Raw genomic sequence first — 115,343 nt, forward strand, 5'->3', positions numbered from 1 at the left:
GAGACGGGTCCGCAGCAGGTGGCGGTGCAGAGTGCAAAGGCCAAGCAGGCGGTGGCGCAGGTGCAGGCGGCGCAGGCGCAACTGGACCAGGCGAAGCTGAACCTGAGCTATGCGAAGATTGTGGCTCCTGAAGATGGGATTGTGACGCGGAAGAACGTTGAGCTCAACCAGAATGTTTCCGTTGGCCAAAACCTGCTGACGCTGGTGAGCCTGAGCGATATCTGGATCACGGCGAACTTCAAGGAGACGCAACTGAAGCAGATGCACAAGGGCCAGCATGTGGAGGTTGCCATCGATGCTACGGGGAAGAAGTACTCCGCTGTAGTGACGCAGGTTGGCGGCGCGACGGGCTCGGTGCTTTCGCTGTTTCCTCCAGAGAATGCTACGGGCAACTATGTGAAGGTGGTTCAGAGAATTCCGGTTCGGCTTGATTTTACGAATTTGAAGGATGAGGATCCGAACCATGAGCTTAGGCCGGGGTTGAGTGTTGAGCCTAAGGTGAGGGTTAAGGACTAAGGACGAGTGACGAAGGACGAGAGGGCCGGCGAAAGCCGGCCCTTTGATTTTCTGCGGAACAGAAGATAGGGTTGTGGCGTATTGCGGGTTGGGTGAGAGGTGACGTGTGCGCGGAAAAACTTTGATGATGTGGATGCTTGGGGCGGGAGTTTGTGTTGGGTACGCTGGGATGGCAGTGGCGCAGGGAACGCCAGAGGTTCAGAAGCGAATTGCAGCGATTGAGAACTGCGTGCCGCCGACGGTGTTGATCAGGAATGGTCCGGAGCCGTGTCCGACGCTGGCGAAGCGGATGGCGGAACTGCATGTGCCCGGTGTGAGCATCGCTGTGGTGCACAAGGGAGCGATTGAGTGGGCGAAGGGGTATGGGGTTCGGCAGACGGGCGGTGAGCCGGTGAATGCTGACACGGTTTTTCAGGCGGGGTCGATCAGTAAGCCCGTGGCCGCCCTGGCTGCGCTGCATCTTGTAGAACAGGGCAAGCTTTCGCTCGATGCGGATATCAATACAGAACTGACAAGCTGGAAGCTGCCGCCGAGTGACGCTGCGCCGGGTGCGACGGTTACGCTGCGTGAGCTGCTTACGCATACGGCGGGAATGACGGTGCATGGTTTTCCTGGTTATGAGGCTGGGGTTCAAGTGCCCACGCTTGTGCAGGTGTTGAATGGCGAGAAGCCTGCGAATACGGATGCGATTCGCGTGGATAGCGCGCCAGGGAAGAACTGGCGGTACTCCGGCGGCGGATTTACGGTGATGCAGCAGATGGCGGTGGATGCGGCGAAGGAGCCATTCCCGAAGCTGCTGCATGATACGGTGCTGGCGCCGATTGGCATGAGCCGTAGCACATATGAACAGCCACTGCCTGCGGATCGTTTGAAGAATGCCGCAATGCCGTACAACGACGATGGCACGCCGGTGAAGGGTGGGCCGCATACGTATCCGGAGATGGCGGCTGCGGGATTGTGGACGACGCCTTCGGATTTATGCCGGTACATTCTGGAGGTGCAGAATTCGCTGGCTGGGAAGACGAATCATGTTTTATCGCAGTCGATGACGGAGAAGATGCTGACTGGCGGAATGGGAGGTTGGGGGCTTGGCGTTCAGCTTGGCGGCGCGGCGGGGAATCCGTGGTTTTCGCATGGTGGCGTGAATGCGGGTTACGAGAGCCTGTTTGTTGCCTACGACAAGGATGGCGATGGCGCAGTGGTGATGACGAATGCTCAGGGCGGAACGCGGCTTGCCGATGAGGTGATGCATGCGATTGCGGCGGTGTATGACTGGCCGGATTACAGGCCTGTGGAACGCACGATTGTGAAGGTGGATCCGACGGTTCTGGCGAAGTATGTGGGGACGTATGAGCTTTCGCCGGACTTCAGCATTGTGTTCACGCTGGAAGGAAATCAGTTGATGACGCAGGCGACGCATCAGCCCAAGTTTCCGGTGTATCCGGAGTCAGAGACGAAGTTCTTTCTGACGGTGGTGGATGCTGAGGTGGAGTTTGTGAAGGATGACAAGGGGCAGATTAGCTATGCCATTTTGCATCAGGGTGGGCAGGATCATAAGGCTGTGCGGAAGTAGTGGGGAGTGCAGTATCAAAAGGGCCGGCGAGATGCCGGCCCTTTTGATTTTTGGGCGTAGTCAGTTTTGTGGTGGGGCGATGGCTGGAGGATCAATCCAGTAGGTTGTGCGGGCTGTGATTTCGAGGCTGGAGTAATTCGGTGCGTGGAGGGTTAGGGTGTGCAAGCCGGGGTGGGGATTTTGTGGATAGAAGCTGAGGACGTAGCGATTGGGAACGTGGTTGGAGATGGTGGAAAGATAGCCTTCGAGCTCTTTGGGGTTGGAGAGGTGGAAGTATTCGCCGCCGGTCATGTGGGCTACGGTTTCGGGGATGTTGGTCTTCATGCCGTCGACTGCGGCGATGGCTGCCATCTTGGCGAAGGCGAGCGGTGGAGCTAGCTGCGTGAGGCAGTCATAGGCTTGAATCCATTTGTTGTGGGTGGCGTCGGGATCGGGATTGGGGTCTTTACCCATGCAGCCGTGGGGCGGGTTGGGGTGATGGTTTTCGAGGCTGAGGATGCCGCTTGGGCGGCCGCTGGGTTGCGTGGGGAGCTCGCGGGCGGCGTAGTGCACGGCTTCTGATTTTCCTGTGGAGAAACCGATGCTGTAGATGGTGGTGTTGGTGTCGGTGACGGCGCGGACGGCTCGCTGGATGGTGGTGGTGCTGCCGCGGTCGAGGGTTTCACTGATGAGCAGGATGGCGCGGCGATAGATGGGTGGCTGATCGCGGAGCAGATCGACGGCGTAGGTGAGGCTGTCGAGGATGGCTGCACCGTTGTCGCCGAGTGGGATGTCGTAAATATGATTGGGGCCGGTGCAGTTGTTGTAATGATGCTGGCGGGTGCAGCCGGGTTGGAGGCTGCGGAGTGCGTCGATGGCTTCGTCGGTGTCAGAGGTGAAGCTTTGCAGCAGATGCGGCTGGCTGTCGAAGGTGACGACGGCGACCTGATGATAGACGTTGCCGACGATGGAGGTGAGCATGGGCGCGAGCGGCGGCGCGAGTGTGTCGTAGTTTTGGAATTCGCGTGCGCCTGCGCCGCCGATTTCGAGGACGACGACGAGGGCTAGTGGCTCGTTGTCGGTGTCCTGCTGGAGCGAGAGCTTTTGTGGAGCTCCGTCGTCGGTGAGGAGGAAGTCGTTGGCGGTGAGAGTGTAGACGTTGGCGCCGGATTTGTTGCGGACGAGGGCCGGGACCAGGACGAGATTAGTTTGTACGGTGAGTGCGGGGCTTTGAGGATTGGATGGGGCGGGGGATTGGGTGAAGGCGAGTTGGGTTGCGAGTGCGAGTGCAGATAAGGCGATGCGCGGAAATGTGGGTCGCGTTTTCAAACGGGCCTCGGCTTGTGCAGTCGTTTCCAGCTTAGACGTTGGCAGTGTGCCGAGCGTGATTAGGTTCCCGGTTTTGTTTTTAGCGGGTTAGCTGCGCTTCGCGCGATGGCGAGTTGGCAAGTTAGCCCTATAATCTTGCCATTATGCAGACGTTTCTTCGCAATCTTCGCTTTGCGGTGCGCGTGTTTCGGCAGAACAAGGGTTTTACTGCGGCTGTGGTGCTGACGCTGGCGCTGGGGATTGGTGCGAACACAGCGATTTTTACAGTGATGGATGCGCTGCTGCTGAGGCCGTTTGCGTTTCGTGCGCCGGAGCGGCTGGTGAGCGTGTCGACGCATGATGAGACGCAGGATCGCGGGATCAACCTGACGCGGTATGAGATGCTGCGCGATCACAACCACTCGTTTGAGGGTGTGGCGGTTTGGGCTGGGGATACGCTGAATCTTTCTGGCAACGGAACTGGTGCGAGTGAGCCTGCGCAGGTGCAAGTGGCGCGTGTTTCTGCTAATTTCTTTTCTCTGCTTGGAGTGACGCCGCAGTTGGGGCGGGCGTTCAGCGAGGAGGAGGCGCGGCCTGAGGGCAAGGCTGTGGTGATGTTGAGCGATTCGCTGTGGCGAGAGCGGTTTCATGCCGATCCGCAGGTGATTGGGCAGACGATTCAGCTGGATTCGACGGCAGCGACGGTGGTTGGCGTGATGCCGAGGGGGATGCGGTTTCCGATTATGGGCGAGCCTGCGGTGTGGACGCCGAGGTACTTTGAGTTTTCGCTGTTTCCGCCGGCGCGGCTGCGGCAGGGAGTGGGGTATCTGAATATCATTGCGCGGCTGAGGGATGGGGTGACGCTGGCGGGCGCGAATGCTGAGCTGGCGGTGGTGAATGAGCAGTATCGCAAGCAAAATGGCGCCATGCCGGATGCGGATAAAAATATTGTGCTGGCGGCGAAGGGGCTGCGGGATGAGGCTGTGGGCGACATGCGCAGCAAGGTGCTGATGCTGGCTTGCGCAGTGGGCGTGGTGCTGCTGATTGCGTGCGCGAATGTTGCGGGGCTGATGCTGTCGCGGGCGATTTCACGCAGGAGCGAGATGGCGGTGCGGACTGCTCTGGGTGCTCGGCGCGGGACGATTGTGGCGCAGTTGCTGACGGAGAGTTTGCTGCTGGCGCTGGTGGCGGGTGTGCTGGGAGCGGGGCTGGGATGGGCGGCTACACGGGCGCTGGCTGCGTGGGGTGCGGATGAGCTGCCGGATGGTTTTTCGCTGACGATGGATTGGCGGGTGTTTGTGTTTACGCTGGGTGTTTCCGCCTTGGCGGGGATTCTGTTTGGGATTGTGCCGGCGCTGCAACTGGCGCGTGTGGATTTGAATTCGACGCTGCGCGAAGAAGGGCGCGGTGCTTCTGCCGGGCGTGGGCGCGTGCGGATGAAGGACGCGCTGGTGGTGGGGCAGGTGGCGTTGAGCTTGATGCTGTTGATTGGCGCGGGGCTGCTGATGCGGAGCTTTGTGCGGCTGATGCGGGTGGAGACGGGCTTTGATGCCGAGAATGTGCTGACGATGGGGGTTTCGCTTTCGACGCAGCGGTATGGGGATGCGGGGAAGCAGACGGCGTTTTTTGATGAGGTGCTGCGGAGGGTGCAGGCATTGCCCGGCGTGAGGAGCGCGGCGGTTTCCGCGGCGCTGCCGATGGCATGGATGCGGATGTCTCCGGTGCTGGCCAAGGGGCAGCCGGATGTGCCGTTGGGGCAGAGGCCGTTTGTGGATATTGAAGCGGTGAGCCCGGAGTGGTTTGAGACGATGCGCGTGCCGCTGATCGAGGGGCGCGCATTCACAAATGCAGACACGGGGGCAAGGGATATGGCGGGCCACGGGCAGCCGACTGGCTCCGGGCAAACGCCGGCGGCAAACAGTGCGGGGGCTTCGCCGCATGTGGTGATCGTGAATGAGGCGTTTGTGCGGCGGTTCTGGGGCGGGCAAAATTCGGGGCCTGATCCGCTGACGCAGACAGTGCTGATTGGCCGCATTCCGGAGCCGGCGCAGGTGGTGGGTGTGGCGGCGGATGTGAAGAACAAAGGGCTGGCGGAGGATACGCAGCCGGAGGTATATGTGCCGTTTGCGCAACTGCCTTGGGGCAAGATGAATCTGCTGGTGCGGACGGCGATGAAGCCGGAGGCGATGGCGGAGAGTATTCGCGCGCAGGTGGCGGCGGTGGATGCGGACCAGCCGGTGACGAAGGTGCGGACTGTGACGCAGTTGATGAGCGAGCAGAGGGCACAGCCGCGGTTTCTGCTGGCGGTGGTGGGGGTGTTTTCAGGGACGGCGCTGGTGCTGGCGCTGATCGGGATTTACAGCATGCTATCGTATGCGGTGGCAGAGCGGCGGAAAGAATTTGGGATTCGCATGGTGCTGGGTGCGAGGCGCGTGGATATTTTGCGGCTGGTAATGCGGCATGGGTTTGTGCTTGCCGCTGCGGGGGTTGGAGTGGGGCTGATTGCGGCGTTTGCGCTGGTGCGGTTGATGGGGTCCATGCTGTACAAGACGGGCGAGCATGATGTGCTGACTTTTGCGGCGGCTCCTGTGGTGTTTCTGGTAGTAGCACTGGTGGCGGCCTGGATGCCGGCGAGGCGGGCTACGCGGGTTAGTCCGATGGAGACGCTGCGGTGAGGTGTTTCGGCGGCTGAAGTTGTGCCCTGTTTGAAGCTCATGGTTGGCGGGAGTGCTATCCCACATCCCAACTCCAGGGATGTGGGGCACCCGTTGCTTTGTGGAACCAACGAAATGCAAAAGCAGGTTCTTCGACTTACCATCCCCAAACTCTGCCCCAAAGAGCAAAGACCGCTCTTTGGGGACCCCGTTCGCTCAGGATGACACGGTGTAGGTGGTGAGGGTGCGCTCAGGAGAGACTCTGGGGCATATGGGTGGCAGAGAGTTAGACTGGTCGGAACGTCATGACAGAGTCGATTACGGTTTCTAAAGAGAATTACCTGAAGGCCATTCTTGAGGCTGAGGCGGAGGGTCATGAGGTGATCCCTGCGACGCTGGCGCACTGGCTGAAGGTTTCCGCGCCGGCGGTGACGATGGCGCTTAAGAGGCTTAAGCGGGATGGGTTTGTGGCCGTGGGCGGGGATGGGATTGTTCGGCTGACGGAGACGGGGCGTGAGACGGCGTCGCGGACGGCGCTCAGGCACCACCTGGTAGAGCGGATGCTGAGCGAGGTCTTCGGGATGGAGTGGTACGAGATTCACGAAGAGGCGGAGCGGCTGGAGCATGCGGTTTCGCCGGCTTTTGAGGCCAAGCTGAAGGAGAAGCTGGGTGATGGCGCGTGTCCGCATGGCAATGCTGTACTGCCGGAGAATCCAGCGGAGCGGAAGCGGCGGGGTGAGGCTCCACTTTCTGAAGCTGAACCGGGAAAGAAATATGTGGTGGTGAGTCTGCAGGAGCGCGATCCGCAGCTTCTGTTGTTTTTGCATCATGCGGGGATTGGGCCGGGGACGCGGCTGCACGTAAAGAGTCAGAATTACGATCAAACTGTTTCGATTGAGCTGGATAGAGGGGGAACGGTCCTGGGACGGCCTGCGGGGGAAGCTGTTTGGCTGCGTGAAGATGGCATATGATAACGCAAAATAAATATTTATATTAACTATGATTAAGTAGCCTGTGGCATACTTGGGACAGGAAGGACGAATGCGTCGTCTTTTCCGTCCCCCGAGATGTCTACCGAAATCACGCAAAAACCGGCCGTGAATGCGCCTTCCCTTGCGGAGGTGAATGCGAGCGTGCGTCTGGGCAGCTCGGTGGTTGGCTGGCGGCGGCTGCTGGGGTTTCTGGGGCCGGGATTTCTGATTGCTGTGGGATATATGGACCCCGGCAACTGGGCGACGGATATTGCGGGCGGTTCGCGATATGGATACACGCTGCTGAGCGTGATTATGCTGTCAAACCTGATGGCGGTGCTGCTGCAGAGCCTGAGCCTGAAGCTGGGGGTTGCGACGGAGCGCGACTTGGCGCAGTTGTGCCGGGAGGCGACGGGTCGATGGGTAGGCGTGGGATTGTGGCTGGGGGCGGAGATTGCGATTGCGGCATGCGACCTGGCGGAGGTGATTGGATCAGCGATTGCGCTGAACCTGCTGTTTCATATTCCGCTGATGTGGGGCGTGCTGATTACCGGGCTGGATGTGTTGCTGATTCTGATTCTGCAGAACTGGGGTTTCAGGAAGCTGGAAGCGGTGGTGATTGCGCTGATCGGCACGATTGTGGTGCTGTTCGGGATTCAGATGGTGCTTTCGCGGCCGGAGTATGGGGCGGTGGCGTGGAATCTGTTTGTGCCTTCGGTGCAGATTTTGAAGGACCCGAATCTGCTCTACATTGCGATCGGGATTCTGGGCGCGACGGTGATGCCGCACAATCTGTACCTGCATTCGGCGCTGGTGCAGAGCCGCAACTATGAGCGGACTCCGAAGGGCAAGCGCGAGGCGATCAAGCTGGCGAATATCGATTCCGCGGCGGCGCTGACGGTGGCGCTGTTTGTGAATGCGGCGATTCTGATTGTGGCGGCGGCGGTGTTTCATCGGAGCGGACATTACGAGGTGGCGGGGATTGAGGATGCTTACAAGCTGCTGAGTCCGCTGCTGGGCGCGGGATTTGCGAGCACGCTGTTTGCCGTGGCGCTGCTTGCGAGTGGGCAGAGCTCTTCGATTACCGGGACGCTGGCGGGCCAGGTGGTGATGGAGGGGTTTGTGCGGCTGAAGGTGGCTCCGTGGCTGCGGAGGCTGATTACGCGGTCGATTGCGATTGCGCCGACGGTGGTGGTGGTGGCGCTGTGGGGCGAGCATGGGACGGAGAAGCTGCTGTTGCTGAGCCAGGTGATTTTGTCGCTGCAGTTGAGCTTTGCGGTGGTGCCGCTGGTGATTTTTACGGGAAGCCGGAAGCGGATGGGGGATTTTGTGAATGCGCCGTGGCTGAAGGGGCTGGCGTGGGCGGCTGCTGTGGTGATTGCTGGGTTGAATGGGTGGTTTGTGGTGCTGCTGGTGAGGCAGTGAAGAGGCGCGGGTATCCGCCATCGTCTCACTGCTTTCTGCTTCTGACTTCCAGCATCTGAACTCTCAACATCAAGGCGTGTAGTGAGTGAAGACGAAGTCAGTGGATTGGGCCTTCTGGTGGCAGGGGAAGCAGCTTTGCATGAATGCTTCGTTGCCGGGTTTGCCGTTTGCGAAGTGACCGAAGCCCCAGCCGCCGGTTGCTGCGTACTTGACTGAGTCCTTGACCATGAACTGAATGTTGGTGGGTGCTCCGGGGACGAAAGATTGGGCTTGTCCGAAGACCTTGTTGTTTTCATCCGATGGCACGTAGCGGTAATGCAAAGCAGCAATGATTGTGCCGTCGGGGAAGGGAAGCTTTCCGTCGCGGTAGGCCTTGAACGCTACATCGTTGGCCAGGACGGCACCTATGCTGTTGAGGTTGCCTGCTTCATGGGCTGAAGAGATCCATTTGAAGTCGCGGTAGCCGTGAGGGATTTCGGTTAGGAAGGCCGGGGCGGGATCTCCGCTTGCGTGTTGTGGCGCAGGGGCAATGAGGGCGGCGAGGCCGGTTGTTATTGTAGCTGCAACCAGGGAGAATGTGATGTGTTTCATACGTGTTCCTCCTTTAGGTCACTCGATTGTTACTGAAAACGGCAGCGCGTCAGATGTTCCCTGGCTTACCACGAGAACATTCTTTTTGAAAATGCCCGCTTCGACCACCGCCAGCATTTCCTGGCCTCCAGGTACTGTGACAACGTAAGCGCCGCTCGATCCGCAAGGATTGCTCTCAGGGCCGATGCAGAAGTTGAATGAGTAGGCTCCGGCCTGGGGCGCAGAAAACTTGAATTTCAGAATTCCGCCGGGGCCGTTTTCCCCATTCGCCTGGATGATCACGAGTGGGGTTCGAGAAGATGGAACGGTTCCGTTCAACGTGATACTCATGTTGGCTTTCTCCTCAATCGCAAAGTTGATTTCTAATGCGGCTTGATTTTATGCCAATCGGGGAGGGCGATGAATCCGAGGCAAGCTGTCCACTAGTATTAAAGCCATGTTGGTTCTTTCGGCTGCGGAGATGCAGGCTTGCGATCGCTTGAGTACGGACCGGTTTGGGATTTCTTCGATTGAGTTGATGCGGAATGCTGCGAAGGCTGTGGCGGATGTGGCGCTCCGGGTGTTTCCGCGTGCGCGACGTGTGACGGTGCTGTGCGGCAAGGGGAACAACGGCGGCGATGGGGCTATGGCGGCCCGGCTGCTGGCGGATGGTGGCTTGCAGGTGACGGTGTTGTTGCTTGGTTCATCCGCTGAGTTGAAGGGCGATGCGGCTACTGCGTGGGGTGAGCTGGAGGCCGCGGCGAATTGCAAGGTGTTTGCGATTGCGACAGCTGAAGAGCTGAGCCTGCATGGCGATGCTTTTGATGCTGAGCTGATTTTGGATGCGGTGGTGGGTACTGGGTTTCAGCTGCCGCTGCGGGGGCTGGCTGTTGAGGCGCTGAAGCGGGTGAAGCAGAGTAAGGCGAAAGTGCTGGCTGTGGATTTGCCTTCCGGCTGGCCGGCGGATGAGACGAAGGCTGCGGTTGAGACTGATGTGTTTCCGGCGGATGCGGTGGTGACGTTTACGGCTCCGAAGCCGGCGCATGTGTTTGGACAATTGACGCGGGAGTGGGATCAGCCGGTGGTGGTGGCCCCGATTGGCTCGCCCACTGAGGCGATGGTTTCAACGCTCGGGCTGGGGTGGGACGGCGCGGCGATGGAACTGGTGCAGAGGCCGCGGGCGGCGGATGCGAATAAAGGCAAATTTGGCCACGTGCTGGTGGTGGGTGGGAGCTTTGGCGCTGCGGGCGGTAAGGCGGGCGCGGCGGTGATGAGCTCGATGGCTGCGATGCGTGTGGGTGCCGGGCTGGTGACGGCGGCTGTGCCAGAGACTGCGCTGGCGGTGGTGTCAGGTTATGCGCCGGAACTGATGACGTGGCCGCTGAAGGCGAATGCCGAGGGTCAGATTGCGGCGGAGAATCTGGCGGAGGATGAGGCGCTGGGGGCGCTGACGAAGGGGATTACGGTTGCCGTGATTGGGCCGGGGATGGGCCAGAGTGCGGACACGATGAAGTTTCTGAATAGTTTTTTAAGTCGCACGAAGATGCCAGTGGTGATTGATGCAGATGCGCTGAATCAACTGGCGCGACAGTCCGATACGGTACTGACGCAGATTGCGAAGGGCCGGACGGTGGTGATTACGCCTCATCCGGGCGAGATGGCAAGGCTGGCGGGGATTTCGACGGCTGAGGTGCAGGCGAAGCGGCTGGATGTGGCGCGGGGATTTGCCGTGAAGAATGGCGTCATCGTGGTTCTGAAGGGTGCGCGGACACTGGTGGCGCATCCGAATGGGCAGGTGAGCGTAAATACCACCGGGAATCCGGGGATGGCGAAGGGCGGCAGCGGTGATGTTCTGGCGGGAATGATTGCGGGGATGCTGGCGCAGTATCCGGACGAGCCGGAACGGGCGGTGGAGGCGGCGGTTTATCTGCATGGGCTGGCTGCGGACATTGCCGTGAGGAAGAGCAATGAGCATACGCTGCTGGCGACGGACAGTTTTACACATTTTTCACAAGCGTTTCGTATAAGCAATCAGGACGATTCGGGCTATGTTTGGTTGCAGGGTCGCAGAATGACCGGCAGGAGGAAGCGATGATGGCAGAAGCGACGGTGGCGGCTGGGAAGGTGCATGAGTTCACCACGCAGAGCGGCGCGGATACGGTGGAAGTGGGGCGCAAACTGGTGAAGCTGCTGAAGCCGCCGCAACTGCTGCTGCTGACGGGCGACCTGGGCACGGGGAAGACGACGCTGGTGAAGGGGATTGCACAGGCGCTGGAGGCCGCGGAGCCGGATGAGGTGACGAGCCCGACGTTTACGCTGCTGCATGAATATGAGGGTGTGCGCGAGGGTGTGCCGGTGAAGCTCTACCACTTGGATGTCTACAGGCTGGAGGGTGAGCGGCAGTTGGAGACGCTGGGTCTGGACGATCTGCTGACGGATGATGCGCTGGTGCTGGTGGAATGGGGCGAGAAGTTCAAGAGCCTGAAGAAGCGCGCTACGGGCGAGATTTCGATTGAGGCGAAGGGCGGGGATGCGCGGAAGATTGTGGTGAGTTTGAGGGAATAGGGACAAGGGACAAGGGTTTTATAGATAAGAAGCCTTTAGGTAGAAAACCTATCGATAAAGGCAAAGGCTTTAGATATTCGAGATCGCGGTCTATTTGCCGGTGACTGGGCCCATGACGAAGAGGGTGTTGCCGGAGGGGTCGAGTAGATCGAAGGTGCGTGACCCCCAGTTTTCGTCCTTCGGGGCGCGCAGGACCTTCACCTTTGGGCTCCACTCGTTGTAATAGAAATCGGTGTCGTCTACACGGAGCGCGACGCAGGCATCGCGGCCGTGGCCGGGCATGGGATTGGCTAGCGTGATCTCCATCTCTCCGCGCGCGACTCCGAGCAGGCCGGTGTGACCATCTTCGGAGACTTCAAAAGTGACGTTGAAACCGAGGCCGTCTACGTAGAAGGATTTGGCTTTGGCCAGGTCGTCGACTGGAATGTTGGGTATGGCTTTTTCCATGATGTGAGAATTGTAGAGCAACGGCTTTATGGCCGGCTGTTGTGGTGGAACGCGCGAAAAGCAAACGCAAGAACAGCCGCAGATCCTTCGACTCGTTTGGCGCATCCGCGCCAAACTTCGCTCAGGACGACAACTTCATGGAGAGTGGGCGAGAACGCTATCCCACCCTAGCGACAAAAACAAAGACGTCGCGAGGACGGGGCACCCGGCAGGGATATGGCTCCGTATTTGTGCCCGCCGTGTAAGATGGACCTCAATCAAAATTTGTGCGTGGGGGCTTCCGGTGCGTCGATTCCGCTTGTCTGCAGTGTCTCGTTTGGCAATTGCTCTTTTCACTGTTCTGCTGGCGGCGAGCGTTGCCGATGCAGCGTCGAATCCACACATCTTTCAGAGGCCTGCGCTGAGCAAAGACCTGATCGCGTTTGCGTATGCGGGAGATCTGTGGACGGTTCCGCGGGCAGGCGGGCGCGCGACGCGGCTGACGGTGGGCGTGGGCATTGAGACTGCGCCGATCTTCTCGCCGGATGGGCAGACGATTGCGTTCACGGGCGAGTACGACGGCAATACGGATGTGTTTACGGTTCCGACGACGGGCGGTGTGCCGTTCCGCGTGACGTATCATCCGGCGGCCGATGTGGCGGTGGCGTGGACGCCGGATGGACGGGAGATTGTTTTCCGTTCGACCCGCGATTCTGCCAGCCGCTACACGAAGCTGTACACGGTGCCTGCGAAGGGCGGCATTGCGAAGCCGCTGCCGCTGCCGATGGCGGCGCAGGGGCAGTTCTCGCCGGATGGAAAGGCTATCGCTTACTCGCCTTTTGGTCCGGCATTTGGGTTTAACTACACCTCGTTTGTGTCGTGGGGCAATTATCACGGCGGCCTGGCGAGCACGATCTGGATTACGACGCTGCCGGGACTTGATTCGGTGGAAATTCCGCATGAGAAGGCGTCTGATTTCTTTCCGGTGTATGCGGGCAGCAAGGTGTATTTCCTCTCTGGACGCAAGGGGCACACGGCGATTTTTGCCTATGATCCGGGATCGAAGACGGTGAAAGAGGCGCTGGCGAATGAGGGATCGGATATTCGCTCGCTCGCAGGCGACGGGAACACGCTGGTGTACGACCAACTGGGCGAGATTTATCTCTTTGATACGGCGAACGGCAAGAAGACGATGGTGCCGATTGAGGTGGATGCCGATTTGCCGGATGTGCGGCCGCGGATTGAGAGCGTGGCGGAGCAGGTGGAGAATGTGGCGATTTCACCGACCGGCGTGCGTGCGGCGGTGGAAGCGCATGGTGAGATTTTTACCGTAGCGGTGAAGCATGGGCCGACACGGGATATTACGAATACGCCGGGCGTGATGGAGCGCGAGCCGGCGTGGTCGCCTGATGGGCAGTCGATTGCCTACTTCTCGGATGAGAGCGGGCTATATCAACTGCATGTTGCGAGTCAGTTTGGTTCGAGCGTGGCGGGCAGCGCGGCGGTGAAGAAGTTTTCGCTGGGGAGTGAGCCGGCTTATTACTTCAATACGCTGTGGTCGCCGGATTCGAAGAAGATTTTGTTTCACGATAACCGGCTGAACATTTACATGCTGGACACGACGACGGGCAAACTGGCGACGGTGGGCGCGAAGAATGTGTATGGCGGCTTCTCGAACACCAACTACGATGTGGCGTGGTCGCCGGATTCAAAGTGGGTGGCGTATCCGCAGTCGATGCCGAACCATCTGCATGCGATTTTTCTGTACAACGTGGAGACGGGACAATCGACGCAGGTGACGAGCCAGATGGCGGAGTCGACGAGCCCCACGTTTGACCGCGACGGAAAGTATCTTTTCTTTACGACGAGTACGAATGCGGGTGCGACGTCAAACGGGCTGGACATGACGAGCGACCTGTACCAGGTGACAAACAATATTTTTGCGGTGACGCTGGCCGCGGATACGGCTTCTCCGATTGCGCCGGAGCTGGAAGACGAGAAGGCTGACGATAAGAAGAGCGACGACAAAAAGGCTGATGCGGATAAGAAGCCGGATGCCGATGCGAAGGACGGCGATAAGAAAGACGGCGACAAGAAATCCGATGAGAAGCCGGGCGGCAAGGCTGCTGCGAAGCCGATCAAGGTTGACCTGGCGGGAATTCAGGATCGTATTGTTGCGCTGCCGCTGCCGACGAGTGTGTATGGCGGGCTTTCGGGTGGGTTAAAGGGGAGCTTGTATTTCCTGGAGGCGTCTGCTTCAGGGCGATTTGCCGAGCGTGGAATGACGCTGAACCGCTGGGTGCCTGAGGACCGCAAGACGGAGAAGCTGGCTGAGCATGTGAATGGCTTTGATCTCTCAGCGAATGGCGAAAAGATGATTGTGGCGACCGGAGCAAGCTGGGCGATTGTGCCGAGCGGCGCGCCGGTGAAGCCGGGTGAGGGAACGCTGAGCTTCAGTGATTTGAAGGCGCGGGTTGAGCCCCATGCCGAATGGGCGCAGATGTACCACGAGGTGTGGCGGATTGAGCGGGCGTACTTCTACGACAAGAATTTCCATGGCACAAACACGGTGGCGGATGAGAAGCGGTTTGAGCCGTATGTGGCGTCGATGGCTTCACGCGCGGACCTGAACTACATCTTCCAAGAGATGCTGGGCGCGTTTTCTGTGGGCCATCTGCGCGGGTCTGGCGGCGATATTCCCTCGGCTAAGCATGTTCCGGGTGGGCTGCTGGGCGCGGATTTCGATGTGAAGGACAATCACTACTGCGTTACGAAGATTTATACGGGCGGGTTGTTCAATGCGAGTGAGAAAGCTCCGCTGGCGCAGCCGGGATTAAATGTGGCAGTGGGCGAGTGCGTGCTGGCGATTGAGGGGCAGGAGCTGACGGCAAGCATGGATATTCAGCAGCCGCTGGAAGGCACGGCGGGTAAGGTGATCAGTCTGCGGGTTGGACAGGCGGACGGAAGCAAGACGCGGGATATTTCCGTGACGCCGATAGCGAGCGACTATGGCTTGAGAAACACCGACTGGATTGAAGGAAACCAGGCGAAGGTGGACAAGCTTTCCGATGGGAAGCTGGCGTATGTGTATCTGCCGGACACGGGCGGCGGCGGGTTTACGAATTTCAACCGCTACTACTTTGCGCAGACGGACAAGAAGGGCGCGATTATCGACGAGCGCTTCAATGGCGGCGGGCAGGTGGCGGATTACTTCATTGAGGTGATGAAGCGGCAGATTGAGAGCTACTGGGCTCCGCGCTATGGCACTGTGGAGCATACGCCGAATGCCGGGATTTATGGGCCTAAGGTGATGATCGCCAATGAGACTTCCGGCTCAGGCGGCGATGCGCTGCCGTGGCTGTTTAAGGAAGCGAAGCTGGGGCCGCTGGTGGGCAAGCGCACGTGGGGCGGGCTGGTGGGCATTGGCGGGATTCCGGTGCTGATGGATGGTGGGCATGTGACTTCGCCGAGTGTGGCGTTCTTCTCGCCGAAGGGTGAGTGGGATGTGGAGAATCACGGCGTGGACCCGGATTATGAGGTGGAGCAGGATCCGAAGGCGGTGAGCGAGGGGCATGATCCGCAGCTTGAGAAGGCTGTGGCGCTGGCGCTTGAGGAACTGGCGAAGCATCCTGTGGATACGAATCCGGCGCGGCCTGCTTATCCGAATTATCACAAGTAAGTGCTGCGCGCACGGCGAACTGCGGCCTTTTGCCGCCACGTGGTTCGGTGGTTCTCCCGCTTGTCGGGGCGGAGGGTTTCACTAATCTAAGGCTCATCGCAGCGTGCGGTAGGCCTTAGATTTGTCCGTTTGCACACGCCTATGAATAAACACGTATGTAAGGAGAAAATGCATATAATGTAAGGAGGAGGCGATATGGCTTCGACGATTTCCAATTCGACCATGACTGTAGAGGCTACAGTGACCTCGAAGGGGCAGATTACGCTGCCGAAAGAGCTGCGGAAACGGCTTGGGCTTCAGCAAGGCAGTAAGGTTCGGTTTCTTATCCCTGCCAAGGGAGCTGTCAAGGTTGAGCCGGTGCGCTATCAGATTCAAGACTTATGGAAGATGGCCGACGAAGGCGGCAAGCCTGAAAGCGTCATGTCGTTTGAAGAAATGAACGAAGCCAAGGGTCGGCGACAGTGGTAATGATTGCTGCCGATACGAACATCTGGGCGCGGGCCTATCTGAATGACGATGAGGCGCAAGCCCGGAAAGCGCGCGCAGCTATCGAAAAGGCATGTTCGAACGGCGGCTTGTTTGTTCCTCTTGTCGTTCTAGCGGAACTCTTTTGGGTGCTTCGACGCAAGTGGGAGAAAGAAAGAGTTCTCAATACCCTTGAACATCTTCTGAATACAGAGGGCGTTGTTGTTGAGTCCCCGGCCCTTGCCATCAAGGCGTTGGAAGAGTCCCGCGTTGGCGCGTCCGGCTTTGTGGATCGCTTGATTGCGGAAATTTCTTTCGAGACCGGAGCTAACGAGATCATCACCTTTGATAAGGCCTTTGGGCGCTTGCCGCACGCCCGCCGGTTGAAGTAATCACAACAATTTATGGTTTGAAGTCGACGCTGGTCCAGAGTGGGGCGGGTGAGTAGACGGAGCCGGCGGCGACGGTGCGCCAGACTTTGCGGGTGTTGTGGATGTCGGCTAACGGGTCGGCGTCGAGGATGAGGACGTCGGCGCGCTTGCCGGGCTCGATGGAGCCGGATTCGTTTTGGACGCCGAGGGCTTTGGCGGCGACTATGGTGGCGGATTGCAGGGCCTGAAGCGATGTGAAGCCGGCCTGGACGTAAATTTCAAGCTCACGATGCAGCGAGTAGCCGGGGATGGCTTGATCCGTGCCGGCGATGATGGGGATTCCGGCCTGGTGGAGTGTGCGCAGCGTGGCTATGAAGGCGGCCCAGCGGGCTTTTGCGAGGTCGGGGTTTGCGGCGGGCGGTGAGTCGAGGGCTTCGCGGAGCTGGGGCGCGACGTGATCGATGCCGGGCTCGAGCTGATTGAGCGGCTCAGTGTGCATGAAGGTTTCAAAGAGCGCCATGGTGGGGTCGAGAACGGTGTAGTGCGTCTTGAATGTGGTGATGAGATCGCGGGCGCGCGGGCTGTCGAGATCGAGGATGGGCGGCTTGGTGCGGTCGGGCTTGCCGTCAAGGCCGACTGGCTGGTGGGTGAAGTAGGGCATCTCGTACTGTATGTGGTTGATCTGATCCATGCCGTCGTTGACGCCTTCGATGGCGGTCATGCCGTCAGGAATGTGGCCGGTGACGGTGAGGCCGAGCGAGTGGGCGCGGGCGGTGATGGCCTTGAGCACATTGGGCTGCATAGAGCTGTAGATTTTGATCTGGCGCGCTCCGGCAGCTTTGTACTTATCGACTAAAGCAATGCCTTCTGCGGGTGTGGCTGCGATGACTGCGCCGAGGGACACGGGGCCGGGGCCGTCGATGATGCCGGCGAAATCAAGATGCGGGCCGATGGCGGGGTTGTCTTTGCGGTCAAGCTCAGTGTGAAGCGTGGTGATGAAGTTGAATTCGTTGCCGACGTCGCGGACGCTGGTGACGCCGGAGGCGAGATAGATGGGGCCCCACTCAACCTGCTCGTAGTGGGCGTGCATGTCCCAGAGGCCGGGGATGGCGTATTTGCCGGAGGCGTCGAGGATGGTGGTGTCGCTTGGAATGCGGATTTTGGAGCGTGAACCGGCGGCTGTGATGACGCCGTCTTCGATGAGGATGACGGAATCGGGGATGGGGGCGTTGCCGTTGGTGTTTTCTAGCGTGGCACCGGTGATGGCGAGGCGCTGCGCAGGTGCGACGCGGGCTGAGGCTGTGAGCTTCGCGAGGGCGCCGAGGTTGGCCTGGACGGCGGCGGAGATGAACTGGTCGAGTGAGGATTCGTAGGGCTCGCGGGCGGCTTCGAAGTGGTCGAATTCGGCATCGGTGGAGACGAGTGCGACGAGGTTGCGGGAATCGTCGAGCCAGAGGGATTCCTGGCCCCAGATGAGGCCGGCTACGGTGTAGCCGTGAGCGGCGGTTCCGTTGATGGTGATGGTGGCGGAGGGTTCGATGTGAACTTTGGATGCGGCGGGGTAGACGGTGAATTCGGTGGGCTTGTTGTTGGCGAGCCACCAGCGCATCATTTGTTCCTGCATGGCGACGGGTGAGTAGCCGTCGGTGATGAACCATTTGCCCTGCGGTGTGACGGTTTGGGATTTTCCGCTGAGGGTGATGTTGATGGTGTTTTCCTGGACGGAGAGCTGATCGTCCATGGCGGATTCGCGGGCGGATCGGCCCTTTGCGGAGTAGCTGATGGGCGCGAGGGTGGAGGAGCTTGCTGTGAAGCTGGTTTCTAGCGGGACTTTAGAGCCGCGGTCGGTGAAGAGGAAGTGCGAGGTGAGAGTGTAGGTGTCGCCGGTAGCGGCGATGGAGTAAGTTTCCTTGCCGATTGCTTTGGCGAATTTGTGGAGGATGAAGGTGCCGGAGGTGGCGGGCTGCTGGGAGTAGGCGGCTGCAACGAAGAGCAAGACGAGGAATGCAGCATGACTGCGTTTGAACATGAAAAATCCCTCCGGTGTGCTGGAGGGATTTTATCGGATGGGACGCTATGCTGGTTTGCATGGAACAGGCTAAGGCAGTTGCATCGATATTGAGCCAGTACCGTGCTTCGCTTGCCATGCTGCGGCAGGCGATTGAGTTGTGTCCGGAAGATCTTTGGCGCGATACGCAGTATCGCAATCGATACTGGCACATTGCGTATCACACGCTCTTTTATGCGCACTTGTATGTGAATGCGTCAGAGGCTGAGTTCGAGCCGTGGTCCAAGCACCGCGCTGAATGCCGCATGCTGGGCGGAGAGATTGAGGGGATTGAGGCTTATTCGAAGAGTGAGTTGCTGGAGTATCTGCTGATTTGCCTCGCGGAGATTGAAGACAATGTTCCGAAGGTGGCGCTGGATGGACCGTCGGGCTTTGGCTGGTTGCCTTTTAGCCGACTTGAGGCGCATATCTACAATATTGGCCACATACACCAGCACACCGGGCAGCTTGGGGAGCGGCTGCGGACGGTGTGCGATGTCGGAATCAAGTGGGTTGGGCGGGGCTGAGGCAGTGTCTGACGAACCAAAGGATGTGTTTGTCGGGACAAAAGCATCCCCCCGGGGGCTAAAGCCGTGCCCTGTTACGAAGCACATTCGTCAGACTCTAAAAGCCCATGATGTTGAAGCCGCAGTCTACGTAGATGGTTTCGCCGGTGACGGCAGAGGCTAGCGAGCTGGCGAGGAACAAAGCTGTGCCGCCGACTTCGGATTGATCGACGTTGCGGTGGAGCGGGGAGCGCTCGACCTGTGCGCTGCGCATGGTGCTGAGATCGCCGACGCCGCGGGCGGCGAGTGTGTTGATGGGGCCGGCGGAGATGGCGTTGACGCGGATGTTTTTTGCGCCGAGCTCGTAGGCGAGGTAGCGGACGGTGGCCTCAAGCGATGCCTTGGCGAGGGCCATGACGTTGTAGTGCGGGACGACGCGCTCCGAGGCGAGATAGGTGAGGGTGAGGATGGAACCGCCTTCGGTCATGAGCGGGGCGGCGGCGCGGCTGAGGGCGATGAGCGAGTAGACGCTGACTTCATGGGCGATGCGGAAGCCTTCGCGGGAGGTGTTGATGAACTCACCTTTGAGGTCGGCTGGCAGGGCGAAGGCGATGGCGTGAACGAGGATGTCGATTTTGCCGTGCTGTTCTTTGAGGGCGGCGAAGACGGAGTCGATCTCGGCGTCAACAGAGACATCGCACTGGAAGCCGGTGGCTCCGGGCAGCTCGGCGATGAGGCCGTGGGCTTCGAGCTTCATGCGCTCGTTCTGGTAGCCGATGGCGAGGGTTGCGCCGGCGGCGTGGAGCTGCTGGGCGATTCCCCAGGCGATGGAGCGCTTGTTGGCCAGGCCGAAGACTACGGCTGTTTTTCCGTGCAGATCGATCATTGTGGTCCTTTCGTTCGTGTTCAAGAATACCAGCCATATAAGGCCAGGAAATGGACCAAGGGACCGAGATAACGAGGGAACCATAAAGGCAAAAACAACTGCAAGAACAACCGCAGGTCCTTCGACTCGTTTGGCGCAAAATGCGCCAAACTTCGCTCAGGATGACAAACGATATTTATCGTTCAGGATGACACTTGCTTGCTAGAAGGAGAGCGAGGTTTCGTCGTCACGCTCAACCGCCGAGGTCTACTAATTCGACTTTGCCGGTGGGGCAGCCGAGGAAGCGGGAGCCCAGGCGTTCGAATTTTTCTACGGAATCGGTGGCGAAACAGTGGACGTCGGCTGGGCAGTCTTCCCAGGTTTCCAAAACCGGAAGACCTGGGGCACCCATGTCTTTTGTGTCGAAGAGATGCACGGCCTGTGCGGCGGTGGCTTCGGCGGAGTCGATGACCTTCATGCCGACGGGGACGATTTGTTCGATGAGGGGGCGCAGAAGCGGGTAATGCGTGCAGCCGAGGACGAGGGTGTCTGGATGAAGGTGCGCGGCAGCGGCGTCCTTGAGCAGCTCGTCGAGATAAATGCGGATGACTTGCTCGGTGACCGAGTGCCTTGGCGAGTCTCCGGTCCAGCCTTCTTCGACGAGCGGGACGAGGAGCGGGCAGGCTTTTTCGAGGGCGTGAAGGCCGAGGGCCTGACAGGCTGCGGCGTAGGCGTGGCTCCGCACGGTGGCGTCTGTGGCGATGACGAGGACGTCTCCCGTGCGCGATGCGGCGCGGGCGGCCTGTGCGCCGGGCTGAATGACGCCGAGGACGGGGACGGGCACGGCTTCCTGAATGGCGTCGAGGGCGAGTGCGGAGGCGGTATTGCAGGCGATGACGAGGTATTGCGCGCCCTGCTCGTTGACGAGGAATTGAGCCGACTCGGCGGCGAATTTCGCGATTGTACGGCGGGATTTGGAGCCGTAGGGAAGGCGGGCTGTGTCGCCGAGGAAGGTGTAGTGTGCCTGAGGGATATGCGTGAGGAGGGCGCGGAGAACGGTGAGTCCGCCGAAGCCGGAGTCGAAAACTCCAATTCTTTTATTGGTCTTGGGCATTGTTCGTGCTTTGGATGGCATCGGCCACGAGGTAGGTGCGGGTGAGGTCGGCGTGGCCTGCGAGGGTGGGGCGTGGCTGGCCATCGACGAGGAAGCGGACCTCTGTGACATGAGGCAGGTTGGCGTGGATGGTGCGGCAGATAGAGAGGACGGTGAGGGTTTCGGTCTCAAGGCCCGAAGGATGACTGGCGACGAAGCTGCCGGCCAGGTTGACGACGGCTAGCTGTGTGCTGGCGGCGTAACTTCCTTCGGGGTTTTCCATGACGGCTTCGGGGTTGGCCATGGCCGACCCTGAAGCGGGCAGCAGGAAGACCTGCTGGACTGGAAGCACCTGATTGGGTCCGGTTGCGCTGGGGACGGGGTGGTTGGCGTCCGGCGTGGCATAGATTTCAAGCAGCTTGCCGAGGATGGCGCGGATGCGGGCGCCGTCTTCGGCGGGCAGCGGCAGGGAGTAGACCTGGTCGCGGAGGCCGTTGTCGTCGTCATTGGCTATGACGAGCGTGGCCTGGGCATTGGCGGCTACTGCGGGAGCCTTGGTGGGTGCGGCGTCGTGTCCCTGGATCATCTCCTGGTGAGCGCGCTCACGCATGTGCCACAACGTTGCGCCCATTCCTATAGAGGCGAGAACGAGGACGATGAGGAGGATGGTCTGGTAGCGGGGAATCAAGGCTGTGCGGCCTCCGTTTTCCCATCGGAAGTCTTCCACTGCAGGAGCGCGGCGGCGATGATCTGGGCGATACGGGACTGGTAGTCGGCGTTGCCGGGCTCAGAGACAATTTTGTGGCCGGTGTCGCGCTCGGGCGCGAGCTCAAGGACGACGGCTGGGCAGGTCATGCTGTCGATGCCGGGCAGGGTGGTGCGGCTGAGCGTGACGTTGATGTCGGCCTGGCTGAAGGCGGAGTTCAGCACTCCAGCGAGAGCGAGCGAGCGGGAGACTGCGAGGGACTGAGCGGTCTTCCAGGCGGTGAAGTGCGCTGCGGACTGGGCGGGCGTGAGCGATGAGGTGAAGATGTGTACGCCGTAACCGGATTCGGCGGCATGGAGGCTGATGCAGGCCTGGGCGTTGGCGCGGTTGGCTGTCTCAGCGCGCTCGATGGGCGAAAGGGTGCGATCCTGCTCGCGGGTGGTGATGACCTGCATGCCGCGCGCGGCAAGGAGCGAGCGCAGGCGAACGCTGAAGGCCAGGTCAACGGCCTTCTCATCCTGGCTGTCTATGAGCTTGCCGCCGAGATCATCTCCGCCGTGGGCTGCGTCAAGTACGACTACGAAGCGTGGAGGCGCGGGAACGGGCGCGACGGGAACGGAAGGCGCGGGTGACTGGACAGGAGCCGGGGCAGGAGACTGGACGGGAGGCTGCGAAGGGGATTGGGCGAGGAGCGAAGCGGTTGCGCAGAGAAACGCAAGAATGCCCAAGCGGCTGCGATATGGCTTGCGGTTGCGGCGCGCGCTGTGAAGGTGGGAGGTTGCCATCAGATACAAGGAAATTAAGAGGAAGCTCTACGCAGATTGGTAATTCAGATTTCAGGCTCGATTGTATCTCAGAGAAAATCAGATAACGTCTGGTGTTGTTCGAGCGTCCAACTTTAAGTAGTGTGCCTCGTGCTACTATCACGATCACGTCCCCGCGGCTGTTTCCCGGTTCAGCGGTATGAGAACAATAACAAGCTCGATTTCGACTTTCGGCCAGTGTCTCTCCTTGTCAAAGCTTCTCGTCTCCGGACGAGTGGGGAGAGTTGCTGCGCCGGTCTTGCTGGCTGCGTGCTGGCTTGCTGCCGCCGGTCCGGTTGCGATTTACGGGCAGGATGATCCTCTGAACAAAATTCATGTGACCCCTCCGCCGGCTTCAGCGCCCGCCAATGGTGCGCCTGCGGGGGCGGAAGCTCCTGCAGCCTCAGGCAAAGATGCGACCAAGGCGCGTCCGGGCGGGGTAATCCGGATGAATGTGAACCTGGTGCTGGTCCCTGTGACGGTGACGGACCCGATGAACCGGCTGGTGACGGGGCTGGAGAAGGACGACTTCAGGCTTTACGAGAACAATACCGAGCAGAAGATCAAGAATTTTGCCAGCGAGGACGCACCGGTTTCGATCGGCATTATCTTTGACCTTTCGGGATCAATGACATCGAAGCTGGTTCGGGCGCGGGAGTCGATTCTGCAGTTCATCAAGACGGCGAACCCGCAGGACGAGTTTTTTGTGATCGGGTTCAATGACCGGCCGGAGCTGATTGAGGACTTCACCAGTTCCGTGGAAGACATTGAGGCCCGGCTGGCGACGGTGAAAAGCGGGCACAGGACGGCGCTGCTGGATGCAATCTACTACGGTGTGGCCAAGATGAAGGACGCGCGGCAGGAGCGAAAGGCGCTGTTGGTGGTTTCCGATGGCGGCGACAACCGCTCGCGCTACACGGAAGGCGAAGTGAAGTCGCAGGTGCGCGAGTCTGATACGGAGATTTATTCGATCGGCATTTTTGATAACTATGCGGCCACGCCGGAAGAGCGCACGGGCCCGATTCTGCTGAACGAGCTGTGCGAGGAGACGGGTGGGAGAATGTTCCGCGTGGACGATCTCTCCGAGATGGGAGACATTGCGGAGAAGATCTCTACCGAGCTGCGAAACCAGTACGTGATTGGATATACGCCCAAGGATCTACAACATGACGGTAAGTGGCGTAAAGTGAAGGTGAAGCTGACTCCGCCGCAGGGGTTGCCACCTCTGACGGTCCACGCACGTACGGGCTACTATGCGCCATTGCAGTAGAGCAATATTTACAACCATTTTTCTTGCAGGCGCTGTGGTTTTCGCGGCGGCGCAGAACAATCCCGCATCTGGGCCTGCCCAGAGCCCGGGCCAGGCTCCGCCGGCGGCGGATCGCGATCCCGTGCGCTCGCCGGACGGCAATGCCGCACCGCCCCCCTCTGCCGCTGAAGTGGAAAAAAACGGCGGCGGCTTCATCATGCACACGGATGTGGAAGAGGTGGTGATGTACGCCACTGTGCTGAGAGGCAACCAGATGGTACAGGACCTGAAGAAAGAGGATTTTCAGGTTTTTGAGGACGGGGCCAAGCAGAACATTCTCAGCTTTCAGCACACGGACCTGCCGGTATCGATCGGGCTGGTGGTGGATAACTCCGGCTCGATGTCGAAGAAACGGCCCTCCGTGAACAAGAGCGCGCTGGATTTGATCCAGGCGTCCAATCCGGCAGACGAAGCATTTGTGGTGAATTTCTCGGATGAGGCGTATATCGATCAGGAGTTCACGTCGGACGTGAACAGGCTGCGCGATGGATTAGGGCATATCGAATCGCGCGGCGGAACGGCACTGTATGACGCGGTGGTGGCCTCGGCAGACAAGCTGGCGCAGGACGCGAAACGGCCCAAGCAGGTGCTGATCATCATTACGGACGGCGAGGATAATGCTTCCACGCTGAACCTGGAACAGACGATTCACCGCGTTCAGGAGCTGTCGGGGCCGGTGGTCTATACGATCGGACTGCTTTTTGGCGATGAGATGAGCCACGCGGAAGTGCGCCACGCCAAGCGAGCGCTGGAGATGCTTTCGGGCGAGACGGGCGGGATGGCGTTCTTTCCGAAGTCGATTGAGCAGATTGACCAGATTGCGGCGGAGGTGGCGCGGGATATTCGCAGCCAGTACACGATCGGGTATCACTCGACGAAACCGAGTACGCAGCAGGGCTTTCGGCGCGTGGATGTGACGGCCGCGGAGAAGGGTGAAGGTAAGCTGACGGTGCGGACGCGGACGGGGTACTTCCCGATGGTGAAGCCGGCGAAGAAGGCGGCGCAGGCGGGGAACTAGAGCGCGATACTTTTGCCAGTTGCTTCAGCAGCATTGAATGGCATATATCGCAATTTAAGGCTACATTCCCACCATTAGCTGCTGAGTCAGAGTCTGTTTCTTTTGAGCGCGATAGACTGAAAGTGACAACCTTACTGGAGCCATACTTTTTCATGTCTGAATACAAGTACTCGACTCTTGCAGTGCATGCGGGACAGCATCCGGACCCGCTGACAGGCGCAATCAATGTGCCACTTTATCTCTCCTCCACGTTTGAGCTGACCGGCATCGGTACGGATCGCGGGTGGGATTACTCGCGAGCTGGAAACCCGACGCGCGACCGGCTGGAGTTTGCACTGGCCAAGCTCGAGGGCGGCTATAGCGGCCATGCCTTTACGAGTGGCATGGCGGCGATTGCCGCGATGGTGGCGATGCTGAAGACGGGTGACCATCTGCTCTGCGCGCTCGACGTGTATGGCGGCACGGTGCGGCTTTTCAATGAGATTATTGTGCTCTACGGGATCGAGATCGAATATGTGGATATGTCGGATCTCGCGCTGGTGGAGAAGGCGATCCGGCCGAATACAAAGCTGATTTATCTTGAGTCTCCGAGCAATCCGCGGATGGTGCTGACGGATATTGCGGCGGTTGCCAAGATCGCGCACGCGCATGGTGTCGAGGTGGGCGTAGACAACACGTTTATGTCGCCTTGCCTGCAGAACCCGATCGCGCTGGGTGCGGATATTGTGATGCACTCGACGACGAAGTATCTGAATGGGCACTCGGATGGCATCGGCGGGGCGTTGATTGGTTCGACACCGGAACATAAGGAGCGCTTTCTGCTGGTACAGAAGGCGGCGGGCGGCGTGATGTCGCCGTTTGAGTGCTTCCTGGTGCTGCGCGGCATCAAGACCATGCCGCTGCGGATCAAGCAGCATGAGGAGAACGGGCGCGCAGTTGCGGAGTATCTGTCAACGCATCCCAAGGTGCAGAAGTTGAATTATCCGGGACTGAAGACGCATCCGCAGCATGAGCTGGCGGTGCGGCAGCAGAAGGGCTTCGGCTCGATGCTGAGCATGGAACTGGGCACGCGCGATAACTGCGCGAAGTTTCTTGCGGCGCTGAAGATCTTTCTGAATGCGGAGTCGCTGGGCGGAGTTGAGTCGCTGGCTTCGCATTCGGCTACTACGACGCATGCTACGGTGTCGGCGGCAGATCGCGAGGCTATGGGCATTACCGAGGGAATGATCCGGCTGTCCATGGGTATTGAGGATAAGGAAGACTTGATTGCTGATCTGGAGCAGGCGCTGGCTAGCTTCTAAGAACAATTTACGAAGAGCGAATTAGGGGAGATTAGTCTTCCCCTAATTTTGCGTCTTCATGCACTTCGTAGAGCTGCTTTGCAAGCATTGAGCTCAATAGTTCCTTCATCGCGGATAGGTCTATTTTGCCTTCTTTGTAAGCGATGTCTGCGGCCTCTAAGGCTTTGTAATAAGGCGTTCTGTTTTCCGCAATCTGAGCTGGGATAGTTTTCTTGCCAGGCAAAATATAACCCAGCTTGACGCATAAGACCATATAGGCGACGGCACGCGATGTTCTTCCGTTCCCATCTGCAAATGGATGAATCCAATTCAGCCGCCACATGACATAGGAGGCTAAGTGAAGAGGGCTCTTTTCACTCCATTCTTCATTGACATAGTCGCATAGCTCTTCGATCTTTTCAGGTACTTCAAAAGCTCCGGGCGGAGTATGCCGGCTGCCGCCAATTTTAATTTCCGATGGGCGCCAGTTTCCTGCATAGTTCGAAATGCCAGCTAAGGCTTCACGATGGAGTTGCAGAAGGTGAGATGGACGTAATTTGAAGGGTTGCCGTTCAGGATCGAGGAAGGTCTCGACCATTTTGATCACAGTATCGAATTGTTTTAGCCCGTTGAGCGCTTCCTGCCGGGCGCGCTCTTCAGGGTCGCTGATAATTTCAGGATCGAATGCGTGACTGTGGCGGGTGGCGTCTGGCATTACTGGCTCGGGGACTCCAGTTTTAACGCCTCAGCTTGCTCGTCGATCATTTCTCGGGTAATGAGATTGTTTTCAATACGTGTGTTTCCATACGCAAAGCTGCGCCTTTGCTCCTCGCGCTCTTCTTCGGAGAATGGAGCATGCCTTGCCGTTTCGATTAATTCCTGCAAGTAGTCGGTCATATTCATTCACTCCAAACTCATCTGTACTTTATATCGCACCTTGTCACGTTTTGATTAGGGCGCGCGGGTTGTACCTGAAATAGCAACCCGCGCAAGAAATGAACCCATTTATTTTCTAGGCGATAAGCTTTAGTGTCCCATGCTGACTTCGCCGCCTTTTTTCGGACGCTTCATCAGGAAGGGCAGCGGGACCATGATGAAGAGCAGGAAGACCATGATCCAGGTGACGTCTACGTAGGCGAGCAGGCGGGCCTGCACCTGCGCTATGCCGTAGATCTGCGCGCCGGCGTGCTGCGCGGCGTCGGCTGCGTGCTGGCCGCGCTGCATCCACGCGCCGGTGAGTGCGTTGCGCATCTGCTCAAAGGCGGGATTGCCGGGCGCGGCGTGCTGGTTGAGCATGGCGAGATGGCGCTGGGTGCTGCGTGCCAGAAATGTGGTGACGAAACTGATGCCGACTGAGCCGCCGAGATTACGCGAGAGCGCGGAGAGGCCGCTGATCTCGTTGTTCTTGTGCTGCGGAATGTCGGCGTAGTTGAGCGTGTTGATAGGAATGAAGAGGAACGGCAGGCCGAGGGCGATGCCGGCGCGCCAGCTTACGGCCATAAAGAAGCTGACGTTGAGCGAAAGCTCGGTCATGCGCATCATGCCCAGGCTGGTAAGAAAGAAGCCGATGGCGACGAGCCAGCGAGGATCGAATTTGGGCGCAAAACGGCCCGCGATGGGAAAGAGAACGATGAGGACGATAGCGCCGCTGGAGACTGCCATACCCGCTTGCCGGGCGGTGTAGCCCATGATTTCCTGCAGAAACTGCGGAATGAGCACAGTACTGGAATAGAGAGCCACGCCGACCATGAAGAGGACGAACTGGCTCATGGCGGTATTTCGTCGGGCGAATAATCGCAGGTCGAGGATGGGGTGCTTGATGACCAACTCGCGCCAGATGAAGAGTACGAGGCCGGCGGCGGCGAGGACGGCGCAGGTGACAATGAGGCTGGAGGAGAACCAGTCGTCCTCCTGGCCTTTGTCTAGGAGGATCTGTAGCGCGCCGATGGCGACGACGAGCAGGCCGAGGCCCCAGTAATCCACGCCTTCCTTGCGCTTGCGGCTTTCGGCCAGGTACGGCGGGTCTTCGACGAGGCGGTTGGAGAAATAGAGCGAGATGATGCCGACCGGGATGTTGAGGAAGAAGATCCAGCGCCACGAGTAGTTGTCGATGATCCAGCCGCCGACAGTGGGGCCGATGGCGGGCGCCATGACGACGGCCATGCCATACATGGCGAAGGCCATGGACCGCTTCTCGGGTGGAAAGGTGTCGGCGAGGATGGCCTGCTCGCTGGGCTGCAGGCCGCCGCCGGCTGCGCCCTGCAGTACGCGGCAGAGGACGAGGATGCCGAGGGAGGGGGCAATCCCGCAGAGGAAGGAGCAGATGGTGAAGGCCAGGACGCAGCTCATGTAATAGCGTTTGCGTCCGATGCGGTTGGCGATCCAGCCCGAAATGGGCAGCACCATGGCGTTGGCGACAAGGTAGCTGGTGAGCACCCAGGTGGCTTCGTCCTGGCTGGCGGAAAGAGTGCCGGCGATGTGACCCATGGCCACATTGGCGATGGAGCTGTCGAGAGCCTCCATGAAGGTGGCCAGCGTGACAGTAAAAGCGATGGCCCACGGGTTGGCGCGGGGGCGCCAGACTTCGTGGAACGAGAGGGCGGGTGCTGTCGCCGTGGCGGCCAAAAACTACTCCTGAATGCGTGCGGTTCCGTACCAGAATACCGGATGAATCGGTGTCAGCGGGCTCAGGAAAGCTGGCGGGCAGCGGCGTCAGCATGGACTATAGCTATGATTGGTAATTCTGTATCGAAAAGGATGTTGCATGAATCGAACGGTAGCCATTCTGGTGCTCATTGTTGCGGCCTCACTGGAGGCAGGCGGCGACGCTTTGATGCGGATCGGGCTTCACTCAAACGTCCTCTGGAGCCGGCTGGCGTTCTTCGCGGTGGCGGCAGTTGCCCTCTTTGCATACGGCTGGACGGTGAACGCTCCGCCATGGGATTTCGGAAGATTGCTGGGGCTGTACGTCGTCTTTTTCTTCCTGATTTCACAAATCACTGCCTGGCTGGTATTTAAGCAAGCGCCATCGACGATGGTTCTCATTGGGGGCGGCCTCATCCTCGCGGGCGGAATCGTGATCTCACTGGCGAAGGTATAGCAGATGCAGGATGTGTCATTCTGGTGAGTTATGGCGGCTAAATCGTTACTGGTGCTTGGGATTGACACCTGCGGACCTACGGGGTCTGTGGCGCTGGGGCGGCTCTCTGCAACCCCCGGCTTAGAAGGCCGGTGCTCTAACGGGTCTTCAATTGAAATTTTGGGGCAGACCGAACTGGATGGGCGCAGGTACTCGGAAAAGCTGGTGACCGTGGTGGGAGATCTGCTCAGAAGCCACGGAGTGAAACTGCGGGGTGTGGGCTGCATTGTGGCGGTGAACGGGCCGGGGAGCTTTACCGGCGTTCGGGTGGGGCTGAGCACTGTGAAGGGTTTTGCGATGGGCGCGGGGATGCCCGTGGTGACGATCTCACGGCTTGCGGTGCTGACGGCTAAGGCCGGGGTGAATGCCGCGGCGCTGGATGCGCATCGCGGCGAGGTCTTTCTACGGGTTGTGGGCGGGGAGCTTCTGGCCGGGGTGGACGAACTGGCGGAGATTGCCGCACCGGAGCGGATGGCAGTGTGCGATGAGGCTGCCGCAAAGGTGCTGCGCGCGGCCTGGCCTGAGACGGAGCTGGTCGAGGTGGCAGCGCCGACGGCAGCAGACGCGTTGGAGCACGCTGCTTCGCGTGTGCTGGCGGGGGACTTTGTGGAACTGGCGTTGCTGGATGGGAATTATCTGCGACGGTCGGATGCGGAGATTCATTTTGGAGCATCGGCGTGAGCACGGAAGTGCGGGTGCGCGTGATGGACGCGGCAGATGTAGACGCGGTGACGGCTTTGGCTGCCAAACTACCTATGGCGCCACAGTGGCAGTTGGATGCGTATCTGGCGGCACTCGACCCGCAAACCAGCCCTGTGCGGATTGCGCTGGTTGCGGAGACTGCGCCGAGGGTGCTGATCGGATTTACGGTAGCCTCTGTCATTCCGCCCGAGGCGGAGTTGGAGTCGATTGCCGTGGTGTGGGAGTTTCAACGGAGAGGTGTGGCATGGCGGCTCTTTGAGGCTCTGACCGATAAACTGGCTGCCGCAGGCGTGACGAAAGTACTGCTCGAGGTTCGTGCTTCCAACGCAGCGGCGCTGAGCTTGTACCGGGTTCTGGGATTTGCCGAAACCGGGCGGCGGCCGGGCTACTACGTTCATCCGCCAGAAGATGCGGTGCAGATGCAGCGGGGAATTCAATAATTTGTTGGTGATACCGGTCACAGCACTGTTGTTTCCAATCAAAAATCCACAGGAATTGAGTATCTTTCCTTCGTTTCCCCTTGTAGGGAGTGGGCTGGCGGAGCTATATGTAATACGTCTGTAACCTGAGGAGGTGCCTATGGATGAAATTCAGGATTCGCTGAGCGAAGAATTGAACCGCCTGCACTCCGAACACCACCGCTACGCTCAGCGATTGGATGAGCTGATTCAGAAGCCATATCTTTCCGATGATGAGCAACTGGAAGAGATACGACTGAAGAAGCTGAAACTCCATGCAAAAGATCTGATTTATGCCATCGAACGACGGGTTTCGCTGGCTGTGGTCTAAAAAGGTGGATTAAATTCAGGCGGACCGGTGCGGTGCTGGTTGCACGGCAGCCCCAAGCTCTAGGTGTATCTGGCAGCGCGCAGCGAAAGCGATTGAACCGTATAATCGTTGAGACAGATGGTTCGCGACGGTTACATTTACGGTTTTAGTCTTCTGCTGGTAGCTGCGGTACTGGTGTGGCTTACGGGCGTGTGGACCTGGAGCATCGCGCCAGTCTTACTGGCTGCGTTTTTCCTGTGGTTCTTCCGGAATCCCAATCGATTGATTCCCGCGGGGGATGGGCTTATTGTCTCCCCCGGCGACGGGCTGGTGACGGAGACGGTTCGCATCCAGACGCCTGAGGGCGAACGGCAGCGGATCAGCATTTTCCTGAGCGTCTTTGATGTGCATGTGAATCGTTCGCCGATCTCCGGTGTGCTGAGCACGGTGCGCTACCAGAAGGGCAAGTATCTGAACGCCATGAACCCCGCCAGTGCCGAAAGCAATGAGCAGAATATTGTGACGGTGCGCGGCGAGGGCATGGAAGTAACCTTCAAGCAGATTGCCGGGCTACTGGCCCGGCGAATTGTCTTTAACTACAAGCAGGGCGACCTGGTGGAGCGCGGTCAACTGGTGGGGCTGATCAAGTTCGGCTCCCGCGTGGATGTGGTGGTGCCTGCCGAGGCCGAACTGCAGGTAAAGGTGGGCCAGCGCGTGAAGGGTGGCTCGAGTGTGCTGGCGATGATGGGCGAGGGAGCTCTTGTCTCCCGGATTGAAACCGACCTGAGCCGGCAGATGCGCGCAAAGCTGGGCGAGATTGCGGGTGAGGCTGCGGGGCAGGAGGCAGGGATCTGATGCCGAACCGCGACCAGACAGCGGCACGGGCACACGCTCAGGCACAGCTGCGGCGCGGCATGTATCTGCTGCCATCGCTGTTTACGGTAGGCAATATCGCCGCCGGCTATTATGCCATCCTGGAAATGCTTTCCGCGCTTGTGAGCAGCGGCGAGGCACACACACGCCTGGATCACGCAGCGATCGCGATCCTCTTTGCGATTCCCTTTGACGCGCTGGACGGCCGTATTGCGCGCATGACGAATACGACGAGCGAGTTCGGCAAAGAGCTGGATTCGCTGGCGGACGCGATTACCTTTGGTGTGGCTCCAAGTTTGCTGGCGTATGTCTGGGGCGTGCATTTTCTCCCGGAGACGATTCGGCCGACATGGTGGCCGGATTTGCGGCAGGACCTGGTCTGGGCGGGCGGATTCATCTGCTTTGTGTACCTGATTGGCGGCGTCTCAAGGCTGGCACGGTTCAATATCAGCCCAGACGCGCAGCCGAGAAATCCGGGCAGGCCGGGGCGGAAATATTTTGTCGGCATGCCGATCCCGGCGGCGGCGCTGGTTGTGGCGAGTACAGTGCATTTCTTTGGCGCGTATCCCAACCAGGCATGGTGGGTAGCGCTGGTGTGGATGGCTGTGGTGGGCGCGTGCGGCTTCCTGATGGTGAGCACGTGGCGCTTCTGGTCGGCCAAGGAGATCAACTTCGGGCGCAGCCATCCGTTCCAGATTCTGCTGGTGCTGGCGATTGTGCTGTTCCTGATTTTGCGGTTCTCGCAGGGTGTGCTGTTCAGCGCGGCGCTGCTCTACCTGTTCTCCGGGCTGTGGGCGCGCGCGGCATACTCATGGAGCTGGAGGAGACGGAAACGGCTGGATGCGGCATCGGCCAAAGCGGCTAATCCGCGGCCCGGGCCGGAGCCTGACTCGCTGACCGACTCTCTGCGGCCATAACTTTTCTCTTTCCTTTGTGCCGCGTTCCATCGATTATCGAAAAACGGAAATTCACGCATCAAAAAATCAAAGCAAAATTCAGAACGAAGGACGACACGTGTACAAGATTGCGATTGCCGGCGCTTCCACGCTGCTGGGTAAGGAACTGAAGGAAGTGCTCTCTGAGTCGCCGCTGGCGACGGCGAACTTTATCCTGCTGGATGACGAGCAGGGCCAGGGGCAACTGGACCAGGTAGGCGACGAGGTGACCTTTATTCAGGCCTTCGAGCCGGATTCCTTTGATAAGGCGGACTTCACGTTTTTCTGCGGATCGGAGTTGCTGACACGGCACTATTGGCAGAACGCGCTGCGGGCCGGGTCGATGGTGCTGGACCTTTCAGGCGCACTTGAGGGCGAAGCAGGAGTGCTGGTGCGCGCGGCGTGGCTGGGCGGCGGAGCCGGTCCTGCTGATCTGTTGACGCAAGCCGTGATTCCAGCGCATCCGGCGGCGCTGGCGCTGGGTCTGCTGCTGGGTCGCATCGGGCAGGCTGCGCCGGTGCGGAGCGCGGCGGCGACTCTGCTGGCACCGGCTAGCGAGTTTGGCCGCGGGGCGATGGATGAACTGCATCAGCAGACAGTGAATCTGCTCAGTTTTCAGGGGATGCCGCGGGCCATTTATGATGCGCAGGCGGCCTACAACCTGCTATGTGGAATGGGTGAGAACTCGCAGATAAACCTACAAAAGCTGGAGGAACGGGTTCGGCGGGATTACGCGGTTCTGGGCGGGGGACGTTGGCCGGCCCTGGCTCTGCAGGCGATTGCCGCGCCGACCTTTCACGGCCATGCATTCTCAATTTCTGTCGAACTGGAAAGGCCGGTGGCAATTTCGACGATCGAAGAGGCGTTGAGCGGAGACCATGTCGACCTGGTTCTGGAAGACACGGATTCGCCGTCCAACCTGGCCGCTACGGGGCAAAATGACGTTCTGGTGCGTCTGCGGCCGGTGGCGGAAGGGCGGAATCCGTCGCAGGCGACGCGATTCTGGCTGTGGGCGGCGTCGGACAATCTGAGGTTGAGTGCGCAAAATGCTGTGGATTGTGCGCTGGATTTACGGCGGTTGAGACCGCAGGGGCTTGTGCAGTAAGGGTTAGTTTGGGATTTTACCGGGGAGTTTCTTATGCAGACGCCTTTGCATTGAACTTGTCGATGCAATCTTCTGATTATGTTCTGGTGACTGCGGACTATGGCTTCAAGGCCGTCGAAGATCTGGCTAAGATTGAATTCTTGCCTGCAAAATAATGCGGGTTAGGAAGCGAGCCGTGCCCACGTCTGCTCGATGAAACTGTCTGTCATGCCGGCGATGTAGTCGGTGACGGTGCGCGCCAGGCCCTCTGTGGGAACCTGCTCGCGATGGTCTTCCGGGAGCAGATCTGGATTCGTCACAAAGCGAGTGAAGAGCCCACCGACAACTTCGGCGGCTTCGGCGTGGATCAGCTCCATGTCCGGCGAGTTGTATAGGTTGGCGTAGAGGAAGCGTTTTGCGGTCATGCGCTCGGCTTCCATTGGCGGGCTGAACAAGGCGACGCGCGGACCATGGCGGAGTTCGCCAAGGCTGTCGATGACACCGGCTTCGACGCGACGGGGAATATCTTTGAGCAGATCAGTGACGAGTGCGTTCACCATGCGGCGCGTGGCCTCGCCGGCAAGCACGCGGGGCGGGGCATTGGGGAACTTCTGCTGCGCTTCGGAGTGGAACTCGCGGAAGAGCGGCACGCTTGCGTGAACGGCGTCGATTTCAAGGATGCCGGAGTCGATGCCGTCTTCGATATCGGCGGTGAGGTAGGCGATCTCGTCGGCCAGATCGATGAGTTGGGCTTCGAGTGGCGGACGTAAACCAAGAAAATACTCGGCGAGCTCCGGATGGTCGCTGTCCGAGTAGTCGCGCGAGTGCTTGATGATGCCCTCGCGCACACCGAGCGTAAGATTGAGGCCGCGAAATGCCGGATAGCGCTCCTCAAACCACGTAACGATGCGGAGTGCGTGCAGGTTGTGATCGAAGCTCAGACCGAAGGGCTTAAGCGCATGATCAAGTGCCTTTTCACCGGCATGGCCAAAGGGTGGGTGGCCGATGTCATGCACGAGAGCCAAGGTCTCGGTTAGCTCAATATTGAGGCGGAGCGATGTGGCAAGGGTGCGGGCGATTTGGGCGACTTCAAGGGTGTGAGTGAGGCGGCTGCGAAAGTGATCGCCGGGCTTGCTGCCGGGAGCCTGTGTAAATACCTGTGTCTTGCCGGCAAGGCGGCGGAAGGCGCGAGCATGGACGACGCGTGCGCCGTCGCGGGCAAAGGGAGAGCGATAGGCGTGTGGAGGCTCAGCGTGCGTGCGTTGTGTGAGTTCGCCGCCGGGCGGAACGGCGAGAGAGGCCAGGCTGAATGTTTCGCTCATAACTCAGGTTCTAAGGTACAGGGGATAGGTTACAAAAATGAATTGGCCCGCGTCTTCGGTAGAAAACGCGGGCCTGATGTTTGGGTCGAATGGAATTTGATTACGGTTTGTCGGTGCCCGCGGAGTTGTCCTGTTTGGCCAGCTTCACGTGCGCGCCATCAAGCTTCTTCTGCACTTTGGCCACGTCGCCGGGCTCAATGTCCACGGCAGAGGACTTGGCGTAACCGGCGATGGAAAGTTCCCACTGCGCGGCTGCCAGGCGGATGCGTCCCGTCTTCTCATAGAGATCGCCGAGGTGGTCATGTACTGTGGGATCGCTCTGCGAGCGATCGACAGCCTGACGCAGCTTTTCTTCAGACAGCTCGTACTCGCCGAGCTTGAAGTAAGTCCAGCCGAGTGAATCGAGGAACGCACCATTCGTGGGATCGAGCTCCACGGCCTTGCGGATGTACTTGACAGCCTCTGGCAACCGGACGCCTTTATCGGCCAGCATGTAGCCAAGATAGTTGAGCGTCAGGGCATTGTTGGGGTCAAGATCGAGAGCCTGCTTAAAAAATGCCTCGGCCTGCTCCATATGCTTCTGCCGGTCGGCCAGTTCGCCCTTGAGGAAGAGCACGTTGATGCGCTCCTCTTTTTTGGTGGCCAGCGCGTCGGCTTTGTCCACGGTCTCTTCAGCATCTTTCCAGCGCTTGAGGCGGATGTTGATCTGCGTGATCTCAAGCCATACGCCACGGTCGTCCGGAGAATTATTCAGCAGGCTTTTTGCCGTGGTAATGGCTTCGTCGCCCTTATTCGCATCGACCAGCACATCCGCCAACGCCAGCTTCAGTTCGCGGTTCTTAGGATTGGCGGCGACCGCTGCGCGCGCGGCATCCACGGCTTTGTCGTAGACACGAGATTCGCGGTAGGCGTCAATCTGGCCCTGGTAGCCGCGGACGGCGTTATCGCCACCAAGATCGATCATCTTCTGGTATGTAGCTGCGGCCTGATCTACCTTGCCCTGCTCGTGGTAAACAGAGGCCAGGCGGTCCAGGAAGATGCTGCGATTGTTCTTCTCGCTGTCGGTGTAGGCACCGTTGGCGTGGGAAAGAGCGGGTTGTTCCAGCATCTTCTCGAAGGTGCCGGCGGCCTCGTCATAGCGGCCCAGCACATCCAGAAGCAGGCCTTCGTTGTAGCCGGCTTCGAGGTTGTCCGGTTGCTTCTTTCGGGCCTTGCGAGCGGCAGCCAGAGCATCCTCATACTTGCCTTGACGACGTTCGATGTCGGCGATGCGAACGAGCGAGTCGGCATCATCCGGATTGGCGTCGGCCAGATCCTTGTACTGCTTGAGCGCGTCATCGAGCTGATTGTCGTTGAGCAACGCCTGGCCCAGCGCGTTCAGCGTCTGCTGATCGCCGGGCTGCATGTCATTGGCGCGCTTGTAGGCGGCAATCGCGTCCTTGGGGCGCTTCAGCTGATCATAGGTAGCGCCGAGGGTGAACTCCATGCGTGGAGTACGGTCGGCTTCCGGAACTGACTCGATGATTTTTGCGGTCTGCGCGAGGTTGTTATTTTCGGCGTAGACCCGCGCGAGATTCAGGATGACTTCTTCGGATTCCGGCTCAATGGAGCGCGCGGTCTGGAACTGCTGCTCAGCCTTGGCCTGCTGATGCTTCATCAGGTAGAGCTGTCCGAGGACCATGCGCTGTTCCACGCTGCGCGGCTGCAACTCGACGAGCTTTTCATAGGTAGCGATGGCCTGATCAGCCGAACTGTTGTTGGGCTGCGCCTGCGCTGTGGAACCTGTGTTCTGGTCCTCGCTCAGCTGGCGCAGATAGATGCGCCCCAACAGCTTTAACGCATCGATATTATTAGCGTCTGTCTTCAGGACCTGACGCGCGGTGGTCTCGGCATCATGCGTGCGGCCCGTGCGGAAGTAGAGATCAGCCAAGCCGTTGTAAAGCTGCGGCGAAGATGGATCAGAGTTGATGGCTGCCTTGTACTCCTCGACTGCATGCTGCACATACTCGGGCCGGCCAGTGTTCATGGCCTCATCCTCGTACATGCCGGCCATGGCGGCGTGGAAGTACGCCTGCGAGCGAGCATCCGCATGCGGGTCTGGCAGAGCGTTGGGCTGGCTGGGAGCCTGAGCGGCTGGAGGAGCAGGTGCCTGAGCTGGAGCTGGTGCCTGGGCGAACATTGCGGCGGGGACTGACACGAATAGCGCCAGCCCGAGGAGCGGCAAACGATGCTGAGAATTCATCATCATGTAAGGGAAATCCAAACTCTTTGCGCCATCTCCAGGGTGAATTTCACTCCAAAAACCATGCGCGCCAGAGTAGGCGGGCTCCTACTTCTTATCAGACGATTGTACGCGGGATTAGACGCAGGCGCACGTCCCGGCAGATGGAATTTCCTCTGTCCATCTGCCCTGAAAGCTGTAAGCCGCTCGTAATCAATGCCGGAAGTGGCGGATTCCTGTAAAGACCATTGCGATGCCAAGCCGATCGGCTGCCGCGATGACATCGGCGTCCTTCACCGAGCCGCCGGGCTGAATTACCGCTGTTGCGCCAGCTTCGACGACTGTTTCCAAACCATCCGGGAAGGGAAAGAAGGCATCCGAGGCCGCGACTGTGCCTTTGAGCGGCAGCACGGCTTTCATGGCACCGAACTTGGCAGCGTCCACACGGGACATTTGCCCTGCACCGACGCCGACGGTCTGGCCGTCACGGGCGTAGACGATGGCGTTCGATTTGACGTGCTTGCAAACGCGCCATGCGAAGAGCAGCGCGCTGAACTCCTCAGGCGTGGGCGGGCGTTTGGTGACGACGTTCAGCTCCGATTGCGTGATGCGATCGGTGTCGGCGTCCTGCAACAGAAGACCGCCAGAGACATTTTTCACGACGGGGCGTGCCGGGGCGGATTGGATTTCGACCAGACGAAGATTCTTCTTGGCGGCAAAACGCTCTTTTGCTTCCTCGGTAAAGCCGGGAGCTGCGATGGCTTCGACGAAGAGCTTGGCGATCTCTTCGGCAGCTGCGCCGTCCACGGTGCGATTGATGCCGATGACTCCGCCGAATGCTGAGACCGGGTCGGCAGAGAGAGCCTTCTGGTAAGCCTCCAGCACTGTTGCGCCGGTGGCTGCGCCGCAGGGATTGGTGTGCTTGATAATCGCCACGGCGGGCGGATCGTTTGGCTCCGGGCTGAGTTCCAGCGCCAGCTCCCAGCAGGCGTCGAGGTCGACGAGATTGTTGTAGCTCAGTTCCTTGCCCTGCAATTGCTTTGCGCCGGCCACGCCAAGGCCTGATCCATCTGCGTAAAGTGCGGCGCGCTGGTGTGGGTTTTCGCCGTAACGGAGCGATTGCGCGAGCGGGTAATTGATACGGAGCGTCGTTGGTAAGGCGCCTACATCGGGAGCAGCCGCTTTTGCCGGCTCCGGCGATTCGGCAATTCGGTCCAGTGTGTTCGCAATTGCGGTATCGTAGGCCGCCGTAGTGGCGAAGGCCTGTTTGGCAAGCTTCCAGCGTGTTTCACGAGTTAGCGCACCGTTGTTGGTCTTCAGCTCCTCGGTCAGATCGGCATAATCCGTCACGCGCGTCACAATCGCTACATCTTCGAAGTTCTTTGCCGCGGAGCGCACCATGGATGGGCCGCCGATATCGATGTTTTCAATGAGGTGGCCGAAGGCGACGCCGGGCTGCGCGGCGGTCTTCTCGAAGGCGTAGAGATTTACCACCACCATGTCGATTGGCGCAATGCCATGTGCAGTCACGGCGGCTTCATGCTCGGCATTGCCGCGGATGTAAAGCAGGCCGCCGTGCACCTTGGGATGCAGCGTCTTGACGCGGCCATCGAGCATCTCCGGAAAGCCGGTAAGGTCGCTGATGTCCTTGACATCGAGGCCGGCTTCGCGCAGTGTGCGCGCCGTGCCGCCGGTCGAAATCAACTCTACGCCGTGGCCGGCAAGCGCCCGGGCAAACTCCACAAGTCCCGACTTGTCTGTAACGCTCAACAAAGCACGCTGAATCTTTTTTGCGCTCAAAACTTACTCCTTTTTGCAGTCCTGCATCTTGCGAGGCCAACTGTTCAGAGTACAGCAGGCGCATCGGTTAAAGTGGAGCTATGGGAAGCAATCCCCCATCGTTTCATCCCCAGGGGCCGGGTTATGAAGAACCTGGTTACTCGCCGGAGATTCTTCCGCCGGGGGGCGCGGTTCCGCCGCCGCAGCGCCCGCGTCGCGGATGGTGGGCTGCAGCGCCTGCAACGTATGTTCTCATCGGGATCAATGTCGCAGTTTTCGTTTTGATGACGCTGCGCGGCGTGAGCCCATTTAGTCCGACTTCCGATCAGCTCTTGGGCTGGGGCGCCGATCATGCGCAGGCGGTGCTGATAGACGGCGAGTGGTGGCGCCTCTTCACCGCCATGTTTGTGCACGTGGGCATTGTGCATCTGGGCATGAATATGTGGTGCTTGTGGAACCTGGGCCTGCTGGCCGAGCCGCTGATGGGTTCCTTCGGCGTTATCGCGGTGTATGTGCTCACCGGTGCGGCGGGAAACATGCTTTCCATTGCTCATAATTTTATTCAGCACATGCATGACGCGGGAGACCCGGCCTATCCTGTCGGCGCGGGTGCATCCGGAGCGGTCTTTGGCATTGCCGGAGCGCTGATTGTGCTGCTCAAGAGCTCGCGACTTCCTGTGCCTGCAGACGAGCTCAAAAAGCTGCGCCGCTCGGTGATCACATTTGCGGCGATCAACCTGGTGATTCCCTTTGCGGTGAATTTCGGTGCAGATGCCTTACACGCCGGCCTGCAGATTGACTATATGGCGCACATTGGCGGCTGTGCCTGCGGGCTGCTCTTTGCAGCGCCCATGGTGCCTCGCATCGGCTCGCCGCGCAATGTTTTTTCAGTGCGTCTGCGCACGGCAATCGGAATTGTGCTTGGGGTGCTCGTGCTGTTTGCGTTCTTCCTGGCGCAGTTGCCGCGCGGATGAGCCGCGCGAGTTAGCGCGAGGCCGTCGCTGAGAACTTTCGCACCATGGTCAGCAGTATCTCTCGATCCGGCTTGTTAAGGCTGCTCGAATAGCGCCGCACCTGGGTCAGGAACTTGAGCTCCTCGTCGGAGAGCCGGGGCGCATTCAACTGCTTGTTCAGCGAGTCCTCCGCAAAAAACTGTGCGATCGGAAGATCGAGAGCGGAGGCGATCTTCGAGAGCGTGTCGAGGGAAGGAACGGTGTGGCCGTTCTCCACGCGCGAGAGATAGCACCGCAACAGTCCCGTCTTTTTCTCAATGTCTCCCTGCGAAAGACCCTTTTGCAGGCGATGCGCGCGAATCGTGGTGCCAATCTGCATAGCCATTTCATTCTCCCCGTTTCAGTTTGACCGATCGCGTATCTCTGCGCGGTAGTTACTTAAAGGTAAACATGCTATCGGCAGGATTGCAACCCTCGGAGCGCTTATGGAAGCGCTTTGACGATACTAGTTTGGTGCAGTGTTCTGTTTTGGTGCGGTTGTTAGCGTTGCAAATTCGCAGCAAAGAACCTGTCGATACGCCACAGCGCATCCTTTGCGTCTTCCGGACGGTAGCCCGTCTTGTTGCCGGGGTTTTCGAAGGCGTGGCCTGCGTCGGGATAGATCTTTGCATCCACGGGTTTGCCCAGCGATTTCATGCTTGTTGCGAAGGCTTGCACGGATTCGGGGGAGATTCCGCGATCCTGCCCGCCAAAGTTACCCATCACGGCAGCATTGATCTTTGCCAGGGCATCTTTGTCGGTGGGCAGCGCGCCGTAATTGATGGCCACAGCTCGCAGTGAGGGCTCGGCAATGGCAAGCTGTGCGGCGTATCCGCCGCCCATGCACCAGCCCACGGCACCAATGCGGTCGTGCTTCACATCTTTGCGCGCGGAGAGGAAGGTATACCCAGCGGCGAGATCGCGCACGCCCTGATCCTGTGGTAGACCGCGCATGAGCTCATGCGCCATATCTGGCGTGTCCGCTATTTTGCCGCGGTAGAGATCGACGGCCAGAGCCACGTAGCCCTTTGAGGAGAATCCCGCAGCCTCCTGCTTGATCCAGTCATTTACGCCCCAGTATTCCTGAATGACAATGACGGCAGGATGCGGGCCGGAGCCCTGCGGGAGATAGAGGAAGCCGTTCGCAGTTTCGCCGCCACTGGGAAAGGTGACAGCCTGCTGCGCGAATGCATTTATGCCTGCGACAAGAATCCATATAGTGAAGGCGAGAAGCAGCAGCCGTTGGGCTTTCATGGTTTCTCCAGTTCCTGAGCGTTATACCGGCAAATGGCGTGCAGCGTCAAAGAAGTTTTTCGAGATACTCAATTCCTGCAATCGGGCTGTCATTGTATTGTGGGCAGGGCGTAAAGCCCATGACGAGATACAGCCTGTGGGCATCAGCCATAGCGGCGGGAACGGTGTCGAGGTATACGGCGCGACGTTTTGCATGTGCTGCGCGGTCGAGCACAGCCTGCGTAAGCGTACGCCCCAGACCGAGACCCCGTGCTTCAGGCCGCACCCAGAGACGCTTCATCTCCCATGGGCAAGGGATTGCATTGGAAGAGATGTCGCGCCAGCAGACAAAGCCTGCGGCCACACCATCGGCCCGGGCTATCAGGCAGCCTCCGCCGCGTTCTGTGTAGTTGAGCGGAATCCGCGCGGCCTCCTGCTCAAGTGAGCCAAAACAAAAGCCCGCTACCTGGTCGGTGGCAAGGATGAACTGTCCATATTCGAGCAGCAGAGCACGTGCTTCTGCGAGCGTACCAGCAGATGAGTCTGCGGCAACTTCCTCCAGAGAAACCGTGCGGCGCGGAGCTGCGGTTTGCTGCATGATAAAAGTGTACGTCGGCATGTGGCCGGGCCCAAGGTAAACCTTAGAGCCAAGTACAGCGTCTCTTTGAATACGAGATATAAAAAGTTCTAGAGAAAATCTGAAAGATACCTGGGAGACGGGATGCGGCAAAGAGTTTCAGTGCGGTTGGTAGCTACGGGTGTCTTTGCTGCGAGCGTGTCTCTTTGTGTCGCGCAGACTCAGACGCCTGCTCCAGCTCCAGGTCCGACCTCAGCCTCATCGCCATCCACCGCAACTCCCGCAGCTCTGCCTGCTGCGCCAGCGGCACAGGACGCGACGGTGATGGGCGGCAAGTTGCACGGCGTGGTGAAGAGCGGCAACGTTCCGCTCCCCGGCGTGACGGTGACCGCGCAGAACACGCTGACGGGCAAGCGCTACGCTACTTCGACGGATGTGACCGGCGCGTGGTCCATGACGATTCCACAAAATGGCCGATACGTGATCCGCACGCAGTTTGCGGCCTTTGCGCAGGGCTCGCAGGAGGCGCTGTTTAATGCCAGCAGCAGCCGTGATCAGACGGTCAGTTTTGACCTTACGCTGGCCTCGCGTGCGGCGCAGCAGTCGCAGCAGGCAGATCAGGCGCAGGCGGTACAGGCGATTCGCCAGCTTGCCGGCAACGGCCCGCAGAATCTGAGCCTGATGAGTGCCCTAAGCGCCGATACGCAAAGTGCGGGCAGCGCGGCGGCTGGCGGGAGTGGAGCGGCATTGCCCTCGATTGCCGGCAGCGGCGATTTCGGCGGCGATTCGGTTTCGATCACTGGCCAGAGCGGGCAGGTAAGCTCGCTGGCTGGTGTGGATATGGACCGTGTGCGCGATGCGATTGAGACGATGCGCGCGCAGGGCGGCGGTGGGATGGATCTTAGCGGCGGACTCATGCAGAGCTTCGGTGCGGGTGGCTTTGGAGGCGCATTCGGTGGCGGGTTTGCCGGGGGACCTGGCGGCGGAGCCGGCGGTGGCCGCGGCGGAGCGGGTGGCGGGCGCGGGAATTTTCGCGGATTCAATCCCGGCCAGCCGCATGGCGCGGTCTTCTGGATCGGGTCGAACTCGGCGCTAAATGCAGAGCCTTTCAGTGTGACAGGGCAGCCGCAGGAGCAGCCGGCGAATGGGACGAATCGTTTTGGATTGACCTTCATGACTGCGCCGTATATTCCGGGGCTGACCAAGCCGAGCAACAAGGACACAGTCTTTTTGACGCTCTCCGGGACGCGTGCCTCCAGCCCGTCACTCATTACCGCGACGGTTCCTACCGATGCACAGCGTGGAGGCAACCTGGGCGATGGATATACCGTGACTCCGGTACCGCAGGCCACCGCGTTGCTTGCCTATGTTCCGGAGCCGAATATTTCCTCCGCTGGGCAGAACATTAACTACCAGCGGCTCACGACGGCGCAGACAAACACTTCGCAGGCCGGCGTGCGCTACTTGCGGAGTATCGGTTCGAACGCTTCGCCGATGGGCCTTGGCGGACGTGGCGGTGGCGGTGGCGGACGCCGTTCGCAACAGAGCCAGGGACTGCGACAGAGCATCAACGGGAACTTCAACTGGACTCGTACCGCTTCCGATGCCGTGGGCATTCTGCCGATTCTGGGTGGAAAGACGGCCTCTGATTCCTACTCCGTGCAGGCGGGCTACACGTTGGGTTACAAGAAGCTGACGAATGTCTTCAATGCCAATTGGAATCGCGCGGATAGCAGCACCACCAACTATTTCACCAACGGAACGGACATCGCCACGCAACTTGGCATTCTTGGGCCCAATGGCGAAGCGCTGAACTCCAATCCGTTGAACTACGGCGTGCCGAGTGTGTCGGTTAGCGGGTTCAGCGGCTTTCCAAGCGAAGTGCAACCGGCTTTTTCTGTCTCGCAGACCATATCGCTTTCTGAAACGCTCTCCTGGATTCATGGCAAGCACAACTATCGCTTTGGTGGTGACTACCGGCGCGTGCACCGCGATTTTCTGGGTCGTGGCAATGCTACAGGTGCCTTTACATTTACCAACACGTATCACCAGACCTCTAGTGATGAATCTCTTAACGCGTTGGCCGATTTTCTCACCGGCGAGCCGTCTCAGACATCGATCTCTGCAGCGGAGAGTAAATCCTATCTGCGTGACAACGTATTTGATTTCTACGCCAATGACGACTGGCGCGCGCGCCCGAGCCTGACGATCAACTATGGCATCCGCTATGACTTCTACGCGCCTTACACGGAGAAGTACAATCGCATGGCGATGGTGGATACGAACCCCGATGGGGGATTCACCAACGTGAGCCAGGTTGTTGCCGGCGCCACCAGTCCCAACTACGGGCCCATTCCTGATTCGCTTGTTTACCCCTATCGCGTGGGCTTCTCACCGCGGCTTGGGATCGCATGGCGTGTGCCGAAGGTCAAACAGATGGTGGTGCGCGCCGGCTATGGCCTCAATTACACGGTAGGCGAGTATTCGACCTTCGCTTCGAACTTTGCCTATCAGCCGCCGTTTGTAAACGAGCAGACGAATAACTGCCAGTCAGCGACGCCCTGCTACTCGCTCGCCGAAGGCTTTGGCACGGTGAATGCGCAGGGTACGTACGCGCTTGATCCGCATTACAGGCTGCCGCATGTGCAGGTTTATAACCTCGATGTGCAGAAGACGCTGCCGTGGGACATTGTGCTGAACGTGGGCTATAACGGTTCCATTGGCGGCAACATGGACATCAAGATCGCGCCGCGCGCCACCCCGTCGAGTCCCAATACCGACCTTGCCGTAGTGCCGTTCTACTATCTCGAAGACGGAGCCTTCTATCACTTCAATGCGGGCACGGTGCGTTTGAATAAGCGCCTTACGAAAGGTTTTGCAGTGGGCGCAAATTATCAATGGGCGCATGCTATCGATAACGCGGGCGGCGTGGGTGGCAACACGCCCATCACCGCGCAGAACTGGCAGGACATACGCGGTGAGGTCAGCGATTCCACGATCGATCAGCGGCATAAAGTGACCGGAACGTATCTCTATGAACTGCCCTTTGGTAAGGACAAGTTCTGGGTCACCAGCGGCACGGCCTCGCATATTCTGGAAGGCTTTTCTGTCTCCGGCTCATTTACCTTCGCCACCGGCACGCCGCTCAATCTGACGTATGGCTCGGCATCCTCAGACGCAGCATGCGGCACGCTGGGCAATTTGCGCCCTGATTATGTGCAGGGAGTTTCGCCCTCAGACGGAGCTGGGACGTTGCAGCAATGGTTCAACCCAAAAGCTTTCAGTCAGCCTGGCGCCAGCTCGTCAGCGTCACAACAGAGTCCCTATCCGTGTGCAAACTATGGGAGCGTGCCGCGCAACGTGCTCACGGGGCCGGGAACGATATCGAATAACATGTCGCTCTCCAAGACCATGCAACTCGGCGATACGCGCAGCTGGGAGTTCCGCGCTACGGCGAGCAATGTCTTTAATACTGTGCAGTACGCGACAGTCGATACTAACGTGAGCAACCAGAAATCAACCTTTGGGCGGGTTTTGAGTGCAGCCCAGATGCGGCAGTTTAACTTTACGACGAGGTTTCGATTCTGATGCGGCACAGGCAATATAGCTCGATGATGAGATTTGCCGCCTCAGCGGCTGCGGCTGCGCTGATGGTTCCGCCCGTCAGTCCTGCGTTCGCGCAAGCTCAGCAGCAGAGCCAGCAGACTCAGAGCCAGAATCAGCCTGACGCCGGCTTCGTGATGCGCATCAACTCGGAGCTGGTGCTGACCAATGTCGTGGCCCGCGATGCGAAGACCGGGGAAGTTGTTCGCGGTCTCAAGCAGAGCGACTTTTCAATCTCTGAGAATGGAAAGACGCAACAGATTGTGAGCTTCGACTTTCAGAGCGTGGACATGGCCACGCCGCTCAGTGAGGCTACTGTCAGCGGTCTTGCCATGGGCAATAGCGGCAACAAGGCTGTCGTCGTTGCCAAGCCGGAGGAGCTTCGCAATCATCGGCTCATTGTGATGTTCTTCGATCTTACGTCGATGCAGCCTGAAGACCTGGACCGCTGCGTGGATGCGGCGCGCGACTTTCTCAAGACGAAATTGCAAACCGCTGATCTCGTCGCGCTTGTTTCGCTCGGCGACACGCTCAAGGTCGATCAGGACTTTACTGCCAACAAGGACGCGCTCATTCAGGAAGTGGGTCTCTACAACGGCACCGAAGGGCAGGGTTTTGCGCAGGGCGCGAACGCCAACTCCAACCAGGTAGAAGACACGACAGGCTACACGCCCGACGAGAGCGAGTACAACGACCTCAACACGGACCGAGAGCTCTTCGCGCTGCGCGCTATTTCGAAGTCGCTTGAGCGCATTACGGAGAAGAAATCGCTGCTGTATTTCTCCGGTGGCATATCACGTGACGGCATTGAGAATCAGGCATCGTTGCGCGCGGCCATCAATGCCGCCGTACGCGCCAATCTGGCTATCTACAGCGTGGATACACGCGGATTGCAGGCGGTATCACCGCTCGGTGACGCTTCCACCGGCAACCTGCGGGGTAGCGGCGGATACAACGGCGGCTCGCTGATGAACAACATGAATCAGAACTTCCAGACGCAGGAAGTGATGGCGACGCTCAGCACCGACACCGGCGGCAAGGCCTTCTTTGATTCGAATGATTTCGCGCCGGCGTTCGCACAAGTGCAGAAGGACAATTCAGCCTATTATGCCATTGGTTTTCACTCCAGCAATCCGGCGCGCGACGGCAAGTATCGCCACCTGACCATCAAGATCAACAAGCCCGGAATCAAGCTTGAATTCCGCCCCGGCTATTATGCTCCGGCGGACTTCCAGCACTCCGGCAAAGAGGATCGTGAGCGCGAGCTTGAAGATCAGCTTGGCAGCGATCTGCCCGCAACAGACATGGCAATTTACATGGATGCCATGTACTTCCGGATGGATGACAACCGTTACTATGTGCCGGTTTCGCTCATCGTGCCCGGCTCGCAGATTCCGTTTGTGAAGGGCGGCGATAAGGACAAGGCCACGCTGGACATTATCGGCGCGGTCATTGATGAAGCCAAGCGCCCCATTGGTCGCGCGCGGGAGACGGTTAAGTTGAACCTTGATTCCGCGCAGCAGGCGCGGCAGAAGAACATTCAGTACAACACCAGCTTTAACCTGCCGCCGGGTAAATATCAGATCAAGTTCCTGGTGCGCGAAAATCAGACGGGGCATATGGGATCGTTTGTGGCGGACGTTACGCTGCCCGATATGAAGAAGTCTCCGCTGAGGATGAGCTCGATCGTGCTGGCTTCCACGCGGCAGCCCAGCAAGGCGCAGACTCCGCTGGTGCGCGGGGGGCAGCAGTACGTGCCGAACATCAGCCATGTCTTCCGGCAGGATCAGCATCTGTATCTGCTCTACGAGATCTATGCGCCGGGTCGTGAGAAGCTGGCGGAGAATGCGCCCAAAGGAACAAAGCCCGGTATCAACCTGCTGAGCAGCTTAGAACTCATTCAAGGCTCGACGAAGGTGTATGAGTCGCCGCTGGTGCAGGCAAAGGAGACCAACATCGAGGGGCGTGATGCCGTTTCGGTTGAGCTGGACGTGCCGCTCGCCGATCTCAAGCCGGGTTCCTACATCTGCCAGTTGAACGTGATCGACGATGCGGCGGGCAGCTTCTCTTTCCCGCGCTTTGCTGTGCTGGTGAAGGAGCCTGCTGTAGCTGCTCCAGTTACTCCAGTTGCGGGCGCAGCGCCGACAGGCCGCTGATTTCCTGGTACAAAGCTGAGGGAGATGCAAGCGATTCGGGGCGCGGGTTTCAACCCGGAGAGCCTTAGTCTACCGACATGCTGAGCTGATGGCGAACATCGGCGCCGCGAATCCAGAAGATCACGTCTGTGGCGATATTCGATGCGTGGTCCGCAATGCGCTCCAGCGAACGGGAGACAAAGATTCCGTTCATAGCTTGCTGCGTATGCTGCGGCTCGGCCTGAATCATCGAGAGCAGGTCAGAGTGCGCGCGGCGATTCATGCGGTCCACTTCGTCGTCCATCTCTCGTACCGAGTCAGCCAGGCGCGCATCGCCATCCAGCAGCGACTGAATGGCAGAGCGGATCATGCGGCTGGTGCACTCGCCCATCGCGGTAAAGTCGACGGGCAGCTCTATCGGCTCAAGCACAAGCCCATCGCGTGTGCGGCGCGCCACGGCGAGCGACTGGTCACCAATGCGCTCCAGGTCGCCGTTGATCTTGATGACCGCAAGAATAAAGCGCAGGTCGATTGCCATGGGCTGCTCGCGGCTCAACAGCTCATACGCCATTTCGTCCAGCTCGCGCTGTGCCGTGTTGATGGCCGTTTCGTTCTGGCGCACATATTGGCAGAGACCCTGATCACGCGTGAGGTAGGCATACACGGCAGATTCCACCGCCTGCTGCGAAAGCGCAGCCATGGCGAGAATCTTGTCCTTTAACTCAGCAAGCTGCTGCTGGAAGTGAATGCGCGGCACGGGAACGGGTTCTCCTTCTAATGATTGTGCATGAATTCATGTTACACATCTGCAAATACGAATGTCACGCACCAGATCTGTCACTCGCCTCTGGCCCATTTAAGGACGAAGTTTCAATAGGTTACGCATCCGCATGATGGGCTTGAATTTGAGAGACGCGAAGCGTCCGGCGCAGTGCTTTAGCATCGAGTTGTATGTCGAACTCCGAAATTTCTCCAGTCGTTACGGTGAATCCCGCCGATTATGACGCTCGAAACATTTACAAGCTGATGACTGGCATCATTGTTCCGCGGCCAGTGGCTCTGGTCTCCACTGTGGACCGCAATGGCGTGGCCAATGTGGCTCCATTCAGCTTCTTCAATGGCGTGGGATCTGTGCCTCCTACGGTGCTTTTTTGCACGGTTTTGCGGCGGGACACTGGAAAACTACCCGCCCGCAAAGATTCGCTGAGCAATGTTGAGGAGACCGGCGAGTTTGTCATTAATGTTGTGAGCGCAGCCATTGCGGATGCGGCGAATGCCACCGCTGCTGAAGTTCCGCCGGAAGTGGACGAATTTGCGCTTGCCGGGCTCACTCCGGTGCCAAGCGAGGTGGTGAAGCCGCCGCGCGTTGGCGAGTCGCCGGCGCAGATGGAGTGCAAACTTCGGCAGGTAATCTATACCGGCAGGCACGCGGGTGCGGGAGTGGTTGTGTTGGGTGAAGTGGTGCGCTTTCACATCCGCCGAGATATTTTTGATGACTTTCGCGTGGACCCCGCCGGGCTGGACGCCGTGGGCCGCATGGCGGGCAATACCTGGGTGCGAACTCATGACCGGGTTGAGCTGGTGCGGCCTAAATAGTTCTTCTGGTCGGAAATAAAATAATATTTGTTGCAACGACTACCTCTGCGCGTGCATCCTTTGTACATAGCGTTTAACTGCGGCTTTTGGCCGCGAGCGAAAGGATTGAGGCATATATGAAGCGTTTGGCATTGGCAATCGGAGTTTTGGGGCTGGCGGCATCTCTAGCCGGAGCGCAGACCTCCACGTGGGCTGTGGACCCGGCGCACAGCGAAGTGGGCTTTGCGATCAAGCACATGGGGCTATCGACCGTGCGCGGGCATTTCAACAATGTGAAGGGCACAATTCTGTATGACGCCGCCGACATCTCGAAGTCGACCGTAAATGTAACCATTGATACGACGACGGTGGATACCGGCAACTCGGCGCGCGACACCCACCTCAAGACCGACGCGTTCTTCGATGTGACAAAGATTCCTACGGCGACGTTTGTGAGCACTAGTGTGAGCAAGAGCGGCACTCACCTGACTGTTGCCGGCAACCTGACCCTGCATGGCGTGACCAAGCCGGTAACACTGGATGTGGACGCCTCCACGACTCCGATGGAATCGCCCATGGACCACAAAACGCACACGGGCTTTTCCGCCACTACCACGATCAAGCGCACTGACTTCGGTATCGGCGCGAGCTTTCCTACGGCGGCCGTAGGCGATGACGTGCAGCTGACCATCGACATGGAAGCAATCAAGCAGTAACTAAGAAGAGCAAATTGCGCGGGACGCAGTGTGCGTTTCGCGCATTTCTCTTCATGAGAGATTCGATTTGGTGAGCCTGGGACAGGAAATCGCGCAGCAAAAGCCATTTGCCAGTGCGGCTGAGGAAGCGTTGTTGAATCTACTGCGTACCGCCGACGCGCTGCAGAGGGAGATGCACCTGCTGATCAAGCCGTGGGGCGTTACCTCCACGCAGTACAACGTGCTGCGGATTCTGCGCGGAGCGCAGCCGCAGGGGCTGACCTGCACCGCCATTGGCGAGCGCATGATTACCGCCGACCCAGATATCACCCGTCTGGTTGGCCGCCTGAAGGGCATCAAGCTTGTCCGCCAGCAGCGCGACAAGCAGGACCGCCGCGTAGTGTGGAACCACATCTCGGCGGAGGGACTCAAGCTGCTCGATCAGATGCATTCCACCATCGAGCGGGGTCCGGACGAAATGTTCTCGAAGCTGACTGAAGGCGACCGGACGGAGCTGATCCGGCTGCTGGAACTGGTGCGGAGCAGCCGCGGCATAAGCCGCGCTACGTGCGACGGCAGCCATGAGTCGCAATCCCCCTCTCAAGCTCAATCCTGAGCGTCATCTTTCCCTCATGCGTCTATAGGTTGTAGGATTCTCTTTGGCGGGCGTCTGTTTCCGGTCCGCTCACTGGCCTGGGAGGGCGTAAAAATCAATGACAGGCACGACTTATTTGAGCCGCCAGCGCAACGGCAGCGATCGCCGTACGCGCGAAAACGGCTTTACGCTGATGGAACTTCTAATTGTTATGGCCATCATCACCGTGCTGATGCTCATCGCCATCCCTTCCTATCTGAACTATGTGCGCCTGGCCAATGAAACCTCAGCGGTCAAGTCGATCCAGACCATCTCCCAGGCGCAGACGCAGTTCTCCATGCAGTACCCGGTGAGCGGTTATGCCTGCACGCTCACGGCGCTCGGTGGCGATCCGCAGTCCGGACCTCCGTCCGCTGAGACCGCTGAGATTCTGCCCCCCGATCTTGCCAGCGGCGTCAAATCCGGCTATCAGTTCGCTATCTCCAACTGCATCAAGAACAGCCAGAATGGCACCGACCGCGTTACGGGTTTTACGATCATCGCGCAGCCCATTACCGTGCGTAAAACCGGCAACAGGACCTTCTGCAGCGACGAGTCCGGGCAGATCAAGTTCGATCCCGCCGGCGGCACGAATTGCACAGTGTCGCTCGGCCAGTGATCAGGTTGAAATCCAATCTGCGCCACTTTTTGCTGGCGGCTGCGGTGCTATGCCTGCCTACTGTAGCTCAGCAGCCGTCTGTGCATGACCCATCTGTTCACGATTTGGCTCAGCGCGTGGACCGGCGCTACAACCAGCTTCACTCGCTGAAGGCGCAGTTCACGGAGAGCTACGAGGGCCTGGGCATGAAGCGCAGCGAGGCCGGTACGCTGCTGTTGCTCAAGCCTGGGCGCATGCGGTGGGACTACTCATCGCCTGCGGGAAAACTCTTTCTGCTTGATGGCAAATATGCGTGGTTTTACACGCGGGGCGCGGCGCAGGTACAGCGCATGGAGTCCAAAAAACTGGACGATCTGCGGTCCCCGCTGAGGTTTCTGCTGGGCCACACGCAGCTTGAAAAGGAACTGACCAATATTGCGATTACTCCCGCTCCCAACGGCCGCTTTACGCTTACCGGCCAACCAAAGGGACAGGAGAGCCGTGTGCCGAAGCTTGCGCTGACGGTTACTGCCGAGGGCTCCATTACCCGCATTGAGATCGACGAGGCTGACGGCGCTGTCACGCGGTTTACCTTTACGGACGAGCAACCCAATGCTGCGGTTCCAGAAGGGGCGTTTCACTTTACTCCGCCTGCCGGAGTGCCTGTGATGGATTCGCTACCGCCGGTTTAGGGAATTACAGAATCTGTGAGGAAAAAGCGGGTCTGTAAGATGTTATCTGGTTATTTTTCATAGATATAAGACTCTACGAGGCTCACAGATTTACAGAATTACAGATTCTGTACCGAGCGAAATTTTGCGTTTTTCTGTTTTCTATGTCTATTAAGTATATTATTTTCATGTATTTGCGATCTATTTTTTACCGAAAAAAGCGTGCGAAAATGCGGTCAAAATGCGGTGAAAATGCATCTTTTGCGCCGATTTTCAACCGGGTCTGAAGCCTCATTTTTTCTGGCCATGGTGTTCCGGAGCCTAAAGGCTCCGGCTCCCTCCGTTAAGAGCGGCGGAAAATACGAAGGCCCGGTCGTTGAGGACCGGGCCTTTTTTTCACTTCAAAATGAGTATGGCATAGATGGCGGTAATTTTGTGCAAACTATCTGGGAGAAATTTTGGCGCGATAAGGAGCTGACACGGAATAAAGAGAATCTGCTTCCGTGGTATTCCCAGGTCCCAGAAGCAGGGCCCCGGCTACGCTCAGGGCAGGCTCCGGGGCACCCAGTTTTCGCGGGGGAACGGGCGACTTTAGACCTGAGCCACCCGCCTGCCTGCAGCATTCACAGGCCGCGTCTGCGTCCGATAAACAGGTTGTAGATCAGGACTATCACCGCGACGACAAGCAGCAGGTGAATGAGACTTCCCGCGATGTGAAAACTGAAACCCAGAAGCCACAAAACCACGAGGATAACAATGATTGTCCAAAGCATATATTCCTTCTTTCTGCATGGCGGGCGCACACGGTATTTCGACGATAGAGAGATAGCTTGCAGGCAGTCTGAGCAATAGTGCTCAGAGATGGAATGGAAACGCAGCGGAGAGCGCCTTTCACTGAAAATAGTGGAATGGTGTATAAAACGAGACAGACTACCCACTGGACCCATGAAAAACTTAAATCGGGGACGCTGCGTCTACCGCACAGCGTTCCAGGATGAGGTTGCTTTCATTGTGAAGATACTGACCGGAAGGAGGCTATTTGATGGCTCTCGCTATTCCGACTTCATTTGACCCAGCGACATTCTTGGCAAATGCGGGCCTGGGTCGAAGAATCGTCGAACTGATGCCGGGTGAGAACTTCTTCTCCCAAGGCGACTCAGCAGACTCCGTCTTTTATCTTCAGAAGGGCCGCGCCAAGGTGATGGTCGTTTCGAAAGTTGGCAAAGAAGCCACTATCATGCTTCTCTCTGCATGCGATTTTGTTGGAGAAGAGGCGCTTGCAGCTGTCGGAGGGCTAAGACTGACCACGGCTACCGCCGTCACCGCCTGCACCGCACTTAAAATCATGAAAGAAGAGATGATCCGCGTAATGCATGAGGAACATGCGTTCTCAGATCTCTTCCTTACATTTCTGCTGGCCCGCAGCATGCGCACTCAGGCCGATCTTGTAGACCAACTTTTCAACTCCAGTGAAAAGCGTTTGGCGCGGATTCTCCTATTGATGGCGGAGTTTGGCAAACCCGGAGAACCAGAGACACTGATTCCGAAGATCACGCAGGAGACACTGGCCGAGATGATCGGCACGACACGGTCTCGCGTCAGCTTTTTTATGAACCGGTTCCGCAAACTGGGCTTTATTGATTACAACGGCCGTATCCGCGTACATAAATCTCTGCTCAACGTGGTTCTGCACGATCAACTGCCGGAAGATCATGCCATGAAGCCTGAGCTTTCCGTGACTCCACGAAGTCGATTAAATCCCTCCTAGGCCAGCGCCGCCCATTCAGCGTGTGCAATATAGAACAGCACAGGGTTCTCCGCAATGGGATACTCACTCCATTCCCTCGGATTGCAGCCCGTGTGGCGTATTGTGAGCAAAAATGAACAGACGCGTTCAGGCTGCGTGATTACGATTCCGCTACTAGCCCAAAACCTAAAAGTGGGAGGAGTACGCGATGTTATCTCCAGCGAAATTCCATCACAGGCAAACCAAATACGGAGGCCACGATTCGATTTGTTCCGCGTGCCTTAGGACAGTGGCATGGGTTGAGTTTGAATGGGAGTTGGTCCCTCTTGAATCTGCGCACGTTTGCGATCCAGTGAATCTGTATTGGATGAGTCAAGGACGGGTGTCTGCACTCGTGCCTGATCAGGCAGTTGCGCCCAGTTGCCGTCGAGTGGCGGCAGAGAATAATGCGACGGGTGAATGAGCGGGATAGCCCTGGCAATACAGGACAGTGCATCTCAAAACAGTTTTCCGGCAATATTACTACCGTTGTGATAGTAGAGAAGGGGCTGAGATGAGCCAATATGCAGAATTGCTGGTTTCGACTGATGGCGAATACGTCAGTCTATTGATGAAATCCTTGGTCGCTTTAGAGGAGTTGCAACTGGCCTGGCAGGTAAAGACCAAACATAACCTGGAAGGTCCTGACAACGGGGCAACGATGATATTGCGGGGAGAGCCTATGCGTATCGCAGATAGCTGGACGAAGGATGTAGCACACGATCCCTCACACCTAAATATTTGCATAACAGCTTTCCTCGGACGCGGCGCGTCCAGCGAGTACATAGATAAGACCTTTTAGCACTGTGGCGCGGCAGTGGGCTGCCGTGTGTAAGGCCAATCGCTGCGGCAGTCTCAATTAGTTAGGCCTTCGGCCTCGCGGCGTATAGCGTCTACGATTGCGTCGGTTTCTTCTAGGTAGGCCGGGAAGTGTCTCCCAATGAAGTTGTTAGGCGTGATGCCAGTTTTTGAGCCTCATTTTTATACATCCAGAACTTCATCTCCTTGATGTTTCCCCTCCGCATTTCTTCTAGCGATTCGAAATAATTACACTTCAACGTCAGCACCCCTCCATTGCCGCCGTCTGCCTCTTCGACATTCGTTTTTTGAAGAAATGAAAAATCTTCTAAATCAACCACGATGTAAGTCCTCCGATGGCACAGCTCCTAAGTGATTCGATGAGGATTTAGGCCGGTCGCAATACTGGCATCGGCCTACGAAACATCCACAAAAGTAATGCATATGAAGATCATTGGTAAGAGTATCTATCGGAGGACGCTGCGGATTGTGAGCAAAATTGCTCAGAATCATTGGTTCAACGCGATTATTATTCTGCTGCCAGCCCAAAAATCCAGCAGCGGAAAGACGCGCGATGTTATCTCAAGCGAAATTCCATCACAGGCACAACAAATACGGAGGCCACGATTCGATTTGTACCGCGTGCCTTATGACGGTGGCGTTGGTCCAGCATGAATGGGAGTTGGCTTCTCTTGAATCCGTCCACATTTGCGATCCAGTCAATCTGTATCGGATTAGTCAAGGAAGGGTGTCCGAACTTATAGGAGATCAAGGGGTTGAGGCCAGTGGCCTGCTAACGGCTCGACGCGATATGCCTTCATAGTCCTCGCGCTCAGATGATGAGTGGACAGTGGTTGTGAAATGGCTCTAAGGCTTCATCATGCCTGGCATCAGCCATGCTGGATGGCATCATAAAGCGCATTGCTGACGCGCAGCGGAAGAGATGGGCAGCAAACAAGAAAGCATAGAGAATTGCAGGAGAGCATCCGCTAAGGCTGCGACAGCGCGTGTGAAGCATGCGTCTGCTTCGTCTTCGGGAATGCTTTCGCTTTACTCGTATCTCAGCGCTTCAATGGGGTCTAGATTGGCTGCACGAATTGCCGGGATCATTCCGCTTACGAGGCCTGTGAGCATGAGGATTACTGTGGCGACAATGACCGATGCGGGCGAGATTGCTAGTTGTATATCGGCGTTCTCTGCGTGCAGTGCGATGTTGCTGTAGAAGGGAATTCTTCCGACGGCGAGCGAGACCAGATAGGCGAGTGCGATGCCGGTGACGCCGCCGACTGCCGTAATGGCCAGCGCTTCGGCAAGGAACTGCGTGAGGATGTGCTGCTTGCGCGCGCCGAGCGCCTTTTCTATGCCAATCTCTTTGGTGCGTTGCTGCACGGCAACGAGCATGATGTTCATGAGCCCGATACCCGCAATGCCCAGCGTGAGCGCGCCCACGAGCGACAGCAGCACCTGCAGCGCCAACGACAAGATGCTGAACTGGTGGAGCTGACTCATGAGGTTCGCGACATGCACGGCTTCATGGTCTGTGGGGCGAAAGTGATGCGCTGCGCCAAGGGCCGTGCGCGTGGTCTGCTCTATCATCTGGTAGTCGCCTTGATAGTCGAACCAGAGGCCGCCAAGATACTTGGTGTCCACGAGGTCGCTCATGGTGCTGAAGGGCACGTAGACTTGGCGGTTGGCGTCGTTGTCTTCACCGCCCTCCTGCATCTTGGGCTTGAGCACGCCGATGATGGTGAAGTGCACGCCGTTGAGCCGGATGGTTTCGCCGAGCGCCCAGCCGCCGGAGAAGAGCTTTGTTTTGGCCTCTGAGCCAATGACGCATACGTGCGCGCGCTGTTCTTCTTCCTGACCGTTATAGAAGCGGCCTTGATCGAGGTCCAGCTTCCAAATGTCCTGAAAGACGGGGCGCACGCCGTTGATGGTCCATGTGTAGGAGTGCAGATCGTTCTGCACTGTCACGTCTTTGTATGCTGCTGGAGAGATCCGCCGAAGGCCGGGCACCGAAATCATCAGACGGTCTACATCGTCGAGCGTGAGGCGTACCTGTGCGCCGGCCTTTTCGCCGCCGGCCTGCTCACTGGTCTTGCCCGGAAAGACGCCGATGGTGTTGGTGCTCCACTGCGCGAAGATGGCCTGAATGGCATTAGCAAAGCCCGCGCCGTAAGCCAGCAGCAGCACCACTGTGGCAATACCCCACGCCATGCCGGCGATGGTGATGAGGGTGCGGCGACGGTTGAAGAGCATGGCATCCCATGCCTGGCCGAGAATGTCTTTGAGCATCGCCTTTACTCTCTCCGCAGCGCTTCAATTGGATCCATTGCCGCCGCTTTGCTTGCCGGATACAGTCCTGCCACTACGCCGCAGAGCACCAGCGAGCCCATTGCCAGCGCCGCGGACCACGGGACGAGTCTAGGCGGATCGAAGCCCGGAATTGCGCCCGTAAAGAGTGCCTGCAATGTCTCCATAAATGCAGCCGAGACCGCGATCCCGATTGCGCCGCTTACGCCTGTGAGCAGGAGGCCCTCCCAGAAGAATTGCGAGAGAATGCTCAGCTGCGTTGCGCCCAGGGCCTTGCGCAGGCCGATTTCGCGTGTACGCTCAGTTACGGAGACCAGCATGATGTTTACGATTCCTACCGCGCCGAGCGAGAGCGTCACGATGCCGACGCCGCCGAGAAAGACATCCATGGCCGTAAAGATTGCGCCTACCATCTTTCCGGTGCGGATCGTATCCCACTCATCGAATGCGTCCGCCATATTCGGATCGAAGCCGTGACGCTCCGCAATGACGCGGTGCACGGCTGCGATGGCTGCTGCTGAATCGCCATGTATTGCGGGCTGGTATTGGATGGAGGTCAGCGCATCCTGGGGAATGTTTTCTCCCTTGACTGGAAAGAGCTCATGCATGGTGGTGACGGGGATGTAAATCTTCTGGTCGTCGGAGTCGTTGTTGCCACGTGCCAGAGATGCTAGTGTGCCTACGATGCGGAACTCTGTGCCATTGATGGTGATGGCTTCGCCGAGAAAGGGACGGCCGGGAAAGAGCAGATGCGTGGTCTTATAGCCGAGCACGGCCACGCGCCGCCGGTCGGCGAGATCATCACTGTTTAGAAAGCGGCCCTGCGACAGAGGAATGTTGCGAACGATGGGGTAGGTGGTGTCCACACCCATGACGCGGCTAGAGGTGTTGCTCCACTGGCTCACTTCGTACAGGTCGGTCCGCTGGAGTTCCATCGTGAGTCCGCGTAGTTCCGGCAGGCTGCGCAGCGCCTCGGCGTCGCGCAAGGTGAGCTGATAAGGGCGCATGCCGGTGTGCTGGTTTGCTACGGCGGGAATGGTGCCGTTCCACATCATCACCAGGTCGTCGCCGAGCGTGGCCATATTTCTGTGCTGGCCGGATCGGAAGCCTTCTCCGAGGCCTACCAGTACCAATAGCGAGCCTACGCCCCATGCGATGCCGAACATGGTCAAGAAGCTACGCAGCTTGTTGGCTACGATGGCGCGAAAGACCTGGCTGAGCGTGTCGGAGAAATTCTGCATGGCGGTAAGACGCTGTTTTGCAGCGTATGTTTGTTGGTACGCAGAATGGGGCGGAGCAGTTCCGTGCTATTGGCCAAGGAAGAAGCCCAACCGAGAGCATTGAGTCAAGATGACTTGCCAGAGATATTCATGCCCGTCGACCGCCTGCGATCCTGAATCGTTCTTACCGGATTTTTCGGCAAAAAACACCAACGAATGCCAACCTGGGTGGGTCAGCTGGTAACGAAAATGCTCATTTCACTCTAAACAGTAATGATTGTGAAAACAGCTGTTGCTTGACCACCAGAAGCCCCCGAGGCGAGGACAGAAAAAGTAACGCTGGTCACATTGTCTGCTGCCAAGACACCCGGGAGATTGCCTGGATTGACTACCTGATCATTGGACCCCGCAACTGTGTACGACGGAATATATGTAGCGGCAGACACCGGTATTGAGTCTGTGTGATTCCAAACCATGGATAAACAGCTCGTAGCGATGATCCTTGAATTCGGCGCGTCAAGCGAAATTAAAAAATTTTGCGGACCTGCCCCGACGATAGCGGTACCCCAACCTACTTGCACACCCATAACTCTTCCTCCTCATCCATACAGAGTTTGATAGTGATGTATTGTGCTGCAGCCGTCAGTACCGTTTCAACTGTTGTGCAAGCACTATTTTGGATAGGTGTAGAAGCCGCGGCCGGATTTGCGACCCTTCCAGCCGGCGTCCACCATCTTTATTAGTAGCGGGCAGGGGCGAAACTTGGGGTCGCCGTGGCCTTCGTGCAGGACGCGGAGGATGTCCACGCACACGTCGAGGCCGATGAAGTCGGCTAACGTGAGGGGGCCCATTGGGTGCGCCATGCCTAGTTTGAAGACCTGGTCGATGGCTTCCGGTGTGGCTACGCCTTCCATGACGGCGAAGGCTGCTTCGTTGATGAGGGGCATCAGGACGCGGTTGGAGACGAAGCCGGGCGCGTCGTTGACTTCTACCGGTGTTTTGCCCAGCTGGATCGATAGTTCGCTGACCTTTGCGTAGGTTTCGTCGCTAGTCTGAAGGCCGCGGATTACCTCTACCAGCGTCATTACCGGCACGGGATTGAAGAAGTGCATTCCGATGACGTTTTGTGGGCGCTGGGTGAGAGCGGCGAGTTTGGTGATGGAGATGGATGAGGTGTTGGTGGCCAGGATGGCGGATGCGGGAAGGATTTCGTCGAGGGAGCGGAAGATTTCGGCTTTGAGTTCGTAGCGTTCCGTGGCTGCTTCGATAGCGAAATCGGCGGATGAGAGCGCAGCGCGGTCGGCTGTGGGTGTGATGCGTTCGAGGGCGGCTTCGATATCAGTTACCGCCAGCTTGCCTTTGGCTGCTTCGCGGGCGAGGTTGGCGCGGATGGATTCGATGGCGTGATCGAGTTGATGTTGCGCCACGTCGCAGAGCAGGACCTGGAAGCCGGAGCGGGCGAAAACATGCGCTATGCCTGAACCCATTGTGCCTGCGCCTACTACGCCTACTGTTTTGATCTCTGACACTTAACCCTCCTTGCCAGAGTGGAGTTTAGCAGGCGCCGCCCGCGCCGGCTTTTTGCGGCCGCGCCATCTTGCTTCTATATCTGTTTGGAAATTGTTGGGCGCATATCCGCCCTTTTCATCGCGTATTACGTTGCTGGCTCTCCTGCTACTGCGGACGCCTTTGACATCGCGGTTCCTTGGTGCCAGTATCGTACGATGAAAAACTTCGATGAAGCGGAATTCCGCCGGGCCTTGCCGTTTGATGTCGTCCCGACTGGCATCTCCGGCGTCTTCGATGTCCCTCCGCCCCCACCGGGCTTTGATCCGCGCACCGCGACCGCGGAGGAATTACGCAGCGCTGGGATGCGTTGGCGGCGCTCTGTCGCCAACCGCAACCCGATCGCCCGCGCGCTCTGGGAACGCGTGACTACACGAAGTGACGCGCCAGTGAGCGAAACCGTTGCACCCTACCGCCCATCGTCATACCCGATGCTCCCCGCGCGCCGGCGTCGGCGGCTTCCAGACGAAAACGAATTCAGCTGGGCCGGCGCGGTTGTCCCAACCGGTAACTGGACCGCCGTCAGCGGCCTTTGGGTCGTCCCGACACTTAGCCAGGGATCGCAGCCGGCAACGACCATAAACTATCCAAACGGCGAGTTTTTCACGGGCTGGTGGCTGTCCACCTGGCTTGGCCTCGACGGCTATGCACCGAATAACTCCAACGACATCCTGCAGGTCGGCATCGCGCAGCAGATCGACGAAAATAACAATGCGTACGCCTGGGCATGGTACGAATGGTGGCTCGAAAATCCGACGAAAAGCTCGCCCGATTACGTGAATGCCCAGACAATCACGGGCCTCAATGTGTCCCCCGGCGACACGATCCTCGCCATGGTCTCCTACGTCGGCAGCACGGCAGGTCAGGTCATGCTTTTGAACGTCAGTCAATGGGCGGCTGACAACTACAGTTTCGGAGCGGGCAACCACTTCAATAAAGTCCTCGCTCCGCCGCCTACTGCTGACTTCAACGGCACCTCCGCCGAATGGATCGCAGAAGATCCCGGCGGCGGCGAGCCCACCTATACCCTCGCTGGGTTTACTCCGATTGACTTCACAGGCGCGCTCGCCTGCAATTGCGCCAGCGATCTCTCCAGCATGGACTGGGCCAACCCTTCCTCAGGCGTTCCAGTAGAAATCGAGAGTGCAGGGACGCCTCCTGCCACCTTGACCGCAACCACTGTCGGCGAGGGTACAGTGACGGTCACATATGTGGGCTGAGCGTGCCTTTCGCGCTGGATGCTTTACTACCATCCCTTCAGATAGCGCCAGTTTCCGAGAAGAACGATTGCGGGAATGAGCATCCCGCCGCCAAAGATGATGTTGATCAGGGTCCATGGTAGGGGAACTGAGATTATTGATCCGATGATCAGGCACAATGCGGAAGCAATGGAACCAAGTGTCACGATGATCGCTGCAGATTTTCGTCCGTAGAGCAAACCGATTCCGAGAAGGCACAAAGGCAGGCACATCGTGGCTATCAGAATTGATAGCGACCTAAGAATATGCCTGTTCTGCGAGATGATGCGCCAACAGGCCAAGTCGAACAAAGCAAAGATTGCCGCGAGGATGAATAGAAGACATCCAACAGCTCTCACTGCTGGCATGATGGATTACTCCCTCCATACGCGTAGTTCATGGAAGCCGGAGATTGGATGTTGACTGAGGATTTTCCACGGGAACTATTGAGCGGCTTCTGAAATACACAGACGCATGTATTCAAAATCCGCTCAATATAGAGATTGTGGTACCCGGCGTCGTGCGGGAACAGAGGAAAGACAAAAGCAAGAACAACCGCAGGTCCTTCGACTCGTTTGGTCGCGTAGCGGCCAAACTTCGCTCAGGATGACAGCGTTTTTTAAATTGGTTCTCTCAAGATGACATGCAACTGTGGGAGATCGGGAGGGAATGCTATCCCACCCATGGCGTATAAAGACGCGCCATGGATGGGGCACCCGGCTTCTTATCCGGCGATAGGGGTGCGGAGGTCGCCGCCGGTCATTTCTTTGGGGAGGCCCAGGTCGAGGAGGGCCAACAGGGTTGGGGAGATGTCGCGGAGTGCGCCGTCTGGTCTGAGCGTGAAATGCTCGGCGTCTTCGCCTACGTATATGAACGGCACCGGGTTGGTGGTGTGGGCGGTGTGTGGGCCGCCGCTTGCGGGATCGACCATGAGCTCGGCGTTGCCGTGGTCGGCGGTGATGAGCCAGTTGCCGTTGCGGCGGCGGACGGCTTCGTAGATTCGTCCCAGCTGGGCATCGACTACTTCGCAGGCGCGGATGGTGGGCTCGAGTTTGCCGCTGTGGCCGACCATGTCGGCGTTGGCGAAGTTGGCGACGATGAGGTCGAAGGCCGTGTCGTTGACGGCGTTTACGATGATGTCGCCGATGGCTTCGGCCTTCATCTCGGGGGCGAGGTCGTAGGTGGCGACTTTGAGCGAGGGAACGAGATTGCGGTCTTCGCCGGGGAAGGGGACCTCAATGCCGCCGTTGAAGAAGTAGGTGACGTGGGCGAACTTCTCCGTCTCTGCTACGCGGAGGTTGCGGAGCGAATGCGCGGAGAGAATGTTGGCGAGGATGTTATCCATCGATTCGGGCGGGATGACGAGTGGGAGTGAGTAGAGCTTGTCGTACTGCGTCATGCAGAGGTAGTGGATGTTCTTTGGGAGCTCGGAGCGCGGGATGATTTCATCGAGTGATTCCCATGCATCGAGGTCGCGGCCACCGTTTTTGTTGAGGCTGCTTTCGCGGGCGAGGACGCGGGTGATCTGGCGGGCGCGGTCGGCGCGGAAGTTGAAGTTGATGCAGACATCTTCATCACGGATCTGCGCGACCGGCTTCCCGGCGGCATCCGTAACGACGAAGGGAATCAGGAACTCGTCGGTGACGCCGTTGTTGTAGTTCTCCTTGATTTTTGCGATGGGGTCGGAGGTTGCGCCACCTTCGGCTTTTCCGGTGACCATGGCTTCAAAGGCCAGGCGCTCGCGCTCCCAGCGCTTGTCGCGGTCCATGGCGTAGTAGCGACCGGAGACGGATGCGAGCTTGCCGATGCCGTACTCGCGCATCTTCTGCTCAAGTGCGGCGATGTAGCCTGCGCCGGAGGTGGGCAGCGTGTCGCGGCCATCCATGAAGGCGTGGACGTAGACGCGGTCGAGCTTGTACTCGCGGGCGGCGCGAAGCAGGGCGTAGAGATGATTCTGGTGCGAGTGCACGCCGCCGTCAGAGACGAGGCCGAAGAGGTGAAGCTGGCGACCATTTTCGCGGGCGCGGTGCATGGCCTGCGCGATGGCGGGATCTTTGGAGAATTCATTGGCGGCGATCATGGCATCAATGCGCGTGATGTCCATCCGCACGACGCGGCCTGCGCCGATATTGAGGTGCCCGACTTCGCTGTTGCCCATCTGGCCGTCGGGCAGGCCGACGAAGTGCTCGGAGGCGCGGATGAGCGTGTTGGGGAACTCGCGCAGGAGCTTGTCGTAAGTGGGCTTGCAGGCCAGAGCGATGGCGTTGTTGGCGGTTTCGGCGCGATAGCCCCATCCGTCAAGGATGGTGAGAACGAGAGGACGCTTGGACACGACGAGAGTGCTCCTGAATCGATTAAAGATGCAGGTTCAGGATAAATGGTGGGTGTGAGCGGGATGTTTGCGGTTCATGTGCGATTGCTTCATGGATGCGGGTGAGAGGCTGCGTTCTGCGCTGCGAGGATCTCGGCGTTGTGTTCTTTTACCGTTTCATGCCAGAGGTCTTGTACCTTCTGTGCGTAGGCTGCATTCTGCTCGTCATCTAGCGGCTTGAGTACAGTCTGGTAGGTCGCGGCTGCTTTCTGATAGGCGGCGCGCTGTTCGGGCGTGAGTTCCTTGATTCGCTTGGTCAGCAGGGCGCTCTCGCCGTTTGCGTCCATTGCGTTGGCGGCGTTTGTATCGGCGGCGTGTCCTACGGAGCCTTGCTGGATGGCGTCTATGACTCGCTGGGTGGAGACGCGCGCGAACTCCTGGCCGGTGGGGCCTTGATACACAAGAATGAGGCCGTTGAGGGTTTCCGCAGTGAGGTACTTGCGATAGACGGGTAGATAGACTTCCGCCATATCGATGGCTGTCACTTTGCGCTCAAATGCAGCCCAGACGTTTGGTGGAAACCATGCGGGGATTCTTTTGCGCGACTCGGCCAATTGATTTGTTGTAGCCGCCTTTGCTCCGCCCAGCGTGCCGGCGGCTTGCAGATATTCGGCAAGCTGGGCGTGGGAGATGGAACTTGAGGAAGCGGTTGCGGGCGGCAGCGGAGGTGGAGAAGCAGGGACGGACTGTGCGCTGACCATCTGGGCCAATGCAAGAGGCAGGGCAACAGAAAAAATAATGCGCACTGGGGTGATTGCGCTGCAGAGGTCTTTTACTCGATAGCCCCATTCGTCAAGGATGGTGAGAACGAGAGGACGTTTGGACACGATGCGTGTGCTCCTGAATCAGTCGAAGTCGCACACTCAGGATAAATGCACAGAATAAAGGGCGTGGACGTGTTGCGGCGTACATCAGTTTGGGTGATCTCATCGTTTAAGAACAATGAGACTAAAAGGTGGAATATCTATTTTGGTGTCATTCCTGAAAGCGGGAACTCAGGCTCAAATTCAAAGCATGGTATTCTTACTATGAGTCACCCTAGACGGACCTGAGATAGACGCGGCGCCTGAAATTCAACACCTTTAAGATATTTATCTTTCCTCACGTTCTGATGCCCAGAACGACGCGGAGGTCACAGCATTGGCCGGGAAAAGAATACAACAACTTGATGGCGTACGCGCTCTGGCCATTCTGGCTGTTTTGCTGTTCCATTCATGGCACGCGAAGCTGCTTTGGATGGGCGTAGATCTTTTCTTCGTTCTTTCCGGTTTCCTCATTACGGGTGTTTTGCTTGACGCGAAACGCCACTCTCTCCGGACTTTCCTGGGGCAATTTTACGCACGCCGAGTGCGACGCATCCTCATCCCTTACGTTGTGTTTCTTGCGTTTGCCAGCTTGTTTGTTGGTATTGGATGGATGAAGCACTGGTACTTTTATATTGCTTTCTTCAACTTTCTGGGGTTCTTCAACATTCCCCAACCCCTAGCATTCGGTACGTTTTGGTCTCTGGCAGTGGAGGAACAGTTCTATCTGCTATGGCCGTTTGCGGTGTACTTTTTGAGTACGCGGCAACTACGCAGACTTTGCATTTTCCTCATGGTGCTTGCGCCTGTACTTCGCGGAAGTATTCATTTCCCGACAGATTGGGCGATTTATCACATGACGCCGTTTCGGATGGATTTGCTCGCAGTTGGAGCTTTCCTCTGCCTGGAATGGCGAGAGCGTCCGGACAGAATTAAGAAATGGGGTACCGCGGTTGGGATATTCCTTATACCCACTGCGGCTGCGGGCATACTTTTGCTCTACCACCTGGGCTATACAAACACTGCAAATACCAGGCTGGGAAACGTCTTAGTCTTCGAAGGCACTCTGGCCATCTCTGTGGGTGCCGTGCTGTATGCGTTAGCTGGAGTTGGAGTGCAATGGCTCAAAAGCGCTCCCCTGGTGTACATCGGAACGATCAGCTATTCGTTGTACCTTACGCATTATCTTTTTCTTGATTACGGACGGAGACACTTCGGTGATCTTAAAGGGGTTCCGATCGGTTTAGCTTTTACGTTCGCATATGCTGTGATTTCGTGGCACTTCTTAGAGCGCAGGTTGCTATCGAGTAGTTCTAAAAAAACAAACCCGGTGGAACAGCCTGCTACCAGTGAGCCCACAGAGCAGCAGTTGGTTACCAGCGAAGTAAAGCCTGTTTAACTGACTCGTTGGCTGGAAAACAAAATGCCCTCGGCTAGCTGAGGGCATTTCTGTCTTAAGCGCAGCAGGAACTAGTCCTGATAGTTGAGGCTTTCGATGCCCAGGAATTGAGCGCCGGAGCCGAGCTCTTCTTCGATGCGGAGGAGCTGGTTGTACTTGGCGATGCGGTCGGTGCGGCTGACCGAGCCGGTCTTGATCTGGCCCACGCCTGTGGCTACGGCGAGGTCGGCGATGAAGGTGTCTTCCGACTCGCCTGAGCGGTGGCTCATGACGGCGGTGTAGCCGTAGCGGCGACCCAGCTCAATGGCTTCGAGTGTTTCCGTGAGGGTGCCGATCTGGTTGACCTTGATGAGGATGGAGTTGGCTACGCCTTCCTCGATGCCGCGCTGCAGGCGGCTGACGTTGGTGACGAAGAGGTCATCGCCGACGAGCTGAATGCGGCCGCCGAGTCTTTCCGTGAGCAAGCGCCAGCCGGCCCAGTCGTCTTCGGCCAGACCGTCTTCGAGCGAGACGATGGGGTACTGCTTTGCCCAGTTCTCCCAGAAGGCGACCATCTCTTCGCTGGAGAGTTCGCGCTTGTCGGATTTCTTGAAGACGTACTTCTGCTTGTCCTTGTCATAGAACTCAGAAGATGCGGGATCGAGCGCAATGGCGATCTGCTCGCCGGGCTTGTAACCTGCTGCCTCAATGGCTTCGAGGATGAGCTCGATGGCTTCGTCGTTGGATTTGAGCGAGGGAGCGAATCCGCCTTCATCGCCGACGGCGGTGTTGTAACCCTTTTTCTTGAGCACGCCCTTGAGGGTGTGGAAGGTTTCAGTGGACCAGCGCAGGGCCTCTGAGAATTGCTCGGCCCCGACGGGCATGATCATGAATTCCTGGAAGTCGACGTTCGAGTCCGCGTGCGCACCGCCATTGAGCACATTGAGCATGGGCGTGGGCAGCAAAGAGGCGTTGACGCCGCCGAGATAACGGTAGAGGGGAATCTCAAGAGTCTGCGCTACGGCGCGAGCAGAGGCGAGCGAGACGGCGAGGATGGCGTTGGCTCCGAGCTTGCTCTTGTTCGGCGTGCCGTCGAGCGCGATCATGGTGTGATCGATGAGGCGCTGGTTGGCGGCGTCAATGCCTTCAAGTTCCGGGGCAATGATGGTTTCGACATTGGCGATGGCTTGGAGGACGCCCTTGCCACCGTAAACGCTTTTGTCGCCGTCGCGGAGTTCGACGGCCTCATGCTCTCCGGTGGATGCGCCGGAGGGCACAATGGCGCGGCCCAGCGCGCCTGATTCCAGAATTACATCCGCTTCAACGGTGGGGTTTCCGCGCGAATCCAGTACTTCCCTGGCGCGAATAGCAACAATCTCAGTCATATCATTCCTCATAATGCGGTGCAGCAGCCGGTCATTCAGTTTGGGACGGCGATCGACAGCGACGGACGCACCGGCGATGCTCTGAATCGTGGTCAGGAGCTCAGGTCCGCGGGCCATTTTTGTCACCATCCCTTCATCAATTTTGGCGAATGTGTCCAACGAAAGTTTAACAAACGTGGCTAACCGCGCCGGTACGGTGCGGGTCACATGTATTTGAGCGTATGGAGAGAATGTTGCCGCATGATGTACGCGCGGCGGAATAGGGCGCGACAGTGGAGCCTGAGCAGGGTTCCAATATATACGGAGCGGTGCGCCGCCTGAAGGAGTTTGATGCGATGAATAGCCGGATGAATCGAGTGAATGCGGTGAGCGGATTGGCGTTGCTTGCCTTGGCGAGCGGCCTGGCTGCGGCGCAGCAGCCGGCTCCGCCACCGCAGACCGACCCGCAGCAACAGAATGCGTACCAGGGGCAGTCGAATCCACCGGCGGACGATACGATTCAGACGGCTCCGGCGCAAGACCAGAGCCAACCGCTGCAGAAGCCTTCGCCGAGCGTGCCGATGCAGCAGCCTGCGCCTGCACCGAATCCTGCTCCGCAGACCGCGCCGCCAATGCAGCCGCCGGCGAATGTGCCGCAGCAGGATGGCGATAGCGGAACCGTGCAGGTGGCTCCGCCACAGCCGGCATTGACGCCACGGTCGCAGGGCTATGATCCCGATGGCGATATTGTGCATCCTGAGCCGCTGCCGCCGGGGACGCTGGAAGAGGGTACACGAATTCGTGTGCGGCTGCAGACGGAGCTTTCCTCCGCACGGAGCGAAAAGGGCGATGCGTTTCGCGGGCGCGTGGATTCGGATGTGATGCAGGATGGACAGGTGCTTATTCCTGCGGGGGCGGAGATAGAAGGCAAGGTGGTGGAGGCTTCAAGTGGCCACTTTGGCGGCCGCGGCTCGCTGCGTCTGCGCCCGGAGATGGTGATTCTTCCCAATGGCTCGCAGTACATGCTTGTAGCGCGGGTGGCCGATACCAGGGACTCGCATACGCGGGTGAACAGCGAGGGAACGATCCAGGCAGGCCCGCGGTATAAGCGCGATGGCATTGAGTATGCCGGAGGCGTGGGTGTGGGTGTGGTTACTGGCGCGGTGCTTGGCGGACCGGCTGGTGCGCTGGCCGGAGGGCTGATTGGCGCGGGCGCTGTAACGGTGCATCTGCTGATGAATCATCCGCAGGCGAATCTGGAGCCGGGCTCGGTGCTGCTGTTTACGCTTAGCAACCGGCTTACGCTGGTAGCTCCTAACGCGACAGGGAACTGATTCATATAAAAGAGTCGGACAAGCAAGTCCACGGGGACTTCACCTTACTCTGCACGGAGACGCATCGGCGCTGTTAGCCTGTGATTAGCAGCGCGTGTCTGCGGGAGAGTTCTTGAAAAAGAAACAACTGATTCTGAGCGGAATTGTGGCGATTGTGCTGATCGCACTCATTCTCTGGGTGCGTCAGCGGGTTCCATTTGATTTCGGCGTATTCCGCACGCAGATTTCGCAGGCGGACTGGAGCAGAATTGCCGAGGCGCTTGCATGTATCTATGCCGGTTACATCATCCGTTCGGTGCGCTGGGCTCTACTGATGCGACATAACCGCAAGGTTGGCCTGCTTTCACTGCTGGGCACGCAGGTGATTGGATTTACTTCGATCGCTCTGATCGGGCGCGTGGCGGACCTGGTGCGGCCCTACCTGGTGGCCAAGAAGACGCAGACTGCCATCAGCGCGCAGGTTGCGGTCTATATTGTGGAGCGGCTATCCGATGCCGGGGCCATGGCTTTGATCTTTTCAGCGATTATTCTGCTTTCGCCGCCGTCAGCGCTGGTGCATCCGGAGATTGTACGCAAGGCAGGTTATTGGGGTCTGGCCGCGACGATGGCGGGTGCGTTGTTTCTGGTCGCTATTCGGTTTGCGGGAGGGGTATTAGCATCGATTTTTGAGCGAGCTCTCGGTGTTGTATCGCAGAAACTGGCGCGGGGAATTGGCGATAAGATTCGGACCTTTCAGACTGGCCTCGATACGATTCGCTCGTTTGCGGATTTCGCGATGCTGACATCGCTATCGATTGTGATGTGGCTGCTGATTGCGGGCGCTTATCTGCTGACGACGCTTGCGTTTGTGAACAGCCCGCAGTTGGCGGCAATGACTCCCGGCAAAAGCGTGCTGCTGATGGCGGTGAGCGGCGGCGCGAGCGTTGTGCAGCTGCCGATTATTGGATGGTTTACGCAGATCGGCATTGTGGCGGCGACCATTCATACGACTATCGGGGCGTCGGCAGAGGCTTCTACGGCGTGTGCTGCCACGCTGCTGCTGGTGACGTTTCTGGGTATTGTGCCGCTGGGCCTGATCTGGGCGCAATTGGAGAAGGTGAATCTCCGCAGCGTAACGGAAGAGAGTGGGCACGCCGGCGAGGAATTGAAAGCGCAGGAAACGCCTGACGCGGCGCAGTGAAATTACAGGGGAAGTGACTGGATCAGGGGGCGCGTGGGCGAGGATGCACTACGGCAACAGACGTTCAGTTCCCGGTGGGAATGATGCCGGCGTTTTCGACCATCAAAATGACTGTGCGTTCAGGGGCGCGGGTGCGATGAAGGACAGTTCGCGGCACCACAAATCCCATGCCCGGATTAAGCTCGATGGTTTTGTCCTCCAGATCGATTAGTAACTTGCCCTCTACAACGTAGAAGAACTCGTCCTCTTCGTCGTGCTTATGCCAGTGGTACTCACCCTCAATGATGCCCACACGGACGATAGAGCTATTGATCTGGCAGAGCGTCTGGTTGAACCATTTGTACTCGCAGGCATCGGCCATCGCTTTCACGTCGATCAGTTCGAGTGGGCCATGCAGTACGTTAAGCCGTGTTTCGTAAGGAAAAGTGGTGGGTTCTGCCATCAAGAGCTCCTTGAAAAGAGAATAGCGTGAAGCACGATCAAAGATCCTTCACAGGATAGGTGCGGCCAAAAGCGGTTCTCGGAAATGAACCAGGGTAGGAATAGCTACGAAGACTTGGAGCGGGAGACCGGGATCGAACCGGCGACATTCAGCTTGGGAAGCTGACGTTCTGCCACTGAACTACTCCCGCTTGCCATTGATAATCAATAACTTACATGATTTATTTCGTCAACTGCATTGGAGTTGCGGTTAACAGCGTGTCTATCCGTAAGGTACCACGTTCAAGTGGCATCCAATTGCATTATGCACGCTGCGACGCACACCCGGCATAGACCCTCCTCATCCAGACTTTCGGTTGAGCAAATCATTGAAGATGCTGCGCAGTCGGCGAAGTCAGCCGGGCTGCGTTATGTTACCGACGCGAAACCCGGCATTCGCCGTCTGCGCCACGACAAGTCATTTCGATATGTGGACGCGGAGGGTCACGCTGTTCGTGACCGGCAGACTCTTGCTCGCATCAAGTCGCTCGTGATTCCGCCTGCATGGAATGATGTCTGGATTTGTCCTCTCGCGAACGGGCACTTGCTGGCCACTGGAAGGGATGCCCGCGGGCGTAAGCAGAGCCGCTACCATCCTCGCTGGCGCGAAGTTCGCGATGAAACAAAATACGAGCGATTGGCGCTGTTCGGCTCCGCGCTGCCGAATATTCGTCAACGCGTCGAGGAAGATCTGTCGAACCCGGGTGTGCCCAGGGCGAAGATTCTGGCGACCATCGTTCGCCTGATGGAAACCACGTTTATCCGCGTGGGCAATGAGGAATACGCTCGGGGCAATCACTCCTACGGGTTGACGACGATGCGCAATAAACACGTTGCCGTCAGCGGAAACACAGTACATTTTGAATTTCCCGGAAAGAGTGGGGTCAAGCATTCTCTTGATCTGCATGATCGCCGACTGGCTCGAATTGTCCGGCAATGTCGCGACCTGCCCGGCTATGAGCTTTTCCAATATGTAGACGAGACCGGAACTCGTCATAGCATTGACTCCGCCGACGTGAACGAGTATCTCCGCGAGATTGCCGGTGATAACTTTACCGCGAAAGACTTTCGCACCTGGGCGGGCAGCGTTCTGGCTTGTGCCATGCTTCAGGGGTTCGAGCCGTTTCTTTCCGAGACCGAAGCAAAAAAGAATATCGTGACTGCAATCAAGGATGTGGCTCGCCACCTGGGCAACACGCCGGCTGTTTGCCGTAAATGCTATGTGCATCCAGCTATTTTTGAGCACTACATGGGTGGGCGGGTGACGCAGGCTCTGAGCGATCTTGTACAAGATGCCACTCTAAAAGACAACATTCCCGTCGGGCTGCGCGAAGAGGAGCGGGCGCTCCTGCGCCTTCTACGCAGGAATGTAGAACGCCCCTGACATGCATGCCAATGTCAGGGGCGTTCTGTTCCGCGGCAAAGACAATCCGGTCTTGATAGAAAAAACTAAACTGCGTGATACGGCTTGCTGTAGTGCGTGGACCACTCCACGAGATTCGAATTCATGAAACGCCATGTGCCGTGATCGGGATCAATTTCGAGAAGCATGTAGGCATTGGGATCGTAGCGAGTGGCGGCCATGATGTAATGCTGCGGTCCGTACGTGTGCGCATAGTCGATCCACCTGTGCACGTGGCCTGATACCACGAGCTGAATCGTGTCCTGATATTTGCGCAGAAGAGGATGCAGGCCGTAGCCCTGAAACTCTGTGGCTTGGACGGCAATCAGCGGATAGTGGATAAAAACAAAGGTGGGCTTGTGCTGCTGAAGCTGAGCTTCAAACCAGTGCAGGTGCTCTTCACCCAATGAGCCAATGCCGGGGTTGAAATCCGCAGCCGTACGATCCTGCGTGCTGCCGAGAAAATTGTTCAGGTGAATGAATTTGCAGCCTTTGTAGTCAAGCACGGAATACGGATCAGCGTTGAACTTGGCTTTGAAGAGGCGATTGCTCATTTCACGCGGCACGTTTTTCACGTCGTAATCGTGATTGCCGAAGCCTAAATGAACAGGCATGTGGAAGGCATCGGTGATGGCCTTGGCATTATCGAGCCGCGTGGTGTTCTTGAAATAGAAGTCGTAATCGGTCGAAGGGTAGTTGTGGAAGTAGTCGCCGATGAGGAAGACCTGCTCGATGGCCGGCGAAAGTGAGTTGATGAGGTCGCGCGCGGAGGTGAGGCGCGGCGTGGTGACAAGAATGCTTTCATTGTCCTCAACACCGTTCTCACTGCCCTTGACGTAGAAGTTGTCGATGATGTGGCTATCGGCAATGAGCGCGATGTAGAAGCGGCGTCCGCCCGCAAGCGCCGCAGCCTCACGCGCCCAGAGAGAGCGCGTGAGGCTTGCAGTTGCAACAGCGGCGGTGAGCGATCCAAACTGGCGTCGCGTGATGGGATTCATGGTGCGAACCTCTCCTAGAAGTTGAACTTGCCTGCCACCTGCAACTGGCGTGGCGGGAAGTTGCTGGTGATGGAGCCGAAGCTTCCGCTGCTGGCATTGGAGGTTGGAGCCGCGTAGTTGACGTGATTGAAGAGATTGAATGCTTCGCCGCGAAGTTCAAAAGATGAGCGGTCATTCCACAGACGGAAGCTTTTGTGCAGGCCGAGATCGAGTTGATTGAAGGTCATATCGCGCAGTGAGTTGCGGCCCGCGTTGCCATAAGCTTCATTGGCGGTGGTTGGAACTGTAACGGCTGCCGAGCTGAGGTAGCCATTCAGCGCAGTTGGAGTTTTGGTCCATTTGCTGGAAGGATTAATGGGGTTTCCGGAAACGTTGGGCCGCTGTACCAGGAGCGGGCTGAGCGTGTAGGCAGCGGACGGGCTATACGTCAGGTTGACCGGCTGGCCGCTGGTGTCGGTGTTGATGGCGGTAAGCTGCCATCCGCCGATGACTGCATCCAGCCCGCGATTCATGTGACTGCCGAACTGACGTCCATTGCCAACCGGCAGATCCCACACAACGCTGAGCGTTTCATTGATCGGCTGGTTGTAAGCGGATTGGCCAGTCTCACCCTTGAGGTTTGCGAGATTGACGCGCGAGTTGTCGCCGTTGGGGGTATCGAGATGGCCCGAGGCGTTGTCGATGGCATGGGACCATGTGAAGGAGTTGAGCACGTAAAGGCCGCCAGAGAAACGATGCTCGAGCTTGGCCTGCAGAGCGTTGTAGCTGAGAAAACCTGCGGGGAGCGACACTTCAATGGTGGTAAAGGTGGGGATAGGACGGCGAGCCTGCACGCTGAGCGAGCCGCCGGCCGCATTGGCCAATGCCTGGTTATAGTCAGCAAGCACCCAGATCTTTACACCGTGTTCGCCGATGTAAGAGACGGTGAGCACCGTGTTCCGTGCGAGCTCGCGCTGCACGTCAAGATGCCAGGATTGGACATAACCGGTGGGAATGTTCTTGGGGATGTAGCGGCTTTGTGCGAGCAGCGTGCTGAAGTTGCTGGCATCGACAAAGTTGCTCGGATAACCTTGCGTCACTGTGCGGAAACAGCCTGCGTAATTGTCTCCCGTGCAGAGAGGCTGCGGTGTGCCTGTGCCGGTAAAGGCGAAGGGAGCAACCTGGATGACGTCGGAGTTAATGATGTAGGGACCGTTATAAGCGAGCAGGTTTTCGCCGCCCTCGCGGTTGAACTGATCAAAGCTGAGGCCATAGGCTGAGCGGATGACCGTCTTTGGATTGATCTGGTAGGCGACGCCGAAGCGAGGCGCAAAGTCGAGTTTCGGCGTGTGAACCAGGGCTTTATTGTAGAGTGAGCCGCTGGAGGCCTGGACGAGCGTGTTGTTGTCCGGATCGAAGTTGGCCAGATGGTTGCCGTCCACGTACTGCGGCGTGACGAGCTCATAGCGCAGGCCGACGTTTACGGTCAGATTCGGCAGCACCTTCCAGTCGTCCTGGAAGTAGAAGAAATCCATGAGCTGGTGGTAGTTGACGATTCGGAAATTGTTGAGCTGGTAGGTATCGCGCGCGCCGGTGAGGAAGTCGGTCAGGTAAGCAGCCTGGCCTGCTCCGGTGTCTTTGGTTCCGCCGCCGTCCTGGCTAAAGCCTTCGTTGAAGGTTTCGCCGCCGTACACGGGGTTGAAGTCATCGATCTCGGTATTGACCGACATGAACTCCCAGCCGAATTTCATGCTGTGGCGGCCCTTGATCCACGAATAGTTCACCTTGGGATTGATGACGAAGGGATTCTGGAATTGCGGGTTGGAGGTCTGCGCGCCCCATGCATTGAAGTTCTTGACACTCTCATTGCTGAGACGGCGAGTGACGGTCGGGTCTGTGGGCAGGCCAGGGATACCAGCCATCGTATTCAGGCTCTCCTCGCCGACGAGGTACGGAGTTTTGCCGCCCTGTGTCCATGTGAAACCAATACGCGCATCCAGTGCTGTATTGGGAGTAAAGGCATGGGTAACGCCGGATGCAATCTGGCGGTTGTAGGCGTGGATTGTGCCGTTTCCGCCATCGCCTGCTTCCCCGGGAACGGAGGTGGCGTCTACGATATTGCCCTTGTGTTCGCTATAGCGGCCGAAGAGCGTGGTCTTCTCGCTCTTGATGAAGTCCAGACGTCCGTCACCTTTGTCGTCTACCAGGGTTGCGCGTGGGAATGATGCGTAGTTATTGGAGAAGCCGGCAACGTTGGGAGAAGGAAGAGCGGCTATTACCAGCGCGGCCAGAGGGGTCCAGTCGGAAGTTGGGACAACGCCGTTCGCATAGACCGTACCGGTAACGGGATTGCGCAGCGGGACAGGAGTTCCTGTAGTCGTCTGGAAGATGCCCTGGCGTTGCTGGGCGTTGGGAACGGTTGCCGTGGTGTACTGGGCCTGTACCTGACGGTTGCCCTCATAGTCGGCGAAATAGAAAAGCTTATCCTTGAGGATTGGTCCGCCAACCGCTCCGCCGAACTGGTTGCGGATCAACTCAGGTTTCTGCTGCTGGCCGGTAAGTGCGCTGGTGGGCGGCGTGAAGGGGCCAATGGCGTTCAGGATGGTATTGCGGTGATATTCCCAGACTTTGCCGTGAAGCTGGTTGGTTCCGCTGTTGATGGATACGTTGATGACGGCGCCTGAAGCGCGGCCATATTCCGCGCTGTAGTTGCTTGTTTCGATGCGGAACTGATTGATGGCGTCTGGTGAGGGGGGAATCGCCTGGTTGGAAAAGCCTTGGTTGGAAGTTCCGTAGGCGTTGTTATCCAGACCATCGAGCAGGAAGTTGTTGAACTCAGATCGCTGGCCGTTCACGTTGTATGAGGCGTCGCGGCTGGTGACGGACTGGTTTTCAAGCGTATTGCGACGAACACCCGGAGCCAGGGCCATCAGGTCGGCATAGGCGCGCCCATTCAGTGGCAGATCCTGTACCTGGGTCTGGGAGACGATGGTGCCGGTGCTGCTGGTTTCCGTTTCAAGCTGCGTGGCCGCGCCGGAGACGGTTACTGTCTCTGAGACGCTACCCGGCTTGAGGGTTACGTCCACGCGCTGGCGGGTACTGACATCGACGGCAAATGGATCGGTGACGGAGTCGCTAAAGCCGGCTGCCGTGGCCGAAATCTTGTAGTGGCCCACATGCACGTCCGGGAACTGGAAATGGCCCTGGTCATCCGTCTGGGTGGTGACAACAACACCCGTAGCGACATTGGTAAGGGTGAGCTTGCTGCCTTGAACCGGTGCACCGCTGGTGTCGCGGACGAAGCCAAGAACCGCCGAGGTTTCAAACTGCGCAAAACCGATAGCAGCTTGCAACCATAAGAAGACGATTACTGCGAGGAGTGAGAAGGACTTGCGTTTCATACTTTTTGCTCCAATGCGTGTTTGCAGTTGTGCAGAAGAATTTTGCGTCGCCGCGCTAGGCGGACAGGCTTCCGAGCTCCATTTCGAGCATAGATGGATTCAGCATGGCGGCTGAACCGCGGGTGGTGTAGGGGTAAACGTAGGGACCATTACGTAACAGAGAGCCTTACCCCTGCTTCACCCCTCTATTTTTCAACAGGATTCGTAGCATACGACAGCTGCCGTTCACAAGAAATTAATCATCGAGCCGTATGTTTAAACCATGCGAAGGTCGCCGGGCAGTGTGCTTTCGGAGGCTGAAATTTCCGAAAAAGGGATGCAGAGTTCGGCCCGGCTGACAGGCGCCGGAGAGCCTATTCCCTTATCTACGCTGCCGGAGTGGCATCTGGTGCAACGGATTGCTGCCAGCCGAGGCTTCGCAAAATCGGAACTGCTAAAGAACTTTCTGCTCTATGTATGTGAGCGATCGCTTATGGGCGATGCGCAGGAGATCACCGAGCAGCGCATTGGAATTCGCATTTTCGGCCGTCCTGAAGGCTACGATCCTGGAGAAGACAATATAGTCCGCAGCTATGCGCGTATGTTACGCAAGCGGCTGGATGCTTATTTTGTGGAAGAAGGCGCTGGGGAAACCCTGCGTTTGCTGGTTCCGCGTGGTGGCTATGTTCCCGCGTTCGAGGTTGTGGCCGGGGCACGAAAGCCTGTTGCCGCGGAAGTTCCAGCTTTGTTTTCGATCCATGAAAATTCTGCGCCTTCCATGGCAGAGGCTTCCGATAAAACGCGAGCTTTGACTGCGAAAACTCGATTTCACTGGTATTCCGCCGCTCTGGGGCTGCTTGCAGGCTGCGTGCTGGCGGTGCTGATCTGGACAACGGTACATGTGCTCACGGCCCAGAGGAACATTTCCGCGGCCCATGCTCTGTGGACGCAGATGTTTGAGCCGACCCGCAATACTTTGATTGTTCCGGCGGATAGTGGATTAGGCATCATCGAAAATCTGACCCACAGCCAGGTGAGTGTGGATGCTTATGCAAACGGTTCGTTTCTTGCGCAAATGCATGCCCCTGAGGGGCTGGATTCAGGCAACTTCAACGATTTGAGCAGCCAGCACTACACCAGCGTGGTCGATCTGGGCATTACCGCGGCATTGGAACGGCTGCCTGAATTTATAGCGGATCGCACGCAGATTCGTTATGCCCGTGCTGTTACCGCGGAAGATATTCACAACTCGAATGTGATTCTTCTTGGCTCGGTACACAGCAATCCCTGGGTTGGTTTGTTTAACAACAGGGTGAATTTTCAATTGTCGTATACGCCGGAGGTTGATCGCTCCTTCGTCGTGAATCAGCATCCGTTGGCCGGCGAGTCGGCGACTTATCGCAATGAGACGAACGGTACGCTCAATCGCACGTACGGCACGGTGGTCTATCTTTCCGACGCAGGTGGTGCGGGACATGTGCTGCTGATTCAGGGATTGAATATGGCGGCAACCCAAGCTGCGGCAGATATTTTGTTCAACAGGAAAACAATTGTGCCTGTTCTTGCGCAGGCAGCGCGCCGTGATGGGCCTATGCGCTCGTTTGAGTTGCTGGTGGAAACCACCAGCATTGGCGCCGCGGCACCGGAGGCGCGAGTGATTGCCACACGGGTGTATCCGCAGTGATCTCAATAAAATCCCAAACTACATAACCGGCAGGAGTTAGGCTGGAATAGGACCTCTCTGCAGAGGTCAAAGGCATATGGGATTTGTGAATATGCGAGCCTTTCTTTGGAGGCGGTTGTTGGCCGGGGCAGTGCTCCTCTTCGGGGCGGCAACGCTCACGGCGCAGTCTGCGAAATCCCCTGAGACGCTTTATACCGAGTCACGTCCCGCGATGGGCACAGTTTTCACAATTGAGTGCTACATGCCCGACGCGGACAGCGCAGACCGCGTCATGGATGCAGCCTTTGAAGAGATCTCTCGGCTTGAAGCGTTGCTCAGTAACTACCAGTCATCGAGCGAGCTATCGCGAATCAGCCGCGAGGCGGGGGATAGTCCGGTGGTGACCGACCCTGAGACTTTTCGCTTCCTTACGCGGTCTCTCTATTGGAGCGAGCACTCCCATGGAGCATTCGATATTACCGTAGGTCCGCTGCTTCGAGCCTGGGGCTTCAAGGCCCGGAATGGCCATGTTCCAACTCAGCAAGAACAGAAGGGTCTCCGCGATCAGGTCGGATGGGAGAAGGTGCAGCTTGATCCGGCGGCCCATACTGTTCGATTTACCACCGGGAATGCAATGGAACTGGATCCCGGAAGCATCGGAAAGGGATTTGCAGTGGACAGTGTGGTGGCTCTGCTTCGCGAAAATGGAGTACACGCTGCATTCATCTCAGCGGGCGGCAGCACGCTGTACGGTCTGGGAACACCGCCGGATAAAGCAGGATGGCCAGTCGAGATTCCCGATCCCCGCACGCCAGGCAGTGTAGCGACTACGCTTCTGTTGCACGACATGTCTCTTTCGACAGGAGCATGCACGGAGAAGTTCTTTGTGCAGAATGGACACCGCTACTGCCACATCTTCGATCCACGTACCCTGATGCCTGTGGAGGGAATGCTGCAATCATCAGTGATTGCGCCTAGCGCGACGGATAGCGATGCGCTTTCAACCGTTGTCTTTGTGCTGCCACCTGATCAGAGCAAGGAGGTTCTGCGCGGGCTGCAGGACACGCAGGCTATCCTGTTTCTATCGGTGCCTGGCGCATCGAATTGCGTTGTCATCGGAGCTTCGAAATCCATCTGCGATGATCACACACCGATAACGAGAGAAGGAGTTCGTCCCTGATGGATCGTCGTTCGTTTACCCAGGGCCTCTCAGCGCTCGCCCTGGTTTCTTCCGCTTCATTGAGTAGTTCCGCGCTGCAGACTGCTGCCGGCGCGGCTGCTGCGCCGGCAGCCGCTGACGATACGCGAGCTGCGCGACAGATTGCGCATACGACCATAAACACGCCGCTGCGATTGGGCCTCATCGGGGCTGGCAGCCGTGGGCAGGAACTCGTGCGGAGCTTTCTGCGCGTCCCCGGAGTCAGGATTACCGCGACCGCCGATGTATATCCGCCGCGATTTGAGCAGCTAGACAAGGTGTGCGGCTACCAGGTGGCCAGACACGCCGACTATCGCGCGCTTCTCGATCGCAAGGACCTCGACGTCATTGTGATTGCCACCCCACTCGGCCTGCACGCGGAACATGTACTCGCAGCGCTCAAGAGTGGCCGGCCTGTGTATGGCGAAAAGACTATGGCTTACACCATCGCGCAGGCGCGAGAGATTGTAGCGGCGGTGGCTGCCAGTAAGCAGGTTTTCCAGGTCGGCCATCAGTATCGTTATTCACCATGGATTCGCGCCGCGCTGGCGCGGGTGCAGGCGGGCGAGATTGGCGACGTCACGCACGTTCTGGCGTATTGGAACCGCAACAACAGCTGGCGGCGGCCTGTGCCTGATCCATCTTTGGAGCGGCTGATTAACTGGAGGCTTTATCACAAGTGGTCGCTCGGGCTGATTGCCGAACTGGGATCGCATCACATGGACATCGCGAATTGGACCATGGGCTCTTACCCGGTTGCTGTGCAGGCCTCGGGCTCCATCTGTTACTACCGCGACGGGCGCGAGACGGACGACAATGTACAGGTGATTCTCAGCTATCCGGGCGGCCGCCGGATGGTTTTCACCTCGATGACCGATAACGCAAAGCAGGGTGACCAGCTGTGGCTTTATGGAACCAAAGGCTCATTGAATTTGACGCTGCAGGACGCGACATTCTTTTACGAGCCGCGAAAAGTGACGGCCGTCAAGGAAGAAAAGGGCGATAAGAAACAAGAGCCTGTAGTCACAAGCGCCTCATACAGTCCGGCCAACGAGATGCCATATCGCGGCCCCGGAAAATCTGTTGAGGTAAAGGATCCCGAAGACCCGACGACGGCGGCAACACGTGCGTTCGTATACTGTGTTCGAACAGGAGAGCGCCCCATTGCAGATGAACATGTGGGCCTGGGCTCTGCACTTGCTGTCGTGTCTGCCAATGAGGCGAGAGTCGCCAAGCGCGAGGTTGAGATCTCTGCCGTCTAGGCCGTTGCAGCGACCTTCCCAGATTGCGTATCGTTATTGGAATTCAGACCAAAGATGAGAGCCGCTCAACGAATTGCGAGCATCCAAGAAGATGGAGATCATGAAGATCATACAGATGGCAGATCTGGTCCGGTTCCGGACAATGACGACGCAGGAGCTTCGAGACACATTTCTCATCAGCAGCCTCTTTCAGCCGGGACAAATTTCATTCCTCTACGTCGATCTGGACCGCACGGTGATCGGGTCAGCGGTTCCGCTTGCAGAGCCGCTGAGGCTTTCCACCTACGATGCGTTGCGCGCCTCCTACTTTACGGAGCGCCGTGAGTTGGGAGTACTGAATATCGGCGGCCCTGGCACAGTGCAGGTGCGGGATGCAGAGTACGAACTCGGTAAGCTGGACGCCTTGTACGTGGGGCGCGGAAACGAAAAGGTCGTGTTCGCCAGCAAGGACGCTTCCCATCCGGCCGAGTTTTATCTCTTGAGTTATCCATCCCACGCGGTGCACCCCACAAGCCTGATACGCGCAAGCGAGCAGCAGGGAAGTAAGCTCGGCTCGTCGGAGACTGCGAATCTGCGTGAGATTACGCGCCTGATTCATCTCAATGGAGTGAGAAGCTCGCAGCTGGTGATGGGCTTTACGCGCCTCGCGCCAGGCAGTGTGTGGAACACGATGCCCGCGCATACTCACATGCGACGTTCTGAGGTCTACTTTTACTTTGACCTTGACGCAGACCAGCGCGTGGTTCATCTCATGGGGCCCGGCGACGAAACGCGGAACCTCGTCGTTGCAAACAAGCAGGTGGTAATCTCGCCTGGATGGTCCATTCATTGCGGCGTTGGGACCAAGAACTATGCGTTCTGTTGGGGCATGGGCGGCGAAAACCAGGAGTACAGCGACATGGACGCGCTGGCTATTGCGGATCTTCGTTAGCAGCAGGCACTCTCAGTGTTTGGCCAGAGCATCCATCTCAGAGGCGGCAAGCAAGAATCCTCCTACGCCATATACATAACTCGCCGAGGCGCTGAATTTGCCGGGCTGGCCATCGATGGGCTGAATTGATCCCAGCCGGCCGTCTGCATAGATGTGCGTGAGAATCGCTGCCCATGAGCGTTTGATAACAGGCTCAAACTTCTTGCGATCCAATATGCCTGTGCGTATTCCCCAGGCCATTCCATAGGTGTAAAAGGCGCTGCCGGAGATTTCAGGCAGATCATAAGCGCCGGGGTCCAGCAGACCGCTGCGCCATAAGCCATCTTTGCCCTGGATTGCGGCGAGGCGTTCGGCCATCTGCTTGAACTGCTCAATGTATTTAGCGCGGCTGGGATAGTCTTTGGGCATTTCAGTGAGCACCTGCACAAATGCGCCCATGACCCACCCATTGCCGCGTGACCAGAAGATCTTTTGCCCGTTCTGCTGCTTCTGCGTAAAGTAGCGGCTGTCGCGGAAGTAAAGATGTTCCACAGGATCGTAGAGGCTCGACGATGTCTCCCACCACTCTTTGTCCATGTAGTCGAGATAGCGGCGATCGCCGGTAATCGTGGACATGCGCGCCAGTACAGGCGGGGCCATGAATAACGCATCGCACCACCACCAAAGCAGCTTCTGCGGATCATCCTGCCGAACTATGAGCCGGTCCATCGTTGCTTTGGTGTCGGCCATGCGGGTGGTATCGCGATTGTCGCGGTAGAGATCCAGATATGTACGGCCGAGCGCCATATCGTCTGCGTGAGGAAAGCGGTTGTTCAGCAGCTTCCAGTCGAAGCTCTCAGACATCTTTACCATCGCGTCGTGATAGCGCGGGTCGCCGGTAGTGCGCGATGCGGCGAGCATGCCGTCGTAGAGCGCGGCATAGGTCCATTGCTGGCTGAATGTGGATTCGACGCGCGCTAGCTGCCAATCCGCCACTTTCTTTGCGGCTTTGCGAATGGCCGCGTGTGTCAGATCCGCGGACAGGTCCGTGGAGAGTGGGCCGGGGCTTTCCGGTGCATCGCCCACAGCGTTGCGCTCTGTGGATACAGGGGCCGGAGCAGGCGGCGCAGTTTGAGCGCGGGCGAAGATGGAAGCGACGGCAAGTACCGCGACCAGAAATCCAAAAGTAAGAGCAGCTTTTAGGGATCGCGCAGCATTGATTTTCAGTTTGGAATTTTCAGTTTTCGCCATACTGATGGGAAATCATAACAGCTGGATGATGTACGTTATCAATACTCGCCAGATAGAATCCTGAGCTATGAAGCCGCTGAGCGGAATTGCGTGCCGGACGTCATCGGCTACCTCGCAAATTGACAGAAGAATCTTTCTAAAAACAGCAGCAGCATCCGGGTTAGCTGCTCTGGCGCCGTATGCTCGGGGCGCGCTTAGTCATGCAGGGGAATCGGATGCATATCGCCTGGTAGTTGCAACGGATCGCCAAAGAATCGTTACTGCTGCAGACAGATATCTGTTGCAAAAGCCACTTACGATTACTGCCTTTCCTGCAAAGCGAAGCGCGGGTGGGTTACACGATTTCTTTTCGCAGGCGGATTACTTCTGGCCGAATCCCAAAGACCCGAACGGGCCGTACATCAATCGCGACGGGCAGAGCAATCCAGACAACTTTGACGATCATCGCCGCGTGATGGTGGCACTTTCGGTACAGATGCCGGCGCTCACGGCTGCATGGCTGCTGACTGGCCGCTCCAGTTATGGCAAGCTGGCTGGCGATCACTTGCGCGCGTGGTTTGTGACGCCGGAAACGCGCATGAATCCCAACCTGCAATTTGCGCAGGCAGTCATCGGCGTTTCTACGGGGCGCTCCTACGGAATCATCGATACGCTGCACCTGGTGGAAGTGGCCCGCGCGGCGAGTTTGTTGCATACGCAGGTGCTGAGCGCTGAAGATGCCGCTGCCGTGAAGGCATGGTTTCGCGAGTATCTCGCATGGCTCAACACCAGCAACTCCGGCAAGGCCGAGCGCGATGCGTTGAACAACCATGCCATGTGCTGGGCGCTGCAGGCGGCCGAGTTCGCACGTCTTGCGGACGATGAAGCATTGCGGCAGGAGATTTACCAGCGCTATCGCGAGATTATGCTGCCCAACCAGATGGCTCCGGATGGCTCATTTCCTCGCGAGTTGACGCGTACCAAACCTTATAGCTATTCCATCTTCAACTTCGATGTGATGGCGGCATTGTGCCAGTCTCTCAAGGGCCTTACGCCTGATCCGCTGAGCTTTCAGCTTGCCGACGGGCGCGGCCTTTCAAAAGCCTCGCAGTTTCTCTACCCGTATCTCAAAGACAAATCCACGTGGAAATGGGCGCATGACGTGGAGCACTTTGACGCGCTTCCAGTGCGCTCGCCGGGCCTGTTGTTTGCGGGCGTGGCGTTTCACAATTCGCAGTACATCGATTTGTGGAAGAGCCTGAATCCTGACCCGACTGACAAAGAGATCATTCGGAATTATCCGATTCGGCAGCCGCTGCTGTGGGTATAGTGTGGCTGCCGTGGTTGCATAGTTCTCCAGCATTTTCTTTCTTCTCGCCCCTGCATTTCGCTGTATAAAGAGGGAACCATGCCGATCCTCAATCGAAAAGACTTTCTTCGGAATACCGCGCTTGCCGGGCTCGGCGCTGTCGCGGGTCGTGTCCTCGCTTACGGGCAATCGGCTAAGCTGCCGGTGATTGACCAGGAAATACGCCAGTACATGGAGCGCTACAGCGTGCCTGGTATGACGATCTGTTTTCTGCGCGGCAAAGACCTGCTTTATTCCGAAGCTTTCGGCCTGGCCGACCGCTCCACCGGTACTCCTGTAACGGCCGCAAGTCTTTTTCGCATTGCCAGCAATTCAAAGGCATTCACTTCCGCCTCTATCTTTCTGCTGATAGAAACTGGCAAGCTCCAGCTTGAGCAAACGGTCTTCAGCGCAGACGGCATCCTGCCACAGTATTCCAATCTGGGTGGTCATAAGGACTGGCTGCACAGCATCACCGTTCATCAGTTGCTCACACATACCTCAGGAGGCTGGAGCAATCAGGACAATGATCCCATGTTCGAAAAAGGCGGGTTCAATCATGACCAGCTCATCGAATGGACGTTGAAAACGCATGAACTGCAATACCCTCCGGGGCAGCACTACGCGTATTCCAACTTTGGCTATTGCGTGCTGGGACGGGTGATCGAGAAGGTTTCCGGGATGCCTTACCCGCAGTTTGTGCACCAGCACATTCTTAACAGAATCGGCGACAACGACATGCGAATTGCCACTCATAAGCCCGTCCCCAATGAAGTCACCTACTACGGGCAGAATGGCGAAAACCCCTATGGCATACCCATTACCCGTATGGATTCTCACGGCGGATGGATTGCGACCTCTGAAGACATGGCTCGGTTTCTGGCATGCCTCTTCACGCCTGAAGATCAGGAAGGCGCGACGCCCGTGCTTTCACCTGCCAGCCTCAAAACAATGACGACAGGAACAAGCGCTAATCCGGATTACGCCTGCGGACTCGAAATCAATCGCGCCGGCAATGCATGGCACAACGGAAGTCTGCCGGGCACGATCAGCCTCATGGTCCACACGCACAGTGGATGTAGTTGGGCAGCGGTCTTGAACACCAGAACGTCCCAGGGTACGCCGGAACCAGATCTGGATAAAATGCTTTGGCGCATCGGACGGGATATTCCGGGCTATAAGCCATAGCCTAGCTCCCCGGAACGCGAAGGCATCTTCGCGCCTCTGTTTTTCTTGTCAAGCCCTCTTTCGGAAAATATTTTTTAACTCGTTGATTTTAAAGCACAAAAAACTTTGCGCAATTTGCGTAGTATTTCTTCGAATCTGCCATACTTATAGGTAGTAGAGAAAAAGCGGCCTGAGTCCATCGAGGATTCAGGCCGTTTTCTTTTCAGACAAGTTTCAGGATCGCTTCGCGCCGAGGATATCTATGGCTTTTGGACGTTTTACCGATAATCCCTATTCCCTCCGTCGACCGCGGGAGCAGGGATTGACGCTTGCACAGTTCCGGAATGAAGATCGCATAAAGATTTTTGCGGAAACTGTGCTGCCTTCTGTAACACGCACAAATAAAGTCACTTCGGGCCCGGGTCTGCACAGGATAACTTCCGCGATTGTCCGAAATCGCACACCACCCCGCTTGCCGGTCTCTGCTAAAAATGATCTCAATGACCAATTTCGAAATCCGAATGCCCGAGCACATCGAAACCGTGTTCCTTGATCGCGACGGCGTATTGAACCAGAAGATGCCGGAAGGACATTACGTCACCTCCTGGGATGAGTTCCGCCCGCTGCAAGGTATCGCTGAAGCGATCAGCAAACTGAATCGTGCAGGGATTCGCGTAATCGTAGTCAGCAATCAGCGCGGAATCGCTCTCGGCCGCATGTCGAATGCGGATGTGGAAGCCATTCACGCTCGATTCCAGGAATTACTTAAAGCTAGCGGCGCGCACATCGATGCTTTTTACTTTTGCCCCCACGACAAGGAGGGATGCGATTGCCGCAAACCAAAGCCCGGGCTCTTCCTACAGGCCAAACGGGATTTTCCTGCAATTATGCCGGAGACCAGTATTGTCATCGGCGACTCTTTGTCAGATATTGAAGCAGGCCGCAATTTCGGAATGGCAACGATATGGATTTCAGGGGATGCAGAGAGCCGCAGACCGGAGTGGGTCAAAGCGCATGAGCTCGCGGATGCTACTTTCGCGTCATTGCCCGAGTCTATGGGAGCTCTTGTCCCCCGAAAGTGACTTGAGCAGCAGCGTAGACAAGCGTATGTTTAGCTACGGCAGTTCTCGCAAATCACCATAAGCACAGCCGCGCAAACAGCTTCGGCAGAGGGGAAAGACTGTGAAATTGATCAGGGCAAGGGCTCCGCTTCGACTTGGGCTGGCGGGAGGCGGTACGGACGTTTCGCCATACTGCGACGAATATGGCGGAGCAATTCTTAACGCGACTATTGGGCTCTATGCTTACGCGACGATTGAACCATTGACCGACCCGATTGTGTCCTTTCAATCCTTCGATCGTAATGAGCAGGTAGATTATGAATCTACAAGTGAGTTGCCGATGGATGGCAAACTTGACCTGCTGAAGGCCATTCACAATTACGCGATTAAGAATTTCAATGATGGTAAGCCTCTCCACGTAAAGGTTGTGACCCGTGTGGACGTGCCCTCCGGATCAGGCCTAGGCGGATCTTCGACCCTGGTAGTGGCGATTTTAAAGGCATATTCCGAGTTGCTGAACTCGCCACTGGACGACTACACCCTGGCGCATGTCGCTTACGTGATCGAACGTGAGGAGGCGGGTCTCCAGGGCGGAAGACAGGATCAGTTTGCCGCAGCCTTTGGGGGCGTGAATTTTATGGAGTTCGGGCGCGAAGGGCGCGTTCTTGTGAATCCACTGCGAATCAAAGAGAGCGTTCTGGCTGAACTTGAAGCTTCATTGCTGCTTTTCTTTACCGGCGCATCCCGGGAGTCGAAAGGGATTATTGCCGAACAGGCGCAGAATGTTGAGCGACACAACGAAGACGCGATTGAAGCAATGCATCAATTAAAGAAAGAAGCCTTCCTGATGAAGGAAGCCCTGTTGCGCGGAGATTTTCATGGCCTCCATGAGGTGATGCGCCGAAGCTGGGAGGCGAAGAAGCGCATGGCGCGGCAGATTGTGAATGAACAGATTGAGACTGCTTACTCCAAGGCCCTGGATGCTGGAGCGCACTGCGCGAAGATTTCCGGTGCCGGCGGCGGCGGCTTCATGATTTTTCTGACCGATCCGATGCGCAAAGAGCGTGTGGCTGAGGCACTTGGAACGCTGGATACCTGCGGGAATGTCTACCGATGCCACTTTACGACTTCAGGCGCTATGGTTTGGAAGGCAGACGCGTAGAAGCATGATTACAAATGGATGATTTCTGCAGAGCCTAGAAAGTAGATCGAGGTTCGTAGGAAGGTTACGCGAAAGGAATAGACAGTGGAGGCGATAGTACTCGCCGGAGGTCTCGGCACACGATTAAGTTCCCGGCTTGTGGATCGTCCGAAGTCAATGGCTTTAGTGGCGGGGCGCCCATTTCTGGAAATACTGCTCGATCGGCTCGTGAAATCCGGATGCACGCACGTGCTGCTGTCAGTAGGCCATTTGCGCTCTGTGATCACGGATGCGTTTGGGGATAGTTATCGCGGGATTCCCATTACTTACGTGGTTGAAGAGACCCCGTTGGGTACCGGAGGAGCGATACGAAAGGCGCTGGATTTTGGCCGCGAAGATTGCTGCCTGGTGCTGAATGGAGATACTTACGTCGACCTGGACAGTGCTGCCCTTCTGGGGTTTCATCGCGCGGGGCATTCTGCCATCACACTGGCTGTGGCGCAGGTGGCAGACTCCGGACGTTATGGGCGCGTTCGCATTGAGGAAGAGGGAAATACGGAATATGTCACTGGATTTGAGGAAAAGGGCCAGAGCGGCGAAGGATGGATTAATGCCGGCGTCTATGCGCTGAATCGAGAGTTCCCTTGGCCTGGAGAGCTCACCGAGCGGTTCTCATTTGAAAATGACGTGCTGGTTCCAGGGGTAGAAAGTCTTCGGCCGCTCGCATTTCGGCATTCAGGCTATTTTCTTGATATCGGGGTACCCGCGGACTTAGATCGGGCCGCGAGCGAGCTTGCAGACCGCTAATTTGCCCAGTGTCCGCGTATTCGAGTTGAGCTCAATGTTGTTCGACGGCCTGTGCGGCTTCAGCGAGGCTCTGAGATGCAGGGTTGGTGCAATCGATTTCGACCCAATCGCATAACATGTGGCCTGCGAGAATATGACCTTCCTGGATGCGCGCAGTGTCATTCGATGGAACTTCAACCATATAATCGGCCGCGCCGGCCATTTTGCCGCCGCCGGCTCCAGTGAAGGCAACTGTCACAACGCCCATTAACCGCGCCGTCTCGAACGCAGCCAGGACATTCTGGCTATTTCCGGAAGTAGAGATGCCCACGAGAACATCGCCGCGACTGGCTGTGGCCTCTACCTGCCTTGAGAAAACGCGTTCATAGCCATAGTCGTTCCCAATCGCTGTGAGAATCGACGTGTTGGTGCTGAGGGCGATTGAGGGCAAGCCCCTCCGTTCGCGACGGAAACGGCCGACCAGCTCTGCTGCCAGATGCTGCGAATCCGCTGCGCTTCCACCGTTACCACACCAGAGAATCTTGCCGCCAGCGTGAAGCGACGACGACATCACTCGTGCAATTTGTTCCAGAACTGGACATTGAGAGTGGAACTCAGAAATTATCCTGAGATGTTCTTGAATCGCCTCAGTAAAGACGACTGAAGGGCTGGGATCATGCGGCATCGCAACTGTCTCCGATTGGGGAAGGTGTATGGTCAGGCGAAAGTTCTACACTACCTAAACGATGAGGCCAGCTGACCAGAACCAATCATAGCCTAATCTTCAGTACAGAAGATGCTATCAATCGCGATTCTTCGTGCGACGTAGGTGCTAGTTCCTGATCACACGAAAGGCCTTGCCGGGATGCCAAACGTTCCCACCGGCCTGTTGTGAAACATGGACAGACGCGTTGGCGTCTTCGAGATGCCTATCTATGACGCCGGTTTGGCTGGCCAGGCTGGGTCTGGCGCAATCTATGGGGTCGTTTTAGAGTATTGTGAAGTTCTACCTCCTTGGTAACCATCCCATGGTTATCCTTGGTGGTGCGGGTTCGCAAATTGCCATATCATTTAGCCTGGCGGCCTGCGATTATGGCTTGAAAGTTGACTCTACATCGGTCAAAAAATAAGTTTCCGAGCTGCGCACATGTTGGATTTTTATCGGAAACCAATTGCGGGTGGCGAGTTTTCGCCCTCGAACACGTTTCGTTGCCGGGTTCATAGCGAGCATTTCGTGGATTATGTAGCGGGTTGTTGGTTCCGGTCCACGATCTATTCCCTTCAAGTTTGGCCCCGGGAAAATTTGTCATGGTTCTTGCACAGAACCAAATCCACCTCGACGGGTGAGTGGAGAAGGCGTATTTTGCGCGTTTCCTATCACCGAGGAGGATGTAGTTGTGTGTGCTGTGCATGCCGTGACGATTCATAAACTGCCAATGGTCGACTGCCGGGATAGGAATATCGGACAGTTCACCTAGTGAATGGCATGGAGTCCAGGATACTCGCGCGCGAGCATTGCTTTTCCTGCCGGCGGGAGTTGCCAACTGTTGGAGGTTGAAAGTGGCAACGTTGTCTGAGGTTTCGTATTCCCCGATTCGTGTCTTAGTCGCAAACGGGCATGGTCTATTTCGAGATGGCTTGCGGGGGTTGCTTGAGGCGGGTGGTTTCAAGGTGGTAGGTGAGACCGCGGATGGCGAAGCCGTGGTTTCCATGGCCGAGAAGACGCGGCCAGATGTGATATTATTGGACCTCGCGATGCCTCGCCAGGACGGGATTGAGGTTCTACGGCGGCTATCGACCGCGGGAATCCCGGCGCGTACGTTGCTGATGGTGTCATCGACGGACAAGGCACAGGTCGTCCGAGCCTTGAAGATGGGAGCGTACGGCGTCATTCCCCAGGAGGCGACGAGTCAGCGTTTGTATGAAAGCATTCGCTGCATCATGTCTGGCCAATACTCGATTGGCAAGGATAACGTTTCCGATCTAGTAAAGGCGCTGCGGGAAGAGAATGGTTCTGGAGCTATTTCGCGGCAGAGACGGTTTGGCCTGACGCCGCGTGAACTGGAGACCATTACGCTCGTGGTCGCGGGTTACTCAAATCCCGGAATTGCGCAGAAGTTTTCAATTAGTGAGCAGACGGTAAAGCATCACATCAGCAATATTTTCGACAAGCTTGGTGTCTCGAACAGGCTTGAGCTTGCTCTCTTTGCCGTTAATCATCGGCTGACTGATACGAACTCTTGAGAGAAAACACTAAGGCATGTAATGGCGGCCAGCTTGAACTTCCAAGGTTGTCTGCCGATACAACGAAGGTAACCAGTAAGCTGGCTTTTTAAGGCGATCTGGTAATGCTCCAAAGTCTAATGGAATGTGGCACTATTCAGTGTTATTCCGATGCTACTGATGGGCCATTGTAAGGTTGGGACGACTTCATTAGGCTTGGTTCACGTTATGAATGAGGCGCGAGGAACAGCCTGAATGGAAAACGATAAAGAGGATAGTGGCAGACGTCTCGAAATCGTTTTTCGCAGGAAGGTGCCTCGGGCTCAGCGTTACGAAATTAGCACGACAATGCGCTATCGCATCCGGGGGGAAAAGCAATGGCGAGAAGGTGTCGTGAAAAACATCAGTATTTCCGGCGTACTCATTTACGCCGCGACTTTTCTGGAGTTGGAAACCGAGATTGAATTACGGTTTTCGCTACCAGTTCATCTGCGGGACGAAAGTGCCGCAGAATTATTATGCCGAGGTTCGGTTGTCCGATCCTCAAAATGTGAAGGTTTCTACAAAGCTGCTTTAGCGGCAGCCAGGATTAAGCGCTGGCGGTTTTTGCGGAAAAAGAACGCAGAAGACAAATCGCCAGAGTATTCTTCCAGCGGTAGCCTGCTGCAGTTTGAGTAGGGGGCGTTTCACAGGTTGTAGTTCTGGGTGTTTCGGCGTCAGTTTCAGGTGCCGCATGCTCAACGCCTTAGCCAAATTTGAGATTGATGGGCTCTGTAGCTCACAGGGCGAAGCTATGCCTAGCGGTGGCGGTAGTAGTGCGGGCCAATTTCAGGTAATCCCGGAGACGAGAGGAAGGCTGGAATGGATACGGCAATCGATTTCACACCAAGTGAAACCGTCATGCCCTGGTGGGCTCTTTATACCCGGCATCAACACGAAAAAACGGTGGCGGAAGTATTGAGGACGAAAGGCGTGGAAGTATTTCTGCCTTTGTACGCGTCTGTGCGCCGCTGGAAAGACAGAAGCAAGCTGCTGTACATGCCGCTTTTCCCCGGATATGTGTTCGTGCGTGGAGTGCTTGCACAGCGACTTCACGTTATGACAACGCCTGGCGTACACATGATTTTGAGCCAGGGAGATCGCGCAGCGCTCATCCCTGAAGATGAGATCCAGGCGATTCGGCAAACGATTGAAGGAAACTTTCATGTCGAACCGCACCCTTTCCTAAAATGCGGCGAACGAGTTCGCGTGAAGCGTGGTTCTCTCTGTGGTGTTGAAGGCATACTTGTAAGAAAGAAGAACGTATTTCGCCTGGTTCTCTCTGTGCAGATGTTGGCACAGGCTGTAGCGGTAGAGATTGATGCCGCAGATGTCGAGCCCGTAGATTCAAAGGTGGCAGCACCGCTCTCACCGACGGAAATGGCCGGCGCTCGGTTGCAGCAATATCCGATTCGTCCATTTGCAAGTTAGCTTGACCGGGAATGTGCCTCGAACGCAAGTCTTTCGAACAGGCAGTTTCGTTGGGGCATAGGAATATGTTGATCAAAAGCAGTATGAAGATTGTAATTTCCATTCTCGTGATTTCAGGGTTTGTACTTGCACGGGCTCAGATGGGCACGAGTAAACCTGCACAGACGGCTGCTCCAGGGTCCACGAAATCGGAGCAGTCTGCGGCACCGGCAGGGAAGGACCATCCTGAAGAGAACTACGTCATCGGGGACGGAGACGTATTGGGAATCAACGTCTGGAAGGAACAGGAGCTTACAGGGCCTATTCCAGTACGTCTGGACGGCAAGATATCGCTACCATTGATTGGTGAAATTCAGGCAAGCGGTAGGACTCCGACTCAACTCAAGAACGATATCACTGACAAGCTGCGCGCTTACCTGTCAGCACCGGATGTGACGGTGACAGTGCTGCAGATGAACAGCCAGAAGTTCAATATTCTGGGACGAGTTTCCAAGCCTGGATCCTATCCGTTGTCAGCGACCACCACGGTCCTGGATGGGATTGCCGCAGCCGGCGGATTTCTGGACTTTGCAAAGCAAAAGGGCGTCTACATCCTGCGCAAGAATTCCGAAGGCCGTATGACGCGCATCGCCTTCAACTACAAGGACGTTATTCGGGGTAATCACCCTGAAGAAAACATCCAACTCAGGCCTGACGACACGATCGTCGTACCTTGAGGTTGCATATGCGCGTACAAGCTTTATTCATCGTAATGCTGCTTACTTCAGCAGCTGCAGCACAAGAGCCTCAGAGTCCAAACGCAGCCGCTCAGACACGGATGCTAACCCCGCCACCTGTAAGCGTGCTGAACTATACGGCTCAAGTAGGATCTGAAGCGCAACGTAATTATCTTCGAGGCGGGCTCACTTACACCACCTCCTATATTGACAATTACTTTGCGGATGCGGGCAGCGCGCCAATTGCCGAGACAACGATGTCAATCTTGCCGACGATTGCGCTGGATGCCTCTACAGCGAGACAACATGCGGTAGTGACTTACAGTCCTGGATTTACGTTTTACCATCCGTCAAGCGGGCTGAACGAAGTTGATAATATTGCGTCGGCAGACTATGCGTTCCATTTATCTGCGTACACAACGATTAGCGCGACGGAACGATTTGAAGATAGCTCGATGCCGTTCTCTCCTGCGGATGCTGGCGATATAGGCGGTATATCAGGAATACCAATATCGACTACACCTGGCGTGGTGCCACCTTTTGCAAAGCGGCTTACCAATTCTGTCAGCGCAGAGATCACGATGCAGACGGGGTTGAACGAGATGATTGGCGCATCGGGTTTGTCTGCGATTTTGCAATATCCCGGCTCATCACTGACTCTTGGGCTTTATAACTCGAGCGCGCGTGGCGGAACCGGTTTTTACAATCACCGTATTTCCACTTCACAGTATGTTGGAGCAACTTATCAGTACCTTGATATGCTGACATCCCCACCAGACGGCGAAAGCGCTACTAAAACATCGACGGTGATGGGTTTCTACACGGTCTATCCAAATGCCCGCCTATCGGTATCAGTGTCCGGAGGCCCTCAGTATTACCAAGTGACGGAAACGGCGTCGCCTTCCTTCAATGCATGGGGACCGTCCATATCGGCTAGCACGGGTTGGCAGACCGGGCGCTTCAACCTTGCCGCGAGCTACTCGCATTCGGTGACAGGAGCTGGCGGCTTGATCGGGGCCTACCATACCAACAGCGCGAATGCCGCATTGCATTGGCAGCTTGCGCGTACATGGACGGCCGGAGCCTCCGGATCGTACTCCATTAACAAATCTGTCAGTGCGTTGCTCCCGACGGAAGCTGAAAATGGACATACGATCACCGGATCGGCGACATTACAGCATCCAATACATGGACAGGTCAGCCTGGCGTTCGGCTATGATCGGGTCCATCAAAGCTATGGTCAGGTTGCTGCCATCGCGGCCAGCCCAGACAGCGATCGCTTTTCGGCTTCGATTACGTGGAATTTCCAACGCGAGTTAGGTAGATAGTTATGCCCGAAGAATTTGAAGAAAGCCCCAGCCAACCGTTTGATCTAGGCCGCTATCTCGACATTATCCGCCGGCGTCATCTGATCTTTCTGACGCTGCTGCTGGTAGGTTGGGTGGGAGTATGGGGATCGAGCTGGCTTCTCCCCGTGAAATATAAGTCGAGCACGCTGATTCTTGTGGAAGAACCCGCGTTGCCGAAGAACTATGTTGTTCCTAATATCAGTGACAACGTGCAGGACAGGCTGCAGACCATTACACAACAGATATTGAGCCGGACGCGGTTGCTTCTGATTATCGATAAGCTTCACCTCTACCAGGGTGGACGCCATGTTTTAACGCCCGACCAGCGTGTAGATAAAATGCGCAAGGATATTAATATTGATCTCGTCAAAGACGAAAAGACCAACTCGGTCACAGCATTCAAAATCTATTATGTCTCTGCAGATCCGCATATTGCGCAGCAAGTGACCAGCGAATTGACGAACCTCTTCATCGACGCGAACTCAAAAGCTCGCAAACAAGAGTCAGAAAATACTACGCAGTTTATTGAAAGCCAACTGGTAACTGCTCGTGCCAACCTTGCGGATCAAGAGGCGAGAGTTCAGACATTCCAAGCTCAGCATCAGGGGGCATTGCCTTCGCAGGAGACGGCCAATCTACAGATTCTGAGTGGGCTGCAATCGCAACTGCAGAACGAGCAAGATGCGGTGAATTCCGCAAAGCAACAGAGTGTTTACCACCAGTCGTTAATTGAGCAGTATCGCGCATTTGATTCAAGGCATACTACCGCCGGCGGGACTTCGGTTGGGCTGGCGGGTATTGACGATCAGCTTGATAAGTTGCGATTGAAGCTACAGGATCTGGGCACTCGGTATACGGATCAGTATCCAGAGGTGCAACAGGTAAAGGCACAGATCGCCGATGCAGAAAAGCAAAGGGCGCAGATAGTTGCCAATCTCAAGAAGGCACCAGACGGAAAACAGGCGAGTGGCGGCGGGCAGACCCAAGAGATTCAAGATCCTGCACAAAATGCCCCGCTGTTGCAGCTCCAAAGTCAGCTAAAGGCCGATCAGACGGAGATAGCAAATCGCGAGCGGGCGGTCAGTAGTCTCGAGTCGCGGATCAACCAATATCAGTCCTTACTGAATAGCGAGCCTTCGGTCAGTCAGCAACTGGCAGATCTGAACCGAGGCTATGAGCAATCTCAGACGAACTACAATGAGTTGCTGAAGAAGGAAAGCGACTCTCAGATGGCCACAAGCATGGAGCAGATGCAGGAGGGCGAACGATTCATGATGCTCGACCCGCCAAGCCTGCCGGTGCGTCCCGATTTCCCCAACCGCCTTAAGATGTGTGGTGTCGGGCTGGGAGTGGGGCTGGTGCTGGGGTTGCTGGTGGTTGTTCTGCAGGAATTTTTCGATGATTGCATGTACAGCGACCGAGAAATTATCAAGATGATTTCTGTGGGCGTGATCGCTGAGATTCCGCAGATTCTGAACCCATCCGATACGGAACGCGAGAAGCGGAAAATTTTACTGGGTTGGGCCATGGCTGCGTTGGTGATATGTGTAATTCTTACTGGATCTGCATTCAGCTATCTACATTCCTAGAGCATACTTTTCAATGTACAAGTCATTCTTTCAACTCACGCGTAATCCATTCGATCTGACTCCGGATCCGAATTGCTTTGTGTCTACAAGAAGGCACAATGAAGCGTTGGCCGCGCTGTATTACGGGGTACGGTGGCACAAGGGGTTCGTGGTTGTGACAGGAGAAGTGGGTACAGGAAAGACGCTTCTGCTGCGTTGCCTGTTGAGGCTGCTGAAGGAAAGCAAAGATGTGTCCTATGCCTACGTGTTCAATGGCAGACTTTCGCCCGTGGAGTTCCTGCAATACATTCTCTCCGACTTCGGGTTGCCTACTTCTGGCAAGAACAAAAGCGAGCTCCTGATCGAGCTAGGCCAGTTCCTTATTTCGCGGGGATCAAAGAAACTCACGACGGTCTTGATCGTCGATGAAGCACACCTTCTCTCAGAGGAAATTCTCGAAGAGATTCGCCTGCTCTCCAACCTGGAAACAGCGGACGATAAACTTCTGCAGGTCGTCCTGGTGGGACAACCCGAACTGGACGAAAAGCTGGATTCCCTCGGCCTGAGGCAGCTCAAGCAAAGAATTGCACTCCGTGCACGTCTCGCAGCGCTGGATCAGGAAGAGACGCGGGAATATATTGAGAAACGGCTGCAGATCGCAGGAGCTTCGCTTCAGGGCGAACCGATCTTTCCTCCGGAAACTGTCTCGACTGTGTATTGGTATTCACAAGGTCTGCCGCGGCTGATCAACACAATCTGTGAGAATGCACTGATCGCGTCTTATGCACGGCAGGATCACAGCGTCAATCCAGAAATTATCCACGAAGTTGCCCGGGAGTTTCGGTTGGACGTGAGCTCGTCTAGCGATGATGTAGCGACCGGCAGAATCAGCGAAGCCGATTTGCGGCAGCAAACGAACGCGATGCTAGACATATTTTCCAGATTGAGAAACCCTACTGTGAGCAGTTTGGCTTCTGATTCGAGTCAGGTGACAGAACAAGGGGAGCATGAGCTACATATTTGACGCCTTACAACGCTCACAAGCTGAGCGTGCAGAGGCAAACAAAACGGGATCACTGGCGACTCTTGAGCTGCTAGAGCGCACCGAGCGTGAAGCCTCTGCACAATGGAACTCCGAATTTCCATCGGAGCCGATTGCGGAAGCAGTGCAGGAAACGCAGGGGCCCTTACTCAGCGGAGAAGGACTTGGAGCAGGCGCCGTTGACGACGATCCGAGTGTCATTACGAAGGCACTGGAAGATGAAGAACGCCGCGAGACGTTCAGCCACTTCCAGACCTTGGAATGCGCTCATTCAAAAGACAGCCGCCTGGTAAGCCTCTCCAATGCGGATGCACCTGCAAGAGAAGCGTTCCACATGCTGGCGGTTCGGCTGAACGACCTGAAACGGACGCGAGAGCTCAAGAGCATACTGATCACAAGCACAATTCCTGGAGAAGGCAAGAGTCTGGTTGCTGCGAATCTGGCGAGCTCTCTTGGCGGTGGAGAACGCGAGCGGGTTCTTCTTCTCGATGGAGACTTGAGGCGGCCTTCGCAGTCGCAACTCTTTGGACTCGCCAAGGTTCCCGGACTGATCAACTATCTGCAGGGCGAGCGTAGCCTAACCGCTTGTCTTTACCACCTACCTGAAGCAGGCATCTGGATGTTGCCAGCCGGCGACAATCCCAGCAATTCCGCAGAATTGATCCAGTCGCAAGAACTGCCGAAGCTGATGGAAACTCTGAGTGGATGGTTTGATTGGATTGTGATCGACTCTCCTCCAGTGCTGCCTGTGGTCGACACAAGCGTATGGGCGCGATTAGCAGATGGCATCCTGCTTGTAGCGCGTCACGGAACGACGAAGAAACGAAAACTGCAAAAGGGACTGGATGCGCTTGATCCCAGCAAGTTGATTGGTGCGCTGCTGAACGCATCCAAGAGCGCAAACGATAACGATTACTACTCCTATCTCAGCCCATCTGAAACTTCGCGGCAATCAGGTTCCGGCCGCCGCTAGCAGTCTGTTTGCTAGTTCCCTCGGTAATTGCAATCCCCCCACGTCCATAAGGCCCCCGCAGTAATAGCGGGATCTACCGCTCCGTAAGAGAGTTAAGCCATGATCTGTCTCCAAGTAGAAAATCCCGCACATTTAGACGATCTTTTTTCCGGCTCCCAGCCGGCAGAGATTCGCGACGTTCTGGACGAAAGAGCCTTTCGGCGGATGATTGCTATCGAGAGGAAAAGGACAGAGCGAACCAAGGAACCTTTCCTGCTAATGCTGCTGGAGTGTGTAGAGTGCAGAGAGCCGGGGAAATGTGTCCATGGCATCGATAACCTTTTGACTGTGCTTCTCTCCGCGACGCGAGAAACAGACGTGATTGGCTGGCACAAGGAGAATCGAGCTATCGCGATCCTGTTTACCGGGCTTGCGGCAGACTCCAAGAGCGCATGCGTTGGGGCCATTTTGAACCGCGTCAGTTCGGCGCTGCAAGATAAACTCTTTTCTGAGAAATTCGTGCAGCTCTCGATTACACTGCATCTCTTCCCCGATGACTGGGGCAATGATGGCTCAGGAGGGCCGAGCAACGCGACGCTGTATCCGGAACTGCAAGAGGCAGATACGAGCAAGCGCGGAATGCTGGCCCTTAAACGAAGCATGGATATTCTTGGAAGCCTGTTTTTACTGATCCTGCTTCTGCCCTTCATGGTCGCAATTGCCATAGCGGTGAAGGTGACGTCTCGAGGGCCGATATTCTTCCGGCAACAGCGCGTAGGTCAGTTTGGCAAGTGTTTCACGTTTCTGAAGTTCCGATCGATGCGGAATCGCAATGATCACAGCCAGCACATGCAATATGTGAAGCAGATGATTGCCGGCAACGCTGATCGTGTATCGGCAAAGGGGAAAGCCGAAGGCGTATATAAATTGGTGGATGACCCAAGAATTACGCAGCTGGGAAAGTTTCTGCGCAGAACCAGTCTAGATGAACTGCCGCAATTCCTGAACGTGCTGAGCGGCGATATGTCACTTGTTGGTCCGCGGCCTCCGATTCCGTATGAAGTTGCGGCGTATGAGACCTGGCATCGGCGCAGGGTATTGCATGTGAAGCCAGGCATCACGGGCTTGTGGCAGGTGACAGGGCGAAGCCGAGTGAGTTTTGACGAGATGGTACGCCTTGATCTGCACTATGCAAGCTTCTGGTCGCCGTGGCTTGATTTCAAGATTCTTATGCGCACACCCGCCGCCGTGATTAAAGGCGCTTATTAAGGGACGTGCGCTGGCGGATAGCAGAGTAAATTCCGCCTTTTTATCTGGTTGTTTCTTGTTTGCATTCTGAATGCAAGATGGCCAAGTGAGGCCATTGGTAAGGAAGGGAAGACTCTCGTGAATTTTGGCGTAATTGGTTTCGGATACTGGGGACCCAATGTGGTGAGGAATCTCAGTGGCCTGGATGGCTCCCGGGTTATTTCCATTGCAGAGCTGAGTGAGAAGGCGCGCCAGCGCGCGCGAAAGGCCTATCCGGCAGTTCACATTACTGCGGATGCAAAAGAGATAATTTCGTCTACCGAGATTGACGCGATTGCCATCATCACTCCCGTGTGGACGCATTATGAATTGGCTAAGGAAGCGCTCGAAAACGGAAAGCATGTGTTTGTGGAAAAACCGTTTACGAGTACGACCGAGCAGGGAGAAAGACTGATCGAACTGGCCGCCCGGAAGAACCTGAAGATCATGGTGGATCACACCTTCCTGTTTACCGGAGCGGTGAAGAAGATCTCTCAGCTTATGAACGAAGGGACTCTGGGAAAGTTGTATTATTACGATTCAACGCGCGTTAATCTCGGGCTTTTTCAGCACGATATTAATGTGTTGTGGGATCTGGCCCCCCATGATTTGTCGATCATGGACCACTTAATACGCTCAACTCCGGAAGCGGTTGTGGCGACAGGGCAGAAGCATCTGAGCGAGCATGAAGATGTCGCTTACATGACTCTTTACTTTCCTGACTCTGTGATTGCGCACATCAACGTAAACTGGTTGTCGCCGGTGAAGGTGCGCATGACGCTAATTGGCGGAGAGAAGCGCATGCTGCTGTGGAACGATCTTGTGGCCGATGAAAAACTCAGAGTGTATGACAAAGGCGTCAAGATTGATAGCCGTGAAGGAGTCTACGACATGCTGGTGAGCTATCGATCGGGTGATATGTGGTCTCCTCAGTTGGAGCAGATAGAGGCGCTCCGTGAAGAGCTTTCTTACTTTGTCGATTGTGTATCGAGCGGACAAGATCCACATAACGACGGGCACGCAGGTTTGCGCGTTGTGAAGATGCTGGAAGCAGCCACGGAATCCTTGAACAAGAAAGGTACACTGGTCCGTCTGTGAACTCCCTGAACGCTATCTCTGACGATGTAAAGCTGGGCGTTGATGTGCGACTATCAAAATTTATCAACCTATACGGGTGTGAGATTGGCGATGAATCCAAGATAGGCGCCTTTGTTGAGATCCAGAAAAATGCCCGCGTGGGGAAAAGATGCAAGATCTCAAGCCACACATTTATCTGTGAAGGAGTGGTGATTGAAGACAATGTCTTCATCGGCCACGGAGTCACATTTACCAACGATATTTTCCCTCGCGCAACAGCGAGCGATGGCAATCTGCAGACTGAAGCGGATTGGAAGGTTGAGCCGACGACAGTTCGCAAAGGAGCATCCATCGGCTCCGGCACTACGCTTCTGTGCAATATCAGCATTGGTGAAAATGCGATTGTAGGAGCTGGAAGCGTGGTCACAAAAAATGTCCCACCTAACTCGGTCGTAGCAGGAAATCCGGCCAGAGTTCTGCGTTATATCCAACAAAGTCCGGAGACCCATCATGAGTAACCATCAGAGTGTTCCATTTTTAGATCTTGTCGCTCCTCACGTCGAACTCGAAGAGGAGCTCACAGCGGTATTTCAGCGTGCGCTGCGTACTGCGGGCTTTATCGGTGGCCCCATGGTCGAGGAGTTCGAGAAGTCCTTCGCGGTGTTTTGTGACACGGCTGACTCCATTGCTGTCAGCAGCGGAACCGACGCGCTGCGATTTGCAATTATGGCCAGCGGAGTGCAGCCTGGGGACGTTTCAGTGACTGTACCCCATACATTTATCGCCACCACAGAAGCAATCTCACAGGCCGGCGCACTGCCAGAGTTCGTTGACGTTGATGAGCGCACCTACAACATGTCTGTTGAAAGCCTGCGGCAGTACCTGGAACAGCAATGCTCACGGGATCAGTCCGGCAAATTGATCAGCCGGCGAAGCAATCGTCCTGTGACTTCAATTGTGCCCGTGCACTTATATGGGCAGATGGCAGATATGGACCCAATTCTGGCTCTTGCAGAAGAATATGGGTTAGTCGTGATCGAGGATGCGTGCCAAGCACATGGAGCTGAATACTTCTCCAAGAAACTCAATCGCTGGATGAAGGCTGGATCTGTAGGACGTGCGGCAGCGTTCAGTTTCTATCCCGGAAAGAATCTTGGTGCGTGTGGAGAAGCCGGAGCGGCGACCACCAACGACAGTGAGATTTCTGCAAAGATCAGAATGCTGCGTGATCACGGTCAGGCAAAGAAGTATTATCACGACGTTGAGGGATATAACGGAAGGCTGGATGCGATCCAGGCCGGCCTGTTGAGCGTAAAACTTGCCCACCTGGCGCAGTGGAACGCGAGACGCCGCGAGTTGGCTGCCGAATACAACCAGCTTCTTGCGAACAATGATGCTGTGGGCTGCCCATGGGAGCCGTCCTGGTCCCGTTCCGTCTATCACCTCTATGTGATTCGTACGACTGAACGCGATAGAATGATTGAGAGCTTGAAGCAAGCTGGCATTGGCACGGGAATTCATTATCCTGTACCGCTGCATCTGCAGAAAGCTTATTCCGGGCTCAACTACAAGCCAGAAGACTTTCCGGTTGCCACACGCGTGGCTGCCGAAATTGTCTCCCTGCCGATGTTCCCTCAGCTAAGCGGAGACCAACAGGCACAGGTGGTGAACGCAGTTCAGGCATTTTCTGCGAGAGCAGTGAGCGAAACAGTCTCTGTCGCATAATTTTTTGAATTGTACAAACGGAGAGGTCGCCGTTGGCTAAGGCAGTAGTCAGCTTGCTGGCTGCGGTGGTGAAAGCCACCCGGAGGTTCGAATCCTTCCCCTCTCCGCCAATTTTGTGAATCGCCGCACCGCGGATTGAAGTTGAGCCGCAAATAGAACAGACAACATGATAAACACGACTGCGCTTGCAGACGAAAAAGCTACAGAACCGACAAAAAGTCATGCGAACTCGCAGGCTGCTCAGAAGAGTGGCCTGAAGTATCGCGCCGACATAGACGGACTAAGAGCTGTCGCGGTTGTGAGCGTGGTTGCATTTCATATCGGACTAAATCGATTTGGGGGAGGATTTGTCGGCGTTGATGTTTTCTTTGTCATCTCCGGCTACCTGATAAGTTCGATTATCTTTGCCGAGGTCAGCGCTTCGCGCTTCACGATCGTCGGGTTTTACGAACGGCGCATTCGCCGGATATTTCCGGCGCTTTTCGCCATGCTTGCAGCATGCAGTATCGCCGCGGCCATTTTCCTGCTTCCGCGTGAGCTGGTCGATTACGCGAAGTCGATGCTCGCCGCGACAGGTTCAGTCTCGAACATATTCTTCTGGCAGCATTCCGGTTACTTCGACGCGCCAACCTCGAAGCCATTGCTTCATACCTGGTCGCTTGCGGTGGAAGAGCAGTTCTATCTCACATTTCCACTGTTCCTGCTCGTGGTTCGTCGCTTCTTTCCCGGAAGGCTCCGCACGGCAGTTTCGCTCCTATTCGTTGCATCCCTTGTTGCTAGCGGAATTGTGGTTCTGCAGGATCGAACCACGGCATTTTATATGCCATACACTCGCGCCTGGGAGCTTCTACTAGGCACCCTGCTTTCACTCAAAATATTTCCAGCATTGAGATCGGCAGGACTACGAAACGTCGCTACACTGGCTGGGCTCGGAATGATTTTATGGTCGGTGATGTTTTATTCCGAGGCAACTCTGTTTCCGGGTTTCAGCGCTCTGCTGCCATGTGTCGGATCGGCGCTGATTATCTGGGCTGGAGAAACTGGCGGATCGATTGTCGGCTCAGTATTGTCCTGGCGCCCCGTGGTATTTGTCGGCCTCATCTCTTACTCCTTGTACCTATGGCATTGGCCGATCATTGTGCTGCAAAAGATGGGCGTGCTCATCGGCTTAGGCGGAGTTCACCTTGGAGCGCACGCGGGTCTGCTTTCCGAGCATCGTTTCGATATGTTTGTCGAGATCGTTCTCTCGCTCGGGCTGGCCATATTGTCCTGGAGATTTGTAGAGACGCCCTTTCGCAGCGGACCCCTTCGCCTGAGCCGGCGGCCGCTCTTTGTGCTGGCCGTTGTAGTCATGTCGGTTTTTATGGGAGGCGCCGCATGGACGGTACTTGCTCAGGGGTTTCCTGGTCGTTTTCCCGAAAAGGCGCTGCAAGTTGCCTCTGCCCTTGATAGCCAGCAGGAAAGCAAGTCTGGGCGGGTTGGAACTTGCTTCATCACCACAGAGTTTCACTTCGACAGTTATCGCCAAGATACCTGCTTGCGTCAGGATAGCGGGAAGAAAAACTACCTCTTGCTCGGCGACAGCCATTCAGACATGCTCTGGGCTGCTCTCAATACAGGCCTCAAGAACGCTAATGTGATGCAGGCCAGCACGGCGGCTTGCGTTCCGTCGCTTGCTCCATCGGGGAGCGAGGACTGCAAGAAGATGATGGCGTATATTTTCCGGAGCTACCTGCCGACACATCCGGTACAGGGTGTTTTTCTTGCCGCGCGATGGGGACAGAATAATCTGGGTTCTCTGACGGAACTGATCACATGGCTCAATCAGCACCAGGTACCTGTAACTGTCTTCGGTCCCGTGCCTGAATATGATGCGCCTCTTCCCCGACTTCTTGCGGATTCGATTGCCTGGAATAAGCCTGCCCTGGCGAGTCAACACCTGGTACAGGGCCAACAAATGCTGGACGCAGAGATGCAACGGATGGCCACGACAACATGGCATGTGCCTTATATTTCGCTCTACGATGAGATCTGCGGTTCGAACGGCTGCCTTGAATATGCTGATCCAACCCACAAGCTGCCGTTGATGGCGGATGATAACCACCTCAGCAACCCGGGCGCTATCTCTGTCGTACAGCGACTGGTCGATCAGGGCAAGTTGTAGTAAACCTGCGCCAGATTTCTCGTTCCTTAAACTTGTTTTTAAATGCAACCGCTGCCGACTATGACGCCCATTGAGACCGTGCCTCAGGAAAATCAGAATCTAGCGGCGAAGCCCAAGTTGCCGGCGACAGCCAGCTCACCGAAGGCCCCGCGGATTCACGCGCTCGATTTCACAAAAGGTGCGCTGGTCCTCATCATGGTGCTTTATCACTGGATCAACTATTTCATTGGGCTGGAATGGCCATACTATCGCTATCTCAGATTCCTGAGTTCCTCATTCATCTTCATTACCGGGTTCATGATCTCCCACATATATCTCTCAAAGTATGCAGCGGCTGACCCTCGACTTTGGAAGAGATTAGTTACAAGAGGCGTGAAACTGATGGCAATCTTCCTGGCCCTGAACGCGGCTCGCGATCTTGCCATTCCGATACTGGGGACGGGCACCGCAGAGCAAAGCCTGCCATCACTTCAAGATCTTTTTACGATTTTTGTGTCCGGGAATTTCACCGTTGCTGGAAATAAGCTCGTTTCCTTCACGATTCTTATCGTGATCAGTTATGTGCTCATATTCTCGGGGGTGCTCATGCCCCTCTTCAACCGGTACAAGTACACATTTCATGTTGTATGCCTGCTGCTTCTGCTATCGATTGCGATGCTGAAGGTATTCGGTGCAGGGAGCTACAATCTAGAATTCATCACCATTGGAATGCTGGGCGTGGTGGCCGGGTTCATGCCTATTCAGAGGCTGAACGATATTGTTCGCCATCGGTATGCGCTTTTTTTTGCATATCTTTGCTATACGATTGCAATCTCGATCTGGAATGTCCCATTCCCTCTTCTCCTCGTCGGTGTAGCGCTAAACCTCATGGCTCTTTACGCTGTGGGTATTAGCAGAAGCGAAACCGGCGTGGCTATGAGCGAGGTCATTTTATTGGGAAAATATTCCTTGTTGGGATACATATCGCAGGTCGCAATTCTTCAGATTCTTAGCGCGGTATTTCATCACATTAATCTTGGGCTTGCTGCGCTGCCAGTCTCTTTCGTCGCGGCATGTGTACTGACGATCGCGACGATTGAAGTGGTCAATCGCGCAAGAGCAAGATCCGGCAGCGTGGATAAGCTGTACAAGGCAGTCTTCGCCTGAACCGCTGCAGTGAGAGCGAACAGACAGGTACGGGGCTTTTTCGTCGGAGCCGAAGGATGATCTGATGCGTCAAGCAGCGCAACATGAGGCATCCAGTCACATGAATACGGAGAATCGATGGGCGCCCCGCTTGCCCTCCTAATTTGCGCTATTGTAGTTGCCGGACTTTTCTATCTTGATCGGGATAAGTCGGCTCGAGTCTCTAAAGGCCTCTGGCTTCCAACGATCTGGATGTGGATCGTGGGATCGAGACCGATTTCCATGTGGCTGGGGATATCGGGTCCTTCGTCCGGCGCAGCGGCCCTCAACGCAACTCTCGAAGGAAGCCCTCTGGATGCCGCTATCTTTGAGGCTCTCATCGCTGCGGCTGTCGTAGTCCTGGTTCGGCGAAAGAAAAAAGTAAATCCGCTACTCAAGTCGACTCTGCCCGTACTTCTGTTCTTCGTGTACTGCTTGATGAGCGTGGCGTGGTCGCCTTACCCTGAATCGGCTTTTAAGCGCTGGATTAAATGTGTCGGCGATCTCGTCATGGTGCTGGTTATCGTTACGGATCCCCGTCCGATTGCGGCCCTGAGACGCCTTTTTTCTCGCGTCGGCTTTGTTCTTTTTCCACTTTCTATCGTACTGATCAAGTGGACGAACCTGGGGGTCATGTACGACGAGACTGGTCCTCACTTTACAGGTGTCACAACCAATAAAAACACCTTTGGGCTCATGCTGTATGTCGTCGCGATTGGTCTAGCATGGAACCTGTTTATGGTGCTTTCTGATAAGAAAGCTCCTAATCGTCCTCAACGTCTGATAGCGCACTGTGCTGTTCTTGTTCTCGGAATTTTGCTTCTGCACGGTTCTCGCAGCGCAACGTCCCTCTTTTGCTTCATTCTGGGAAGTTTCTTAATCTTTGCGACCGGGATGCGAATGTTCAAGAATCGCCCTGGCCGGGTGCATGCTCTATGTCTCGGAATCCTGCTGATGGGAGTGGCAGGGGTGGTTCTAGGGGGGGGAGCAAGTGCGACTGCAATGGGCAGGACGGCAGACTTTTCAGGACGTACTGAAATCTGGGCGGCTGCGATTGCTTCGGCCGATAGCCCATTGATTGGCACCGGCTTTGAAAGCTTCTGGAATGCCAACAGCCACAAAGTTGTGCAACTACTTGTGGCGCAGGGCTACGAAGACATATCGAATCTCAATTCAGCTCACGACGGCTATCTGCAGATTTATCTGGATCTTGGCTGGGTTGGTGTATTCTTGCTGTCGACCATCCTAATAGGCGGGTATTTGAAGGCTGTCAAAGCATTTCAGCGCAATCGCGAGATGAGTTGCCTGGGTCTTGCCTACATCATCACCTGCGCTTTTTACAACATTACTGAAGCAGGCTTCAGGATATTGACGCCGTCCTGGTTCTCTTTACTGCTTGCTGTAATCAGCTCGAGCGCTATCACTATTGGCCTGATTCCCTCTGAAGAACGAAAATCTCGGGTCTCGCGTGGTTCTGCAGCGAGCAAGACGATTGAAAGTAACGATCCCGTACGTCCCGCGCGTGTTGCTTTTGCAACTGGGTCTTCAACCGCATTTCAGGGTCCCAGAAAATAAGCCGGTCGTGAAATTGGACGAAGCAATGATCAGCCCAAAGGGACCTATCAACGCGTCGTATCAGCGCAAGTTCAGGGGGTTAAAAGGACCAATTTGGAACTCTAGTAACAATTTCCAATTCTCCTAGCCCAGTAGGCATGCGACTTCGGTTATTCGAATTTTATTACTTTCGTCACAAAAAACGTTGGATTGCTGATAAGCTATATCTACGGTCGGGACGATCGTTAAAATTATGAAGAACCTACAAGAGAAGTTCTGCCTCTTATTGTTTGTCCTATTGGGAATTTTCTTTTTGATTCCCTCGCCTGCTCATTCACAACAGCTCTGGACCGGTCTTCTTTCCCCAAGCCGGGCGACGAACTGGTCGAATGCCGGAGCAACAATTTCAACCACGCGAACGCAATGCGCGACATCGGCCTGCAACACGGTGAGTAACGGAACAAGTGTTACTGCAGCATCGATTAACGCGGCAATTGCCTCCATGTCTTCAGGTCAGTACCTTCAGATCCCTGCGGGAACCTGGCCAATGAGCAGCGGTATTTATTGCAACTCCGGCAAGAACTGCAGTAACCTTACGATTCGCGGCGCCGGGGCGAACTCAACCTTTCTCGTGTGGTCGGGTTCCGGTGGAGGGTCGGGCGATTGTGCTGGCCATGACGTCTGCTTTGCGAGTACCGATACGAACTACTGGGGAGGGCCTTCAAATACGGCAACCTGGACTGCCGGATATGCTTCGGGCTCAACCAGCATTACATTAGGCACTGTCAGTGGCTCGGCTCCAGTTGTAGGGCAGCCAATCGTACTGGATCAGATAGATAATCAGTCGGATAATGGCGGCCTCTACGTCGGATGCGAGATTGGTGGTTCAAGCGGGGGGGATTCTTCGCCGGCTTGCTATTCATTGGCCAATCCCAATGGATACGAGCGCGGCAACAATTCGCTCTCTACGATTCGCGGCCAGCAGCAGATTGTAACGGTCACAAGCATCTCCGGTAGCGGCAAAGGCCCGTACACTATCGGGATTTCACCGGGAATCTATGCTGGCAACTGGAATAGCGCCCAATCTCCCGGGGCCTGGTGGGCCACAAGCCCGGTCTATGGGGATGCTGTCGAAAGCCTCTCACTCGATCACACAAGTGGCGGAGATGGAATTACGTTTTTCAACTGCCAAGGGTGCTGGGTGAAGGGAATTCGTAGCTTGCGTGGATCGGCGACTGGTACCGCATGGGGCCACGTTACATTCTCGATCTGCAACAAGTGCACGGTGGAACAGTCTTATTTCTGGGGATACGCGGGAGACACGTACGGAGTGTCGGTCGATATGGCAAGCGATTCGCTTATCGAGTCAAATATCTTTCATTACTACGCCGGATCTCTTGCGTTTTACAACTCCGACTGCGAGGGGTGTGTCTCTGACTTTAATTTTACCCCTGGACAGTTCTTTGCCGGCTCATCTAACTGGCAAGCGGGAACAATTGAATTTCATGGAACCGTGCTTTTTTCAGAGGCCGAAGGGAATATCGGAGCTCAGTATTACGGTGACAGCTTCCACGGAACACACGACTTAAACACATTCTTTCGCAACCGGCTGGATGGCCGAGAGCAGAACAATGGAACGTTGACTGTTTCTAATACTGTTCCGATTATCCTTAATCCCGGAGATCGCTACGAAAACATAGTTGGCAACGTTCTTGGAGCATGGAACGGGACGAACGTTTTCCACAAAACCTATGCCTCGACGCCCACTTCGTTTGCCAATTACGCAACCTCGGTTTACGGCTTAGGCATCTATCCGGCGGTTTATTCTTCTTCCTGCACGTCCGACTGTTTGCCGTTTGATACGTTATCTCAATCAACGACTCTGCGGTGGGGCAATTACGATGTAGCGGACAATGCCGTCCACTGGTGCGGGAATTCCACGGATGCTGGTTGGTCAACCACTTGTAAAGGTGCTTCGGAGGTTCCGAGCACACTAAGCTCGTACGGTAACCAAGTGCCAACGTATGGAGACACCTCCGCGGGACAAAGCCCAATGCCGCCATCACTTTTTTATTCAGCCCAGCCTTCCTGGTGGCCTGCAGGGAAAGCATGGCCGATCATTGGCCCGGATGTTACAACTGGAAACGTGGGGCAATGCTATGGCGGAACGTACTCCACAATGGAAGTGACAACCTCGCAAGCAAGTCAGTGCACCAAAGCCGGCGGAACATTCACAGCGCTTCCAACGGTTGTTAGCAATCCGGCAATGGATTGCTACTTCGATCAGATGGGCGGTCCAATAAGCGGCGGTGGAAGCGCATTGAGTTTTACCTGTACCCCTCCTTCCTCTACTACCACCACCGTCCCTCCTCCTTCCGGTGTTAATGGGGCTGTGATTAAAAATTAAGCAGGACGCAGGCAGGGATGTTCGCTATTCGTACGTGCAACTGCCTGCGATCTTTACCTGGATGGCCTTGGTTCCGGAGATGATATCGAAAGAGGCAACGTACTCTCTCTCCATATCTCTCTGGAATCATTCGCGGCTCGGTTTGTATTTGGTGCGTAGAACCGTGAATCAGGCGACATGAATATATTCGATCATGTGCCTGGAGCAGAGCCTGTGTAGAGAATCGCTCGGCGATACTTCTCGTTTACGGCCGCGTCAATTCAAATTGCGTGATATTGGGATTCGGCGTTGCAGGTTATGCCGCAGATGGCATATTCTGAAAATATCTCATCACTATTCTGCATAACGTCAGGGCTAAGTGTAGGTCCGCTCATTTTCCGATTCCGCATGTCCACTTCTAAAAGCACAGACCCATTTTCTACCGAACACCTCCACGCGGACCTCAAGGGCAGGTCGGTTCGCGGTGGGGTAGTTACGGTCACTTCGCAGGTCCTGCAGTTTTCGGTTCTGACAATCTCGACAGTCGTTTTGGCGCATATTCTTACACCGCGCGACTTCGGCCTTGTAGCAATGGTGACTGGTATTACAGGGTTAGCTCAATCATTTGCAGATCTCGGCCTTTCCGAAGCGACGATTCAGCGCCCGGATATCAATCATCAGCAAGTCACTAATTTGTTCTGGATCAATGTTGCAATAGGACTTGGATTGACGATCCTCACGATCGCATCCGCACCTCTCCTAGCCTGGTTTTATCGAGAGCCGCAGGTCAGGAATATAGCGCTTGCGGTGTCTCCCGTTTTCTTCATTTGTGGTCTGAGAGTCCAGCACGATGCGCTTCTCAAACGCCAGATGAGATTCACGGCGCTTGCGATCAGGGATGCGATCATCTGCCTAGTTGCGGTACCGATTGCGATTTTCTCGGCGATGCACGGAGCGGGCTACTGGGCGATCGTGATTCTTCCCCTGGTGCTGAATTTCACGGCTGTGGTTCAGTCCTGGTTAATGGTCAGGTGGAGACCAGGGCTTCCTAAGCGAGGCGTGGAAATACGCAAGCTGATTAGTTTTGGTGGGGATGTTGCGGCATCTTATCTCATCCTGACCGCAGCCCGGAGCATGGATAACGTTCTGATTGGGTGGTATTGGGGCGCAGGGCCCCTCGGGCTATATTCGCGAGCATATAACCTGCTGATGATCCCAATTCGGCAGCTTAGCGGCCCGGCATTTAGCGTTGCTGTGCCGGGATTCAGCATCATTCAGTCGGATCGAGAGCGCCTGGCGCATTACTACTTGCGGGCGGTTGCAATTCTGGTGTGGATTGCCGCGCCAATATTCGGATTCCTCTTTGTGTGCGCATCGCCCATTATCCTACTGGCTCTTGGCAATCGATGGAATGATGCGGCGCCTGTTTTTGAAATTCTTGTCATAGGCGCTTTAGGCCAATTGCTTATTCAACCGACTATCTGGTTGATGGTCGGCAAGGGGGACACGCGGCGGCTTCGCAATCTTCTGAGCGTTGTCGCAGTAATTATCATCTCAAGTTTTGCCATCGGCTTGCCTTTTGGCGTGAAGGGTGTAGCTGTCATGGGATCGACTGTAATCATGGCAATCCTCCCCTGGGTTCTGAAATTCAGTTTTCGTGATACGCCTTTGACTCTTCGCAGATTTTTGGGCGCAGTGTACTGGCCAATTGCGGTGTGTTGTGGAGGAATCGCCTTGGCAGAGATCACTTTACATGTGTGGAAACCAACTGGCGCTCTGCTTCAACTTGCAGCTGCTGGGCTGAGCTTCGCAGTAGTTTATGCAATGTCGTTATTCATTCCTGCTGCTCGAAAAGACCTGATGACAGTTGTTTCCGTCTTTGCGCGTCGCAAGGCTCCTGCGACACCGGCTGCGGTTGCTGGTTGATGTCTTTGCGCTTTTAGCGAATGACACGCTCCTGAAAATAAAGAATGATTGACCGGAGCTGGAAGATCGATGAAGATCGCGTACTTGAATCTCGTTCACAAGAACCCCCGCCTTCTGGCAAGAGCTATCAAAACTCTTTCTGAGGGGGAAGCAGCTTTTTTTGTTCACGTTGACAAAAAGGCAAGTTTTGAAGGCTTCGCTGATATTGCCGCGGATCATGTTTTTTTTAGTGAACGTCGAATTCCGGTATATTGGAGCGAATTCTCAAACGTCGAAGTACTGCTTCAGCTCATTCGCCAGGCACTGAGCTCGCCTGCAGGATATGACTATATTGTCTTCATGCAGGGTGCAGATTATCCGTTGCGCAGTGGCAAGTATATTCGAGAATTTCTGGAACAGAATCGCGGCCGAGAGTTCTTAAGTATGGTTAAAGTGCCGGCCGATGGCTATCCGGTTTCAAGAATAAACACTCTGAGGTTCACATCCGATAAGCCGATCCGCCAATTTGTCATGAGGGCTCTGGCAAAGTTTGGGTTAGCAACGCGGAATTACAAGAAACATCTCGGAAGTTTGGAACCATATGCCGGGGATGCGTGCTGGGCACTGTCGAAGGAGGCATGCAAGTACATACTGCAGTTCACCGATGAAAACCCGGGCGTGGCCTCATATTTCCGTTATGTCTTCTGTCCGGAAGAATCATTTTTCCACACTATCCTGGGCAATTCTCCATTTCGAAATCGCGCTCAAAGAAGCTTGCTATACAGATATTGGCCGAAAGCGAGTGCCCATCCAGAGATGCTTACCGGCGAACACATCGCGTTTTTCGAAGGACAACAGAAGATTCGGGTCGAAGATCAGTTTGGTGCGGGAGAGGTTTTATTCGCCCGCAAGTTCTCGGATGAGAGTCTGGAACTGGTAAACCGTTTGGACGCCATGATTGTGCGAAAGGACCAGCATGAGTTGGAAGCGGTCCCATAAATAGCTGAAGCAGTTTTTGCCAGAGTTTGATGCGGCTGGCGACACAAAACGAGTAGGTTAGAAGAAAGACACTCACCTCGTCACTTATTCCGACGATTTCAACGAATGGACAACTGATGGATACGAACAAAGGCAAACTCCGCCTTGAAGGGAGAAAAGTGTTGTTGCGTGGCCGGCTCTGCCGGGTTGCGGAGGTTGAGGGAGAAGGATACAAGTTCCTGAGCGATCCCAAATCGGCACTCGCGGCACTGCGAGATGCCCGGTCCGCAGATGTTTTCACCTTTTTGCAGGAACTACCTGAGACTTCACCGATATATCCCTATCCCTTTGAATCGGACAATCTGGCGGTGCTGACGATCTCCACATTTGATCAGTGGTGGTCAGAACAGATTGGATTCAAAGCCCGCAATAAAGCCAAGCAGGCGGAGAAAAAAGGGCTCGTGATTAAGGAAGTACCCTTTGACGACGAACTTGCTCGCGGCATCTGGGAAATATACAACGAGGTTCCCGTCCGGCAGGGTCGTCGCTTTCCGCACTACGGAAAGAGTTTTGAAGCGGTACGCACCATGAGTGCAACGTTCCTCGACAGCAGTGTCTTTATCGGTGCCTTCGACGGCGAAAAACTGATCGGCTTTATCAAGCTGACTATGAACGACGCTCGGACGCAGGCCGGGCTGATGCACATCCTCTCGATGGCCGGCTATCGGGATAAAGCTCCGACAAACGCACTGGTTGTGCAGGCTGTGCGCTCCTGCGCTGCTCGCGGAGTTGTCCGCATAGTGTATGCAAATTTTGCGTACGGCAAAAAGAATACGAGCAGTCTAAGCGACTTCAAGGAGCGAAACGGATTTCAACGGGTGGATGTGCCACGGTATTACGTTCCAGTTACTTTGTGGGGATCGATCTCGCTTCGTCTCGGCCTGCATCGCAAGCTGTCTGAACGCATGCCAGAATCAGTGGCGTCGAAGCTGCGTGAACTTCGCTCGCGCTGGTACGCTCAAAAATTTCAACTCAAAGCAGATTCGCTCTAGGAGACCGTTTTGCCGGGAATCGTGGGCCTAATTACAAAACTACCTCAGGCTGCCGCTGAGCAACAGTTGCTCGCAATGGTCAAGAGTCTCATTCATGAGCCGTTCTACACTTACGGCACATGGAGTGACCCGCAGCAGGGGGTATACGTGGGATGGGTGGCTCGGCGCGACAGTTCCTCCGACGGCATGCCGATTCGCAATGAAGATGGCCAGATCACACTTTTCTTTGCGGGCGAGGAGTTTCCGGAACCCAGTTTAAAGAACTCGCTTCGACAGCGCGGGCATCAATTTTCGGATGAAGATTCATCCTATCTGGCTCATCGTTATGAAGACGAGGCAGATTTCCCAAAGGGATTGAACGGGCGATTTCATGGCCTGGTGGTGAACCGCCGCCAAGGCAGTGTAACGCTGTTCAACGATCGCTACGGGCTACAGCGCCTTTACTACCACGAGTCGAAGGACGGATTCTATTTTTCGCCGGAAGCCAAGGCGATTTTGAAGGTTCGTCCGGAACTGCGTTCGATCGATCCGCGTGGGCTTGGAGAGTTTGTCGCCTGCGGCTGTGTGCTCGATAATCGAACGCTCTTTGGCGGCATTTATCTTCTTCCGCCTGCGTCAGTCTGGGGCTTTCGAAATGGAGCGATTGCAGAGAAGAAGCTCTATTTCGAGCCGAAAGAATGGGAGCAGCAGGAAAAGCTCGATTCAGAAGGGTACTATCGCGAACTTCACAATGCCTTTGTCGGTAATCTGCCGCGTTATTTCAATGGCCGCGAGCGGGTTGGAATGTCTGTGACGGGCGGAATAGACTCGCGCATCATTCTGGCGTGGCACAAAGCGGAGCCGAACTCACTTCCTTGCTACACGTGGGGCAGCACATATCGCGACCATGAAGATGTAAAGCTTGCGCGCCGCATCGCTGGAATTTGTCAGCAACCTTACCAGGTGCTTACTGCGGGACCGGATTTCATGTCGCGGTTTGCCCATTACGCCGAGCGCACAATTTATCTGGCTGATGGCTGTGTAGATCTCAGCCGCTCGCCCGATCTTTACATTCAGGAAAAAGTCCGCGAGATTGCGCCTGTGCGCATGGTGGGCACTTACGGCAGTGAAATTCTCATGCAATCGGTAATGTTCAAAGCCGTGGCGCCGGCAGCGGGATTGTTTGCGCCATTGCAGGAACAGGTTGATAACGGTATTGCAACCTACAGCGCAGCTCGGCAAGTTAACCCCATCACGTTTGTCGCGTTTCGCCAATCGCCCTGGCATCACTATGGCATTCTGGGCCTGGAACAAACGCAGGTGGGGATTCGCGCGCCATTTATTGACAACGAAGTCGTCAGGGCCGCGTATCGAGCGCCTGGTCCGGACAGCGTGGCAACAAACGAGGCGGCAAGGGCCCGGCTCATCCGCGAGGGAAATCCCGCACTGGCAAAGATACGTACTGATCGGGGCATCGGTGGACTCAACAGCTCATTGACGCGTATGTATCTGGAGTTCTTCTTTAAAGCAGAGTATGCCTACGACATGGGCATGCCGCAGTGGATGGCGCGTGTCGATCATGTGTTCGCTCCTCTGCACCTGGAACGTATCTGGCTCGGTCGCCACAAACCCTTCCATTTTCGGGTTTGGTATCGAGATCAGCTGAGCGATTACGTACGCCAGATACTTCTCGATGATCGTGCGCTGTCGCGGCCTTATGTAAATCGTGCTGGAGTCGAGCGTGTTGTGAAGGGTCATCTGCGCGGAGACGAAAACCATACAGACGAGATTCACAGGCTCTTGTCGCTGGAACTGGCACACAGAATTTTCGTCGAATCCAACTAGGCGGGCAGGGGCTCAAAAACTGACATGAAAAACGAATCTAACAATCTTCCTTATGTCTTGATTACTCCTTGCAGAAATGAAGCACGCTTCATTGAGGAGACACTCAAGTCTGTTGTGTCCCAGACGATACTTCCGCTGAAGTGGGTCATCGTAAACGATGGCTCGACAGACGCGACAGAAGAGATCGTGACGAAGTATGCGGCACAACACAATTGGATTGAGCTGATCAATCGTCCAGCCAGGAAGGAACGCCATTTTGCAGCCAAGGTCGAGGCAGTCAATATCGGCCTGGAGTGCGTAAAGTTGCTTCCGTATGAGATCGTCGTTAACCTTGACGGGGATGTCACGCTGGACAGCGATCACTTCGAGTTTCTCCTATCCAAATTCAAGCAGGATCCGCGGCTGGGAGTTGCCGGTACGGTGTTTCATGAGCCGGGCGGATATAACTCTGGAACTGATAGTTTCGAAGGACAGACATACGTCTCCGGACAGTGTCAGGTCTTCCGCCGGAAGTGCTTTGAAGAGATCGGCGGATACATTCCCAGCAAGGCGGGCGGAATCGACTGGATGGCTGTCACAACGGCTCGCATGGTCGGATGGAAAACACGCTCGTTTCGAGAGAAATCTTTTCTGCATCACCGGCCATTGGGAACGGCGGAGCGGGGGGCGGTCGCTTCGGCCTTTGCCTATGGCAAGAAAGATTACATTCTCGGCGGCCACCCGCTCTGGGAGGTCTTCCGCTGCACCTATCGAATGACGAAGCGTCCCTACGGGATAGCAGGCGTCGCGCTCTTCGCCGGATATGTGTCCGGCTTCTTAAGCCGTGCAGAGCGGCCTGTGTCGGATGAGCTTATGCGCTTTCATCGCCGTGAGCAGATGCTGAAGCTGAAAACCATCCTCTCATCGCTGGGCAGGCTCAAGAGCATCAACAATTTTGAGGTTCTGCCAGCCGAACCGAATTCGGCCCAAACCACCACTGCGAAGTAACGCAGCTTGCAGATTTGCCGTTTCAACACCCTTGAATGGACTTGCCATCATGTCAACTGTACCAGCCGTCGTCGATACTCATCCAATAGCTAAAACAGGCTCTTTACAGGGCGAAGAAGTCCTTCGTGGTGTGAACCGCTTTATCTCCTGGCTTGACCGTTATGGTGAGACCTCCTGGGATTTTCAAACTTTTTACGCAAGCGACCTATGTCGAAATATTAAGCAGCTTTACTATCGCCAGCCACTTCTCGGCACGGTTGCTGTCTCTCCTATCATCTTCTGCGAAGCCTTCCTGCCTTCTGCTCGAAGACTCTTTTGGAAACGCCAGAGATTCCCAATAGCAGATGCACATTACGCTATGGGCTTTGCGTTTCTGTCGCGTCATCTAAATTCTGAAGCACACTATCAGCGCGCGCGTCACTTTTTGCAGGTGCTCGAAGAGACTCGCTGCGCCGGGCATGATCGGTATTGCTGGGGTTATCCATTCAACTGGGGGACCCTGCGCGGGACGATCTGGCAGGGAACGCCGCTCATCACCACGGTGCCTTACGTGTATGAGGCCTTCCGCGAAGTTCACGCGATCGATAATGATGCTCGCTGGCGTGAAATCATGCGGTCCATCGCAGAGCACGGCGTGGAGGATTATCACGATTTCAAAACTTCAGAGCTTGCGTCTTCCTGCTCCTACAGTCCATTTCCCGAGCAGTCAGTGGGCGTTGTCAATGCAAATGCCTATCGCGCTTTTATGCTTACGCAGGCGGCGATAGATTTTTCTGACGATCGCTATTCAAAAGTCGCCAGCCGGAATCTTCATTTTGTGCTTGAGTCTCAGAATGCAGACGGATCCTGGCATTACGCAAACGACGGCACGAGACATTTTGTCGATCACTTTCACACGT

At 56.5% G+C, this 115,343-nt stretch carries 100 protein-coding genes and 2 tRNA genes (2 of these 102 only partly in view); 68 read left to right on the plus strand and 34 right to left on the minus strand.

All coding sequences use genetic code 11. From position 1 onward, the window contains the following. Both VO84_RS15360 and VO84_RS15365 read left to right on the plus strand, forming a co-directional pair. On the plus strand, positions 1-516 hold the end of the coding sequence (locus tag VO84_RS15360; RefSeq protein WP_058188447.1) for an HlyD family secretion protein. It extends 711 nt beyond the left edge of the window; the window shows 516 of its 1,227 coding nt (coding positions 712-1,227); the start codon falls outside the window, past its left edge; it ends in the stop codon at positions 514-516. Positions 517-640: 124 nt separating this feature from the next. Then, positions 641-2,089 (plus strand): serine hydrolase, encoded by a 1,449-nt coding sequence (locus VO84_RS15365; RefSeq protein WP_082662016.1) that lies wholly within the window; start codon positions 641-643, stop codon positions 2,087-2,089. Between the two features lie 60 nt (positions 2,090-2,149). Here the strand turns inward: VO84_RS15365 and VO84_RS15370 are convergent, their stop codons facing one another. Next, entirely contained in the window at positions 2,150-3,397 is a 1,248-nt protein-coding gene (locus tag VO84_RS15370) for a VWA domain-containing protein (RefSeq protein ID WP_231737965.1), read from the minus strand. 143 nt (positions 3,398-3,540) lie between these two features. Here VO84_RS15370 and VO84_RS15375 point away from each other — a divergent pair, with 143 nt between their 5' ends. From VO84_RS15375 to VO84_RS15385, 3 genes are all read left to right on the plus strand, one after another. Then, positions 3,541-6,051, plus strand: a complete 2,511-nt coding sequence (locus tag VO84_RS15375) for an ABC transporter permease (RefSeq protein ID WP_058188449.1) — start codon at positions 3,541-3,543, stop codon at positions 6,049-6,051. Positions 6,052-6,335: 284 nt separating this feature from the next. Further along, positions 6,336-7,001, plus strand: a complete 666-nt coding sequence (locus VO84_RS15380; RefSeq protein WP_058188450.1) for a metal-dependent transcriptional regulator — start codon at positions 6,336-6,338, stop codon at positions 6,999-7,001. A gap of 96 nt (positions 7,002-7,097) precedes the next feature. Then, positions 7,098-8,426 (plus strand): Nramp family divalent metal transporter, encoded by a 1,329-nt coding sequence (locus tag VO84_RS15385; RefSeq protein ID WP_058188451.1) that lies wholly within the window; start codon positions 7,098-7,100, stop codon positions 8,424-8,426. Between the two features lie 69 nt (positions 8,427-8,495). On the opposite strand, the gene VO84_RS15390 is transcribed toward VO84_RS15385, so the two are convergent. After that, on the minus strand, positions 8,496-9,017 hold the full coding sequence (locus VO84_RS15390; protein ID WP_058188452.1) for a cytochrome P460 family protein: 522 nt from the start codon (positions 9,015-9,017) through the stop codon (positions 8,496-8,498). Positions 9,018-9,035: 18 nt separating this feature from the next. Continuing rightward, positions 9,036-9,347: a hypothetical protein gene (locus VO84_RS15395; protein ID WP_058188453.1), complete on the minus strand. Its 312-nt coding sequence runs from the start codon at positions 9,345-9,347 to the stop codon at positions 9,036-9,038. 106 nt (positions 9,348-9,453) lie between these two features. Here VO84_RS15395 and VO84_RS15400 point away from each other — a divergent pair, with 106 nt between their 5' ends. Both VO84_RS15400 and tsaE read left to right on the plus strand, forming a co-directional pair. Then, positions 9,454-11,091, plus strand: a complete 1,638-nt coding sequence (locus VO84_RS15400; RefSeq protein ID WP_058188454.1) for a bifunctional ADP-dependent NAD(P)H-hydrate dehydratase/NAD(P)H-hydrate epimerase — start codon at positions 9,454-9,456, stop codon at positions 11,089-11,091. After that, positions 11,088-11,561 (plus strand): tRNA (adenosine(37)-N6)-threonylcarbamoyltransferase complex ATPase subunit type 1 TsaE, encoded by a 474-nt coding sequence (gene tsaE / locus VO84_RS15405; RefSeq protein WP_231737966.1) that lies wholly within the window; start codon positions 11,088-11,090, stop codon positions 11,559-11,561. The genes VO84_RS15400 and tsaE overlap by 4 nt, the downstream gene beginning before the upstream one ends. A 90-nt stretch (positions 11,562-11,651) precedes the next feature. On the opposite strand, the gene VO84_RS15410 is transcribed toward tsaE, so the two are convergent. After that, complete coding sequence (locus VO84_RS15410; RefSeq protein WP_197414047.1) at positions 11,652-12,008, minus strand: glyoxalase superfamily protein; 357 nt, start codon at positions 12,006-12,008, stop codon at positions 11,652-11,654. A gap of 307 nt (positions 12,009-12,315) precedes the next feature. Between VO84_RS15410 and VO84_RS15420 the strand changes: the two genes are divergently transcribed. The 3 genes from VO84_RS15420 to VO84_RS15430 all read left to right on the plus strand — a co-directional run bounded on the left by VO84_RS15420 (position 12,316) and on the right by VO84_RS15430 (position 16,523). Further along, positions 12,316-15,666: a S41 family peptidase gene (locus tag VO84_RS15420; RefSeq protein ID WP_408033308.1), complete on the plus strand. Its 3,351-nt coding sequence runs from the start codon at positions 12,316-12,318 to the stop codon at positions 15,664-15,666. 195 nt (positions 15,667-15,861) lie between these two features. After that, the gene (locus tag VO84_RS15425) at positions 15,862-16,134 is read left to right on the plus strand and encodes an AbrB/MazE/SpoVT family DNA-binding domain-containing protein (RefSeq protein ID WP_058188458.1); all 273 of its coding nucleotides are present in this window, start codon (positions 15,862-15,864) and stop codon (positions 16,132-16,134) included. Further along, positions 16,134-16,523, plus strand: coding sequence for a PIN domain-containing protein (locus tag VO84_RS15430; protein WP_058188459.1), 390 nt, complete (start codon positions 16,134-16,136; stop codon positions 16,521-16,523). The genes VO84_RS15425 and VO84_RS15430 overlap by 1 nt, the downstream gene beginning before the upstream one ends. 10 nt (positions 16,524-16,533) lie before the next feature. On the opposite strand, the gene VO84_RS15435 is transcribed toward VO84_RS15430, so the two are convergent. Then, positions 16,534-18,531 carry an amidohydrolase family protein gene (locus VO84_RS15435; RefSeq protein ID WP_058188460.1) on the minus strand — a complete coding sequence of 666 codons (1,998 nt, stop codon included), beginning with the start codon at positions 18,529-18,531 and terminating at the stop codon, positions 16,534-16,536. 59 nt (positions 18,532-18,590) lie between these two features. On the opposite strand from VO84_RS15435, the gene VO84_RS15440 reads away from it, so the two are divergent. Further along, positions 18,591-19,076, plus strand: coding sequence for a DinB family protein (locus VO84_RS15440; RefSeq protein WP_058188461.1), 486 nt, complete (start codon positions 18,591-18,593; stop codon positions 19,074-19,076). A 97-nt stretch (positions 19,077-19,173) separates the two neighbouring features. Here VO84_RS15440 and VO84_RS15445 read toward each other — a convergent pair whose 3' ends face one another. The 4 genes from VO84_RS15445 to VO84_RS15460 form a co-directional block, all read right to left on the minus strand. Further along, positions 19,174-19,941 (minus strand): enoyl-ACP reductase FabI, encoded by a 768-nt coding sequence (locus VO84_RS15445; RefSeq protein ID WP_058188462.1) that lies wholly within the window; start codon positions 19,939-19,941, stop codon positions 19,174-19,176. 232 nt (positions 19,942-20,173) lie between these two features. Further along, on the minus strand, positions 20,174-21,034 hold the full coding sequence (gene murI, locus VO84_RS15450) for a glutamate racemase (RefSeq protein ID WP_058188463.1): 861 nt from the start codon (positions 21,032-21,034) through the stop codon (positions 20,174-20,176). Continuing rightward, on the minus strand, positions 21,018-21,701 hold the full coding sequence (locus tag VO84_RS15455; RefSeq protein ID WP_058188464.1) for a GerMN domain-containing protein: 684 nt from the start codon (positions 21,699-21,701) through the stop codon (positions 21,018-21,020). The genes murI and VO84_RS15455 overlap by 17 nt, the downstream gene beginning before the upstream one ends. Then, complete coding sequence (locus tag VO84_RS15460; protein ID WP_157439913.1) at positions 21,698-22,504, minus strand: N-acetylmuramoyl-L-alanine amidase family protein; 807 nt, start codon at positions 22,502-22,504, stop codon at positions 21,698-21,700. The genes VO84_RS15455 and VO84_RS15460 overlap by 4 nt, the downstream gene beginning before the upstream one ends. A 226-nt stretch (positions 22,505-22,730) precedes the next feature. Between VO84_RS15460 and VO84_RS15465 the strand changes: the two genes are divergently transcribed. From VO84_RS15465 to VO84_RS15475, 3 genes are all read left to right on the plus strand, one after another. Beyond that, on the plus strand, positions 22,731-23,792 hold the full coding sequence (locus VO84_RS15465) for a VWA domain-containing protein (RefSeq protein ID WP_231737968.1): 1,062 nt from the start codon (positions 22,731-22,733) through the stop codon (positions 23,790-23,792). Between the two features lie 34 nt (positions 23,793-23,826). Then, positions 23,827-24,849 carry a VWA domain-containing protein gene (locus VO84_RS15470; RefSeq protein WP_058188466.1) on the plus strand — a complete coding sequence of 341 codons (1,023 nt, stop codon included), beginning with the start codon at positions 23,827-23,829 and terminating at the stop codon, positions 24,847-24,849. Positions 24,850-25,001: 152 nt separating this feature from the next. Next, the gene (locus VO84_RS15475) at positions 25,002-26,150 is read left to right on the plus strand and encodes a trans-sulfuration enzyme family protein (RefSeq protein ID WP_058188467.1); all 1,149 of its coding nucleotides are present in this window, start codon (positions 25,002-25,004) and stop codon (positions 26,148-26,150) included. A 31-nt stretch (positions 26,151-26,181) separates the two neighbouring features. On the opposite strand, the gene VO84_RS15480 is transcribed toward VO84_RS15475, so the two are convergent. The 3 genes from VO84_RS15480 to VO84_RS15490 all read right to left on the minus strand — a co-directional run bounded on the left by VO84_RS15480 (position 26,182) and on the right by VO84_RS15490 (position 28,754). Continuing rightward, positions 26,182-26,844, minus strand: a complete 663-nt coding sequence (locus VO84_RS15480) for a Fic family protein (protein WP_058188468.1) — start codon at positions 26,842-26,844, stop codon at positions 26,182-26,184. Next, positions 26,844-27,026 (minus strand): hypothetical protein, encoded by a 183-nt coding sequence (locus tag VO84_RS15485; RefSeq protein ID WP_058188469.1) that lies wholly within the window; start codon positions 27,024-27,026, stop codon positions 26,844-26,846. Before VO84_RS15485 ends, VO84_RS15480 begins: the two co-directional genes overlap by 1 nt. A 129-nt stretch (positions 27,027-27,155) precedes the next feature. Beyond that, a complete protein-coding gene (locus VO84_RS15490; protein WP_058188470.1) occupies positions 27,156-28,754 on the minus strand; it encodes a DHA2 family efflux MFS transporter permease subunit in 1,599 nt (532 codons plus the stop codon). A gap of 139 nt (positions 28,755-28,893) precedes the next feature. Here VO84_RS15490 and VO84_RS15495 point away from each other — a divergent pair, with 139 nt between their 5' ends. The 7 genes from VO84_RS15495 to VO84_RS15525 all read left to right on the plus strand — a co-directional run bounded on the left by VO84_RS15495 (position 28,894) and on the right by VO84_RS15525 (position 33,651). Then, positions 28,894-29,229 (plus strand): hypothetical protein, encoded by a 336-nt coding sequence (locus VO84_RS15495; RefSeq protein ID WP_058188471.1) that lies wholly within the window; start codon positions 28,894-28,896, stop codon positions 29,227-29,229. Positions 29,230-29,259: 30 nt separating this feature from the next. Then, positions 29,260-29,949, plus strand: a complete 690-nt coding sequence (tsaB, locus tag VO84_RS15500) for a tRNA (adenosine(37)-N6)-threonylcarbamoyltransferase complex dimerization subunit type 1 TsaB (RefSeq protein ID WP_082662020.1) — start codon at positions 29,260-29,262, stop codon at positions 29,947-29,949. Then, complete coding sequence (locus tag VO84_RS15505; protein ID WP_058188473.1) at positions 29,946-30,410, plus strand: GNAT family N-acetyltransferase; 465 nt, start codon at positions 29,946-29,948, stop codon at positions 30,408-30,410. Before tsaB ends, VO84_RS15505 begins: the two co-directional genes overlap by 4 nt. A gap of 139 nt (positions 30,411-30,549) precedes the next feature. Beyond that, positions 30,550-30,759 (plus strand): YdcH family protein, encoded by a 210-nt coding sequence (locus VO84_RS15510; protein ID WP_058188474.1) that lies wholly within the window; start codon positions 30,550-30,552, stop codon positions 30,757-30,759. Between the two features lie 117 nt (positions 30,760-30,876). Then, a complete protein-coding gene (locus VO84_RS15515; RefSeq protein ID WP_082662021.1) occupies positions 30,877-31,593 on the plus strand; it encodes a phosphatidylserine decarboxylase family protein in 717 nt (238 codons plus the stop codon). Further along, entirely contained in the window at positions 31,593-32,528 is a 936-nt protein-coding gene (locus VO84_RS15520; protein WP_058188475.1) for a CDP-alcohol phosphatidyltransferase family protein, read from the plus strand. Before VO84_RS15515 ends, VO84_RS15520 begins: the two co-directional genes overlap by 1 nt. A 97-nt stretch (positions 32,529-32,625) precedes the next feature. Then, a complete protein-coding gene (locus tag VO84_RS15525) occupies positions 32,626-33,651 on the plus strand; it encodes an Asd/ArgC dimerization domain-containing protein (RefSeq protein WP_231737970.1) in 1,026 nt (341 codons plus the stop codon). 161 nt (positions 33,652-33,812) lie between these two features. On the opposite strand, the gene VO84_RS15530 is transcribed toward VO84_RS15525, so the two are convergent. From VO84_RS15530 to purH, 3 genes are all read right to left on the minus strand, one after another. Beyond that, positions 33,813-34,952: a deoxyguanosinetriphosphate triphosphohydrolase family protein gene (locus VO84_RS15530; protein WP_058188476.1), complete on the minus strand. Its 1,140-nt coding sequence runs from the start codon at positions 34,950-34,952 to the stop codon at positions 33,813-33,815. Between the two features lie 100 nt (positions 34,953-35,052). Then, on the minus strand, positions 35,053-37,200 hold the full coding sequence (locus VO84_RS15535) for a tetratricopeptide repeat protein (RefSeq protein ID WP_058188477.1): 2,148 nt from the start codon (positions 37,198-37,200) through the stop codon (positions 35,053-35,055). Between the two features lie 186 nt (positions 37,201-37,386). Beyond that, entirely contained in the window at positions 37,387-38,973 is a 1,587-nt protein-coding gene (gene purH / locus VO84_RS15540; protein WP_058188478.1) for a bifunctional phosphoribosylaminoimidazolecarboxamide formyltransferase/IMP cyclohydrolase, read from the minus strand. A gap of 80 nt (positions 38,974-39,053) precedes the next feature. Between purH and VO84_RS15545 the strand changes: the two genes are divergently transcribed. Next, positions 39,054-39,926 carry a rhomboid family intramembrane serine protease gene (locus VO84_RS15545; RefSeq protein WP_058188479.1) on the plus strand — a complete coding sequence of 291 codons (873 nt, stop codon included), beginning with the start codon at positions 39,054-39,056 and terminating at the stop codon, positions 39,924-39,926. A gap of 10 nt (positions 39,927-39,936) precedes the next feature. Here VO84_RS15545 and VO84_RS15550 read toward each other — a convergent pair whose 3' ends face one another. The 3 genes from VO84_RS15550 to VO84_RS15560 all read right to left on the minus strand — a co-directional run bounded on the left by VO84_RS15550 (position 39,937) and on the right by VO84_RS15560 (position 41,775). Further along, entirely contained in the window at positions 39,937-40,284 is a 348-nt protein-coding gene (locus VO84_RS15550) for a helix-turn-helix domain-containing protein (protein ID WP_058188810.1), read from the minus strand. A gap of 161 nt (positions 40,285-40,445) precedes the next feature. Next, entirely contained in the window at positions 40,446-41,198 is a 753-nt protein-coding gene (locus VO84_RS15555; RefSeq protein ID WP_058188480.1) for a dienelactone hydrolase family protein, read from the minus strand. Positions 41,199-41,244: 46 nt separating this feature from the next. Then, entirely contained in the window at positions 41,245-41,775 is a 531-nt protein-coding gene (locus tag VO84_RS15560; RefSeq protein WP_157439951.1) for a GNAT family N-acetyltransferase, read from the minus strand. A 123-nt stretch (positions 41,776-41,898) separates the two neighbouring features. Here VO84_RS15560 and VO84_RS15565 point away from each other — a divergent pair, with 123 nt between their 5' ends. Both VO84_RS15565 and VO84_RS15570 read left to right on the plus strand, forming a co-directional pair. Further along, positions 41,899-45,342: a TonB-dependent receptor gene (locus VO84_RS15565; protein ID WP_082662022.1), complete on the plus strand. Its 3,444-nt coding sequence runs from the start codon at positions 41,899-41,901 to the stop codon at positions 45,340-45,342. A gap of 23 nt (positions 45,343-45,365) precedes the next feature. Beyond that, positions 45,366-47,513: a VWA domain-containing protein gene (locus tag VO84_RS15570; protein ID WP_231737972.1), complete on the plus strand. Its 2,148-nt coding sequence runs from the start codon at positions 45,366-45,368 to the stop codon at positions 47,511-47,513. Positions 47,514-47,577: 64 nt separating this feature from the next. Here VO84_RS15570 and phoU read toward each other — a convergent pair whose 3' ends face one another. After that, the gene (gene phoU, locus VO84_RS15575; RefSeq protein ID WP_058188484.1) at positions 47,578-48,249 is read right to left on the minus strand and encodes a phosphate signaling complex protein PhoU; all 672 of its coding nucleotides are present in this window, start codon (positions 48,247-48,249) and stop codon (positions 47,578-47,580) included. Positions 48,250-48,443: 194 nt separating this feature from the next. On the opposite strand from phoU, the gene VO84_RS15580 reads away from it, so the two are divergent. The 5 genes from VO84_RS15580 (at position 48,444) to VO84_RS15600 (ending at position 51,686) form a co-directional block, all read left to right on the plus strand. Further along, complete coding sequence (locus VO84_RS15580) at positions 48,444-49,088, plus strand: flavin reductase family protein (RefSeq protein ID WP_058188485.1); 645 nt, start codon at positions 48,444-48,446, stop codon at positions 49,086-49,088. Between the two features lie 116 nt (positions 49,089-49,204). Next, positions 49,205-49,783 (plus strand): YceI family protein, encoded by a 579-nt coding sequence (locus VO84_RS15585; RefSeq protein WP_058188486.1) that lies wholly within the window; start codon positions 49,205-49,207, stop codon positions 49,781-49,783. A gap of 70 nt (positions 49,784-49,853) precedes the next feature. Further along, positions 49,854-50,378, plus strand: a complete 525-nt coding sequence (locus VO84_RS15590; RefSeq protein WP_157439914.1) for a MarR family winged helix-turn-helix transcriptional regulator — start codon at positions 49,854-49,856, stop codon at positions 50,376-50,378. Positions 50,379-50,475: 97 nt separating this feature from the next. After that, the gene (locus VO84_RS15595) at positions 50,476-51,015 is read left to right on the plus strand and encodes a type IV pilin protein (protein WP_058188488.1); all 540 of its coding nucleotides are present in this window, start codon (positions 50,476-50,478) and stop codon (positions 51,013-51,015) included. After that, entirely contained in the window at positions 51,012-51,686 is a 675-nt protein-coding gene (locus VO84_RS15600) for a LolA family protein (RefSeq protein ID WP_231737974.1), read from the plus strand. The genes VO84_RS15595 and VO84_RS15600 overlap by 4 nt, the downstream gene beginning before the upstream one ends. Positions 51,687-52,288: 602 nt before the next feature. On the opposite strand, the gene VO84_RS22585 is transcribed toward VO84_RS15600, so the two are convergent. After that, complete coding sequence (locus VO84_RS22585; RefSeq protein WP_157439915.1) at positions 52,289-52,438, minus strand: lmo0937 family membrane protein; 150 nt, start codon at positions 52,436-52,438, stop codon at positions 52,289-52,291. A gap of 269 nt (positions 52,439-52,707) precedes the next feature. Here VO84_RS22585 and VO84_RS15605 point away from each other — a divergent pair, with 269 nt between their 5' ends. Together VO84_RS15605 and VO84_RS15610 are read left to right on the plus strand one after the other, a co-directional pair. Next, positions 52,708-53,433, plus strand: a complete 726-nt coding sequence (locus VO84_RS15605) for a Crp/Fnr family transcriptional regulator (RefSeq protein WP_058188489.1) — start codon at positions 52,708-52,710, stop codon at positions 53,431-53,433. A 532-nt stretch (positions 53,434-53,965) separates the two neighbouring features. Beyond that, the gene (locus VO84_RS15610) at positions 53,966-54,253 is read left to right on the plus strand and encodes a hypothetical protein (RefSeq protein ID WP_058188490.1); all 288 of its coding nucleotides are present in this window, start codon (positions 53,966-53,968) and stop codon (positions 54,251-54,253) included. A gap of 112 nt (positions 54,254-54,365) precedes the next feature. On the opposite strand, the gene VO84_RS15615 is transcribed toward VO84_RS15610, so the two are convergent. The 4 genes from VO84_RS15615 to VO84_RS15630 form a co-directional block, all read right to left on the minus strand. Beyond that, positions 54,366-54,590, minus strand: coding sequence for a hypothetical protein (locus VO84_RS15615; protein WP_058188491.1), 225 nt, complete (start codon positions 54,588-54,590; stop codon positions 54,366-54,368). Between the two features lie 709 nt (positions 54,591-55,299). Then, positions 55,300-56,544, minus strand: a complete 1,245-nt coding sequence (locus VO84_RS15620; RefSeq protein WP_058188492.1) for an ABC transporter permease — start codon at positions 56,542-56,544, stop codon at positions 55,300-55,302. 5 nt (positions 56,545-56,549) lie between these two features. Next, the gene (locus VO84_RS15625; protein ID WP_058188493.1) at positions 56,550-57,803 is read right to left on the minus strand and encodes an ABC transporter permease; all 1,254 of its coding nucleotides are present in this window, start codon (positions 57,801-57,803) and stop codon (positions 56,550-56,552) included. A 650-nt stretch (positions 57,804-58,453) separates the two neighbouring features. Then, positions 58,454-59,311 carry a 3-hydroxybutyryl-CoA dehydrogenase gene (locus VO84_RS15630; protein WP_082662023.1) on the minus strand — a complete coding sequence of 286 codons (858 nt, stop codon included), beginning with the start codon at positions 59,309-59,311 and terminating at the stop codon, positions 58,454-58,456. Positions 59,312-59,506: 195 nt separating this feature from the next. Between VO84_RS15630 and VO84_RS15635 the strand changes: the two genes are divergently transcribed. Continuing rightward, positions 59,507-60,568, plus strand: coding sequence for a G1 family glutamic endopeptidase (locus VO84_RS15635; protein WP_157439916.1), 1,062 nt, complete (start codon positions 59,507-59,509; stop codon positions 60,566-60,568). Positions 60,569-61,310: 742 nt separating this feature from the next. On the opposite strand, the gene gpmI is transcribed toward VO84_RS15635, so the two are convergent. Next, a complete protein-coding gene (gene gpmI / locus VO84_RS15645) occupies positions 61,311-62,918 on the minus strand; it encodes a 2,3-bisphosphoglycerate-independent phosphoglycerate mutase (protein ID WP_058188496.1) in 1,608 nt (535 codons plus the stop codon). 89 nt (positions 62,919-63,007) lie between these two features. Then, positions 63,008-63,784, minus strand: coding sequence for a DUF2059 domain-containing protein (locus tag VO84_RS15650; RefSeq protein WP_058188497.1), 777 nt, complete (start codon positions 63,782-63,784; stop codon positions 63,008-63,010). A 313-nt stretch (positions 63,785-64,097) separates the two neighbouring features. Between VO84_RS15650 and VO84_RS15655 the strand changes: the two genes are divergently transcribed. Beyond that, positions 64,098-65,159 carry an acyltransferase family protein gene (locus VO84_RS15655; protein ID WP_058188498.1) on the plus strand — a complete coding sequence of 354 codons (1,062 nt, stop codon included), beginning with the start codon at positions 64,098-64,100 and terminating at the stop codon, positions 65,157-65,159. 71 nt (positions 65,160-65,230) lie between these two features. Here the strand turns inward: VO84_RS15655 and eno are convergent, their stop codons facing one another. Next, positions 65,231-66,652, minus strand: coding sequence for a phosphopyruvate hydratase (eno, locus tag VO84_RS15660; protein WP_456243280.1), 1,422 nt, complete (start codon positions 66,650-66,652; stop codon positions 65,231-65,233). 206 nt (positions 66,653-66,858) lie between these two features. Here eno and VO84_RS15665 point away from each other — a divergent pair, with 206 nt between their 5' ends. Together VO84_RS15665 and VO84_RS15670 are read left to right on the plus strand one after the other, a co-directional pair. Continuing rightward, positions 66,859-67,836: a hypothetical protein gene (locus VO84_RS15665; RefSeq protein ID WP_157439917.1), complete on the plus strand. Its 978-nt coding sequence runs from the start codon at positions 66,859-66,861 to the stop codon at positions 67,834-67,836. 112 nt (positions 67,837-67,948) lie between these two features. Next, positions 67,949-69,016, plus strand: a complete 1,068-nt coding sequence (locus tag VO84_RS15670) for a lysylphosphatidylglycerol synthase transmembrane domain-containing protein (protein WP_197414048.1) — start codon at positions 67,949-67,951, stop codon at positions 69,014-69,016. Positions 69,017-69,080: 64 nt separating this feature from the next. On the opposite strand, the gene VO84_RS15675 is transcribed toward VO84_RS15670, so the two are convergent. Continuing rightward, positions 69,081-69,458 (minus strand): cupin domain-containing protein, encoded by a 378-nt coding sequence (locus VO84_RS15675; protein ID WP_058188501.1) that lies wholly within the window; start codon positions 69,456-69,458, stop codon positions 69,081-69,083. A 115-nt stretch (positions 69,459-69,573) separates the two neighbouring features. After that, positions 69,574-69,648 (minus strand) — tRNA-Gly (locus tag VO84_RS15680). A gap of 113 nt (positions 69,649-69,761) precedes the next feature. On the opposite strand from VO84_RS15680, the gene VO84_RS15685 reads away from it, so the two are divergent. After that, positions 69,762-70,880, plus strand: a complete 1,119-nt coding sequence (locus VO84_RS15685) for a DNA topoisomerase IB (protein ID WP_058188502.1) — start codon at positions 69,762-69,764, stop codon at positions 70,878-70,880. Positions 70,881-70,945: 65 nt separating this feature from the next. Here the strand turns inward: VO84_RS15685 and VO84_RS15690 are convergent, their stop codons facing one another. Both VO84_RS15690 and VO84_RS15695 read right to left on the minus strand, forming a co-directional pair. Beyond that, a complete protein-coding gene (locus VO84_RS15690) occupies positions 70,946-71,896 on the minus strand; it encodes a metallophosphoesterase family protein (RefSeq protein WP_058188503.1) in 951 nt (316 codons plus the stop codon). Between the two features lie 14 nt (positions 71,897-71,910). Continuing rightward, positions 71,911-75,276 (minus strand): TonB-dependent receptor, encoded by a 3,366-nt coding sequence (locus VO84_RS15695; RefSeq protein ID WP_058188504.1) that lies wholly within the window; start codon positions 75,274-75,276, stop codon positions 71,911-71,913. A gap of 316 nt (positions 75,277-75,592) precedes the next feature. Here VO84_RS15695 and VO84_RS15700 point away from each other — a divergent pair, with 316 nt between their 5' ends. The 4 genes from VO84_RS15700 (at position 75,593) to kduI (ending at position 80,309) form a co-directional block, all read left to right on the plus strand. Continuing rightward, a complete protein-coding gene (locus VO84_RS15700) occupies positions 75,593-76,939 on the plus strand; it encodes a hypothetical protein (protein ID WP_058188505.1) in 1,347 nt (448 codons plus the stop codon). A gap of 118 nt (positions 76,940-77,057) precedes the next feature. Then, on the plus strand, positions 77,058-78,098 hold the full coding sequence (locus tag VO84_RS15705) for an FAD:protein FMN transferase (protein WP_058188506.1): 1,041 nt from the start codon (positions 77,058-77,060) through the stop codon (positions 78,096-78,098). Next, positions 78,098-79,378, plus strand: a complete 1,281-nt coding sequence (locus VO84_RS15710) for a Gfo/Idh/MocA family protein (protein WP_231737976.1) — start codon at positions 78,098-78,100, stop codon at positions 79,376-79,378. Before VO84_RS15705 ends, VO84_RS15710 begins: the two co-directional genes overlap by 1 nt. A 100-nt stretch (positions 79,379-79,478) precedes the next feature. Then, entirely contained in the window at positions 79,479-80,309 is an 831-nt protein-coding gene (kduI, locus tag VO84_RS15715) for a 5-dehydro-4-deoxy-D-glucuronate isomerase (protein WP_058188814.1), read from the plus strand. A 12-nt stretch (positions 80,310-80,321) separates the two neighbouring features. On the opposite strand, the gene VO84_RS15720 is transcribed toward kduI, so the two are convergent. Continuing rightward, positions 80,322-81,539, minus strand: a complete 1,218-nt coding sequence (locus VO84_RS15720; RefSeq protein WP_082662025.1) for a glycoside hydrolase family 88/105 protein — start codon at positions 81,537-81,539, stop codon at positions 80,322-80,324. A gap of 280 nt (positions 81,540-81,819) precedes the next feature. Here VO84_RS15720 and VO84_RS15725 point away from each other — a divergent pair, with 280 nt between their 5' ends. The 5 genes from VO84_RS15725 to VO84_RS15745 all read left to right on the plus strand — a co-directional run bounded on the left by VO84_RS15725 (position 81,820) and on the right by VO84_RS15745 (position 87,042). Continuing rightward, the gene (locus VO84_RS15725; protein WP_231737978.1) at positions 81,820-82,848 is read left to right on the plus strand and encodes an alginate lyase family protein; all 1,029 of its coding nucleotides are present in this window, start codon (positions 81,820-81,822) and stop codon (positions 82,846-82,848) included. A 78-nt stretch (positions 82,849-82,926) separates the two neighbouring features. Next, complete coding sequence (locus VO84_RS15730) at positions 82,927-84,054, plus strand: serine hydrolase domain-containing protein (protein ID WP_058188509.1); 1,128 nt, start codon at positions 82,927-82,929, stop codon at positions 84,052-84,054. A gap of 425 nt (positions 84,055-84,479) precedes the next feature. Then, a complete protein-coding gene (locus tag VO84_RS15735) occupies positions 84,480-85,115 on the plus strand; it encodes a D-glycero-alpha-D-manno-heptose-1,7-bisphosphate 7-phosphatase (protein ID WP_231737980.1) in 636 nt (211 codons plus the stop codon). A 100-nt stretch (positions 85,116-85,215) separates the two neighbouring features. Continuing rightward, entirely contained in the window at positions 85,216-86,256 is a 1,041-nt protein-coding gene (locus VO84_RS15740) for a GHMP family kinase ATP-binding protein (protein ID WP_058188510.1), read from the plus strand. Positions 86,257-86,340: 84 nt separating this feature from the next. Then, on the plus strand, positions 86,341-87,042 hold the full coding sequence (locus tag VO84_RS15745) for a nucleotidyltransferase family protein (RefSeq protein WP_058188511.1): 702 nt from the start codon (positions 86,341-86,343) through the stop codon (positions 87,040-87,042). Positions 87,043-87,073: 31 nt separating this feature from the next. Here the strand turns inward: VO84_RS15745 and gmhA are convergent, their stop codons facing one another. Beyond that, a complete protein-coding gene (gene gmhA / locus VO84_RS15750; protein WP_058188512.1) occupies positions 87,074-87,706 on the minus strand; it encodes a D-sedoheptulose 7-phosphate isomerase in 633 nt (210 codons plus the stop codon). Between the two features lie 875 nt (positions 87,707-88,581). Between gmhA and VO84_RS15755 the strand changes: the two genes are divergently transcribed. The 16 genes from VO84_RS15755 (at position 88,582) to VO84_RS15825 (ending at position 105,333) form a co-directional block, all read left to right on the plus strand. Further along, a complete protein-coding gene (locus VO84_RS15755) occupies positions 88,582-89,265 on the plus strand; it encodes a response regulator (protein ID WP_058188513.1) in 684 nt (227 codons plus the stop codon). Between the two features lie 234 nt (positions 89,266-89,499). Next, positions 89,500-89,922 carry a PilZ domain-containing protein gene (locus VO84_RS15760; RefSeq protein ID WP_058188514.1) on the plus strand — a complete coding sequence of 141 codons (423 nt, stop codon included), beginning with the start codon at positions 89,500-89,502 and terminating at the stop codon, positions 89,920-89,922. A 183-nt stretch (positions 89,923-90,105) separates the two neighbouring features. Continuing rightward, positions 90,106-90,714, plus strand: a complete 609-nt coding sequence (locus VO84_RS15765; RefSeq protein ID WP_058188515.1) for a UpxY family transcription antiterminator — start codon at positions 90,106-90,108, stop codon at positions 90,712-90,714. A 65-nt stretch (positions 90,715-90,779) separates the two neighbouring features. Further along, positions 90,780-91,430, plus strand: coding sequence for a polysaccharide biosynthesis/export family protein (locus VO84_RS15770; protein WP_197414049.1), 651 nt, complete (start codon positions 90,780-90,782; stop codon positions 91,428-91,430). 8 nt (positions 91,431-91,438) lie between these two features. After that, a complete protein-coding gene (locus tag VO84_RS15775; protein ID WP_058188517.1) occupies positions 91,439-92,758 on the plus strand; it encodes an LPS-assembly protein LptD in 1,320 nt (439 codons plus the stop codon). Positions 92,759-92,760: 2 nt separating this feature from the next. After that, positions 92,761-94,368, plus strand: a complete 1,608-nt coding sequence (locus VO84_RS15780) for a Wzz/FepE/Etk N-terminal domain-containing protein (protein WP_058188518.1) — start codon at positions 92,761-92,763, stop codon at positions 94,366-94,368. A 106-nt stretch (positions 94,369-94,474) separates the two neighbouring features. Next, on the plus strand, positions 94,475-95,371 hold the full coding sequence (locus VO84_RS15785; RefSeq protein WP_197414050.1) for an ExeA family protein: 897 nt from the start codon (positions 94,475-94,477) through the stop codon (positions 95,369-95,371). Beyond that, positions 95,355-96,362, plus strand: coding sequence for a CpsD/CapB family tyrosine-protein kinase (locus tag VO84_RS15790; protein WP_058188520.1), 1,008 nt, complete (start codon positions 95,355-95,357; stop codon positions 96,360-96,362). The genes VO84_RS15785 and VO84_RS15790 overlap by 17 nt, the downstream gene beginning before the upstream one ends. 327 nt (positions 96,363-96,689) lie before the next feature. Continuing rightward, positions 96,690-97,610 carry a sugar transferase gene (locus VO84_RS15795; protein WP_197414051.1) on the plus strand — a complete coding sequence of 307 codons (921 nt, stop codon included), beginning with the start codon at positions 96,690-96,692 and terminating at the stop codon, positions 97,608-97,610. Between the two features lie 117 nt (positions 97,611-97,727). Beyond that, a complete protein-coding gene (locus VO84_RS15800; RefSeq protein WP_082662029.1) occupies positions 97,728-98,726 on the plus strand; it encodes a Gfo/Idh/MocA family protein in 999 nt (332 codons plus the stop codon). After that, a complete protein-coding gene (locus VO84_RS15805; RefSeq protein ID WP_058188522.1) occupies positions 98,723-99,223 on the plus strand; it encodes an acyltransferase in 501 nt (166 codons plus the stop codon). The genes VO84_RS15800 and VO84_RS15805 overlap by 4 nt, the downstream gene beginning before the upstream one ends. Continuing rightward, positions 99,216-100,430, plus strand: coding sequence for a DegT/DnrJ/EryC1/StrS family aminotransferase (locus tag VO84_RS15810; RefSeq protein ID WP_058188523.1), 1,215 nt, complete (start codon positions 99,216-99,218; stop codon positions 100,428-100,430). Before VO84_RS15805 ends, VO84_RS15810 begins: the two co-directional genes overlap by 8 nt. Before the next feature lie 19 nt (positions 100,431-100,449). After that, positions 100,450-100,540: transfer RNA gene (locus tag VO84_RS22590), tRNA-OTHER, on the plus strand. Between the two features lie 56 nt (positions 100,541-100,596). Beyond that, positions 100,597-102,594, plus strand: coding sequence for an acyltransferase family protein (locus VO84_RS15815; protein ID WP_058188524.1), 1,998 nt, complete (start codon positions 100,597-100,599; stop codon positions 102,592-102,594). A gap of 42 nt (positions 102,595-102,636) precedes the next feature. Next, positions 102,637-103,740, plus strand: a complete 1,104-nt coding sequence (locus VO84_RS15820) for an acyltransferase family protein (protein ID WP_197414052.1) — start codon at positions 102,637-102,639, stop codon at positions 103,738-103,740. Positions 103,741-103,857: 117 nt separating this feature from the next. Next, positions 103,858-105,333, plus strand: coding sequence for an O-antigen ligase family protein (locus VO84_RS15825; RefSeq protein ID WP_058188526.1), 1,476 nt, complete (start codon positions 103,858-103,860; stop codon positions 105,331-105,333). A gap of 309 nt (positions 105,334-105,642) precedes the next feature. Here the strand turns inward: VO84_RS15825 and VO84_RS22895 are convergent, their stop codons facing one another. After that, complete coding sequence (locus tag VO84_RS22895; protein ID WP_197414053.1) at positions 105,643-105,816, minus strand: hypothetical protein; 174 nt, start codon at positions 105,814-105,816, stop codon at positions 105,643-105,645. Positions 105,817-105,859: 43 nt separating this feature from the next. Between VO84_RS22895 and VO84_RS15830 the strand changes: the two genes are divergently transcribed. From VO84_RS15830 to VO84_RS15860, 7 genes are all read left to right on the plus strand, one after another. Next, positions 105,860-107,719, plus strand: a complete 1,860-nt coding sequence (locus tag VO84_RS15830) for a hypothetical protein (protein ID WP_058188527.1) — start codon at positions 105,860-105,862, stop codon at positions 107,717-107,719. A 387-nt stretch (positions 107,720-108,106) separates the two neighbouring features. Then, entirely contained in the window at positions 108,107-109,624 is a 1,518-nt protein-coding gene (locus VO84_RS15835; protein WP_058188528.1) for a lipopolysaccharide biosynthesis protein, read from the plus strand. A gap of 69 nt (positions 109,625-109,693) precedes the next feature. After that, positions 109,694-110,602 carry a beta-1,6-N-acetylglucosaminyltransferase gene (locus VO84_RS15840; protein ID WP_058188529.1) on the plus strand — a complete coding sequence of 303 codons (909 nt, stop codon included), beginning with the start codon at positions 109,694-109,696 and terminating at the stop codon, positions 110,600-110,602. Between the two features lie 116 nt (positions 110,603-110,718). Further along, a complete protein-coding gene (locus tag VO84_RS15845; RefSeq protein ID WP_157439918.1) occupies positions 110,719-111,633 on the plus strand; it encodes a hypothetical protein in 915 nt (304 codons plus the stop codon). A 9-nt stretch (positions 111,634-111,642) separates the two neighbouring features. Further along, entirely contained in the window at positions 111,643-113,457 is a 1,815-nt protein-coding gene (locus tag VO84_RS15850) for an asparagine synthetase B family protein (protein ID WP_058188531.1), read from the plus strand. A 24-nt stretch (positions 113,458-113,481) separates the two neighbouring features. Beyond that, positions 113,482-114,444 carry a glycosyltransferase gene (locus VO84_RS15855; RefSeq protein ID WP_058188532.1) on the plus strand — a complete coding sequence of 321 codons (963 nt, stop codon included), beginning with the start codon at positions 113,482-113,484 and terminating at the stop codon, positions 114,442-114,444. Between the two features lie 49 nt (positions 114,445-114,493). Beyond that, on the plus strand, positions 114,494-115,343 hold the 5' portion of the coding sequence (locus VO84_RS15860) for a hypothetical protein (RefSeq protein WP_157439919.1). 431 nt of this gene lie beyond the right edge of the window; the window shows 850 of its 1,281 coding nt (coding positions 1-850); it begins with the start codon at positions 114,494-114,496; the stop codon falls past the right edge of the window.

This window comes from Occallatibacter gabretensis (assembly GCF_001449115.1).
GTDB lineage: Bacteria > Acidobacteriota > Terriglobia > Terriglobales > Acidobacteriaceae > Telmatobacter > Telmatobacter gabretensis.

Excerpts from the sequence above, each read along its gene's own strand:
- VO84_RS15440 (WP_058188461.1), top strand. The coding sequence starts at position 18,591 with ATGGAACAGGCTAAGGCAGTTGCATCGATATTGAGCCAGTACCGTGCT.
- VO84_RS15390 (WP_058188452.1), bottom strand. The coding sequence starts at position 9,017 with ATGAAACACATCACATTCTCCCTGGTTGCAGCTACAATAACAACCGGC.
- VO84_RS15445 (WP_058188462.1), bottom strand. The coding sequence starts at position 19,941 with ATGATCGATCTGCACGGAAAAACAGCCGTAGTCTTCGGCCTGGCCAAC.
- VO84_RS15840 (WP_058188529.1), top strand. The coding sequence starts at position 109,694 with ATGAAGATCGCGTACTTGAATCTCGTTCACAAGAACCCCCGCCTTCTG.
- VO84_RS15595 (WP_058188488.1), top strand. The coding sequence starts at position 50,476 with ATGACAGGCACGACTTATTTGAGCCGCCAGCGCAACGGCAGCGATCGC.
- VO84_RS15545 (WP_058188479.1), top strand. The coding sequence starts at position 39,054 with ATGGGAAGCAATCCCCCATCGTTTCATCCCCAGGGGCCGGGTTATGAA.
- VO84_RS15570 (WP_231737972.1), top strand. The coding sequence starts at position 45,366 with ATGATGAGATTTGCCGCCTCAGCGGCTGCGGCTGCGCTGATGGTTCCG.
- tsaB (WP_082662020.1), top strand. The coding sequence starts at position 29,260 with ATGGCGGCTAAATCGTTACTGGTGCTTGGGATTGACACCTGCGGACCT.
- VO84_RS15555 (WP_058188480.1), bottom strand. The coding sequence starts at position 41,198 with ATGAAAGCCCAACGGCTGCTGCTTCTCGCCTTCACTATATGGATTCTT.
- VO84_RS15810 (WP_058188523.1), top strand. The coding sequence starts at position 99,216 with ATGAGTAACCATCAGAGTGTTCCATTTTTAGATCTTGTCGCTCCTCAC.
- VO84_RS15460 (WP_157439913.1), bottom strand. The coding sequence starts at position 22,504 with ATGGCAACCTCCCACCTTCACAGCGCGCGCCGCAACCGCAAGCCATAT.
- VO84_RS15685 (WP_058188502.1), top strand. The coding sequence starts at position 69,762 with ATGCACGCTGCGACGCACACCCGGCATAGACCCTCCTCATCCAGACTT.
- VO84_RS15560 (WP_157439951.1), bottom strand. The coding sequence starts at position 41,775 with ATGCAGCAAACCGCAGCTCCGCGCCGCACGGTTTCTCTGGAGGAAGTT.
- VO84_RS15710 (WP_231737976.1), top strand. The coding sequence starts at position 78,098 with ATGGATCGTCGTTCGTTTACCCAGGGCCTCTCAGCGCTCGCCCTGGTT.
- VO84_RS15695 (WP_058188504.1), bottom strand. The coding sequence starts at position 75,276 with ATGAAACGCAAGTCCTTCTCACTCCTCGCAGTAATCGTCTTCTTATGG.
- VO84_RS15605 (WP_058188489.1), top strand. The coding sequence starts at position 52,708 with ATGGCTCTCGCTATTCCGACTTCATTTGACCCAGCGACATTCTTGGCA.
- VO84_RS22585 (WP_157439915.1), bottom strand. The coding sequence starts at position 52,438 with ATGCTTTGGACAATCATTGTTATCCTCGTGGTTTTGTGGCTTCTGGGT.
- VO84_RS15380 (WP_058188450.1), top strand. The coding sequence starts at position 6,336 with ATGACAGAGTCGATTACGGTTTCTAAAGAGAATTACCTGAAGGCCATT.
- eno (WP_456243280.1), bottom strand. The coding sequence starts at position 66,652 with ATGGTGACAAAAATGGCCCGCGGACCTGAGCTCCTGACCACGATTCAG.
- VO84_RS15565 (WP_082662022.1), top strand. The coding sequence starts at position 41,899 with ATGCGGCAAAGAGTTTCAGTGCGGTTGGTAGCTACGGGTGTCTTTGCT.
- VO84_RS15425 (WP_058188458.1), top strand. The coding sequence starts at position 15,862 with ATGGCTTCGACGATTTCCAATTCGACCATGACTGTAGAGGCTACAGTG.
- VO84_RS15835 (WP_058188528.1), top strand. The coding sequence starts at position 108,107 with ATGTCCACTTCTAAAAGCACAGACCCATTTTCTACCGAACACCTCCAC.
- VO84_RS15515 (WP_082662021.1), top strand. The coding sequence starts at position 30,877 with ATGGTTCGCGACGGTTACATTTACGGTTTTAGTCTTCTGCTGGTAGCT.
- VO84_RS15820 (WP_197414052.1), top strand. The coding sequence starts at position 102,637 with ATGCAACCGCTGCCGACTATGACGCCCATTGAGACCGTGCCTCAGGAA.
- VO84_RS15635 (WP_157439916.1), top strand. The coding sequence starts at position 59,507 with ATGAAAAACTTCGATGAAGCGGAATTCCGCCGGGCCTTGCCGTTTGAT.
- VO84_RS15535 (WP_058188477.1), bottom strand. The coding sequence starts at position 37,200 with ATGATGATGAATTCTCAGCATCGTTTGCCGCTCCTCGGGCTGGCGCTA.
- VO84_RS15495 (WP_058188471.1), top strand. The coding sequence starts at position 28,894 with ATGAATCGAACGGTAGCCATTCTGGTGCTCATTGTTGCGGCCTCACTG.
- VO84_RS15395 (WP_058188453.1), bottom strand. The coding sequence starts at position 9,347 with ATGAGTATCACGTTGAACGGAACCGTTCCATCTTCTCGAACCCCACTC.
- VO84_RS15845 (WP_157439918.1), top strand. The coding sequence starts at position 110,719 with ATGGATACGAACAAAGGCAAACTCCGCCTTGAAGGGAGAAAAGTGTTG.
- VO84_RS15485 (WP_058188469.1), bottom strand. The coding sequence starts at position 27,026 with ATGACCGACTACTTGCAGGAATTAATCGAAACGGCAAGGCATGCTCCA.
- kduI (WP_058188814.1), top strand. The coding sequence starts at position 79,479 with ATGAAGATCATACAGATGGCAGATCTGGTCCGGTTCCGGACAATGACG.
- VO84_RS15410 (WP_197414047.1), bottom strand. The coding sequence starts at position 12,008 with ATGGAAAAAGCCATACCCAACATTCCAGTCGACGACCTGGCCAAAGCC.
- VO84_RS15400 (WP_058188454.1), top strand. The coding sequence starts at position 9,454 with ATGTTGGTTCTTTCGGCTGCGGAGATGCAGGCTTGCGATCGCTTGAGT.
- gmhA (WP_058188512.1), bottom strand. The coding sequence starts at position 87,706 with ATGCCGCATGATCCCAGCCCTTCAGTCGTCTTTACTGAGGCGATTCAA.
- VO84_RS15720 (WP_082662025.1), bottom strand. The coding sequence starts at position 81,539 with ATGGCGAAAACTGAAAATTCCAAACTGAAAATCAATGCTGCGCGATCC.
- VO84_RS15770 (WP_197414049.1), top strand. The coding sequence starts at position 90,780 with ATGTTGATCAAAAGCAGTATGAAGATTGTAATTTCCATTCTCGTGATT.
- VO84_RS15765 (WP_058188515.1), top strand. The coding sequence starts at position 90,106 with ATGGATACGGCAATCGATTTCACACCAAGTGAAACCGTCATGCCCTGG.
- VO84_RS15780 (WP_058188518.1), top strand. The coding sequence starts at position 92,761 with ATGCCCGAAGAATTTGAAGAAAGCCCCAGCCAACCGTTTGATCTAGGC.
- murI (WP_058188463.1), bottom strand. The coding sequence starts at position 21,034 with ATGCCCAAGACCAATAAAAGAATTGGAGTTTTCGACTCCGGCTTCGGC.
- VO84_RS15675 (WP_058188501.1), bottom strand. The coding sequence starts at position 69,458 with ATGGCAGAACCCACCACTTTTCCTTACGAAACACGGCTTAACGTACTG.
- VO84_RS15610 (WP_058188490.1), top strand. The coding sequence starts at position 53,966 with ATGAGCCAATATGCAGAATTGCTGGTTTCGACTGATGGCGAATACGTC.
- VO84_RS15475 (WP_058188467.1), top strand. The coding sequence starts at position 25,002 with ATGTCTGAATACAAGTACTCGACTCTTGCAGTGCATGCGGGACAGCAT.
- VO84_RS15625 (WP_058188493.1), bottom strand. The coding sequence starts at position 57,803 with ATGCAGAATTTCTCCGACACGCTCAGCCAGGTCTTTCGCGCCATCGTA.
- VO84_RS15430 (WP_058188459.1), top strand. The coding sequence starts at position 16,134 with ATGATTGCTGCCGATACGAACATCTGGGCGCGGGCCTATCTGAATGAC.
- VO84_RS15365 (WP_082662016.1), top strand. The coding sequence starts at position 641 with ATGATGTGGATGCTTGGGGCGGGAGTTTGTGTTGGGTACGCTGGGATG.
- VO84_RS15375 (WP_058188449.1), top strand. The coding sequence starts at position 3,541 with ATGCAGACGTTTCTTCGCAATCTTCGCTTTGCGGTGCGCGTGTTTCGG.
- VO84_RS15620 (WP_058188492.1), bottom strand. The coding sequence starts at position 56,544 with ATGCTCAAAGACATTCTCGGCCAGGCATGGGATGCCATGCTCTTCAAC.
- tsaE (WP_231737966.1), top strand. The coding sequence starts at position 11,088 with ATGATGGCAGAAGCGACGGTGGCGGCTGGGAAGGTGCATGAGTTCACC.
- VO84_RS15830 (WP_058188527.1), top strand. The coding sequence starts at position 105,860 with ATGAGCAGCGGTATTTATTGCAACTCCGGCAAGAACTGCAGTAACCTT.
- VO84_RS15690 (WP_058188503.1), bottom strand. The coding sequence starts at position 71,896 with ATGAATCCCATCACGCGACGCCAGTTTGGATCGCTCACCGCCGCTGTT.
- VO84_RS15550 (WP_058188810.1), bottom strand. The coding sequence starts at position 40,284 with ATGCAGATTGGCACCACGATTCGCGCGCATCGCCTGCAAAAGGGTCTT.
- VO84_RS15790 (WP_058188520.1), top strand. The coding sequence starts at position 95,355 with ATGAGCTACATATTTGACGCCTTACAACGCTCACAAGCTGAGCGTGCA.
- VO84_RS15825 (WP_058188526.1), top strand. The coding sequence starts at position 103,858 with ATGGGCGCCCCGCTTGCCCTCCTAATTTGCGCTATTGTAGTTGCCGGA.
- VO84_RS15730 (WP_058188509.1), top strand. The coding sequence starts at position 82,927 with ATGCCGATCCTCAATCGAAAAGACTTTCTTCGGAATACCGCGCTTGCC.
- VO84_RS15760 (WP_058188514.1), top strand. The coding sequence starts at position 89,500 with ATGGAAAACGATAAAGAGGATAGTGGCAGACGTCTCGAAATCGTTTTT.
- VO84_RS15385 (WP_058188451.1), top strand. The coding sequence starts at position 7,098 with ATGTCTACCGAAATCACGCAAAAACCGGCCGTGAATGCGCCTTCCCTT.
- VO84_RS22895 (WP_197414053.1), bottom strand. The coding sequence starts at position 105,816 with ATGGAGGCAATTGCCGCGTTAATCGATGCTGCAGTAACACTTGTTCCG.
- VO84_RS15815 (WP_058188524.1), top strand. The coding sequence starts at position 100,597 with ATGATAAACACGACTGCGCTTGCAGACGAAAAAGCTACAGAACCGACA.
- VO84_RS15530 (WP_058188476.1), bottom strand. The coding sequence starts at position 34,952 with ATGAGCGAAACATTCAGCCTGGCCTCTCTCGCCGTTCCGCCCGGCGGC.
- VO84_RS15775 (WP_058188517.1), top strand. The coding sequence starts at position 91,439 with ATGCGCGTACAAGCTTTATTCATCGTAATGCTGCTTACTTCAGCAGCT.
- VO84_RS15580 (WP_058188485.1), top strand. The coding sequence starts at position 48,444 with ATGTCGAACTCCGAAATTTCTCCAGTCGTTACGGTGAATCCCGCCGAT.
- VO84_RS15520 (WP_058188475.1), top strand. The coding sequence starts at position 31,593 with ATGCCGAACCGCGACCAGACAGCGGCACGGGCACACGCTCAGGCACAG.
- VO84_RS15665 (WP_157439917.1), top strand. The coding sequence starts at position 66,859 with ATGAATAGCCGGATGAATCGAGTGAATGCGGTGAGCGGATTGGCGTTG.
- VO84_RS15435 (WP_058188460.1), bottom strand. The coding sequence starts at position 18,531 with ATGTTCAAACGCAGTCATGCTGCATTCCTCGTCTTGCTCTTCGTTGCA.
- VO84_RS15585 (WP_058188486.1), top strand. The coding sequence starts at position 49,205 with ATGAAGCGTTTGGCATTGGCAATCGGAGTTTTGGGGCTGGCGGCATCT.
- VO84_RS15855 (WP_058188532.1), top strand. The coding sequence starts at position 113,482 with ATGAAAAACGAATCTAACAATCTTCCTTATGTCTTGATTACTCCTTGC.
- VO84_RS15700 (WP_058188505.1), top strand. The coding sequence starts at position 75,593 with ATGCAGAGTTCGGCCCGGCTGACAGGCGCCGGAGAGCCTATTCCCTTA.
- VO84_RS15510 (WP_058188474.1), top strand. The coding sequence starts at position 30,550 with ATGGATGAAATTCAGGATTCGCTGAGCGAAGAATTGAACCGCCTGCAC.
- VO84_RS15480 (WP_058188468.1), bottom strand. The coding sequence starts at position 26,844 with ATGCCAGACGCCACCCGCCACAGTCACGCATTCGATCCTGAAATTATC.